The organism is Kribbella qitaiheensis (genome assembly GCF_042657745.1).
Classification (GTDB): Bacteria; Actinomycetota; Actinomycetes; order Propionibacteriales; family Kribbellaceae; genus Kribbella; species Kribbella qitaiheensis.
Window position 1 is genome coordinate 57,672 of the sequence record NZ_JBHSKE010000019.1, and the last position, 111,748, is coordinate 169,419.

The window sequence follows — 111,748 nt, forward strand, 5'->3', positions numbered from 1 at the left end:
GCACGTCGCCGTCGATCGAGTCCGCGAACGGCAGGAAGCCGCCGGGCTCCGGCCAGACCGCGAGCGGCTGGTACTGCGGGTGGTCGGCGCGCAGGCTCCGATACCCGTCGAGGATCTGCTCGACAAAATCAGCGAGCCCCTGGTAGCCCTGCGTAGCTTCGCTGCGCAGCGGGCTGATGAAGTTGAGCCACGACGACCAGGCGCCGCCGCCGTAGATCTCCATCAGGTCCACGTACTCGCGGGGCAACCGAGTGCCCAAGGCATCGAACAACTCGTCCCAGTCGCCGAGTCCGACGTAGGGACGAGCCGGGGGAGGTATGAGGCGCCGCAGCGCGTCGAGGCCGCTGCCCTCCGTCAGCGCGGCACGGCGTACCGAGTCCTCGGGCGGGTCCGGCGCCGGCGGTGCCCAGGCGGTTGGCGTCGACAGGAACGCAGTACGCCGGGCCGTCGCCGGGAATGGCCCGAGCGTGCGCGCATCGGTCAGCGGCACGCCGGTACGGAAGAGTGAGTCCAGCAGCTCAGTGAGCGTGAGTCCGAGATGACGCCAAGGATTCCGGCCGGCGTTGACCTCGTCCTGGACGTAGACCACGACCGGCCACCGATCCGGCTCGTCCGAGGCACTCGTGTCCCAGAACAGGCAGTCCGCCGACCTCGTGTCGCCGAACGCGAGCAGTCCGCCGGGCTCGGGGTGGAAGAGCAGCGGCGCGTACGGCGGGAGCTTCCGCGCCGCACTCCGGCAGCGGCCCTGCGTGTCCTTCAGCCAGACCCCGTAGTCGAACCTGCCCGCCTGTACGCAGGGAACGTGCAGCCAGAGGTACTCCCCGACATCGAGCGGTCCGTACTCCGACGCGAGGGCGTGGTAGTCGGTAGGGAGGCGGAGCCCGAGCCAGGACTCGACGGCGTCCCAGTCGGTCGGGATTCCGGTGGCACCCGGCTGCACGGTGAAGGGCGGCTTCATGGATCCGCATGATGGCACGGATGGGCCTGCCCGGAGTTATGTTCATACAGGACCGAGGGAGACTCGATGAGGGCACCGGAGCTAGGGGCGTTGCCGTTGGGGCTGGCGGCGACGCTCGGGCGGACGTATGGGCGGCTGACCGAGGTCGCGCAGGGCCTGACGGACGCGGACTTCGCGCGGAACACGTGGTGCACCGGCCTGGCGGTCGGACCGCTGCTCGTCCATCTCCTGTATGACGCCGAGCGGGCGCTGATGGGGTTCGCCACACCTACGGTGGCTGAGACGGACCGGGATTTCGTCAGCTACTGGCGGGACTTCCCGCACCGGGACCAGGGAGACCCCGAGCCTGACGCGAGCTTCGTACGGACGGTGGCGTCGGCGTACCGGCATCCGTCCGAGAAGCTGGTCGGGCACTGGCGCGGCGTGTCCGAGGCGGCGGTGCGGGCGGGCGCGGTCGCCCTGGCCGAGAAGGGCCGCAGGATCGAGACCCAGGGACACGTGCTCCGCGCGACGGATTTCGCCGCCACGCTCGTGGTCGAGGCGACCGTGCACCACCTCGACCTGATCATGGAGTTGCCCGACGCGCCCGAGCCGGATCCGGAGGGACTGCAGGTGACTGCCCGCACCTTGGACGGGCTGTTCGGCCCGGAGGCCTGGGATGTGATCGGGTGGGACACGACCACCTACGTGCTGAAGGCAACGGGGCGGGTGCCGCTCGACGAGGACGACCTGGACATGCTGGGACCCTCCGCGGTCCGGCTCCCGTTGCTCGGCTGAACCGCTGTCGCCCGGCTCACCTGTCCGTGGCGCAGCTGAAAGAGGATCGATGAGCTCACAGGACTTCGCCGACCACCTCAGGGCCCGCCGGCCCGCGGTCGGTTACTGGGTCATTCTGGATGCGCCCGCCGCCACGGAGCGGATCGCGGGCGTCGGGTACGACTACGTGGTGCTCGACGCGCAGCACGGCCTGCTCAGCACCCGCGGGATACTCGACGGGCTGATCGCGATCGACGCGGCGGACAGCGCGACGGTCGGGATGGTGCGGGTCGAGGCGAACAACGCGACGCCGATCGGGCGGGCGCTGGACGCCGGCGCGGCCGGGGTGATCGTCCCGCTGATCGACACCGCGGAGGACGCGGCGCAGGCGGTCCGGGCGGCGCGGTACCCACCGTCGGGGATCCGGTCGTACGGGCCGACGCGGTCCGGGCTGCGGATCGGGCCGACGCCGGCGGAAGCGAACGCCGCCACCGTGGTGCTCGCGATGATCGAGACGCGTGCCGGGCTGGAGAACGTCGCGGCGATCTGCGCGACACCTGGGCTCGACGGGATCTATGTCGGGCCGTCGGATCTGTGCCTGGCGGTGGGCGGCAAGTTCCCGGGGGATCCGGATGTGGCTGACCAGTTCGACGAGGCGATCGCGCTGATCGCCCGGGTCGCGGCCGACGCCGGAGTTGCCGCGGGCATCCATACGCCGAGCGGTGAGGTGGCGCGGCAACGACTGACCGAGGGGTACACGTACGCGACCGTCTCCTCCGACCTCGACCACCTCCGATGCGTCGCCGCTGCGCACCTCGCCACCGTGCGCGAGTAGGCGTTCAGAAGACGCCGGCGAAGGGGTCTTCGAGGGCTTGCCAGTCGAGGGTGGCCAGCTCGGACTCGGTCAGCAGGCAGGCGTCGAGAATCGCCTGCAAGCGGGCTGGGTCGAGCCCAACGCCGGTGGCGACGACCGTGCACTCGGCGAGGTGTTCGCTGTCGGACCACTCGCCGAGTGTGCCGAGGGAGGCACTGAAGCCGGCCGATTCCCAGCGCACGCGCTGCGTCGGCCGGCTGGCGAGCCACACCACGCCCCGGCTGCGAACCACGCCGTCGACGATGTCCTCGAGCGCGTCGTTCAGCCGCGCGGGGTGCAGCGGCCGCGTCGACCGCCACAACACCGTGGTGACCCCGTCGCCGCTCGGTTGCAGGCGAGCCTCCGCGGCCAGATCTCCCGCCCACGCCTCAGCCTCCGCGAAGTCGAACAACCCGGTCCGCGCGACTGGCCGGGCCGGTACTCCGACGGGGTCGGCGTCCACGACCGTCGTACGGGGGTTCAGGTGCGTCAGGAGGTTGTGCAGGCGCTCGGGAGCCGCGCTGCGATGGGCGTTCGCGAGCACGCAGACATCGGCGTACTCGATCTGCCGTGCGGTGAGTTCGGCGACGTTGCGCCGGTCGGGTGGTCCGAGCGCGAGGCCGCGTTCGTCGAGCAGTTCGTCGCCGGACAGTTGCTCGACCAGCAGCACCGCGTCGACCACGCAGGTGACCGTGTCGACCCGTACGTCGGGCAACGTCGCCACCAACGCGTTCGCCAAGGGGCGCGCTTCCATCGCCGGCGGAGCAGCCAGTACTACGTGCTGCCAGTGCCCGCGCGCGACGAGTGCCTCGAGCAACGGCAACAACGACTCGATCAGCTGGCAGGCACCACAATCGTCGCCCACGGCAAACTCACCGGCCTCGATCGCGCCGGAGCCGTCGAACACCCGCCAGGACAGCACTCCGCGGCCGGGCAACTCATCCTGCTCCACCACCACCGCCACCGTGGTGGCGTCCAGCAAGGCGTCGAGCACAGGGTCGCGAAGCGTCGTCGAGAGCCCGACGAGCAGGGTCAGCGGAGTCTTCATCTGGGCGGCCATCCCCCCACTATATGAAAACGGTTTTCAACAGTCCAGGGTCGGGGGTCCACCGCATTTCCCGCCCTGCCTCCAGTTTTCCTCAATCTGCCGGGAAATTCTCCTGTACTCCGCACGTCGCCCCCGCTCGTCACTCACGGCACCGTGCGGGCGACGGATGAGTTAACAGTCAAGGCGGGAACGGGTCCCGTACGGGCGATGGCCTGGCTAGGGTGCCGGGACGCGGTCGGTGAGGTCGACATCACGTGGGACGACCGACCGATGCCCAGGGCAACAAGCACTTCCTCACCGCCGGACACGGCACGAACGACGGCGTACGGCGCCAGCGGCGCAAGTGGGGAGGGCCCGCTGGAAAAGGTGGGCGGGAGATCGGGGGGTCTGGTAGGGAGGGGGTATGACGATTGGGATCGGGCGGTTCGAGGGTGAGTGGACCGAGCTGCTGGGGGTGCTGAACCTGGCGTTCGCGGCGCCTTGGAGTGACGTGCAGCTCGAGCTGGAGCGGCGCGTCTGGGAGCGGGAGCGGAGCATCGTCGCGTCCGACGGGAAGGAACTCGTCGGGCACACGTCGGCCTTCTCCTTGCGGATGACGGCTCCGGGCGCCGTGGTGCCGGCCGCGGGGGTGACGCTGGTGGGCGTCAGTCCGACGCATCGTCGGCGCGGGATCCTGCGCGACCTGATGCGCAAGCAGCTCACCGAGGTGTACGAGAGCGGCGTCGAGCCGATCGCCGCGCTGACCGCCAGTGAGGCCGTGATCTACGGACGGTTCGGCTACGGGCTGGCCTCGGACCATCAGCACATCACCATCGAGAGGAAGTCCCGCGAGCTCCGCAAGGTCGCCGGTGTCGAGGACGTGCGGGTCCGGTTCGCCGATCCGGCCGAGTCGCTCGAGCGGTGCACCGAGTTCCACAACGCCGAGGCGCTCACCCGGCCGGGGATGATCCAGCACAGCACCGAGGCATGGCAGCAGTACGTCGTCGGCGAGAACGTGGTCACCGACACTCGTGGTGCTTCGCCGCTGCGGTGTGTGCTGGCCGAGCGGGACGGTGAGCTGGCGGGCTACGCGTACTACCGGACCCGGCGTACCGACAAGGGGTTCATCGACGTCTCCCGGGTGCACTCGAACGACCTGGCGGCGCATGTCGCGCTCTGGCAGTTCCTGCTGGATCCGGACCTGCTGCGCGAGACGACGTACGAAGGGCTGCCGTCGGACGACCCGCTGCTGTCGCTGCTGCTTGACCCCAGGGCGGCCAGTGCGAGGACCGCCGACGGGGTGTGGGTGCGCCCGGCTGATGTCGGTCGGGCGCTCGCGGCGCGGACCTACGCGACCGACGTCGACGTCGTGCTGGGCATCGAGGACGACTTCCTCCCGTGGAATGCCGGCTCCTGGCAGCTCGCCGGTGGACCCGGTGGCGCGACCTGCGAGAAGACCGACCGCCAGCCCGACCTGGTCCTCGGCGTACGGGAACTCGGCGCGATCTACCTCGGCAAGCCGTCGCTCGGACTGCTGCACGCGGCCGGTCTGGTCGACGAGCGTACCCGGGGAGCGGTGGCGGTGACGTCCCGCGCGTTCCTCGGGGATCGCGTTCCCTGGCTGGACACAGGCTTCTGATCTGAGCCCGGTATACGCTTCCCGAATGCAGCCGAGCCGTCGTAGTGCGCTCGTCGCGGCTGTTGTGCTGATGCTCGGGGTGGCCACAGTCGCGCTGGTGGTGCTGGCCTCGGCCGGCGGCTCGGTGCGGCCGGCCAGCGAGAGCACGCTCTCCTCGTCACCCCGGCCGCTGCCGACCGAGGCGCCGACGGATTCGGTGAGTGCGCCGACACCGATCGCCCCGCCGAGCATGCGGCAGGTCAAGCCGGTCGAGATGCCCGAGTGGCTCAAGGCCCTCTGGCAGGCGCTCGCCTATGCGCTCGGCACTCTCATCGTGTTGTTCCTCCTCCGGGCGCTCTATCGAGTGGTCCGGAAGGTGCAGCTGCCGGAGGTCGAGCCGGACGGCGCCGACTGGGAGCGGATCAAGGCCGAGCGGCTGGCCGAAGCCGTCGAGTCGGGCCTGGCCGCGGTCGACTCCGGTACTGCGACTGACGCGGTGATCGCGTGCTGGGTGGCTCTCGAGGACGCGGCGGCCTCCGCAGGCGTGGCCAGGGATCCGTCCGAGACGCCTGCCGAGTTCACCGTCCGGGTGCTCGGCGTCGGCGGGATCTCCGAGCCCGAGCTGCTCCGGCTTGCCCAGCTGTACCGCGAGGCGCGGTACTCCACGCACGGCTCGAGCGAGGAAGCTCGTGCGGAAGCACGCGCCGCCCTGCTCCGGCTCCGGGACGATCTCGCAGTCGCGGCCGCCACGAGGAGATCTGCTGCGCAGAAGGCCCGCGCGGAGCAGCGGGAGGCGGAGGATGTGGACAAGGCCGGCGCGGGAACCACCACCCGGCCGAAGCCGAACAGGTGGGAAGAATGAACAAGGTCCTGCTCCAGCATCTGCTGATCTCCGTGGTCGGTGGTCTGCTGCTGGTCGCCGCGTTCAGCCTGGCCGGCACCCAGCCGCGGCCGGTGTGGTTCGTCGCGATGGCTCTGGCGCTCGGCTTCGGCTCGGTCGCGCTGCGGCTGATCTTCCCGCAGCTCCTGGAGACGTCCTGGCCCTCGCGGCACGACGAGAAGTGGGCCGCGCTGCGCAGCCGGAGCAACGACAACCGGACCCAGTTCCTGGCCACCTGGGTGCAGGAGTCGTCCCGGGAGCGCCGGGCCGGCGAGGGGTCGCAGACGTTCGTCCGCCGGATCCGTCCGTTGCTGCTGGAACTCACCCGGGACCGGCTGGTGCACCGGCACGGCATCGACCCGGAGCTCGAGCCGGAGCGGGCCCGGGAGGTGACCGGCGACCAGCTGTGGAACCTGATCACCGGCACCGAAGACGGCACCGCGTCGTTCGCGGAGATCGAGTTGGCAGTCCAGACCATCGAGAAGCTGTGAGGAACCGTGACTGATCGGGAACTGGGGCTCGCCGAGGTGTCGGCGCTGAGCAAGCAGGTGCTCGAGCGCGTCGGCCAGGCCGTGGTCGGCAAGGGCGAGGCCCTCGAGCTGGTGCTCGCGGGCATCCTGGCCGGCGGCCACGTGCTGCTGGAGGACTACCCCGGACTGGGCAAGACGCTGGCCGCCCGGTCGTTCGCGCAGGCGCTCGGGCTGGAGTTCCGCCGGGTGCAGTTCACCCCGGACCTGCTGCCGTCGGACGTCACCGGCGCCTTCGTCTACGACCAGCGCGACTCGGAGTTCGTCTTCCGGCCGGGCCCGATCTTCACCGGGCTGCTGCTCGCGGACGAGATCAACCGGACGCCGCCGAAGACCCAGGCCGCGCTGCTGGAGTCGATGCAGGAGCACCAGGTCACGGTCGAGGGCCAGACCTTCCCGCTGCCGGTGCCGTTCCACGTGCTGGCGACGGCGAACCCGGTGGAGTACGAGGGCACCTACCCGTTGCCCGAGGCCCAGCTGGACCGCTTCATGCTGCGGATCGGCTTCGGCTACCCGACCGCCGCCGAGGAGTGGGAGGTGCTCCAGCGCCGGATGATCCGCCGCTCGGAGGACCAGTTCGTCGAGCCTGTCACCGATGCGGCCGGGCTGCTCGCCGCGCAGCAGGCCGTTGAGACCGTGACCGTCGACGACACGGTCGGCCGGTACTGCGTGGAGCTCGCGGCGGCGACTCGTCGGGACTCCCAGGTGCTCGTCGGCGCGTCCCCTCGCGGTTCGCTGGCGTTGCTCCTCACGGCTCGTTCGTACGCCGTGATCCAGGGCCGGGACTACGTCGTACCCGAGGACGTCAAGGCGGTCGCGATCCCCGCGCTCGCGCACCGGATCACCGTGCGGCCCGAGTTGTGGCTGCACGAGGTGACCGGGGCGACCGTCGTACGGGCGGTGCTCGGTGTGGTCCCGGCTCCGCCGACCGTTGTCGGCGCCCGTCAGTGAGCAGGCGGACAGGGAGGAGGCGGCGGTGAGTTGGCGGCCGACACATACGCAGGTCCGGGCGGTCAGCCTGGCCGCTGTGCTGCTGTTGATCGCCGTGCTCGCGCGTCGCCCGGATGCCGCCGTGTTCGGCCTGCCCCTGGCGTTCCTCGCGGCCTGGGGACGGTACTTCCGCCCGACCGAGCAGCCCGTGGTCCACACCGAGCTCGACACCGACGTCCTCTTCGAAGGCCAGGCCACGACGTACCGGGTGGCTGTCTCGGGGACGCTCGACCCGGACATCGACCTGATCGTGATGGCGCTCGCGCGCACGCAGTGGTTCCGGTACGACCCGCCGCAGGCCGCGATCGCCGAACCGGTCACCGACGGCCACGTCACGCTGGAGGTCGGCCTGCGCTCCGAACGCTGGGGCCTGCGGCAACTGCCGCATCCGCACGTCATCGCAACCTCGGTGCTCGGCGCGTACCGCGTGCCGGTGACGTCCGGAGGTGCCCTTACCGTGAGTACCTTGCCGCTGCGTGAGGGCTTCGAGGCCGTCGATTCCGTACCGCGTCCGGCCGGGCTGGTGGGGCTCCACCGGTCGAGGCGACCCGGTGAGGGCACGGAGCTCGCCGGGGTCAGGCCGTTCCGCACCGGCGACCGGTTGCGCCGGATCAACTGGAGCGTGTCCGCGCGGACCCGCGAGCTGCACGTCACCTCGACCTGGTCCGACCGGGACACCGAGGTCGTCATCCTGCTGGACACGGGTGGCGAGGTCGGTATCAGCGAAGGCATCGACGGCCGGTCGAGCAGCCTCGACACCGCGGTCCGGGCGGCCGCGTCGGTCGCCGAGCACTACCTGCGGCACGGCGACCGCGTCCGCCTGATCGACACCGGGACAACGGTCCGCGGCGTCCGGGCGGGCAGCGGGCGAGCGCACCTGCGAAGGATCCTCGACGTTCTCGTTCACGCCGATCGCAAGAGCCGCCAGCAGGACGAGTCGCAGCTAGCCCGGCGGCACCGGATCCGGGCCGACAGCCTGGTGATCGTGCTCAGCCCGCTGCTGCGCCGGGCGATGCTCGGCTATATCGTCACGCTGGTGCACTCGGGCTGCACGGTGATCGCGGTCGACACCCTGCCGCCCGACGTGGGAGACATGATCGACCTGGAACACCACGACGCGAAGACCTGGCCGCTGGCCTGGCGGATCCGCCTGCTCGAGCGCCGCGGCGAACTCGACCGGCTCGGCGACCTCGGCGTACCGACCGTCCGCTGGCGTGGCGCGGGCACCCTCGACGAAGTACTGCGGGACGCGTCCAGGTTGTCCGCTGCCCCGAGGATCCGCTCATGACCCTCGCGGAGAGGATCACCCGGTGGCTGGCCGAACTCCGGAGCGCCAGTCAGGCGTCGTGGATCGCCCGGGCGGCGACCGCGGTGACCGGAGCGGTCGCGCTGGTGGTGCCGGCCCTGCAGCCGTGGGACCAGATGCCTCTGGTTCCCATCGTCGGTACTGCGATGCTGCTGGTGGCCGTGGTGCTGCCGGACTCGGCGGCGGCGCTGGTGTTCCTGGCCGTGGTCGCCGGCGGCTGGGTGATCAGGGCACCCGCTGACCTCACCTGGGCGCTCGTGGTGACCGCGATCGCCTTGCTGGTGGTGCATTTGGCGACCGCCTTCGCCGGGCAGCTCCCGTCGTACGGTCGGGCCGGCCGGCGGGCGCTCCGGCGTTGGGTGCTGCCGGCAACTATCGCGGCGTTGCTCGCTCCGGTGGTGGCGATCGCCGCCGCGCTCGTGCGTGGCGCCGACGTACCGGGGTCGCTGCTGGTGACGGTCGGCGCGCTGATCGGTGCGACGGCGGCGGTCTGGTTCGCCTCGGGGCAGTCGCTCAGCGAGCACTAGTCGGATCCGGGCTGGTCGTGGCCCAGGGTCGCGAGCAGGTCGGTCGCCCAGGCGCAGGGGACCGGGTCGGGGCCGGTGACCTGCATCGCGGCCATCACGGTGAGCAGCATGCCGGTCGCCATGAACTCGCGGACCTCCTCGGGCGAGGCGCCGGTCGCGTCGCGCACCAGTCGCACGATGTTGCCGAACCTCTTCCGGACGGTCTCGCCGATCGCCGGGTCGGCACTGGCGGCGAACCCGTGCAGGAGGACGACCAGCAGGTCCCGCTCGTCGAGGAGTTCCTGGTAGGCCTCGCCGAGGCTGTGCAGATCGGCCTGCTGCGCGGCAGCGTTGCGGAACGCCTGCTCGATCCGGTCGCAGACCCGGTTGGTGGTGGCCAGGAACAGTTGCTGCTTGGTGCCGAACAGCCTGATCACGTACGGCTGGGAGACCCCGGCCAGCCGGGCGATCTCGTCGGTCTTGGTACCGGCGTAGCCGGAGGCGCCGAAGGCCTGCACGGCCGCCTGCAGGACCTCCTCGCTGCGCTCGGCGGCGGTCAGACGAGTCCTCGTCATGGTTGTCCTCTCGTGAAGTCCCTTGACATGTTATCAGTCGATGCATACTTTGGTGGAAGACGTAGTTATCAGTCGATAACAACAAGGAGATTCCGATGACATCGACCGCCCTCGAGCCCGACGACCTGGCGCCGGTTGACCCGGCCGCCGGCGAGCCCGGCGCCCGCCGCTCACTGGGGACCGTGCTGGCCGTCGTGGGCATTCCGACGTTCATGGTCACGCTGGACAACCTGGTGGTGACCAACGCGCTGCCGGTGATCAAGACCGAGATCGGCGCCTCGCTGACTGACCTGCAGTGGTTCATCAACGCGTACACGCTGTCCTTCGCGGCACTGCTGCTGACCGCCTCCGCGATCGGCGACCGGCTGGGCCGGCGGCGGATCTTCCTGCTCGGGATCACGCTGTTCACGCTCGCCTCGGCCGCCTGTGCGCTGGCCACCGAGCCGTGGATGCTGATCGGGGCCCGCGCGATCCAGGGCGTCGGCGCCGCCGCCGTGATGCCCTTGTCGCTGACCCTGCTGGCGGCCGCGGTACCGGCTCGGCAGCGGAGCGCGGCGATCGGTATCTGGGGCGGGATCTCCGGGCTCGGCGTCGCGGTCGGTCCGGTGGTCGGTGGAGCGGTGGTCGACGGCATCAACTGGCAGTGGATCTTCTGGCTGAACGTGCCGGTCGGGCTGATCGCCGTACCGCTGGCCGCTCGCGTCCTGAACGAGTCCCGCGGTGGCAGCAAGCGGCTGGACCCGATCGGCCTGGTGCTGTCCGCGGCGAGCGTGCTGTCGATCGTGTGGGGTGTCGTGCACGGCGCCGATGACGGCTGGTCCTCGGCGCGGATCCTGACCGCGCTGATCGGTGGCGGCGCCTTGCTGATCGCGTTCCTGGTCTGGGAGCACCGCACGCCCTCGCCGATGCTGCCGCTGCGGCTGTTCTCGGTGCGCGCCTTCAGCGTCGCCAACGCGATCGCGTTCACCTTCTCGCTCGGCGTCTTCGGTTCGGTGTTCCTGCTGGCGCAGTTCTTCCAGGTGGTGCAGGGCTACACGCCGCTGCAGTCGGGGATCCGGACGCTGCCGTGGACGATGGCGCCGATGGTGATCGCACCGCTGGCCGGACTGGTCGTGGACCGGGTCGGCGCGCGGGCGCTGATCGGTACCGGTCAGGTGTTCCTCGCCGGCGCCCTCGCCTGGATCGCGGCCGTCACCACCGTCGACGTCGGCTACAGCTCGTACGTCGGTCCGTTCGTGCTCGCGGGCGTCGGTATGGGCCTCACCTTCGCGCCGTCGGCCAGTGTCGTGATGGCGAGCTTCTCCGACGCGGACCGCGGGGTTGCCTCGGGGACGAACAACACGATCCGCGAGGTCGGGGTCGCGATGGGCGTCGCCGTGCTGGCCTCGGTCTTCGCCTCCGCCGGCTCGTACGCCAGCCCGGACCAGTACGTCGACGGCCTGGTCCCGGCCGTCTGGGTCGGAGCAGCCGCCGTCGCCGTCGGCGCGGTCCTCGCGTTGCTACTGCCGGGCCGGCGTCGCTGATCGGGGGGCGGACCCCCAGGCCATCAATGCGGCGAAGAACGGCCCCTGCCGAGCGTGCTCGGCAGGGGCCGCTCGCGGTTGTGATGGGATGGCCGTCCGGTGTAGGAGCATGGAGTACCCGCTCTCCGAAAGGCAGTGACCGTGCTCGACGCCGAGGATGTCCGCCGCATCGCGTTGTCTCTCCCGCAGACCGAGGAGAAGCAGCGCTGGAACCACCCGACCTTCGATGTCGCCGGGCGGATGTTCGTCACCGTGCCGGACGACCAGACCTCGTTCGCGGTCCGCTGCCCGCGCCTCGAACGCGACGAACTGATCGCCGCCGAACCCCAGAAGTTCTGGGTCCCACCCCACGAGGCCGGCTCCAGCTGGGTCCGCGCCCGCCTCTCGGCCCTCGAGGACGCCGCCGAACTCCGCGACATCCTCCTCGACTCCTGGCGTCAGGCTGCCCCGGAGTCGATCCAGCTCAGCGGCCGGAGCGGCGGAATCTGACCAAGGGGTAGAGGGGGGTGGTGCCGCCGCCCCGGGCCTGGTTGTGGCCGGTGAAGGTGGTGGCGCCGTCGAGGACGAGGCCGTGGGCGGCGGCGCGGGCGACCAGCAGGGTCAGGGCGTCCTGGGAGCGCTGGTCGCCCGAGCCGCGGCCGCCGGCGTAGCGGGTGGCTTCGGACTTCTCCGTGGTGGTGATGAAGACGCCGTCGGGGCGCAGGATGCGGGCGACCTCGGCGAGGACCGGGTCGCTGTCCTCGAGCAGGTGCAGGAGCCAGATGGCGACCACCGCGTCGCAGCGGCGATCGGCGAGCGGCAGTTGGTTGGCGTCACCCGCGGCGACGTGGCCTGGGAGCCTGATCCGGGCGTGCCGGAGCATCGCGGGGGACACGTCGACGCCGTGCACGAGATTGCCGAGGGCAACTAGTTCGGCCGCGACGATGCCGGTGCCGACCGCGAGCTCGAGCACCCGGCCGCCCTTGGGGAGCAGCTCGTGGACCGCCTCAGCCGCGGCTCGGGCCCGCTCCGGACCACCCCGCGACTCGTCGTACCGCGCTGCTTCGGCGTCGTCGTACTCGAACGTCGAGGGAATCTTCCACAGGGCGGGCCAGGGGATGCCGACCTCGGCGAGCATCCGACGAACCAGCGGCAGGGAGATACCGACGACGTTGTGATAGTCGCCTTCGATCCCTGTCACGAAAGGGCCACCGAGGCCATCGACGGTGAAGGCGCCGGCCACGACGAGGGGTTCGCCGGTTTCCACGTACGCGTCGATCTCGTCGTCGGTGAGGTCGGCGAAGTACACCGTGGTGGAGGCGAGCTCGCGGATCTCCTGCCGACTCGTGGTGTCGAACAGGCAGTGCCCGGTGTGCAGGATCCCCGAGCGGCCCCGCATGTTCCGGAGCCGCTCCCGCGCCACCTCCGGCGTACCGGGCTTGCCATAGGCGACACCGTCGATCTCCAGCACTGAGTCGCAGCCGAGCACGGTCGCGTGGTCGTTCAGCGTGGAGACGACCGCGCGAGCCTTGAGCGTCGCGAGGGCGCGAGCGAGCTCACCCGGGCTCTCGGCAGTGACGTTGTCCTCGTCGACGCCCGAGACGATCACCTCGGGCTCGACCCCGGCGTTGCGCAGCGTCTTGAGCCGCGCCGGGGAGGCGGAGGCGAGGACGAACCTTGGCCGGCTCACAGCTTGGCGAGGGCGCGGCGGAGTGGGTCCAGACCGATCGAGCCCAGGTTGAGCGCGTCCCGGTGGAAGGCGCGCAGGTCGAACGCGGAGCCCTTGCGCTGCTTGGCCTCCTCGCGCGCCTGCAGCCAGATCCGCTCGCCCACCTTGTACGACGGCGCCTGCCCGGGCCAGCCGAGGTACCGGTTCAGCTCCGCCTTCAGGAACTCCGTCTCCATCCGGCAGTGCGCGCGGAGGAACTCGAAGCCCAACTCCGCGTTCCACGTCTCGCCCGGGTGGAAGCCGAACGGGTTGTCGCGCGGGATCTCCAGCTCCAGGTGCATGCCGATGTCGACGATCACCCGGGCCGAGCGGAACGCCTGCGCGTCGAGCATGCCGAGGCGCGCGCCGGGCTCCTCGAGATACCCGAGGTCCTCCATCAGCCGTTCGGCGTACAGGGCCCAGCCCTCGCCGTGGCCGGAGACCCAGCAGCCCATCCGCTGCCAGCGGTTCAGCAGGTCGGTGCGGAGCATCGTCTGCGCGACCTGGAGGTGATGCCCGGGCACACCCTCGTGGTACACGGTGGTGACCTCACGCCAGGTGGCGAAGTCCTCGACGCCGGTCGGCACGGCCCACCACATCCGGCCTGGCCGGGTGGTCAGGTCCTCGCTCGGGCCGGTGTAGTAGATCGAGCCGTCGGAGGTCGGCGCGATCATGCACTCGATCCGCTTGATCTCGTCGGGGATGTCGAAGTGGGTGCCGGCCAGCTCCTCGACCGCGGCGTCGGCGAGCTGCTGCATCCAGTCGCGGAACGCCTCCTTGCCGTGGATCTTGCGGGCCGGGTCGTTGTCCAGCAGCTCGGCGACCGCCTCGATGCTGCGGTCACCACCGTTGAGGGACGCGGCGATGTTCTCCATCTCGCCCTCGATCCGGGCGAGCTCCTCCCAGCCCCACGCGTAGGTCTCGTCGAGGTCGACGGCCGCGCCGAGGAAGTCCCGCGAAGCCAGCTCGTACACCTCGCGGCCACAGGCGTCCCGGCTCGGGGCCTGCGGGGCGACGTCGGTGATCAGCCACTGGCCGAACTGGTCGTACGCCTTGCGCGCGGCGGCCGCCGCGGCCTCGACCTCGGACTTCACCGCGCTGTCCGGAGCCTGGGCAGCGAGGCCGGCGAAGAAGTCGTCGCCGTCGGCGCCGGTCCAGCTCGCGATGCGCGAGGCCAGATCGTTCACCTGCCGTACCGCGGAGACGCGTCCCGCCGCGGCCTGCTGGACGAGGGATTCGCGGAACCCGTCCAGCGTCGTACCGACCTGGTTCAGGCGGATCGCGATGGTCTCCCAGTCGCCGTCGGTCGCGGTCGGCATCAGGTCGAACACCTGACGGACCTCGGCCGGCACGGAGGTGAGCGCGTTCAGTTGGTGCTGCGGGACGCCGGCCTCGTACCTCTCCAGCTCCAGGCCGAGCCGCTCCAGCAGGGCGTCCTTGGCGACCTCCTCGCGCGGGCTGCCCGGCTGGATCGCGGTCGCCTCGGCGATGGTCCGCCGGTTCAGCTCGACCAGCGCCTCGAAGCCGGCCGGCGAGTAGTCCGGCAGCCGGTGGTCGTGGCCCTGGATCCCCATGAAGGTGGCCGCGGTCGGCTGGAGCTCGATGTAGTCCTCGAGGAACCGGTCGGAGACCTGGTCGATCGGGCTGTTCGGTGTGGTCGCGTCCGTCACGTGGCCGAGACTACCGCGCGGCTGATCCACAGGGCCGGTACTGTGTCGCTCTTGCCAGCAGGTCAGTTCGTCCCTGGAGGTCGGTTCGCCAGGGTCAGTGAAAGGTCACCGGGTTGTCGCAGCCGCCATACGGTCAGCAGCCGAGCGGGCCGTATCCGCCCAATCAGCCGCCCTACCCGGGGCCGTCGCAGTACCAGCCCCCGCAGCAGCCGGTGCCGCCGTACCAGTCGCCGCAGCAGCCGCAGTACCGGCGGCCGCAGTACCACTACGGGCTGCCGTCGGTGGCGCCCCAGCAGGGGCAGGGATTCGGCTGGGGGCCGCAGTTCGCGCCGCCGTCCGGGCCTGGGGGTCCGGGAGGGTTCCGGCCGGGCTGGCAGCCGCAGCTGCCGCGGAAGAAGCGCTCCAAGGGCCCGCTGATCGCCATCCTGAGCGTCTGCGTGCTGGCCGTCGTCGGGCTGTGGATGTTCGGCGTGATCCGGAAGAACGCGAACGACACCCCCTACACGCAGCCCACCTACAACGTGCCGACGAACGGGCCGACGTCTTCGGAGCCCACGTCGCAGCCCACCGGCGAGCCGAGCGAGCCGAAGCCGACGACGACCACGACGAAGCCGGCCACGCCACCTCCGTCGCCCCTGTCGATCGTCGCGAACAACAAGCTGTACAGGACCGGCGTCCAGCGCACGGTCAACTGCAAGGAGGCCGGCGTCCGGCCGAACAACGCCAGGAACGCGGCGGCCTACTGGGCACGGATCAAGCCCTGCCTCGACCGGGCCTGGGCGGCGCCGGTGGCCAAGGCGGGGTACCGGTTCAAGGCGCCGGCGATGTCGTACTGGGCGGGCACCAGCGTGAGCACGCCCTGCGGCGGTGGCGCGGTCTCCGTGCCGTTCTACTGCCCGACGAACCAGATGATGTACATGAAGGTCGACGTGTTCGTGAAGTCGTACAACCAGTACCCCGACGCGGACTCCAAGGCCTACGCGCGAATGTGGTACACCCGCTCGATCGCCCACGAGTACGGGCATCACGTGCAGAACCTGACCGGCATCCTGCAGGCGGAGACGCGGCTGTCGTACGAGTCGAACGGCTATGCCGCCGAGCTGCTGCTGTCACGGCGTACGGAACTGCAGGCGAACTGCTTCGCCGGGGTCTTCCTGGCCGCGAACAAGCGCAGCTACCCGATCAACGGAGCGTTGCTCAGGGCATGGAACAAGTGGGTCGTCACGGCCGGAGATGATCCGGGCAAAGGCACCCACGGCAGCCCGGCCAGCCAGAAGCGCTTCATGGGCCGCTCGTTCGTGACCGGTAATCCCGCCAGCTGCAACACCTACAAGGCGTCGCCGGCCAGCGTGAGCTAGCCAGTGGGCTAGTCCGAGGACGGCTCCAGGCCGGACTTGGCGTCAAGCTGCTGCAGCAGGTCATGCGCGGCCAGCTCGACGTCCTTGTGCCGCCACTCGGCCGCGCGGTACACGCAGGCGATCAGTCCGGTCCGGTGCACCCGCCGGAAATCCCCGTAAACAAAGGCGTGCCGCGCCTTCGTCTCGTCGTTGGGCCCGACGGTCAACCCCAGGTGCCACAGCGCGTACTGCTCCCACCCGTGCTTGTCCAGGAACGCATTCTGCGCCTCGGCATCGGGCTGCACCTCGCCCCAGTCGCTGTCCAGCACGTACTGCCGGGCCTCGATCAAACCCCGCGCGTACTCCACTGCCGCCTTGTTGACCTCGTACTTGGCCATACGGCCAGTGTCACGGATGAGCGCTGGCCCGCCAACGACCTGGGCCGTGTTGGAGCGGGCGGCGTACGTTGCGCCAGTACGACGCCCAGTCGCTCGCGTGGTCCGGCATCCGCGTGGGCGCGGGGGCAGCGGCGGCTCGGGCGGAGATGACGGCCACCAGGGCGGCCAGTTCCTCGGGGGTCGGGTTGCCCTTGACGACCTGGATCAGTGGCTGGCTGCCTGAGGTCTCGGTCGAGTCGGTCATCGGGTTCCTCCCGTCGGGTGGTGAGTGCTCACAGTGGGATGTTGCCGTGCTTCTTGGGCGGGAGGGTGTCGCGCTTGGTCCGGAGCAGGCGAAGGGCGCGGATGATCTCGGAGCGGGTCTCGCTGGGCTTGATCACGGAGTCGATGTAGCCGCGTTCGGCCGCGATGTAGGGATTGGCCAGGGTGTCCTCGTACTCGGTGATCAACTGCTGGCGGGTGGCCTCGGTGTCGTCACCGGCTTCCGTTGCGGCGGCGAGTTCGCGGCGGTGCAGGATGTTGACCGCACCCTGGGCGCCCATGACGGCGATCTGCGCGGTCGGCCAGGCGATGTTCATGTCGGCGCCGAGGTGCTTCGACCCCATCACGTCGTAGGCGCCGCCGTAGGCCTTGCGGGTGATCACGGTGATCATCGGGACGGTCGCCTCGGCGTAGGCGTAGATCAGTTTGGCGCCGCGGCGGATGATGCCGTTCCACTCCTGGTCGGTGCCCGGCAGGAAGCCCGGCACGTCGACGAAGGTCAGGATCGGCACGTTGAACGCGTCGCAGGTTCGGACGAACCGGGCCGCCTTCTCGGAGGCGTCGATGTCGAGGGTGCCGGCGAACTGCATCGGCTGGTTCGCGACCACGCCGACCGGGCGGCCCTCGACCCGGCCGAACCCGACGATCAGGTTCGGCGCGAACAGCGCCTGGACCTCGAGGAACTCGGCGTCGTCGACGACCGCCTCGATGACGGTGTGCATGTCGTAGGGCTGGTTCGGGGAGTCCGGGATCAGCGTGTCGAGCGCCAGATCGGTCTCGGTCGGCTCCAGGTCAGCCGGTTCGTCGAAGGCGGGCGGATCTTCGAGGTTGTTCTGCGGCAGGTGCGAGACCAGCGCCTTCACCCAGTCGATCGCGTCTTCCTCGTCGCTGCCCAGGTAGTGCGCGTTGCCGGACTTGGTGTTGTGCGTCCGGGCGCCGCCGAGCTCTTCCTGGGTGACGTCCTCGCCGGTGACGGTCTTGATCACGTCCGGGCCGGTGATGAACATGTACGACGACTCGTCCACCATCACGGTGAAGTCGGTGACCGCGGGGGAGTACACGGCACCGCCCGCGCAGGGGCCCATGATCAGGGAGATCTGCGGGATCACGCCGGAGGCGCGGACGTTGCGGCGGAAGATCTCGCCGTACAGGCCGAGGCTGACGACACCTTCCTGGATCCGGGCGCCGCCGGAGTCGTTGATGCCGATCAGCGGGCAGCCGATCTTCATCGCCAGGTCCATCACCTTGACGATCTTCTCGCCGAACACCTCGCCAAGGCTGCCGCCGAAGACGGTGAAGTCCTGCGCGAACACGCACACCTGGCGGCCGTCGATGGTGCCGAACCCGGTCACCACGCCGTCGCCGTACGGGCGGTTGGCGTCCAGGCCGAACGCGCTCGAGCGGTGCCGGGCGAACTCGTCCAGCTCGGAGAAGGAGCCCTCGTCCAGCAGCATCGCGATCCGCTCCCGGGCGGTTTTCTTGCCCCGGGCATGCTGCTTCTCCACCGCGCGCTCGGACCCGGCGTGCACGGCCTCGTCCAGCCGGTGCTCCAGGTCCGCGATCTTCCCGGCGGTGGTGTGGATATTCACGGTCTCTCCCATAAGCGGGCACTCTAACTTCCCCGGCACCGACTTGGCGGGCACAGCCGGATGACGATTGCCACACCCGGCGTACCGGGGCCGGTCAGCAGGTGGCGGTCGGGCCGACGACGAACAGCTTGGTGAGGCGGGCGGCCAGCGCCAGGTCGCCCCGGACCGAGAGGCGCTGCTTGAGTACCGCGAGCACGGGATCCTCGTTGCCGGTGACAATCTTGAGCAGTGTGGCCGGGTCGGTCCGGGCCAGGCGACGACCGCGTCGAATCCGCCCCGCCCGGGCGGGGCGGAGGTACTCCGGCATCCGGCGAAAGATCTCGCGCAACGCGACCTCTCGCACACCCCCGATGAGCCGATGCCGGAGTTCTCGCTCCGAGGTCCGGTCGACCAGCCGGCCGAGTTCGGCCAGGTCGAGGGCGGTGAAGTCGTCCGACTCCAGCCACCGCGCGCTGCCACGTTCGGCCATCCAAGACCTCCCACGGCAGTTCCTACCAGACCGTAGGAATTTCCTACGCTCTGATAGCTTTGTCAAGTGGTCAGCCCTGAAGACCCGGTTGCGGAACCTCGCCGCCGCGCAGCGCACCTGGGTCCGGAACGCAGGCGCCCGCTGATCCTGGACGCCGCCCTCGAGGTCTTCTCCGAGCGCGGCTACGCCGGTACGACGATGCAGTCGGTGGCCGACGCCGCCGGTGTCACCAAGCCGGTCGTTTACGACTCCTTCGCCAACCGCGACGAACTGCTGCTCGCCCTGCTGGCCCGCGAGGAGCAGCACCTGGTGCTCTCGATCATGGCCGCATTGCCGGCCGACCCGAGCGTCGGTACGCCGGAGGAACACGTGCTCGAGGGCCTGACCGCGTTCCTGGAGACGGCGGCCAAGTCGCCGCAGTCCTGGCGGATCGTCTTCGGCGCCCAGTACGGCGCGGCGCCCGCCGTGGCCGACCGGGTCCGGGCCGCTCGTGCCTTCCTGGTGGAGGGTTTGCGGCTGACCCTTGTGCAATCGTTGCCGGGGGTCACCGAGCCGGATGCGAACCTGCCGGTGCTCGCCGAGATGCTCGCCTCGATGACCGAGTCCTGCGCCCGGATGCTCGTTGTCGACGGCACCGACCGGACCCCGGCCGAGCTCGCCAAGGTGGTCTCCCAGGTCGTCGGCGGCGGCTTCGGCAACGTCTAGCCCGACGGCCCGCCGGTACAGGTCGTTACTGTCGCGTCACCCCCACTCTTCGTCACGCTAGGTCACGGTTGTCGCTCACTGGTCGGACTGAGAGGCGAGAGTGTGCGGCCACGGATATCGTGGGCGAACGTGACCGAGACCGGCAGTCAGGCGAACGCCCGCACTCGTACCCGCGCACGTTTCGAAGTCCCCGAGGAACTGCGCGCCGACGTGCGCCTGCTCGGTGAGCTGCTCGGCCGCGTCCTGGTCGAGTACGCGGGCCAGCCGCTGCTGGACGACGTCGAGAGGCTCCGCGAGCTGACCATCGCCGGAGACGGCGAGGGGGCCGAGCGGCTGGTCGCCTCCTGGCCGCACGAACGCGCCGAGGACGTCGCCCGCGCCTTCACCTGCTACTTCCACCTGACCAACCTGAGCGAGGAGCTGCACCGCGCCCGGGTCCTGCGCGAGCGCGACCGCGCGGGTGACGCGCCGTCGGTGTCGGAGCTCGCCCAGGCGGTCGAGAAGATCTCGCTGGAGTCCGGGGAGCAGCAGGCCCGGGCTCTGCTCAACGGGCTCGAGTTCCGCCCGGTGCTGACCGCCCACCCCACCGAGGCCCGGCGGCGCGCGGTACTGGCGACCATCCGGCGGATCTCGACGCTGCTGGAGGAGCGGAGCGACCCGCGGACCGGCGACAGCGAGCTGGCCGAGAACCAGCGCCGCCTGGTCGAGCAGATCGACATCCTCTGGCGTACCTCGCAGCTGCGGACCAGCCGGCCGACCCCGCTGGACGAGGTCCGCTCGGCGATGGCGGTCTTCGAGGAGACCCTGTTCGATGTCGTGGGCAACGTCTACCGGCGGCTCGACGACGCGCTCGCGGGAGAGGCCGCCGGCACCAAGCAGCCCGTGGTGGCGCCGTTCGTCCGGCTCGGCTCGTGGATCGGCGGCGACCGGGACGGCAACCCGAACGTCACCGCCGCGATCACCCGCGAGGCCATGCAGATCCAGGCCGACCACGTACTGCGTGCGCTCGAGGGCGCCACGGACCAGCTCGGCCGCGCCCTCACCCTGGACTCGGCGACCACTCCGCCGTCCGCTCCGGTCCGGCGGCTCCTGGAGGACGCCCGCGCCGTCAACCCCGACCTGATCGCCGACATCGAGACCCGGTCGCCGTCCGAGCCGCACCGCCAGCTGCTTCTGCTCGCAGCGCGCCGGCTGGCTGCCACTCGCGCCCGGGACGCCGACTTCGGCTACCCCCGCGCCACTGACTTCCTCCACGAACTCAAGGTGCTGCAGGACTCCCTGGTGTCCGCCGGGGCACCGCGCCAGGCGTACGGCGAGCTGCAGCAGCTGATCTGGCAGGTGAGCTCTTTCGGGTTCCACCTAGCCGAGCTCGAGGTACGGCAGCACTCGTCGGTGCACACCAAGGCGCTCGAGGATGTGCTCGGCGGTGGCGAGCTCTCCGACCAGACGGAGGAAGTCCTGGCGACCCTCCGGGTGATCGGGCAGATCCAGCAGCGCTTCGGTCCCGAGGCCTGCCGCCGGTACGTCGTGTCGTTCACCCGCAACGCCGGGGACCTCGCGGCCGTCTACGAGCTCGCCGACGCCGCGATGGACGGCCGCCCGATCGAGCTGGACGTAGTACCGCTGTTCGAGACCGGTGAGGACCTGCAGAACTCGGTGGAGGTGCTGGACAACGCGATCCAGCTCACCCGGGTCCGGCACCGCCTCACGGCCAACGACCGGCGCTTCGAGGTCATGCTGGGCTACTCCGACTCCGCCAAGGACGTCGGCCCGGTCTCGGCCACCCTGGCCCTGTACGACGCGCAGGCGCGGATCACCGCGTGGGCGCAGCGCAACGCGATCCGGCTGACCCTGTTCCACGGCCGGGGTGGTGCCCTGGGCCGCGGCGGCGGCCCCGCGAATCGCGCGGTGCTCGCCCAGGCTCCGGGCTCGGTCGCGGGCCGGTTCAAGCTCACCGAGCAGGGCGAGGCGATCCCCGCCCGCTACGGCAACGCCGCGATCGCCCAGCGCCACATCGAGCAGGTGACGGCCGCGACCCTGCTGGCCTCCACCCCTGCCATCGAGGAGCGTGCCGCCGCTGCGGCCGACCGGTTCGCCGTCGTCGAGAAGACCATGGACGAGGCCTCCCGTACGACGTACCACCGGCTCGTGAAGGCCCCGGGATTCGCGGAGTGGTTCGGCCGGGTCACCCCGCTGGAGGAGCTCGGGCAGTTGCCGTTGGGGTCACGGCCGGCGCGCCGGGGAGTGGCCGTGTCGAGCCTGGAGGACCTGCGGGCGATCCCGTGGGTCTTCGCCTGGTCGCAGGCCCGGGTGAACGCCCCAGGCTGGTACGGGCTGGGTTCCGCCCTCGCCGCCGTCGGGGACGTCGCAGTACTGCAGGACGCGAACAAGAACTGGCCGTTGTTCCAGGTGATGCTGGAGAACGCCGAGATGTCGCTGGCCAAGACGGACCGGCGCATCCTCGGGCGCTACCTCGAGCTGGGCGACCGGCCGGACCTCACCCAGCAGATGCTGGACGAGCACGAACTGACCACCCAGTGGGTGCTGAAGGTGCTCGACAGCGATCGGCTGCTCAGCGGCCGCCGGGTGCTCGGCCGTGCGGTCGAGCTGCGCAACCCGTACGTGGACGCGCTGAGCTACCTCCAGCTGCGAGCCCTTCGGACCTTGCGGACGGATGACTCGCTGGACGAGGAGCAGATCGTCCGGACCAGGCGATTGCTGCTGCTGACCGTGTCAGGCGTCGCCGCCGGTCTGCAGAACACCGGCTGATGTTCGAGGACCTGGACAGGCCGCCGCTCGACGCGCGGTTCCTGCAGGGGCGGCTGGTCCGTCCCGGCTCCCTGTGGAGCCAGATCGACGTACTGACCGAGACGGAGTCGACCAACGCGGTAGTGGCGGCAGCAGCACGCGCTGGAGCGGCCGAGGGGCTGGTGGTGGCGGCGGAGTACCAGTCGTCGGGCCGTGGGCGACTGGGCCGCACGTGGACCACTCCGGCTCGCTCGGCAGTGCTCATGTCGGCCCTGCTGCGCCCGACGGCTGTCGCGGCCGTCCGCTGGCCGTGGCTGGGCCTGCTGGTCCCACTGGCCGTCGCTGCAGCCGTACGCCGGGTCGGGGAGATCCCGGCACAAGTGAAGTGGCCCAACGACGTACTCGTGGATGACCGCAAGCTGGCGGGAATCCTGCTGGAGCGGGTGGACGGCCCCGCCGCGGTCGTGGGCATCGGTCTGAACGTCACCTTGCGCGAGGACGAGCGACCCCACCCCGCGGCGACCTCCCTTGCCCTGGAAGGCGCCGCGACCACGGACCGCGCGACAGTGATGGCCGCAGTACTGCGCGAGCTGGCGACGCGGTACCAGACCTGGGTGGATGCTGCCGGGGATCCCGCGGTGATCCTGCCGGAGTACACCGAGCTGTCAGCCACCTTCGGTCGCCCCGTACGGGTAGAACTACCCGACGGCACTTTCCTGGAGGGCACGGCCAGGGAGATGGACGCGGACGGCCGCCTGGTGGTCGACACAGCCGACGGCCCACGCCCCCTGGCCGCCGGCGACGTGACTCATCTGCGGACTAGCTGACTGGCTGAACTGGCCCGCAGATCACGGATCGAGGAGGCCTTCCAATCGCGCCCGGACGACGCCGGCGTGAAATCGCTCCGGCAGTGGAATTCCGCCGATCGACAGCTCGTCGACGCTGACATCCTCCAAGGAATGTGACGGCAATCGGGACGACAAGTCGAGGCACACCGCCGCGTACTTGCGGGCGTCCTGAAGAAGCCCCTCCCGTCTTAGCCGTTCTGCGAGGACGAAGGCCAACTCGGCGGCAGCACGGTCGTCTGACTGGTCCACGGAGTTCTGGAAGCGGCGAACGAGGCTCGCTATTGAAACCAAGGGCATGGCAGTCGCATTCCTTCAGATCGCTGGCCGGTGGAGCGGTACTGATATTTCAGGGAGTGATCGGTGGGATTGACCGCAGGCAGAGGCCGTGAATGCATACCTCGAACGGATTCAGTGTGTCGTCGATCAGCAACGCGTCCCCCGCGTCTATTGCTGATCGAAGGCGCTCGGGTGACGTCCAGATCAAAGGGACATAGGAGTTCGTCCGGGCGGCTATCTGATCCTGCCCTGCGGTGATGACTATGCTGTAGTTCAACATTATCGTCCAGCGCGACTGATTCGTTCCGAGCGGGTCGGCAACCTCGTCAAATGAATGAGCGTGCAGGTGTGCGGTCCCCGCGAAGCGCGCCTCTATCAGAGCATCTGCGAGGCCGAGTTTGCGGGCCAGCAGGTTTTCCAGAACATAGGCAGTCGCGTTTGAGAGATACCCGCCTCGTCCGATTTCGACAGGAGGCTGCCCTCGGACCGGGAAGACGCCGATCTCCAAATTGGCCAGGTCCAGGTCAGGCGCAAGGACGGGTAGCAGATCCGCCGGCAGTCCCATGGTCGGAATGCTGACAACGCCGGGAAATCTACGGACCAAGGGTGTGGCACGACGCACGCCGACAAGCACTTCGGACCTCGAAGGATCGCGGTACAGCAGCGCCGAGATCACGAAGTCCGGCGCGACGTCCATCGACCGCTCGCCATCAATCAAGACCACGTTCATTTTCCCCCTGTCGCGTCAGAGTGCATCGAATATGGTCCGCCTCAGCCAGTCTTCCTTCCGTCGGAGCAACCGGTTCAACCGAGGGCGGTAGGTACGCCCGAACAAGTCGCGCGCCGGAACCACGGTCAGTGCGGTATTCCACGAGCGCGCCTGTTTGAGTTCGTCGACCTCGTCATTTCGCATCAGGTCGAGCTTGTAGATGAAGAATCCGAGGTAGGTGGTCTCCTGTTCCCGGTCGAGTATGGTGGACCCGACCAATTCCAATCTGCTGGTGTGCACATCCAGGCCGCAGGACAGGAAGAGTTCGCGCTGCGCTGCATTCCGGAACGACTTCTCCGGAAGGCTGAACTCCTCGGGCTGTCCGGACCTGATCCAGAGGTCGTCAAGTGCATCCTCGAGGTCGGCCAAGGGGCCAAGAGTGGGGTCGACCAGATCTTCCAGGAGAACACGCTCGCTGATCAGCGAAAGCGTGCTGAAGTCGTCCCGCGAGTTGTGCTCATTGCGCTGCTTCAGAATCACGGAGGGGCCGGCGGCCGTTCGCACGCACACTGCCACGACCGAGATCGGCTCGACATCGTCAGGAGCCAGTCGACCGTACGGCGCGATGCGTCGGATGGCGGGAGTGAACTCATCGCCGACCTGCATGGAACTGTCCATGGCGCAGCGAATCTGCCGAGGAGTGAGTTCGATCGCATGGTCCTCGAGGTTGCTGAGGTAGGAGTGCAGATCGCGAACCTGTTCCGCCGACATACGGGAGACCACCAGTTCGGGGGCAACCATGGACACCGGTGACTGAGGTGGCGCGACTATCGGAAGTTGACTGATGATCGCGGCTGACTCGTCCGATCCGGATCTCGCGTAGACGATGCAGTCCAGGTACAGGTCATTGAATTCGTAGATGGTCAGACGATCCGACGCATTCGGATCTGCTGTCCGCGGCGCCAACCAGTTCCGCAGTCCGGTAACGCCGGAGATCCACCGCTGCACAAGAGTTCCGAGCACACCTGGTTGACGGTAGAGCATCACTCGTTCGCGGGCCGGCGTGAAATACCGCACGCGAGCCGGCAGGCTTGCGTGCGGCTCGCGACTGCGCAGCTCATCGAACAGTTGGACCAGGCGAATAGAGCAGTGCGAAGGCAGGACGCCGATGATGTCCACCTGGTCTGAGGTCAAGAGCCCGGCCAGTATTCTGTCCACCTCGTCGGAGTTACTCCCTTGGAGGGGCACAGTGCGCGAGATCGGAATTGCGGGCGGCTGATTGGGCCGCCCCAGCGCCCGATTCGCCGCCCGTACCTCTGGCGCGTCCCGACTGTCAGACATGGCGGGCTGACAACTTTGAGGTCTGCCGCCACAAGCGGCCGACTTCGTCCATCATCACGAACCACGCTTCGTGCAGCTCGTCGTTGTCGACCGGCCGGCCACCACTGATGGCGACGACGCGCATCACGGCAACACGTGCGGATTCGCTCCTCAGCCTCAATGACAACAGGTACAGCCTGCGCCTGGCCCCACTCTCATCCAATGCCAGGACGTCGGGCAGAGGCTCGGCCGAGTCGAAGATCTCGAATATCTGCGTCGCGATCTGTCGCTGGGCTTCGACATCGCGATCCCGGCGCGCTATCGAGTTGGCGACAAGGGGAGCCGCCAAGCCGAGTAAGGCGCCGATGACCGCTGCTGCCAGTGTCACTAACTGTTGAGCCATTGGTTCCCCCCAGATGGTTCGAGTTCCAGACTAGCTGAGAATTCCCTCTGCGACCGCCCGAAGTATCATCTCTTCATTCAGTCCGGCGAGCTCTCCAAGCGACTGATCCACCCTCCGGAGGCGCTTCTGCACCTTCGCCGCCTCGACGCCGTGCTGACGCCACGAGGAATTCTCCGGATTCAGAAAGTTCAGCAGGATCGGCAGGAAGGCGTCGACACCCTTGACGAACTTGGCTTCAGGCGTCTGCTGATCCTCATACTCACGCCAGTACTGCGCCAGACGCTCGGTCGCATCGGCCGGGAACCTCTCCTTGATGGCAAGGATCGCTCCTTCTTCGCGCTCCTGCTGACCTTGTACCTCGCTGCCGAACGCGAACGTGTCTCCGACGAATGCTTCGACGACGTCGTGAACCGTCGCGAGTAGCACCGTGTGGGCGATGTCGATGTCGTAAGGGCAGTAGTCCGACAGCAGGATCACTCCCAGTGCTATATGCCACGAGTGCTCGGCCACATATTCCCGCCGATCTCCGTCGGCCAGCGGATTCTGTCGCTTGAGGTTCTTCAGGACCTCGATGCGGGTCAGGAGGTTCACCTCCGTCGGAAGGCCGGCGATGATTTCTTCTCGACTGCGTGTCATGGACTTTCCTTGGGTAGTACCGAAATCGGATGTGCGATAGTCGATCAGTTGGTGTGAAACCACAGGGCTATTTCTCGTTCGGCCTCCGCTGGATCACCGGACGCATGGATCAGGTTTTCGACGGGACGCTCCTCGCTGTTTGCAAAGTCAGTCGAGTCCGAGCTCAGGTCGCCGCGGATTGTTCCGGGAGCGGCGAAGACGGGCAGGGTGGCCCCGACCAGCTTGCGAACATTCTGGATCGCCCGGTTTCCGGATAACACGGCGGGTATGACAGGCCCGCTCTGAAGAAAGGTCACCAGCCTGCCACGGATGATCTTGCCTATTTCCAGGGGGTCTTCCGTGCCCAGTGACTGACTGGTCGAGAATCCCATCGACTGGTAGTCCTCGAGCGTCTTTCCGCCGACCGTCGCCAACCAGTCCGCGTCGCGAGGGTAGTGCGCCTCCGTCAGGTCTACTTCGTCGATTGAAACCCTGATCGAGGAGATGGCGAGTCCGGCTGCCTCGAAGCGTCGCAGGATTTCTCCGGTGAGGCGCCGCCGGTAGGCGTCAGGTTTGATCAGGATGAGTGTGTTTTCCTGCATGGTCATCGCCCTCAGTTTCTGGCACTTCTCGAATCGGATGTCACGCTGAATTCTTTTCGGTAGTGCTCGACGGTCTGCTTGATGCCGGCTTCCAGCGATATCAGGTCATTGGTCCTGATGCCCAACGGGCCGAGCGTCTCGGGATTCGCCAGCACGACCGAGTCCGCTGTCTCGCCCTTTCGTATCGGCAGGTGCTTGATCTGGCCGCTGCCAACCGCCCTCAACACCTCGCCGGCTATTTCGGCGACAGTGGTACGTCGTCCGGTGCCGGCCTCGAAGATCACGTCGGCATCTCCGCCGTCCGTGAGGTAATCGGTGCAGGCGACGATGATGTTCGCCAGATCGGTGACATAGATCATGTCCATGACCTGTTGTCCGCTGCCATATATCTCGATGTCGTCTCCGTGGATCGCACGACTGACGAATGACGGCACGATCTTGCGGACCGGGCCCCGGCCATAGGGCGGGGGAATCGACTGACCAGGGCCGTAGGCGTTGAAACCCCGGACCACTCCCACGTTCACATCGTGGTACTTGCGGTACATGGAGCAGAATCGCTCGACTGAGTATTTGGTCAGGCTGTACGGGTTGTCCTCGAACCAGTTGCCGACGGAAATATAGGTGCCGGGAGTGCGGTGCTGGGAGGCGGCTTGGAGGACGTTCAGCCCGCCGAGAATGTTTACTTCCGCGGCGGGTCGCGGATTGCTGATGGTTTCCTGGGTCCCCAGCACTCCCGCCAGATGAATCCAGGAGGTGGCCTGACCGACCGCTTCGGCGACCGCAACCTCATCCCTGATGTCGCCGACTATGAATTCGATGTCGCGTCGGTTCCGGGTGTCTATCCGGCAGTCGAAAGCGATCACCTCCGTGCCGTTGTGCAACAGTCGGTCGACGACATGTCGCCCGATGAAGCCGGATGCACCGGTCACGAGCACTGCGGATCTTCCCATGCGTGACGTCCAGTTCGGCTGAGGATCGGCTCTATTTCGTACCGACGAAGAATGAGAATGTGGGGACGAGGCCGGTCCTGTCGGTTTCAGTCTGGCGTCCGCCGGCGAGGGTCTCGTAGTCGTGCATGTCGAGGAACCAGTCGCGAAAATGGGTCAGACGCCACCCGGCCTGTATCGCCTCGTTGTAGTATTCTTCCGGCTTCCGGTAGTAATAGACGAGTGGGCCGATGATTCCTGAGATGTAGTAGTCCGAATAGATTTTGTTCTTCGCCAGCGCGCGGTTGATGAGGAAGCCTTCGGCGGTCGCCGTCCCCGCATGGGCGAAATACGGGTGGACCAGAGCGACGATCATGGTGCCGCCGGGCCGAGTGACCCGCCACAGTTCGCCGAGAGATTTGCGAAGATCTTCGACCCACATGAGGACGAGGCTGGAGACGGCGATGTCGAAGGTCTCGTCACGATACGTCAGCTGGGTGATGTCCTGGCGGCTTGTGTTGATCCCCGGCCGGCAAGGTGGTGGCGTGAGATCACATTCCCATCTCTCCAGGGCGGGCAGCGAATCGAACAACCAGCCACTGCCGCAGCCGGCGTCAAGCACCACTTTGTCTTCGGTGTCGCCGATCAGTTCGAGGAGGTTCGGCACTAGTCCGGCCGAGCGGAGGAACTCAGAGTCGCGGCTGAGATCGGTCGTGAGTGATGTGTAGCTGTGTGCCTGTTTCGCCCAACGGTCGTGGTCTGCGTTGTCGCGTGTAATGCTCATCCACCCCCCAGCTGGACATCAGCCGATCGGCCACGTCCTGCATCGTGCATTGATAACGCCTCAGTCGGCGGATGGTTATCAGCGACTGAGGTCCCCCGGCGCGTCAGGTCAGTGTGGCATGCCACTGAACGATCTTGTAGGCCCTGGAGCTGGGCATATCGGCCGCGAATGCGTAGCCGGAGGGCGGATGGTTACGCCGACGGCCTTCGTCCGCTGACCGCCGGCGATGTGAATTATCTGCGGGCTAGTGGGTGAAGAGTTTGGCCGCGGTGACCAGCGTTTGGATCACGCCGTAGCCGAGTAGTACCGCGACTAGCGCCCAGGAGACAACGAGACGGGGTGTCTGGTTCATTTCGCTGCCTCCGAGGTTGTTACCTTGCTCTGCTCGTGGAACCGGGCCGCGACCGGGCTGATCAGCAGGTTCGCGATGAAGCCGACCGCGAGCACGCCGATCATGGTGAACAAAGCCGGCCGGTAGGCCTCGGCCGTCAGAGTGCCCGGCTTGCCCTCCCGGTCGAGGAAGCCGTTGATGATGAGCGGTCCGGCGATGCCCGCCACGGACCACGCGGTCAGCAGCCGGCCGTGGATGGCGCCGACCTGGTAAGTGCCGAACAGGTCGCGCAGGTAGGCCGGCACGGTGGCGAATCCGCCGCCGTAGAAGGAGATGATCACCGCCGCCAGCAGGACGAAGATCGCCGTGCTGTTGTGGCCGACCGTCGCCAGCAGGAAGTAGGCGATCATGCCGACGCCCAGGTACATCATGTAGATCGGCTTGCGGCCGATGATGTCGGAGGTCGTCGACCAGGCGAACCGCCCGCCCATGTTGAAGATCGACAGCAACCCGACGAAGCCGGCGGCCGCGGCCACCGCGACCGTCGACTTGCCGTCGTCACTGCGGAAGAAGTCCTGGATCATCGGGCTGGCCTGCTCGAGGATGCCGATGCCGGCGGTGACGTTGCAGGCCAGGACCACCCACAGGAGCCAGAACTGCGGGGTCTTGATCGCGTTCGCGGCGGACACGTTCGCCTTGGTGACGAGGGCCTTCGTCTCCACCTTGGCCGGGTCGAACCCGTCCGGCTTCCAGCCCTCGGCGGGAACGCGGATGTTGAACACGCCGAACATCATCACGACGAAGTAGCCGATGCCGAGAGTCAGGAACAGCGCGACCAGGGCACTACCTCCGGCCACCGAGGCGGAGTTGTCCGGGTCGTAGCCGTCGTCGTACAGGCTGAGCAGCTGGCGCGACAGCGGGCTGGCCACCAGGGCGCCGCCGCCGAAGCCCATGATCGCCAGGCCGGTCGCCAGGCCCGGCCGGTCGGGGAACCACTTGATCAGGGTGGACACCGGCGAGATGTAGCCGATCCCGAGCCCGATGCCGCCGATCACGCCGTAGCCCAGGTAGACCAGCCAGAGCTGACCGGTCCCGATGCCCAGGGCGCCGACCAGGAAGCCGCTGGCCCAGAAGCAGGCGGACACGAACATGGCCTTGCGCGGGCCGTTGCGCTCGACCCAGGTACCGCCGACCGCGGCGGACAGGCCGAGCATCACGATCGCGATGCTGAAGATGATCCCGATCTGGGTCTGGCTGGCGTCGAAGTGCTTGACCATCGAGGTCTTGTAGACGCTGGTCGCGTACGCCTGACCGATGCACAGGTGGACCGCCAGGGCGGCCGGCGGGATCAGCCAGCGGCTGTAGCCCGGGGGCGCGACGGTGTGCTCCCGATCGAGGACCGACAAGATGCCCATCACTGCTCTCCTCAGTTGTCCAGTCCCCCGGTGGTCACGCCATGTGCTCGGGTGGTAACCCCCTCGCGCATCTTTGCGGACTGTATCCATTTTGTGAAGCATCAAATTAGTTAAGGTTCAACCATCAGTGGGGCGTCCCCGCCTGATCGTGTCGGGCGGCGACAGCGGCCCCGGGAACTGTGAGACTGGAGACATGGCAATCTCGGCGAAGTTGTTGGGTGAGGACGAGTACGTCGTCGTCAGCACCCGGACGCACTGGAAGGCGCTGATCTTCCCGGTCTTCCTGCTGCTCGTGGTGGCGGCCGGCGGCGGTTTCCTGGCCGCGATCGTGCCCCAGGGCAGCCTGCAGACCCCGGGCCGGATCGCAATCGGCGTGGTGGGCCTGCTGGTGCTGGTCGTGTTCGGCGCCAAGCCGTTCCTGAACTGGTTCTTCTCGACCTACACGCTGACCAACCGGCGGCTGATCACCCGGCACGGCATCCTCACCCGGACCGGCCGCGACATCCCGCTGATGCGGATCAACGACGTGTCCTACGAGCACGGCCTGATCGACCGGATCCTCGGTTGCGGGACGCTGCAGATCGAGTCCGCCGGTGAGCGCGGCCAGGTGATCCTGCCGGACGTGCCGCACGTGGAGCACATGCACCTGCAGATGTCCGACCTGCTCTTCGGGGGCCCCGAGGGCAAGCCCGGCGACGGGATCCTCGACGACGAGGCCCCGCCGGAGCACCTGCAACGCCGTCCCCGCCAGCAGCAGCCCGTCGATCCGGACGCCGAAACCCTCTTCAGCTCCGACGACAACGACCGCCGCTGACGGAGGCCGGGAAGCCGGCAGGCGTCTCTCGAGGAGAGCTGTAGCAGCACGGCTACTTCCACGCCGGAGCCACCAGCGCGATCGCGGACAGTGCGGGCGGCTATGCGGCCTTCACGCTGTTCCCCGCGAACACGTCGGTTCTCACCGTCGAGTACAAGGTCAACCTGCTCGCACCTGCCGAAGGCGAGCACCTCGAAGCAGTCGGGAAGGTGCTCAGATCCGGACGGACGCTGACCGTGTGCCAGTTCGAGGTGTTCGGCGTTCTGGGCCCAAAGCGGTCACTCGTGGCAGCGGGTCAGCAGACCTTGATCTGCGTCGAGGCCCGGGCCGAACGATGAACTGAGAGTCAGCGGATGGCCGGGAGGTCGCCGGTGCTCTCGGCGTCCAGAGCGGCCGGGGAGTCCGGGGCCTTGGGGTGCTCCACCTCGTCCAGTTCGATCTCCTCACGGAAGACGAACTTGCGGTACGACCAGAAGCGGAACAGCGTGCCCAGACCCAGACCGATGACGTTCGCGGCGATGTTGTCGGCCAGCGCGTTGTGCAGGTCGAGGACGTAGCGGGAGAAGCCGAGGCAGGCAGCCGCGATCAGCAGGCCGATGCCGTTCAGCACGAAGAAGAGCACGTACTCGCGGTGCAGCCCGGTGCGCTCGCGGTGCTTCCAGGTCCAGTGCCGGTTGCCCAGGTACGTCGCGACGGTGGCCACCGTAACCGAGATCACCTTCGCGGTCAGCGGCTTGTGGTGCAGCATGCCGTCACCCGGCGTACCGAACACGAGAGGGTTGTCGAAGACGAGCCAGTTGTAGATCGGCAGGTCCACGATCATGCCGAGAAGTCCAACCAGACCGAACTTGGCCACTTCGTGCACCAGGTGCTCGACCTGGCGGTACAGCCTTGTGACGATCTTCAACGGTCCAGGAAACTCTCTGTGAACACGGACTACTGGTCAGGGCGGTTCCCCACGGTACCCGGCAACCGGTCCGACACCGAAATCCGCCGCGCGCCGAACCAGCCCGCGGCGTACCCCCTGTTGTCAGCACATTAGGCTCCACCCGTGAAGTTCGAGCGGAAAGATCTACCCGTCGGGACGCCCGTGGTCGGCATGGTCGGGGGTGGTCAGCTGGCGCGGATGACGCAGGAGGCGGCGATCGCGCTGGGGATCCAGTTGCGGGTGCTCGCGGAAGGGCCGGCGGTGTCCGCCGCGCAGGCCGTCGCCGACGCGCCGGTGGGCGACTACCGCGACCCCGAGACCGTACGCCGGTTCGCCGCCGAGGCGGACGTGGTCACGTTCGACCACGAGCACGTGCCGACCGACCTGCTCCGTCAGCTTGAGGCGGACGGGGTCAAGGTGCGGCCTGGTCCGGACGCCTTGGTGCACGCCCAGGACAAGGCGGTGATGCGGCAGCGGCTGGACGCGTTCGACGCTCCCGCGCCGGCGCACCAGGTGGTCGCGTCCAAGGCGGATGTGGAGGACTTCGCCAAGCGCATCGGCGGCTTCCCGATCATCCTGAAGACCACCCGCGGTGGCTACGACGGCAAGGGTGTCTGGGTGGCTCGGAGTGCCGACGACCCGACCGTCGAGGAGGCGTTCCGGGCGACGGTGCCGATCCTCGCCGAGGAGAGGGTCGACTTCGTTCGCGAGCTGTCCGCGATCGTCGCGCGGTCGCCGCACGGCCAGGCGGTCGCCTACCCGGTGGTGGAATCCGTTCAGAAGGACGGGATCTGCGTCGAGGTCACCGCGCCCGCGCCCGGTCTCGCGCCGGATCGGGCCGCCCAGGCCCAGCAGACGGCGCTGCGGATCGCCAAGGAGCTCGGCGTGGTCGGGATCCTCGCGGTCGAGATGTTCGAGGCCCGCGACGGCCGGCTGCTGGTGAACGAGCTCGCGATGCGCCCGCACAACACCGGCCACTGGTCGATCGAGGGCGCCGTCACCAGCCAGTTCGAGAACCACCTGCGCGCAGTACTCGACCTGCCGCTCGGGTCACCCGCGGCGCGTTCGCCGTACACGGTGATGGTCAATGTGCTGGGCGGTGATGTGGAGGACATGCACCTCGGACTCTTGCACTGCATGGCGCGCGACCCGGGGCTGAAGGTGCACTTCTACGGGAAGTCCGTGAAGCCGGGGCGCAAGATCGGCCACGTCACGGCGTACGGGGACGACCTGGAGGAGACCCGCGAGCGCGCGCGACACGCCGCGGCATACCTGACCGGCACCATCGACGAATGACCGGCACCACCGACGGAGGACGGGCAGCATGAGCGTGGGAATCGTGATGGGGTCCGACTCGGACTGGCCGACGATGAAGGCGGCGGCGGAGGTGTGTGTCGAGTTCGACGTGCCCTTCGAGGCCGACGTGATCTCCGCGCACCGGATGCCGGTAGAGATGATCGACTACGGCCGCGGGGCGCACGGGCGCGGGCTGAAGGTGCTGATCGCCGGGGCCGGTGGGGCCGCGCACCTGCCGGGCATGCTCGCCGCGGTGACGCCGCTGCCGGTGATCGGCGTCCCGGTGCCGCTGAAGTACCTGGACGGGATGGACTCGCTGCTGTCCATCGTGCAGATGCCGGCCGGGGTCCCGGTGGCCACCGTGTCGATCGGGAACGCCCGCAACGCAGGCCTGCTCGCGGTACGGATCCTGGCGGCGCACGACGAGAAGCTGCGGGACCGGATGACCGCCTTCCAGGAGGGCCTGGCCGAGCTGGCCCGGGCGAAGGGAAGCACCGTCCGTGATGGCGCGGAAGAGTTGCGTAAATCCTGACCGATCCGGTTTCCACAGCCTCGGGCAGGGTAGCCGTGTGATCCCGTCCATTGTCGTCTAAGGTCGTCGATCGTGACTCCGCCCGCAGAACCGGACACACAGCGCATCCCGGTCCGCTACTGGATCTGGCTGTTCGGTGCCGCTGTGTCCCTCCTCGGCGACCTGACGATGACTTTTGCCATCGGATGGTCCGCCAGCCAGCACGGTGGCCGGACCGCCGGGCTGGTGCTCCTCGTGGCCGCCGCGCCCCGCGCCGCCCTGTTGCTGATCGGTGGCGCCATCGGCGACCGGTACGGCGCGCCCAAGGTGCTGCTCGCCAGTTGTACGGCGATGTTCCTGCTCACGCTGGCGTTGGTGCCGGCCACGCTGGCTGTCGGTGAACCTGTCTGGCTGCTGCTCGCGACCGCGCTCGTCGTCGGCGTGATCGACGCGTTCTTCCTGCCGTCGTCCCGGTCGATGCCACGGCTGCTGGTGCCGGCGGAGCAGGTGCCGCGAGCGCTGGCGAGCTTCCAGGTGACCGGGGTCGTCTTCGCCGTCACCGGTACGGCGGTCGGCGGCGTGCTGGTGAGCTGGTCGGGCCTGACGGCGGCCTCCGGGTTCGATGCGCTGACCTTCGGCGTGATGATCGTCGTCCTGCTCGTACTGCGGGAGCCCGCGCCGGAGCAGACGGGTCCACGCACGGGCATGTTCCGCTCGATCGCGGACGGCATCAGGATGGCCTTCGGCCGCCCGCTGACCCGCGCGCTGCTGATCACGATGACGGTGGCGGCAGGTCTGCTGATGCCCTTGGACGCGCTGTTGCTGCCCTTGCTGGCAAGGGCTCACGGCTGGGACGCATCGACCGCTGGTCTGCTGGTGGCCAGCCGGAGCCTGGGTGTCGGCGTGATTGCGCTGCGCATCCTCACCCGCGGCGCCTTCCCGCGCCCCGGCATGTTCGCGGCCTTCGGCCTCCTGTTGGCCGGCGTCGGGCTGCTGGGGCTGGCGGTGCTGGATCCGCTGCCGCTGACGATCGCGGCCGGTGTGGTCAGCGGTATCGGCGTCGGGACGTTCACAGGCCACGTGCTGCCGTTGCTGATGAACTCGGTGGAGCGCGAGTACCAGTCGCGCCTGCAGTCCGTCGTGGTGCTGTGTCAGAGCCTCGCGCTGGTGGTGATGAACCCGGTGCTCGGCACGTTCGCAGACGTGCCGAGCGTTGGCATCACAGGCGTGTGCCTCGGCATCGCCGTCGCCTCGATCCTGATCGGCCTGATCGCCCTGACCCGCCCGGTCCTCCGCAACGCCACCGTCGCGTAGCTGGGGTTCCACGTGAGTCGGGAACCCCAGCGCGCGGAGACTTACGGCTTGCCGGGGGCCTTGTAGGTCCAGCCGGCGTCGCGCCACTTCTTCGAGTCGAGGGACAGCCTCGCGTCGACCACCACCGGGTTCTCGACGGCACCCCGCAGCGCGGCCGGGTCGAGCTCGCGGAACTCGGGCCACTCGGTGAGGTGCAGGACCAGGTGTGCGCCCTCGCACGCCTCGGCCGCGGATGCGGCGTACCGCAGCGTTGGGCGGACCTGGCGCGCGTTCTCCATCGCCTCCGGGTCGTAGACCGTGACGGTCGCGCCGTGCAGCTGGATCCGGCCGGCCACGTCGAGCGCGGGCGAGTCCCGGACGTCGTCGGTGCCTGCCTTGAAGGCGGCGCCGAGCACGGTGACCTTCTTGCCGACCCACTCGGCGCCGAGCAGTTCGTGCACCACGTCGACGATCCGGCCGCGGCGGCGCTGGTTGATGTCGTCGACCTCGCGGAGCAGCGTGATCACCTCTTCCACGCCGAGCTCACCCGCCCGGGCCATGAACGAGCGCAGGTCCTTCGGCAGGCAGCCCCCGCCGTACCCCGGACCCGCGTTCAGCATGCCGCGGCCGATCCGCTTGTCGTGGCCGAGCGCGTCGGCGAGCTGAGTGACGTCCGCGCCGGCCGCGTCGGCCATCTCCGCGAGCGCGTTGATGAAGGAGATCTTCGTGGCCAGGAAGGCGTTCGCGCCGCCCTTGACCAGTTCGGCGGTGGGCCGGTTGCAGACGACCACCGGGGTGCCTTCGGCGATCGGCTGGGCGAACACCTGGCGCAGCCGGGTCTCGGCGGCCTCGGTCTCGACGCCGAAGACCAGCCGATCCGGGTGCAGGGTGTCCTCGACGCCGTGCGCCTCGCGGAGGAACTCCGGCTGCCAGGCGAGCTCGATGCCCTCGCCGGCGGGAGCCTCGGTCTGGAACCGCTGCTCCACCAGCTTCGCCGTACCGACCGGGACGGTGGAGCGGCCGACCACCAGGCACGGCCGGGTCAGGCCCGGCGCGAGCATGTCGACCACCGAGTTCACCTGGGACAGGTCGGCGGCGTCACTGCCCTCGGTCTGCGGCGTGCCCACGCAGATGAAGTGCACGTCGGCCCAGTCGGCGATCTCGGTGTAGTCCTTGGTGAAACGCAGCCGGCCGGAGTCCACGTGTTTCTTCAGCAATGGATCCAGGCCCGGTTCGTACAGCGGAGCCTTGCCGTCGTTGAGCAGCTTGAGCCGGTGCTCGTCGATCTCGACGCCGATCACGTCGAAGCCGAACTCGGCCATCCCGGCGGCGGTGTTGGCGCCGAGGTAGTTCGTGCCGATCACCGAAATCCGCAGCGGTCGCTCGCTGGTGGGCGTGCCTTGAGTCATGCCAGGGACTCTACCGATGCCGATGAGCAACTGATGACAGGCTCATGGCCACCGGGTGCCGCGGGGGTGCGCTGTTGGTCACTTTCCGGGTACGCCGGGTCCCGGCGGCGGGCGATTCGTCGTACATTGCAACTCGTGAGTAACTCATTCGACCTGTACGCGCTGTCCGAGGAGCACCAGGCGATCCGCGAGGCCGTTCGCGACGTCTGCGACGCGAAGGTGGCCCCGAACGCCGGCGGCGTGGACGAGCTCGCCGAGTTCCCCAAGGCGTCGTACGACGCGCTCAAGGCGTCGGACTTCCACGCCCCGCACATCCCCGAGCAGTACGGCGGCGCCGGGGCGGACGCGCTCGCCACCGTGATCGTGATCGAAGAGGTGGCCCGCGCCTGCGCGTCCACCTCGCTGATCCCGGCCGTGAACAAGCTTGGCTCGCTGCCGTTGCTGCTGTCCGGGTCGGACGAGGTCAAGGAGAAGTACCTGCCGCCGGTGGCCGCGGGTGACTCGATGTTCTCGTACTGCCTGTCGGAGCCGGAGGCAGGCTCGGACGCCGTCTCGATGAAGACTCGCGCGGTTGCCGACGGTTCGGAGTACGTGGTGAACGGCGTGAAGCGCTGGATCACCAACGCCGGGGTGAGCGATTTCTACACCGTCTTCGCGGTGACGGACCCGGACGCCCGGTCGAAGGGGATCAGCGCCTTCGTGGTCGAGAAGTCCGACGACGGCGTCTCCTTCGGCGCGCCCGAGAAGAAGCTCGGCATCAAGGGCTCGCCGACCCGCGAGGTGTACTTCGACAACGTCCGGATCCCCGCGTCCCGGATGATCGGCGCGCCCGGCACCGGCTTCAGCACCGCGATGGCGACGCTCGACCACACCCGCGTGACGATCGCCGCCCAGGCGCTCGGCATCGCGCAGGGAGCGCTCGACTACGCCCTCGGCTACGTCAAGGAGCGCAAGCAGTTCGGCAAGGCGATCGCCGAGTTCCAGGGCCTGCAGTTCATGCTCGCCGACATGGGCATGAGGATCGAAGCGGCCCGCCAGCTCACGTACGCCGCGGCGGCCCGCTCCGAACGCGGCGACTCCGACCTCACATACTTCGGCGCCGCCGCCAAGTGCTTCGCCTCCGACGTGGCGATGGCGGTCACCACCGACGCAGTACAACTCCTCGGCGGCTACGGCTACACCCACGACTACCCCGTCGAACGCATGATGCGCGACGCCAAGATCACGCAAATCTACGAAGGCACCAACCAGGTCCAGCGCATCGTCATGGCCCGCCAACTCCTCAAGGGCCTCAGCTGACCACAAACTCGCAGGCACGGTCGGTCATGCAGCGCCTTGGTCGCTCCTGACGATCTCCTCGATCGGTGTCCCGTCGACGCTGAGCATGACCTGAATGTTGCCGCGGGTGGCGTTGGAATAGGGGCAACGCTTGTCCGCCTCGGTCATCAGGTAGGCGGCAGCGTCAGGCATAAGGTGCGGCGCGTGCAGGTCCAGGGCGACCTGGATGCCGAAGCCGCCATGTCCGGTCGGGCCGATTCCGACGCGGGCGGTGATGCGGGAGTCGCCGGCGTCAAGCTTGTGTCCTTGGGCGATCGCCAGCATGGCCGACTGGAAACAAGCCCCGTAGCCGATGGCGAACAGTTGCTCGGGGTTGGTGCCTGGTCCACCCGTACCGCCCATGTCGTCGGGCACCGAAAGATCGACTTCCAGGCGGCCGTCAGAAGTGCGGCCGTGCCCCGACCGGCCGCCTTCGGTGACCGCCTCGGCGGTGTAGAGGATCTTGCTCAACGGAATGGCTGGCATTGCACTACCTTCCTTGCAGCGTGGACGTTCTCGCCTCAGATCGGTGTTCGAGGCGCCTGCTTCCGACGCTAGCTCGCTGCGTTCGTTACGCCGGTCCACCGATGCCCTGGTCATGCCGACCGGGTATCGATACCCGTGTCTTCCCGGGGTCATTGCGCGGCCATTGCCGCGACTGTGGAGCTGTCAGCAAACACGGAAGACCAGCTCGCCCAAGGAGCAACCACCAGTGATCACTCATCAGAGGTCGAACACGATCCATCGCCGGCACCTCCAGACCGCAGCGATGGCCCTCGCTGCAGCCGCTTTCACACTGACCGCGGCCGGCTGCGGCGGTGACTCAGGCGGCTCCACTGGATCGGCGCCGGCGCCGGTGCCGTCGGCCACCGGCGATGCGCTCAGCGCTCAAGGCACCGCACTCGGCACCATCCTCGTCGACGGCCAAGGCCGGACTGTCTACGAGTTCGCCAACGACACGAGCAGCAAGTCGACCTGCGCCGCGGCGTGCGCGGCCAACTGGCGCTACGTGCCGGCGCCGGCATCGCTGCCGATGTCCCTCCCCGGCGTGACCGGCACCCTCGGTACGACCACCCGCGACGGCGGAGCCACCCAGCTCACCGTCGCAGGCCACCCTGTCTACACCTTCGTCGGCGACTCAACCCCAGGCCAGACCACCGGTCAGGGCATCACCCTCGACGGCGGCCTGTGGACCGTCGTGTCCCCGGCCGGCGCGCCTGTCACGAGCCCCAGCCCGGTCGGTGCCTCGACCCAGAACCCCGTCGCCCCCGGCTACTGAGCAAGGGGCTTGGCTGATCAGCGGGACTCTTGTTCCAGGGCGGTCAGGTCGCGTTCGGCGTAGAGGCGGTGTTCCCATTCCTCGTTGAGAACTGTGCGGAGGCATTCCTTGAGGGGGCAGTTCTCGAGCTGGGGCCAGCCGGGTTCGGTCTGGGTGACCTTCGAGGAGAGTTGCTCGTCGGTCAGTGAGGCGAGGACGTCGCTGACCATCTTCTGACGGTCGTGGCGGATCGCGAGCACCTCGTCGAGTGTGGGTCGTGCTTCCCGGTCGCACGGGATGTCGTCCCACTTGGGCGCCTCGTCCCAGGGGAGGTCCAGCTGGTGCCAGGGGTAGGGGTTGCCGAGGACCATCCGGCCGACCCAGGCGGCGCTGGCGAAGTTCAGGTGCCGCAGGGTCTGGATGAAGGACCATTCGTCGTCGACGCCGCGGTGGAGGTCGGCTTCGGGGAAGGTTCTCGCCCGGGCGACGGTCCCCTCCCACAGCCGCTCCAGGATCGTCCAGGCCTGACGGAATCCCTCGGGGTCGTCGGGGCGCATCTTCGCCCGGTCGGGCGTTCGGCGATTCAGCTCGGCCTCGACGAGCGGTGCGATGTCCACGCCGTTCACGACGACGTTCTGGAGCTCACCGCTGATCTGGACGTCGAGCAGCTCGACCCCCCGCAGGCGGGTCCCGTAGAACGAGGCGGCGCGGATCTGCGCCCCGCTGAAGTCGACGTCGCGCAGGCCGGCTCCCTTGAGCGACACCTCGCTGAGGGTGGCGTCGCTGAGATTCACACGCTCGAAGCGTGCTCCGGTCAGGTCCTGCTCGCGAAACTCGGTCATGGACAGCACCGTAGAGCCGATCCCGGACAATCCACTTCCGATTCAGCCGATCTCCAGTGGAGTCGGGCCCCGGTATTCATTCTCCGTAACCCCTTGACGACGCTGAGAGATCCGAGTTGAATGCGCTGCATTCAGTCAACTCTTTTCTTATCTTCACCTTCGCAGTCCCCGCCCCCCGGAAGGTAAAGGACACCCGCCCCATGCACCCTTCTTCTCCGTCTTGGATCAAGGTCCGAAGTCGCGTCGCGGTCGCGGCTCTCGCGCTGGCGACAGTCGCGGCCGGAGCCACGGCTCTGCTCGCTCCCGCCCCGCCCGCGAGCGCCGAGGTCACTGCCCGGACCGCCGCCGCCGCGCTGCCCAACGGGTTCCGCAGCGTCGGCTACATGCCGTCCTGGTCCGGCGACGTCAACGCCATCCAGTACTCCAAGCTGACCCACATCAACTACGCGTTCGCGCTGCCGAACTCCAACGGCACCCTGCAGGGGATCGAGAACACGTCGAAGCTGTCCTCGCTGGTGTCCCAGGGGCACAACAACGGGGTCAAGGTGTCGCTGGCCATCGGCGGCTGGAACGACGGCAACGACTCCGCGTTCGAGGCGCTCGCGGGCAACTCCGGTAGCCGCACCACCTTCGTCAACAGCGTGATGAGCGTCGTCAACCAGTACAACCTCGACGGCATCGACATCGACTGGGAGTACCCCGACCCGGGCACGTCCGGCAACAACTACACCGCGCTGATGCAGCAGTTGAGCAACGCCTTGCACGGCAGCGGCAAACTGCTCACCGCCGCGGTGGTGTCCGAGGGCGGTACGGCGAACGGCGTACAGCCGGCCGTCTTCGGCTACGTCGACTGGCTCAACATCATGGCGTACGACGGCGGCAGCCCGCACGCCAACTACGACTGGTCCGTCGCCGCGGCCAACTTCTGGAAGAGCCGAGGTCTGCCGAAGGCCAAGACAGTGCTCGGCGTGCCGTTCTACAGCCGTCCCGGCTACCTGACCTACTCGCAGATCGTCGCGCTGAACCCGAACAACGCGAACGTCGACTGCATCAACGCCAACGGCGCCCAGCAGTGCTACAACGGCATCCCCACGATCAAGCGCAAGACGCAGTGGGCGGTGGCGAACGGCGGCGGCATCATGAACTGGGAGCTGTCCCAGGACACCACCGGCAGCACCTCGCTGGTCAGCGCGATCTTCGACGCAGCGGGCGGCACCGGTACGCCGCCGACCGGTGGCAAGACCGGCCTGATCAGGGGCATCGCCGGCAAGTGCGTCGACGTGGCCGGTGCGAACAGCGCCAACGGAACCGCGGTCCAGCTCTGGACCTGCAACGGTACTTCGGCGCAGACCTGGACGGTCGGCACCGACAACACCATCAGGGCGCTCGGCAAGTGCATGGACGTCGCCGCCGCGGGCACAGCCAACGGCACCAAGGTCCAGTTGTACGACTGCAACGGCACCGGCGCGCAGACCTGGCAGGCACAGTCCAACGGCACCCTCCGCAACCCGGCCTCGGGCCGCTGCCTGGACGCGACCGGCCCCAGCTCCGCAGACGGCACCCGCCTGCAGATCTGGGACTGCTCCGGCGGCAGCAACCAGGTATGGAGCCTCCCCGCCTGATCCGGCATGACGTGGACCGCCCTCCGAGCAAGGGATCCTCGGAGGGCGGTCGCGCCAGGTCAGCTGCAGGACGGGACCCAGTGGTGTGACGCGATGTTGTTGATCGGCCGCATGTAGCCCAGCCGCAGGTGTCGCCGGTCCGCGGGATCTGAGCAAAACGATCAAGTGAGGCAGGACTTCGGTATGCCTCACTGGAGGTATGGGCAGCGTCGAGGCGGTGAATGTGGTCCGGGAAGTGCGGGATGGGCGGTGGGGTCTGACGGCCATCGACAAGCGGCCGGTCGACGGGCTGGTCGAGGTCGGTGAGTTGGGGCTCACCGGAGACCAGCAGTTGACCGGCGGGCACGGAGGGCGGGATCGGGCGGTCTATGCCTACGCGAGTGAGGATGCTACCTGGTGGGCCGACGAGCTCGGGCGCGAGACACCGGCCGGACTGTTCGGGGAGAACCTCAGGACGGTGGGGCAACCGGTCGGGGACGCGCAGCTCGGGGAGCGTTGGCGGATCCGGAATGTGTTGCTGGAGGTTCGGTTGCCGCGGACGCCGTGTGAGAATCTCTCGCTCCGCTTGGGGATCGAGCGCTTCCATCGCCGCTTCGCGAGCACGGGAAGGGTCGGCGCGATGCTCAAGGTCCTCGAGCCCGGCGAGCTCCGGGCCGGCGACGAGATCGAGATCGTCTACCGTCCCGACCACGGCCTGACGATCAGCGACCTCGCTGTCGGCGCCCCACCCGATTGCGCCCGAAGACTCCTCGATTCAGGCCTTCCCGTCGCCCCCACCGTCCGGGCCAAGCTCCGCCGAATCGTCCGCCGAGACGCCACGCACTGACGTTCTGCCCGGCTGGAAGGGGTCAGGGAGTCTCGACCGGGTGGTACTCGCAGGCGTCGGCGAGATCGGCGGTGGGGGTGGTCGTCCCGGGGGTGGTTGTCGTGCCTGGCCGGGGCTTGACCGGGGTGGCCGTGGTCCGTGGCTTCACAGGTGTGGTCGGCGTGACGGGCTTCGAGGCCAGGGCGGCGGCGACGGTGGCGCGCAGGCCGTCGTAGTCCGGGTGCGGGTAGGCGAACTTCAGTTTCTGGCCGTCGAGCGGGACCTCGGAGACCTTCGCCGACTTCACCTTCAGGCCCAGGTCGAGGAAGGCGGGCAGCAGGTCCTGCGGGATGTCGGTGCGGACCATGTTCTTCCCGACCGCGGCGAGTTTCTGGTAGCTCTTCAGCAGGTTGGCCGGCGTGGCCGCCTCGGCGATCGCGTGGATCGCGCACCGCTGGCGGGCGCTGCGAGCGTCGTCGGGGTTGGGGATCTGGTACCGCCCGCGGGCGTACCAGAGCGCCTCGAGGCCCCAGAGGTGCTTGTTCTGCGCGGGTTTGAGGTAGTAGTTCGGCGGCCGCTTCGCGTCGTCGCTGCCGCCGACCGGGATCGGGTAGTTGATGTTCACGGTGATGCCACCGAGCGCGTTGACCAGCCCGGTGAAGCCGGCCAGGTTGACCTGGACGTAGTAGTCCATCGTCAGCCCGGTCGCCTCGCCGACGGCGAGTTTGAGGATGTCCGCGCCCTCGTTGTCGGACCGCCCGACGATGCCCGGGTGCGCGGCCGGCACGTTCTTGTAGATCGCGTCCAGCATCCACTCCAGCCGCGCCTGCAGGCTGATGCCGTCCTTGCCGAACCCGTCGGGGTACGCCTCGTGCAGCTTGGTGCCCTTCGGGAACGGCATGAACATCAGTTTGCGCGGCAGCGAGATCAGCGAGGTGTCGCCGGTCGCGGTGTCGATGCTCGCGACGATCACCGTGTCGGTCCGGACGCCGTCGCGGTCGGGGCCGTCGTCGGCACCCAGCAGCATGATGTTCAGCCGGGGCTTGGCGGCCCAGGGGTCCTTCTTGTTCTCCACGTTCGGCCGGGTCGCGCTCTCGCTGTCCTTGCCGGCGAACACGGACTTGACCAGATCCCGCTGGGTCCGCGCGGTCTGCACACCCATCGCCGTCGGTACGGCGACCGCGAAGCAGAGCAGCCCGACGAACGCCGCCCCGATCACCCGAGTCGCCTCGGAGGCGGTGCCGGGACGCAGCGCCCGGTGCGAGGTGATGATGACGGCGATCCAGGCCAGGCCGAGCACTATCAGGCCGAGCGTGGCGTACAGCAGTTTCTGCGGCGTGACGGCCAGTTCGATGATCTGCTCGCGCCTGGTCAGCCCGAGGTAGGCGACCACCGCCAGCAGCATCACGCTGACGGCGAGGACGGCCGCACCGAGTTTGCGCCGCCCGGCGAGCAGGTAGCCGGTTCCCGGGATCAGCGACCCGAGCAGGGTCAGCCCGAGGATGGTGAAGGTACCGCGGTCCTTGGCCCGCTGTCGCGGTTCGGCCGGACGGAGCGGGCCGCGCGCGTTCTCCGGTTCGTGATCGCTCGCCATCGGTATGTCGACTGCTCCGTCCCACGAGAGTTAGGCGCAAAGAATATGACGAGCCGGGGGCCGGAAAGGTTGCCGGTGCACCCGTTGGAGGCAGGTCTTTACTTTCCGGTCACGAACCACTACGTTGCGTGGTTGCGAACCACGCCGCGTCCCGGGGGTCCGCGCTGCTGCAATACTTCAGGAACATTAAGTTGCCTGAGGCAACTTCAGCTGATCTCCGCGATGATCGAGGCGAGCAGGTGCTGGGTCTGCCGCGGCGTGCTGGCGGCGATCGACAGCGAGTCCATCGTGACCACGTACTCGTCCAGGTCCTCGCGCTTGTCCAGATAGACCGCACTGGTCAGGTGCTCGATGTAGACGATGTCCGGCAGGTCGGCGTCGCCGAACCGCAGCAGGCTGAACGCGCCGCCGGTGGCCGCGTAACCGCCGCCCGAGAAGGGCAGGATCTGCAGCGTCACGTTCGGCCGGCGCGACACCTCGACGAGGTACTCGAGCTGCGCCCGCAACACCGCCCAGCCGCCGATCGGCCGGCGCAGTACGGCCTCGTCGACGACCGCCCACAACCGGGCGGGCCGTTCGACGCGGGTCAGGATCTCCTGGCGTGACGTCCGCAGCGTGACGAGTCGCTCGAGCTCGGCGTCCGGCAGCACCCGCTCACCCCGGCCGAGCTGTACGACGGCCCGCGCGTAGTCCGGGGTCTGCAGCAACCCGGGCACGAACTGGACCTCGTAGGTACGGATCAGCTGGGCGGCGACCTCGAGCCCGAGGTAGGAGTGGAACCAGGTCGGCGTCAGGTCGTCGTACCGCTGCCACCAGCCGGGGTTGTTCGCCTCGCGGGCCAGGTCCAGCAGGCGTTCGCGTTCGGCCGGGTCGTCGAGCTTGTAGAGCGTCAGCAGGTCGTCGACGTCGCGCACCTTGAAACCGACCCGGCCGAGCTCGAGCCGGCTGATCTTGGACTCCGAGCCGCGGATCGCCCAGCCGGCGTCGGAGCGGCTGATATTGGCTTCCTCGCGCATCCGGCGAAGGTGTGCGCCGAGCATGATCCGCAGGGCGGTCGGGCCGCCCGGCGTCCCCTGCTCCGCCACTGCCGCCTCCCTGTTCAGCCCACGCCCCAGCCGGCCAGATCGGCCCCTGTGGTCACTACATCGTGCTTCGTCGGTGGATCATTTCACGGTTGCCCGGCCGGTGGGGAAGCCCGACGCGCACGGACAGGGTGAACCGGTGCCCCCACGGTGAGTAGGCTCAGTGCTCATCACCCGGACAACCCACCTGCGAGGTCGTCGATGCCCGATGCCACCAAAGCCCCCAGTTCCGTGCCGGTCGGGGTGGACACGACCCGGGCCAGCATCGCCCGCGTGTACGACGCGGCGCTGAACGGCAAGGATAACTACGAGATCGACCGCGAGGTGCTCCGCCAGGTGGCCACCGTGGCCCCGCAGGTGAACGACCTGGCCTGGTCGAACCGGAACTTCCTGATCCGGGCCTGCCGGTTCCTCGCCAGCCAGGGCGGCATGACGCAGTACCTGGACTGTGGCTCGGGGCTGCCGACCGCCGAGAACACCCATCAGGTGGTGCAGCGGCTGCAGCCGGCCGCGAAGGTGGTCTACGTCGACAACGACCCGGTGGTGCTCGCGCACGGGCGCGCGCTGCTGGAGGAGAACGAGCAGACCCTGTTCATCAGCGCCGACATCTTCCAGCCCGAGGAGATCCTCGGCAACGACGAGGTCCGCGAGTTCCTCGACTTCAGCCAGCCGATCGCGCTGATCCACAACGGCACCCTGCACCACTACCTCGGCGACGACGGCCCGGAGATCATCCAGAAGTACACCGACGAGATGGTGCCCGGCTCGTACACCGTGATCGCGCACTTCTTCGACCCGGAGACGCCGGATCACTCCCAGATCGCCCGGGCGATGGAGCAGAAGTTCACCCACAGCCCGATGGGCAGCGGCGTGTTCCGCACCCACGCCCAGATCACGGCGATGTTCGGCGACCAGGAACTGGTCGAGCCCGGTGTGGTGCTGTGCGACGACTGGTGGCCGGACGGCCCCCGGGTCAAGCCGCTCAACCAGGTCGAGGAGTGCATCGCCGGCGGCGTCAGCCGCAAGGTCTGATTGCCTGAGGCAATCGTTCCGCTCAGCTGGTCTCCGAGATCAGTACTGCGGACGTGTCCTTGGTGAGCGCCTTGAACACGTGCGGCAGGTCGCCGGGATAGGCGATGTAGTCGCCCGGGTGGAGTTCGACGGGTTCGATGGTCGGGCCGATCAGGGCCCGGCCGCTGCTGAGCACCACATGCTCCACCGTGCCCGGCATGTGCGGCTCGGACTCCCGACCGGGGCCCGGGGCAACGACGATCCGGTAGATGTCGCGCCTGGCCTTCGGTGGGCAGGAGGCGACCAGGGTGGCGCTGTAGTCGGCGTGCTCGGAGTAGATCGCCGGGCCCTCGTTCGCCCGGATCACCTGCACTTTCGGCCGCGGCGGATCCAGCAGGTCCGCGAACTGGATCTCCAGGGCGACGCAGAGCGCCCAGAGCGTCTCCACGCTCGGGTTGCCGGTACCGGACTCCAACTGGGACAGGGTCGACTTGGCCACGCCCGCACGCCGGGCCACCTCGGTGAGGGAGAGACCGGCGCGGGCGCGCTCGCGGCGCAACGAGCCGGCGATCACGTCGAGTGGTGCCTTGCTGTCCATCGGTGTTCGCTCCATCGGTCGGTCTGTTCGGCTTGACGAACGGGCGGTCTGCTGTTCATCATAAAACCCATGCGTTCGATATGGCGAACAATCGATCCCGGGCTGCTGCGCGACATCGCGCTGGTCTGCCTGGCCGACGGCGTGGTCGGCCTCTCGTACGGCGCGATCAGCGTCGGCGGGGGACTCGACCTGTGGGTGCCGGTGCTGCTCTCGATCGTGGTGTTCGCCGGGGCGTCGCAATTCCTCTTCGTCGGCATCGTCGCGGCCGGCGGCAGCCCGATCGCCGCCACCATCGCGGGACTGCTGGTGAACAGCAGACACGTCGCGTTCGGCCTGGCCGTCAGCGACGTGATCGGCAACGGCTGGAGGCGGCCGCTGGGCAGTCACCTGATGACCGACGAGAACGTCGCCTTCGCCCTCGGTCAGGACGACCTGCGGCAGAAGCGGGCGGCGTACTGGGTCTGCGGGATCGGGATCTTCATCTGCTGGAACATCGGGGTGGTGATCGGTGCGCTGGCCGGCTCGGTGATCACCGACACCGATGTGTTCGGGCTGGACGCGGCGTTCCCGGCGGTGCTGCTCGCGTTGGTACTGCCGTCGCTGCGGGACAGGAAGACCCGTACGGCGGCGCTAGTGGGCTCGGTGGTCGCGCTCGCGGCAACGCCGTTCCTGCCTGCCGGGCTGCCGGTTCTGCTTGCCCTTGTGGGGTTGGTGTTCTACCGCTCCGACAAACCCGCGCTGGAGGCTGTCCGATGAAGCTTGAGGGTGTCCGATGAACACGACGTTGTTGCTGGTCGGGATTCTCGTCCTTGCCGTGGGCACCTTCTCGCTGCGGCTCGCCGGGCCGTTGATGCGGACGCGGTTCGAACTACCCGAGCGTGCGCAGCAGGTGATGGCCGCGGCCGCGGTGGTCCTGTTGGCGGCGCTGGTGGCGACCGCCGCTCTCACTGACGGACATGGTGGTGCGGGGATCGCGCGGCCGGCCGGAGTACTGGTCGGGGGAGTGCTCGCCTGGCGCAAGGCGCCCTTCGTGCTCGTGGTCGTCGCGGCGGCCGCCACCGCCGCGGGGTTGCGTCTGCTCGGCGTACCGTGACCGGCCTGACCCCTGTGACCGGCCTGGGCGGCTAGCGTTCGGGTATGACGACCTATCCCGGGCAACCAGCGGCGCGGGCGCCGCGGCGGACGCTGACCTGGCTCGCGATCGCCAGCTTCGTGATCGGCCTCGTGCTGGCCGGCTTCTTCGTCTGGCGGATCGTCGAGACAGCACCGCGCTCACCCGAGCGGATCGGCACCAGTGGCACGGTTCGCCTCGACAAGGACGGCCTGACGATCTACTCGTCCGAGCCCGTACTGCGGCCGCCGTGCGAGGTGAAGGACTCCAGTGGCGCGGACGTCCCGCTGAAGTCGCCCAGCGGGTCCGAGACGATCACGATCAACGACAACACCTGGTACGTGATCGCCCGCTCGGTCGAGACGGTACCGCCCGGCGAGTACGTGGTCAGCTGCGCCGACGAGGACACCGGTACGTCGTACGGCGTGGGGCCGCGGATGTCGATCCTGGGCTTCGTCGGCTCCATCTTCGGCCTGATCGGGTCGCTGCTCGTCTTCATCGGCCTGGGGGTCGTCCTGCTGGTGGTCGGCGCGCTCAAGCGCCGCAAGGCGAACCGGCCGGGCAACACCTTTCCCGGCGGGCCGGGCGGATATCCGGGCCAGCAGTACCCCGGCTATCCGCAGCAGGGCTACCAGCACCCCGGCCAACCACAGCAGGGCTACCAGCACCCCGGTCAACCGCAGCAGGGCAACACCTTCCCCGGTTACCCACCGCCGAGCACCTACAACCCCGGCCCCAACCCGGACCGTCCGAACGACCGCCCCCAGGACTGACCGGTCCGCCGGCCCGAGGTGTCGCCACCCGGGCCGGCGGTCGGAGCGCTAGGTCCGGAGTACTCCGGCCGGCTTCGGGCTGAGCAGGAAGGCGCCGGCGTACAGGAGCGCGGCGACTATCAGCAGGCCGTCGAAGCCGATGATCAGAGCGGCGTACTCCAGGCAGCCGCCGAGCATCGCGCCGAGCAGGTTGGCGCCGAAGCTGGCGGTGCCGTCGGCGGTGTCGGTGAAGCGCTTGGCGAAGATCACGTTGGCCGCGAAGATCGGCAGGAACGCGATCAGCACCGCGACCAGCGCACGCGGTCCGACCGGCATCGAGAGCAGCCAGCTGTCCGGGAACAACCAGCTGAGCAGCAACCCGCCGAACAGCACGACGTACATCACCTTCAGTGGTGGTGTCTTGAACCGCCTTGTCACTTCGACCGCGGCGAGCACCGCCAGGAGCACGCCGGCGAAGACGATCGCGTTGACCACCCACGTCGTACCGAACAGCAGTGCGAATCCGGTGATGCTCTTCGTCTCCAGCAGCATGAACCCGGCGCCCAGCAGGAACAGGTCCGCGTACGGCCGCATCCGCCGGTACGACGAGCCGCCACCGGCGATGCCGACCCCGATCACTCCGGCCACCAGGATCAGCCCCAGCGTGATCAGGTAGAGCGACGGGATCCGGTCGGTGAACAGGTAGAGGAACGGCCGGTTGTCCGTGGCGGGAGGCGGCGTGGTCGAGGTCGCGCCGGCCCAGGTGGAACCGCAGGACTGGTCGGCCTCGGTCAGGCCGACGGTCACCACCGCCTGCTGCAGGTCGTCGCCGACCTTGTCCACGCACGGCTTGTGCCCGAAGGCGGCCTGCGCGGTCGACGCGAGCCGGTCGATCAGCCAGGTCTCGCGGTAGTAGTTGTACATCGCGAACGCGCCGCCCGGGGCCAGGTGGTCCCGCGCGCTCTCGAACGCCTGCTGGGTGAACAGGTAGCTCTCCAGCCGCAGCGAGCTCGCGCCGTTCACCAGCGTCAGCGAGTCGGGCAGCGCCAGCAGGATCAGGTCGTACTTCTTGTCGGTCCGGGACAGGAACGCCCGGCCGTCGTCGATGTGCGAGGTCACCCGCGGGTCCTGGTACGACTTGTCCGGGTTGCGCTCGCGGCCGATGTCGCGGATCCGCGGGTCGATCTCCACCGCGTCGACGTGCTTGGCGCCCTTGCTCAGCGCGATCGCGACGTCGGTGCCGCTGCCGGCGCCGATGATGAGGACGTTGCCGGGCTGCTTCCCGGCCACGGCGCGCTCGTACGGCATTCCGTACTGCGGTTCCCACTGCAGGCGGCTCGCGGCCGGGATCGCCTGCTGGTGCGGTACGCCGTTCACGATGATCGTGAGCAGCGGGACACCCTGGAACTCCGAGTCGGCCGTCTGCACCTTGTAGTACGGCGACCAGCTGTTCTCCGGCCGGGTGGACTCGTGGAAGAGCACGCCGACCATCACCAGCAAGGGCGTGAGCACCAGCGCGGCGCTGAGCGCGGTGGCGGTCGCCTTCTGGTGCGGGACCATCAGCGCCAGGAACGACAAGGTGACGATCACGCCCCACCAGATCGGCGGCGAGCCCAGGAACGACAGCCCGGTGAAGGCCGCGATGCCGAGCAGGCTGCCGATCAGGTCGTACCGGTACGCCGTCAGCCGCGGCAGCTCCGCGAAGCACCGGCCGACGAGCTCCGCCGGCCCGGCCAGTACGACGGCCGCGGCGACGAAGACGATCGGCAGGATCACCCAGACGGGCGGCCCGGTGGTGTTCAGGCTGGTGAAGTAGATGACGCTGGAGGAGCTGCCGCGGTCGACCGTGACGGGCTTCCAGGCGATCACCGCGACCAGCAGGCCGAGCATGACCGGCGAGTAGTACGGCAGCCGCTTCGCCCGGCCGGACCGCAGGATGCCGATCCCGATGCCGAGGAACGAGCCGAGCAGCACGAAGTTCGAGAAGTAGCTCAGGTGCACGACGTTCGAGCCGGTCCAGCGGATCAGGGCCAGCTCGACGAACAACATCAGCGCACTGGACGCCACCAACCGGGTTCTGACTCCCAGTGGATGCTGCCACCGGGGAGCGCTGACCTGGCCGGGCGTGGAGGAGTCGACTGCCATGGGCGGCGACCATACCGGATCACAAGTGGTCTATGTCACCCTTCGCCCCCGAAACGCCCGGCCCTCAGCAACGGGTCAGCGGCGGGCGGGTTTCGCCAGTTGGCAGCCGGACTTGTTCAAGTCGAGCGTGCGGGAGGCGGTCAGGCACGTGTAGAGCCACCAGGTCTGCTGGCCGTACGCGGCGCCCTGGTCGACGGTGATGTTGCCCGCGGCGTCGACCTCGCACGGGTTGTTCAGCGTGCACTGTTCGCCGTCCTCGTTGCCGGTGTTGTTGACGCCGATCACCTCACCGGTGGTCGTGCTCACGATGGGTGATCCCGAGGTGCCGCCGATGGTCTCGCAGCCGGGCTGCTGGTACTTGATCGAGCTCTTCATCACCCAGCCGGCCTCGCGCAGTTCCGGGATCGTGGTCTGCACCGAGCAGGTGTAGATCCGCTTCCAGTAGCCGGAGACGACCGCCATACCGGCACCGTTCGCGGGAGCCTGCTTCGCCAGGGTCAGCGGAGTGACGTTCAGCCGCGACTGGATCGAGGCGTAGGTCTCGTTGACCTCGTACAACGTCATGTCGGTCTTGGTCATCGTGGAGTAGAGGACCCGGCGGGCGCGGACCGTCCCGGCGTTGCTGGAACTCGGCCGGAGCAGGGTGATCGAGCGGGTCGACGCCCGGTTGACGATCACCTGGCCCGGGCTCGGCATACCGCCTTCGTAGCAATGGCCGTTGGTGAGCACGAGCGCCTTGTCGGTGGACAGCGACTCGGCGTACCGGACGAGCGAGGCGGAGCAGTTGCTCAGCGCGGCGATCCCGGTGAAGTCGGTGCCCGGCGCGGCGATCCGCGAGGGTTGGGCGGCGGTCTGCGGGGCCTCGACGGCGAGAGCCTGGCTGCCGCCGAGCAGCGCGGCACTGAACGCGACGGCGCTTGATGCAAGAGTCGCGGCAAGGGTACGGAACAGTCTCATGGGCGGTTTCCTGTCCTCACTGGAAGATGCTTGCGATGGGTCGGTGCAAGCAGGGCGTAGTCGTTCCAGGACTCTTCGTATCCGATGAACGGCGCATCCGGCCATCACAAGTCGATGAAAGTTGCCCGCCACGCCGTGGATGCACGGGTTTACCTCCGGGTACCAGGCTGGCGGCCCCCCCACCTTGCGCATGCGGGTAGTGAATGCCCTGTTACCCTTCGTTTCCGGATCCGCCCGGCCTGAACCATCGCAGCGCCCGGTACGTCGTACCAGGTGGCGGACGGGGAACGAGAGGGACGGCGGCGCGCCTGACAGGGTGGTCGTCAGCTCATGGCCATACTGAATGCGACGTGACACCGGCACACAGGGGAGACGCCGTCCCGGGGGAGCAGTACCGGCAGCGCCGTACGGAGAACGGAAGGACGTCATGCCGCAGGAGAAGCCAGACCTGCGCAACCTCAGCGAGCCGGTTCGGTTCAAGCGAGCGCTGACGCTGCTGCTGATGACCCTGGTGCTGCCCGGATCCGCGCAGATCGCGGCCGGCAGCAAGCGCACCGGCCGGTGGGCCTGGCGGGTGATCGCCGGCATCGTCGCGATCGTCGTCTTCGTGATCCTGCTCTCGCTGATCTGGCGGGCCGGCGCGATCAACCTGATGGTCTCGCCGAAGACCCTGCGGTTCATCCAGATCGCCTTGATCGTGCTCGCGATCGGCTGGGCCGCGCTGTTCATCGACGCCTACCGGCTCGGTCGTCCGCTGACGCTGGAGCGCAAGCACCGGCTCACCGCGAGCATCCTGGACGGCGTCCTGGTCTTCGTGGTCGTCGGCGCGTTGATCTGGGGCAGCACGATCGTCGCCTCCCAGCGGGACTTCGTCGCCAGCGTGTTCGGCAACGGGAAGAAGTCCGAGGCGGACAAGGGCCGCTACAACGTGTTGCTGCTCGGCGGCGACTCCGGCACGGACCGGATCGGCACCCGGCCGGACAGCATCACGCTGGCCAGCGTTGACGCGGACACCGGCCGGACCGTGCTGATCGGCCTGCCGCGGAACATGGCCAAGGTGCCGTTCCCGGACGGCACCCCGATGGCCAAGCAGTTCCCGGACGGCTTCAAGTGGGCGGACTGCGCCGAGAACTGCCTGCTGAACGGCGTCTACACCTACGCCGACGGACACAAGCAGCTGTTCCCCGGCGACCCGAACCCCGGCGTGACCGCGACCAAGCAGGCGGTCGAGGCGATCACGGGGCTGAAGGTCAACTACCACGTGCTGATCGACCTGGCCGGCTTCCGCGACCTGCTGAACGCGGTCGGCGGGATCACCCTGGACGTCGGCAAGCGCGTCCCGATCGGCGGCATCGGCTCGCCCATCAAGGGGTACATCGAGACCGGCAAGAACCAGCATCTGGACGGCTATCACGCCCTCTGGTTCGCGCGGTCGCGGGCCGGTGCGACAGACTACGAGCGGATGACCCGGCAGAAGTGCGTGATGACGGCGATGCTGAACCAGCTGTCGCCGCAGAAGGTGCTGACCAAGTTCCAGGGCATCGCGAAGGCGAGCAAGAAGGTCGTCAACACCGACATCCCGTCGGGTGAACTGGGCACCTTCACGGATCTCGCGCTGGACGCGAAGAAGCTGCCGGTGTCAAGCTTCTCCGCGGTCCCACCGCTGATCCGCACCGGCAACCCCGACTTCGAGCTGATCCGGAGCAAGGTGACCGAGGCGATCGGAAAGTCCGAAGCGCTGGACAAGGCGGCCGATGACGGAGACGGTAAGAACCCGAACACCCCGAGTAGTACTCCGGTGAAGAAGCCGAGCACCTCGGCCAACCCCGGCAAGACCAGCAGCACCCCGTCCAAACCCGGCAACGACGTCGACGACGTCGCTTCGATCTGTAAGGCCTGACCTGAACATGTCCTTGTCCCCTTGGCCCCCCGTGTCCGTCGTGATGCCGGTGCTGAACGAGGAACGCCACCTCGAAGAGGCGGTCGGCCGCGTCCTCGACCAGGAGTACCCCGGCGAGCTGGAAGTGGTGCTGGCGATCGGTCCGAGCAAGGACCGGACCCAGGAGATCGCGGACCGCCTGGCCGAGGCCGACAAGCGGATCACGATCGTGCCGAACCCGTCCGGCAAGACGCCGTCCGGCTTGAACACCGGGATCGCGCACGCCCGGCACGACATCGTCGTACGGGTCGACGGGCACGGTGTGCTGACGCAGGGCTACATCACCCGGGCGGTCGAGGTACTGCACGAGAGCGGCGCGGACAACGTCGGCGGCGTGATGGCGGCCGAGGGACGCACCCCGATCGAGATGGCGGTCGCCTGCGCGTACCGGTCCCGGCTCGGGCTGGGCGCCTCGACCTTCCACCAGGGCGGCAAGGCCGGACCGGCCGACACCGTGTACCTCGGCGTCTTCCGCCGGGCCGCGCTCGAGCGCGTCGGCGGCTTCGACGAGACGATGCACCGGGCCCAGGACTGGGAGCTCAACTACCGGATCCGCAAGACCGGCGGGCTCATCTGGTTCAGCCCCGACCTGTCCGTCACCTACCGGCCGCGGTCGTCCCTGCAGGACGTCGCGAAGCAGTTCTTCCACACCGGCCAGTGGCGCCGCGAGGTGATCCGCCGGCACCCCGAGACCGCCAACAAGCGCTACCTGGCCCCGCCGGTCGCGGTCATCCTCCTCGCCCTCGGCACGATCCTGGGCATCATCGGCCTGGCCACCGGCATCAGCTGGCTCGACATCGGCTTCCTGGCGCCCCTCGGCTACGCCCTGCTCCTCCTGGTCGGCTCAGCCATGGAAGGCCGCTACCTGCCCTGGAAAGCCCTCTTCTGGCTCCCCCTGGTCTGCGCCACCATGCACGTCTCCTGGGGCCTGGGCTTCCTGATCGGCCTCCAAGAACGCCCCGCCCCACCCGCCACCACAGCCCCACCCGCCACCGCTGTCTGAGGACGCGGTACTCCGGTCGCGCTGGCGTCCGCCAGCCACGAGTGGCGACCCCGGACACCGAGCAGGGACCGCGGACAAGAAGTGGGGACCTCGCACAAGGAATGGGGACCTCGGACAAGCAATAACGTGTCCAAGGTCCCGTCTTGGTGGCCCCACCCCCCACAAGGTGTCCGAGGTCCCCACACCTGCCACCTCCGGACCCCCTGCAGAGGGGTGAGCGAGCACTCATTCGTGGATTCGGGGCTGCAGCAAGCGGTTTCCCGCGCACCGATCCACGACTCGGCGAACTGAGCACCACCAAACCTCGTCCTGGGGCGGGTCAAGCGGGCGACGGCGGAGCCGCCGCGGAGTGGGGGAGCCGCGCGGCGGGGCGTAGTACTAGCGGGCTGCCGTTGCCTCGCGGTTGTAGGCGCTGACTACCTCGCGGACCTCGCCGTCCATGCGGAGGACGCCTTTGTCGAGCCAGATGGCTCGGTTGCAGGTGTCCAGGACTACGTCGAGGCTGTGGCTGACCAGGAAGACGGTGCCGGCTTCGGTGCGGAGGTCCTTGATCTTCTGTTCGGAGCGGACGCGGAACTCGGCGTCGCCGGTGGCCAGGGCCTCGTCGACGAGGAGGATGTCGTGGGTCTTGGCGGAGGCGATCGCGAACTTGAGCCGGGCGGACATGCCGGAGGAGTAGGTCGACATCGGCAGGTCGATGAACTCGCCGATCCCGGAGAACTCGACGATCTCGTCGTACCGCTGCTCGATCTCGTCCGGGGACATCCCCATCGCCAGGCAGCCCAGTACGACGTTCCGGTCGCCGGTGAGGTCGTTCATCATTGCCGCGTTGACGCCGAGCAGGGACGGCTGGCCGCCGGTGTAGATCGCGCCGGAGGCGGGCGGCAGCAGACCGGCGATCGCCCGGAGCAGGGTCGACTTGCCGGAGCCGTTGCGGCCGATCACGCCGATCGCGTCGCCCTTGTACGCCGTGAAGGTGACGTTCTTGACCGCGTGCACCTCGCGGATGGTCGGGCGGTCCTGGCGTTTCAGGATCCGGCGGAACGCGGTCGCCGCGGTGCCCTTGCCGCCCTGGCCCGCGATCACTTTGTAGATGATGTTGACGCCGTCGGCGATGACCGTCGGCACTGCTTCTTCAGCCACGGCCGTACCTGTCCTCAGCGCGCCAGAAGTAGATGAAGCCGCCGACCAGCGCGATCACGGCCCACCCGGCCGCGATCGGCCAGGCGTACGGCAGTTGGTGCTGCTCGTGCTCGTCGAGCAGCGCCCGCCGGACGATGTCGATGTACGCCGTGATGGGGTTCAGCGCCAGCAGGTTGATCACCCAGGGCGGCGCATCCAGCGCGGCCAGCTTGTCGGGGATCGAGAAGAAGATGCCCGAGGCGTACAGCCAGGTCCGGGTGACGAACGGGAGCAACTGGCTGATGTCGGAGACGAAGGTGCCGATCCGGGCGAAGATCAGCGTCATCCCGATGTTGAACATCGTCTGCAGTGCCAGCGCCGGGATGACCAGGAACCACTTCCAGGACACCCCGTCGGTGAATCCGACCAGCACGAACAGGATGCCCATCGAGACGGCCATCTGGTTCAGTTCGTTCACCACGTACGCCAGCGGCAGGGTGGCGCGCGGGAAGTGCAGGGTGCGGATCAGCGACATGTTCAGCGAAATCGCTCGGGAACCCTCGGTCATCGAGCGCTGCGTGTAGGTGAACACGAACATGCCGCAGATCAGGAACGCGGGGTAGTTGGGGATGCCGTTCTTGGTGCCCAGCAGCACCCCGAAGGCCAGGTAGTACACCGCTGCGTTCAGTAACGGGGTGAGGACCTGCCAGACAGACCCCAGCCGCGCACCGGCGTACATCGCGTAGGTGCGCGCCCGGGCATAGCTGACGATGAACTGGCGGCGGCCCCACAGTTCGCGGAGGTAGCCCGGGAGCTCCGGTCGTGCTGAGCTCCTGGACAACCCGTGTCGCTCGGCCATCGCCGCCAGCTCAGCGGTCCCGGCCGGGTCGGCGGCGGTTGACATGCGGGCCAATCTACTGGCCACCACCTACCCGTTTCACACCGGCAGCCTCTGTGTCGCCCTACTGTCGGGGCGGCGTGGTGGTCACTGTCAGTTCTTGACCTCGCGCAGCCGTCCGGTCTCGACCTCGTAGACGAATCCGCGGGACCGAGTCCTTGACCGGGATCAAGGGATCGGCGGCGATCCGCTGGAGCGGCTGCCGGACGTCGGCGTCGAGGTCGGAGAACGCCTCCGCCGACCAGTCCGGCTTGAGCCCGGTCTCGGCGTTGCGGATCACGTGCGCGTCGCCCTCGCTCAGCCCCAGCAGTCCGTACGGGTTCAGCCGCGCGTCCATGTAGGCAACCACGGCCACCTGCTTCCCGGGCGGAAGCGGCAGGTCCCCCTTGTCGAAGCCCTCGGCATACCGCTCGGCATTGGCATGCAGTTCGTCGGTCACGCTCATCGTCCCGGCCCCCAGTTAAAGTCAAGTAAGTAGATAGGCAAACCTAACTTTCCCCGGGCACTCCGAGGCCCCATTCCATCCCGTGGACGGCCGCCGGCGACGTCAGGTGGTGAGGCGGGTCTTCAGGGCGTCGAGTTGGGTTTTGGTGAGGCCGCCGTGGTGGAGGTAGGCGACGGGGCCGCCGTACTGCGTATCCAGGTGGCGGAGGATGGCGGTGAGGGAGGCGGGGCGGGTGTCGCGGAACTCGATCATTTCGGGGTGGAGGGACTCGTCGGGTTCGGCGGCGAGTTGTTCGGCGAGCATCGGGGCCAGGCGGGCCTGGGTGAGGGCGTAGTCGGCGACGATCTCGTCCTCCGGTACTCCGGCCGCCGCCAGCGCGAGGGCGACCACCATGCCGGTCCGGTCCTTGCCGCCGTAGCAGTGCACGACCACCGCGCCCTCGGGGGCCTCCGCGATCGCGAGGACCGCGGCCGCGAAGTACTCCGGGCGCTGGTCGAGCATGTCGATGCAGACGCCGACGATCGTGGTCTGGTCGCCGGGGTTGGCGGGGTCCTGGACCGGTACGTGCATCCCGATCGGGTCAGCCGTGAAGGGCGTCGGGAAGCTGGTGACCTCGGCCTCCGACCGAAGATCGACGACCCGGCTCACTCCGGCCTTCCGGACGATGTCGACACCTTCGGGCGTCAGGAACTGCAGACAGTCCGAGCGGATCAGGGCGCCGGTCCGGATCACCCGGCCGTCGGTGGTCGGCAGCCCACCGAGATCGCGGGCGTTGCGGCAGTCCGGCCAGTCCAGGTGACGGTCCACTGGCGCTCGGTTCACAGGTCCTCCAGAACGGTTCCCTCAGGGGTGACGGCAGGTGGCGCGGTCCGTGCAGAATCGTTGAACGCGCTCGATCCAGGTTAGGAGGGGCAGACGATCTCGCGGGCCCGGACGAGGTCGTCGTGGTTGTCGATCTCGACCCAGTCGACCTTGCCGATCGGGGCGACATCGATCCGGAGGCCCTGGTCGACGAGCACCTGGTAGCCGTCTTCGTAGTACAGGTTGGGATCTCGTTGCCAAGTGAGCTTCAGCGCTTCCGTCAGGGCGACCGCGACACCCGGCTCGATCAGGGTGACGCCGATGTACTCACCCGTGGCCTCGGCCGGATCCATCAGTTTGGTGATGGTGCGAACGCCCTTCTCCGCCGTCCAGATCACCTTCATCTCCTCGTCGGCGAGCGACTTCTCGGTGTCGAGGGCGAGGATGATCCGCCGGTCCTTGCCGCGCGCGTCGAGCAGCGTCCGCTGGACCGAGGCCGGGTGCAGGGTGTCGCCGTTGGCCAGCATCACCCCCTGGCTCAGCAGGTCGCGGGCGCACCAGAGGGAGTACGCGTTGTTCCAGGTCAGGGCCTTGTCGTTCGGCACCAGCTCCAGCGTCACGCCGTACCGGTCCTGGAAGCCGTTCACCCGGGCCGCGATCGCGTCCGCGGCGTACCCGACCACGATCGCGACGTCGGTGATGCCGACCTCGGCGTAGTTCGCCAGCGTCAGGTCGAGCACGGTCGTGGTCGAGTCGATCGGGACCAGCGCCTTCGGCAGCGTGTCGGTGTACGGGCGGAGGCGGCGGCCGGCACCCGCGGCGAGGACTAGTCCGATCATCCGCGCATCCTAAGTGCAGACCACGCCTTTCCTTCCGGCTCGGAACCCGGCTGTGCACGGTAGCTGGATGAGTGTTTATGTGTGAATCTGATCGTTTATGTGGTTAGATGACAGTAAGGGCGGCACCAACGCCGAACCGGGTCGATGGGAGCATCTGGGTATGACATGGCTGGTGACTGGCGGGGCGGGATACATCGGTTCGCACGTGGTGCGCGCGTTCCTCGCGGACGGGATCGACGTCGTCGTGATCGACGACCTGTCCAGCGGCAAGGCCGAGTTCCTCGTCGAGGGCGTGCCGTTCATCGAGGCGAACCTGCTCAACGGTGAGGCCACCCGCAGGGCGCTGGAAGGCGTCAGCGGCGTCGTGCACCTGGCCGGCTACAAGTACGCCGGAGTCTCGGTCGAGGAGCCCATGCACACCTACACGCAGAACGTCACCGCGATGGTCTCGCTGCTCACCGCGATGGCCGACACCGGTGTGCGCAACATCGTCTTCTCCTCCAGCGCCGGCGTCTACGGCACTCCCGAGGACGAGGTGGTCACCGAGCGGACCAGGCCGAACCCGCAGAGCCCGTACGGCGAGACGAAGCTCATCGGCGAGTGGCTCCTCGCGGACCAGGCGAAGGCGCTCGAGTCGCGAGAGGGCCAGCTGAACCACACCTCGCTGCGCTACTTCAACGTGGTCGGCTCGGGTGACCCGACGGTCTACGACGCCAGCCCGTACAACCTCTTCCCGATCGTGTGCGACCTGTTGAGTCAGGGCAAGGTGCCGCAGATCTACGGCACGGACCACCCGACGCCGGACGGTACTTCGGTCAAGGACTACGTGCACGTGGCCGACCTGGCCCGGGCGCACGTGGCCGCCGCGCGTGCCCTCGACTCGGGCAAGACGCTCGACCGGGTCTACAACCTCGGCAGCGGGACGGGCACGTCGGTCCGCGAGATCATGGACGCCGCCCGCCGCGTCACCGGCATCGACTTCACCCCGACCGAGGGCCCGCGTCGGCCGGGCGATCCCTCCCGCGTCGTCGCCTCCGGCGAACTCGCCGCCCGCGATCTGGAGTGGAAGAACACCCACACCGTCGACGAGATGTTCGCCACCGCGTGGGAAGCCTGGCCGAAGAAACCCTGAACCTGCTTCAGGGTTTGACGCCCTCGAAGCAGGCCGCGGGAACCGTGAGAGTCACCTCGCCTCGCCGGTTGAGCTCTTCCTCGACTGCAGCCAGTACTTCGTCGCCCGCGACCGCCTGCCAGCCTTCGAGGAACCCGAGCCGGATGAAGTAGTGGTCGAAGAGTGCCGTGCCGTCGACGTACCGCAGGGTGAAGGAGTCCCGGTCCGCAACCGTCGCGGTGAATCCGGCTGCTTCCAACAGAGCAAGGGTTCCGGCGACGGTGGCGCGATGGTTGACGTGCTCGTCCAAGGGCTTGCGATCCTGGCCGAGCCGGTCGAGCACCTCGGCGAAGACGTCGTAGAACTCGGCCATGTGCCCGACGAGGTTGGTGCTGATCAACAGCCGGCCACCTGGCCGCAGTACACGATGGCACTCCCGCAGTACGGCCTCGGCGTTGTCGAAGTTGTTGATGCCGAGGTTGGAGACCACGACATCCACCGACCCGTCGGCAAGGTCGAGCTCGGACGCATCCGCAACCCGCACTTCGACATTGCTCAACTTCAGGACCTCGACCTTGCGCCGCAACACCTCCATCGCATCAGCCCAGGGATCGACCGCAACCACCCGCCCAGCCCCACTCCGCTGCGCGAGCTCCACTGTCAGAAACCCAGTCCCCGCCCCGACGTCAACGATCGTCTGCCCCCGCCGCAACGGCACCTGCTCCAACAGCAGCTGCCCAAACGCCGCCGACCACAACGGCAGTTCGTCGTAGTTGGCAGCAACTCCACCGTCGATCTCCACCTCCCGAACGATAGGCGCCACCTGGGCTACTGTCCCCGACCATGAGCCAGGAGCCTGTGGTCACTGTAGGAAACATCAAGATCTCGCTGGCAGAGGCGACGGCCTGGGTGAAGACCTACACGGACGAGACCAACAACAAGAGCAAGAAGAAGCCGTACGCCTACCCCGCCTACGACCGCTACGAGCAGGACACCAACGACCCGCACCACCTGTCGGATGCGGATCTGCTGGCACCGGTCCTGCTGAACGTCAGCATCTCGATCCGCTCCTTCTATGCTCTCCAGGCTGTTCGGCGGCGGCTCGAGGACGCGCTCCAGCACCCCGCGCTGAATCGGACTCTGGTCGAACTCGACGACGATGAAGTCCGCGATGCGGTCGGGCCGCTCTACGCGGTGCTGGACGAGGAGCGCCTGCCGGGTGTCGGCGGGACCAAGCTCTCGAAGATCCTGCACCGAAAGGCTCCGCAGTGTCTGGTGCTGCATGACATGTGGGTCCGAGCCTGCTACCTCGGGGGAGATCTCGTGCCGTTTGCCAGCAAGCGTTCATGGGCCGAGTACCTGACGCTGATCACCAAGGCCATCCAACGCGACCTCCTGACGCAACCGGATGTGTTCGAGGAGCTCAGCAGCATTGGTACCGGGCTCAGCCAGGTGCGGATCCTCGACATCCTCTCGTGGAGCTCCCGTGGGCAGTCACCTGCCTGACGTGTCCGCCGTTCAGTGCGGGCGGCTTAGTACTCCTTGCGGGCTGGGCCCGAGGTGGTTAGGTCGAAGAGGCCGGGGCCGGTGAGGATGCCGCCTTCTACTGGGAGGGTGTGGCCGGTGATCCAGGCGGCGTCGTCGGAGGCGAGGAAGGCGACCGCGGCCGCGATGTCCTCGGGCTCGCCGACCCGGCCGAGCGGGTACATGGTCTTGAACCTCTCCAGCGTGCCCGGCTGGTTGTCCCAGTTCGGGGTCCGGACGGTGCCGGGGGCAACGACGTTGAAGCGCACCCCAAGAGGGCCGTACCGCGCGGCGAAGTTCTGCGACATGACGATCTGACCGGCCTTGGCGGCGGCGTACTCGATGTTGCCGAAGGCGGCCACACCGTTGACCGAGCTGATGGTGACGACGTTGCCGCGGGTCTTCACCAGGTGCGGGAGCGAGGCCTGGATGCAGCGCGCAGCGCCGATCAGGGTGAGGTCGAGCTGGCTGTGCCACTCCTCGTCCGTGGTGTCCTCGGGCACGGTGCTGACGATGCAGCCGCCCGCGTTGTTCACCAGTACGTCGAGCCGGCCGAACCGCTCGACAGCCGCCGCGACCGCCGCGACGACGTCATCCCGGGACGTCACGTCGACCTTGACCGCGAGGGCTCGGTCAGCGCCGATCCCCTCGGCCACGGCCGCAATCTTGTCCTCCTGCAAGTCGGTGACGACCACGGATCCACCCTCGGCCGCGATCCGCCGCGCCACGGCCAGACCGATGCCCTGGGCTCCCGCCGTGACCAGCGCGACCTTCCCCTCGAACCGCTGCATCAGCTCTCCTCCAGTACTCGGTCGACCTTCTCGTCGGCGATTCGCCGGTCCAGTTTGGCCGGGTCCAGGTTCCGGCAGAGCACGATCGAACCACCACCGGCGATCACGCCGACGAGCGTGCCGAGGCCGTCGGGCGAGACCAGGTCGACGTTGGTGAGCACCCGGTCGGTGATCGGCGTCGCTGCCTCGATCACCTCGGCGTGCGTCTTCTCGTCGTACGCCGGAGAGCCGGGCGTGGGCGGATCGAAGGGGACAAACAGGTCCGGGTGGTTGTAGACCTCGGCGCCGTAGTCGTGCACGCCGTCGGGCAACGGCTCGCGGAATCGGCCGCCGAGGGGTAGCAGCGCGGACGCGATCGTCTCGCGCGAGCCACGGACGCCGAAGTCGGGCCCGGTGATCGCCAACGAACCCTCGCCGGTGGTCACGTCCGCTCCGGCGGACCACGCGGACAGCGCCCAGACCACGCCCAGCCAATGCGGCGGCAGGCCGATCGCGACGGTCTCGCCGGACTCCAGGTCGTACTCGTCGACGAGCAGGTTGGCGGTTTTCGCGACCCAGTTGGCGGTGGTTACCGCGCTGAGCTCGATCCGCTCGCCGGACGTGTCGTCGTAGTACGTCAGGAAGGGGTTCGCGCCGTCGCGGCGGACCGCGGCGGTGAACAGGTCGGGCAGGGTTCCGGTCACGCCGCAACCCTACGTTCGGGCACCGACGTATCTTGGTTGGGGACTCCGGAGAGAAGGATCGAGATGGTGTCACAGCTGGCGCTGCCCGAGGGCGGCGAATGGATCATCCTGCTGGCCGTCGTGGTCGTGCTGTTCGGCGCGAACAAACTGCCGGACCTGACCCGCAACGCCGCCCGCGCCCTGGTCGAGTACCGCAAGATCACCAGCGGCGAGGACACGGACCCGACCAAGGAGCCGGCCACCGGCAACCTGCCCGCCGTGCAAAGCTCACATAGCGGTGCGGAGGGCGTCGGCGAGGTGGGCGGCGGCGTCGGGCAGCCGGCCGGGCAGCCGGGCCAGGATGATGCGCCGCAGCTCCTGGGGCCCGCCGTGGACGGCGATGATCCGGACACCGGGCGGCGCGGCACCGGCGAGTGACGCCGACACGGTAGTCAGGCCGGCTCCGGCCGCGACCAGGTGCAGCTTCGCCAGCCAGTCGCGCGCGGTGTGGGCGACCTCCGGCCGTTCGTCGAGCCCCGGCCAGACCCCCATCAGCGTGTCCTCGCCGGCGGCCGGTCCGGCAATCCAGCGATGGCCCCGCAGTTCGGCCACGTCCACCGAGTCACCCGCGGCCAGTGGATGACCGGTCGGCACCGCAAGCATCAGTGATCTCTCGGTCAGCGTCTCCAGTTCCAGCGCGGGCGACTCCGCATCCAGCGGCCGGAAGGGTGGCGCCGAGGCGAGCAGTGCCAGATCCACGGTCCCGGCTCGCAAAGCCCGCACTAGCGACGGCGTGGAACCCTCCCGGCTGACCACCCGGATCGCCGGTTGCGACCGGCGCAGCGCGGCGATTGCCCGCGGCAACAGCACCGCGCCCGCGCTGGGGAACCAGCCGAGCCGCACGGTGCCACCTTCCGCCGGCAACCCGGCCAGCTCACGGGTGGTCGCGTCGATCTGGTCGAGCACGCGCGCCGCGTTCCGCAGTACGACCTGTCCTGCGGTGGTGAGGCGGACGCGGTCGCGGCGGCGCTCCAGCAACGAGGCACCGGCGGCCCGCTCGATCGACGCGATCTGCCGCGACACCGCGGACTGGGTGTAGCCCAGGGAGGTCGCCGCCGCGGTGAAGGTGCCGCGCTCGGAGACCTCGCGGAAGACCCGCAGGGCGACCAGGGAGACGTCGGAGAAGTCCATGACGTTTACGCATACTAGCTGTGCCCAAGTCTCGTTGGTGTCATGGAGGAGGCGTTCCTAGCCTGGCCGCATGACAGCTCAACGCATCGCCCTGGTGACAGGGGCCAACCAGGGCATCGGCTTCGCCCTGGTGGCCGGCCTGGCCGCCCGGCTGAACCCCGACGACCTGGTCTTGCTGACCGGCCGCAATCCCGAGCGGGTGGCCCAAGCCGTCCAGCGGATCGACGGCGTCGCGAAGGTTGAGGGCCGCGTCCTCGACGTCACCGACGCCGACGCGATCGCCATCCTCGCCAAAGACCTTCAGGACGCGTACGGCGGCGTCGACCTCGTCGTCTCCAACGCCATCGGCCCGCTGACCCCGGACCGCCCGCAGGCCGAGCAGGCCGACGAGTTCATCGCCGTCGCCAACGGAGGCACCCACGCCGTACTGCGCTCCTTCGCTCCCGTACTCCGGCCCGGCGGCAGGTTGATCGTGGTGGCGAGTTCCCTTGGCACGCTCGATCACCTAGACCCGAAACTGCACCCGTTCTTCGACGGCGTCACCCTGGAGCAAGTCGAGCGGGCCATCGAGGACTGGCGACAGGCGATCCACCAGGGCACTGCCGAGGAGCAAGGCTGGCCGCACTGGATCAACGTGCCCTCCAAGGTCGGCCAGGTGGCTGCAGTACGCGCAGTAGCCGCCGAGCGCCGCTCCGCTGACCTCCCGCAGGACACCCTGATCGCCTCGGTCTGCCCGGGGCTCGTCGACACCCGCGCCTCTCGCCCGTGGTTCGACGACTTCAGTCAGGCCCGCACCCCCGAGGACGCCGTACAGCCGATCCTCGACCTTCTCCTCGCCGACCACGTCGACCCGACCACCTATGGCGAACTGATCCGCGACGGCAAGGTTCTGCCCTGGCACCCCGCAGTGCCCCGGTAGCCGGAGTTCTCGTAAAGTCGGTTCATGTTGATCCTGATCGGCCTGCTGCTGATCCTGGCGTTGACCGTTGCCACCGGCTACTTCGTGGCTCAGGAGTTCTCCTACGTCGCCGTCGACCGGAACCGGCTGCAGGCGCTGGCCGAGGCGGGTGACAGCGCGGCCGAGCGGGCCCTGAAGGTGACCTCGCGGCTGTCCTTCGTGCTGTCCGGCGCCCAGATCGGGATCACCGTCACCGCCCTCCTTGCCGGGTACGTCGCCCAGCCGTACCTCGGCGCTGGGCTGGAGGACCTGCTCGGTACTGCGGGTCTGCCGCGGAGCGTCAGCCTGTCCGTGTCGGTGATTCTGGCGTTGTTGCTGGCAACGATCATCCAGATGGTGTTCGGCGAACTGGCGCCGAAGAACCTGGCGATCGCCCGCGCCGAGGCGATCGCGCTGAGGCTGTCCCGGTCCACCCTGATGTACCTGACCATCGCCGGCCCGCTGATCCACGTGTTCGACTCGGCCTCCAACCGGATCCTGCGCCGGGTCGGCATCGAGCCGGTGGAGGAACTTCCCCAGGGCGCCACCGCGCAGGACCTGGACCGGATCATCGCCACCTCCTTCGAGCAGGGCCTGCTGGACCAGGACACCACCCGGCTGCTGGATCGCGGGCTGGACTTCCGCGACCGGATTGCGGGCGAGGTGATGGTGCCGCGAGTCGACGTGGTCACCGTGCACGAGGACGAGCCGCTGAGCCGGGTGGTCGAACTGCTCGACACCGGGCACAGCCGGTTCCCGGTGACCGCCGCGTCGGTCGACGAGGTCGTCGGGGTGGTCGCGGTCAGCGATGTCGTCGAGGTCGAACCCGCGGACCGGCACCACGTCACGGTCGGTTCACTGGCCTCGGCACCCGTGCTCGTCCCGTTCACCCTGCCGCTCCCCGTAGTACTGGAACAGCTCCGTACTGCGCACCGACAGCTGGGGATCGTGCTGGACGAGTTCGGCGGGTTCGCCGGGATCGTGACGCTGGAGGACATCGCCGAGGAACTGGTCGGGGAGATCCACGACGAGGACGACCTGCCGGAGCCGGACCTGCTCCGGAACCCGGACGGCAGCTGGACCTTCCCGGCCCGCTGGCGGATCGACCAGGTGGAGGAGGCGCTGGGGACCACGCTGCCGGACGACGAGGACTACGACACGGTGTCCGGCCTGGTGATGGCCCGGCTCGGGCGGATCCCGGTGGTCGACGACCAGGTGGTGGTCCAGCTGCCGCGGCGGTTCGACCACGACGGGCGCCCGGTCCCGACTGAGCGGGTCAAGCTGACAGTGGAGACCGTCGTACGGCGGGTGCCCGGCCTGGTCCGGCTGGAGCGGCTGTCATGAGTACCACCGTCGCGCTGCTGATCTCCCTGCTGCTGTTGATCCTCAACGGGTTCTTCGTCTCGGCCGAGTTCGCCCTGGTCGCGTCCAAGCGGCACCGCCTCGAACAGGCCGCCGCTCAGGGCAGCCGGTCCGCCCGGGCCGCGATCGCCGGGGTCAGCGAGCTGTCGCTGATGCTCGCGGGCGCCCAGCTCGGGATCACCCTCTGCACCCTTGGTCTCGGATCCCTGGCCGAACCTGCCGTGGCGCACCTGCTGCACCCGCTGTTCGAGCTGATCGGGCTGCCGGACGGCGTCGGGCACGTGATCTCGCTGATCATCGCGGTCGGCGGGATCGGCCTGCTGCACGTTCTGCTCGGCGAGATGGCGCCCAAGTCGTGGGCGATCAGCGACCCGGAGCGGTCCGCGTTGTTGCTGGCGCTGCCGTTCCGCGCCTTCACCACCGTCTTCCGCCCGCTGCTGATCGTGCTCAACGGTATGGCGAACCTGTGCCTGCGGATCCTCAAGGTGACACCCCAGAACGAGCTGGCGAACGCGCACGGCCCGGAGGAACTGCGGCTGCTGATCGAGTCGTCGCGTGAGCACGGCACTCTCGAGGCCGCCGAGCACGATCTGCTCACCGCGATGCTCGCCTTGCAGAACACCACGGTCGCCCAGGTGATGACGCCGACCGCCCAGCTCGTCACGGTGCCGGACTCGGCCACAGCTCGTGAGGTGGAACTGGCCAGCGTCCGCGAAGGCCGCTCGCGGCTCGCGGTGGTCAGCACCGGTACTGCGATCTGCGGGATCGTGCACGTCCGCGACGCGGGCCGCGCGACGACCGGCGGCGGTCACACCCTCCATGCGGCGGACCTGATGACCGAGCCGTTGCGGCTGCCCGCCGAGACGCCGGTGGCGGCGGCGATCCGGATCATGCGGGAGCGTCGCGCTCAGCTGGCCGTCGTCCAGGACGGCGACAAGCCCGTCGGCGTGGTCGCCCTCGAGGACCTGCTCGAGGAGGTGATCGGCGAGTTCGACGACGAGACCGACCCGATCATCACCGCCGCCGTCAAGCGCCGGTCGGCAGACGCGGAGTGACCCCGGACCCCTGGCCGACGATGCTTCACGGTGCCGGGGAAATGTCGGCCGCGCGTGGCGATCCTGTCCGCGCGTTCTACCGTGGATGGCGAACACCACTTGCGAGGAGCAGCCTGTGCCTGTCAGTCGTCTCGGTCTAGTCGTTCATCAGGGTCGCCCGCTGGCGGTCCGGGCCGCCGAGGTGGTCCGCGAGTGGTGCAAGCGGCACGACATCCGTTGCACCGACATCGACGTGTGGAAGGACCAGAAGCATCGTCGCGGTGGGATGGCCGAGATGAAGCACGCGGGCAACCCGGATCTCGTCGTCACGCTCGGCGGCGACGGCACCTTCCTGCGTGGTGCCCGGATCGCGGCCAAGAACGACGCGGCCGTGCTGGGTGTCGACCTCGGCAAGGTGGGCTTCCTGACCGAGGTGGCCTGCAGCGACGTCGAGGAGGCGCTAGAGGCCGTCCACCACGGCAGCGCCACCATCGAGGAGCGGATGACGCTCACCATGCGCGCCTCCCGGCCGCTGGAGATCCCGAGCGGCATCGACGCGTTCCTGCGCTACGGCCACGGCCCGGCACTCCCGCCGCCCGCTGTCCGGCCCGAAAGCGTCGAGGGGGACGGCTGGGGCGTCGCCCTGGACGTGAACGCGCTGAACGACGTCGTGCTCGAGAAGCTCGCCCGGGACCACCAGGTGAGCCTCGGGGTCTACCTGGCCGGCCGCTTGCTTGCGTCGTACTCCGCGGACGCGGTCATCGTGGCCACCCCGACCGGCAGTACGGCGTACAGCTTCGCGGCGGGTGGTCCCATCCTCTCGCCGAACATGGAGGCGGTCGTGTTCACACCGGTCGCTCCGCACATGACCTTCAACCGGACTGTGGTGGCGGCCCCGGACGAGCCAGTCCTGCTGCGGGTGCTGCCGCACTCGGGACAGGCTGCAGTGAGCATCGACGGCCAGTTGCGCGGAGTGCTGGATCCAGGCGACTGGATCGGCGTCTACGGCTCGCTCCGGAGGCTCCGCCTGGTCCGCCTGCGTCCCACTGACTTCTATGGCCGTCTGCGCGACCGCTTCCGGCTCACGGACGCTCCTGCGACCGGTATCGACGGAGAGGCCGATTCGGTCTTCCGGCCCGATACGCCCGCGCCGCCGGACCTCGCCCACCTTCGCCTCCCGCCGCCGCGTAGCGCGGAGTTCATCCCCGATCCGGTGGCCTGTGACGTTCCCGCCGACGAGGCGAGGAGTGCGGATGACAGCGTGGGTTGAGCACGCCATCTGGTGGCACGTCTACCCGCTGGGGTTCGTGGGCGCCGAGAAGACGGCTGTGCCTCCCGGTACTCCGGTTGCGCATCGGCTCGGCGGGTTGGAGGGCTGGCTCGACTACGTGGTGGAGCTGGGCTGCTCCGGGCTCGTGCTCGGACCGGTGTTCGCCTCGGAGACCCACGGCTACGACACGGTCGACTACTTCCGCATCGACCCGCGGCTGGGCGATGACGAGGACTTCGACCGGCTGATCTCGGCCGCCCACGGCAAGGGGCTGCGCGTAGTACTGGACGGTGTGTTCAACCATGTGGGCCGGAGCTTCCAGGCACCGCCCGGGTGGTTCCGGCCTGGCGACACGTTCGAGGGGCACGAGCATCTGGTGGTGCTCAACCATGACGAACCCGAGGTCCGGCAGCACGTGGTGGACGTGATGTGTCACTGGCTCGCGCGAGGTGCCGACGGCTGGCGGCTGGACGCTGCGTACGCCGTGCCGCCCGTGTTCTGGCGGCAGGTGCTCGCCGAGGTCGGGCCGCGGTACCCCGAGGCGTGGTTCTTCGGCGAGGTGATCCACGGCGACTACGCCGCCTATGCGCAGGAGAGCGGGCTCGACTCGATCACGCAGTACGAGCTGTGGAAGGCGATCTGGAGCTCGCTGAACGACGGCAACTTCTACGAGTTCGCCCACGCGCTGAAGCGGCACGACGAACTGCTCGACACCTTCGTCCCGCAGACCTTCGCCGGCAACCACGACGTCACCCGGATCGCCTCGAAGTTGGAGGACGAGCGGCACCTCGGTCACGCATTGGCGATTCTGTTCGCGGTCGCGGGAATCCCGAGCATCTACTACGGCGACGAACAGGCGTTCCGCGGTGTGAAGGAGGAACGCGTCGGTGGCGACGATGCGATCCGCCCGGTCTTCCCGGCCCGGCCGGACGAGCTCGCCGAGGACGGTTGGCCGACGTACCGGTTGCACCAGCGGCTGATCGGCGTACGGCGTCGCAACGCGTGGCTGGTGCGGGCGCGAACAACGGTGGAACACCTCACCAACGAAGCGATCGCGCTGCGCTCGGGCGAGGGCGACAACCAGGTGCTGGTGCTGCTCAACATCGGCGACGAGGATCACCGTTTCCCCGTGGAGCTGGATGGCTTCGAGCTCGCTGTCGCGCCGGAAGGTACGGGGGAGCCGGTGGACCCGGCCGTCGTACCAGCGCACAACTGGTACGTCCTGGCGACCGAACGTGGTCACGCCGGGTAGGCTCCCTCCCCATGCGAAACGTGGTGATCCTGGCCGGTGGCTCGGGCACGCGGCTGTGGCCGCTGTCCAGGGCCGACAAACCCAAGCAGGTGCTGCCGTTGGCGGCGGGCAACTCGCTGCTGCGAGTGGCCTACAACCGGCTGCAGGGTCTGGTCGACCCGGCCAACATCTACGTCTGCACGGTGGCCGCGCACACCGACCTGGTCCGCGAGGAACTGCCGGAGCTCGGCGAGCACAACCTCATCGGCGAGCCGGTCGGCCGGGACACCGCGAACGCGGTCGGCCTGGCTTCCGCGGTGGTCGCCCGCAACGACCCGGACGCGGTGCTCGCGATCGTCGGATCGGACCACCTGATCACGCCTGAGGCGGAGTTCCGGGCCGCGATCGAGAGCGGCTTCGAGTTGGTCGAGCAGCGCCCCCGATCGCTGGTGACGTTCGGGATCGAGCCCACCCACCCGCACACCGGACTCGGGTACGTCGAACGTGGCAACGCGATCGACGGCACCGGGGCGTTCGTGGTCGACCGGTTCCGGGAGAAGCCGGACCGCGCGACGGCCGAGGAGTACCTGGCCACCGGACGGTTCTGGTGGAACTCGGGCATGTTCGTCTGGCGGGCCGAGACTGTGCTGAGCGTGCTCGACGCGCTGCTGCCGGAGTCCGCCGCGCAGTTGCGTCAGGTGGCCGCGGTGTGGGACACCCCGGAGCGCGAGGCGACGCTGGCGGAGATCTACCCGACGCTGCGCAAGATCAGCGTGGACTACGCGGTGATGGAGCCCGCCTCGCAGGGCAAGGTCGACGCCGACGTCGTCGTCGTGCCGATGCCGGTGCACTGGCTGGACGTCGGCTCCTGGGCCGCGCTCGCCGGCACCTACGAGGTCGATGCCAAGGGCAACCGTCATGACGGGTCCGCGCTCAGCTGCCTGCTGGACTCGCACGACAACGTGATCGTCACCGACGACCCCGACCACCTGATCGCCGCCGTCGGCCTGCGCGGTCACATCATCGTCCACACCCACGACGTCACCATGGTCTGCCCCCTGGCCGACGGCGAGCGGGTCAAGGACCTGGTCGCGATCGTCCAGTCCGACCACGCCGACCGCTACGTCTGACCCACCGCGCCCACACTCCGCCCCCACACGCGCACAAGGTCGGCGACAGCCGGGGGAGACCCGCACTTTGGGCACCGCCTGAGCGTTGGCCGGCCGTCGGGCTGCTCGGGGCGTGCACAAAGTCGAGACACCCACCAGGCCCACGCCACCGGGCGGGTCGCCGGGGCCACCGGGTCGCCGGGCCCGGCGCGGCCGGATCTCACCCGCCCGCTGGACTTTGTGCACCGTTCGCGCGGCAGCGGAGCCGGGATCCACTCACCTCGTGCACAAGGTCGGCGACAGCCGGGGGAAGCCCCGCACTTTGGGCGCCGCCTGAGCGTTCACCGGCCGTCGGGGTGCTCGGGGCGTGCACAAAGTCGAGAGAGACCCACCGGGCCCAGGCGGACGGGCCACCGAGCCACTGGGCCCGGGTCGCCGGGCCCGGCGCGGCCGGATCTCACGCGCCCGCTGGACTTTGTGCACCGTTCGCGCGGCAGCGGAGCCGAGATCCACTCACCTCGTGCACAAGGTCGGCGACAGCCTGGGGGAGACCCGCACTTTGGGCACCACCTGAGCGTTCGCCGGCCGTCGGGGTGCTCAGGGCGTGCACAAAGTCGCTGGACGGGAGAACGACGAAACCCCCGGAATCCAACGGGAATCCGGGGGTTTCGGTTGTTCGGGAAGGGGTGGATCAGCCGCCGTTGGGCTCTTGGGCGTCGAGCGCCGGGTACTTGTCCATGAACTGCTGGAGCGCCTCGCCGCTGACCGAGCCGCAGAACTGACGGTGGCCGAACGCGGTGGTCTGGCCCTGGGCGTTGCCGCTCCAGTGCGAGAAGGCGATGTTCTTGCCGGCCGGCCAGGGCTGCTGGCCGTCGGACTCCTTGAACGGCGCGGCGATGAACTTGCCGTTCGAGCTCTCCGGCAGTTGGGCCTTGGAGATCTTCTCGATCAGCGCCACCTGGTCGGCGTTGTTCGCGGTCGCCTCGTTGTACCAGAGGATCGTGTAGCCGTGCTCCAGGTTGTGCACCAGGTTCGGCACCGGCGGGCGGTCGTCGGAGGTGTAGAACTTCTTCCCGAACGGCGCCCAGACGGCGTAGTGCGGACCCGAGGACGGCGGCGACACCGGGTAGGCGATGACGGTTCCGTCCGGCTGGTGGTCCTGGGTGCCGGTGGCCTTGTCGTCGGTGGCCTTGTCGCAGGAGGCCTCCGCGGCGGAGACGCCGAGCTCGCTGATCGCCATGTCCCGGGTCCGGGAGTCCTGGATCAGCTTGATCGCCGGGTAGGCGATGATCGCGAGGCCGACGAGGATGGAGGCGGCCACGATGATCAAGGTGCGGCGCTTGTCGGACCGGGCCTGGTCCCTCTGCATCTTCTCGATCAGCTCGCGGCGTGACTGCTTCTGAGACTTACCCACAGTGATTTGATCTTCCGGGTCTGCGGCGGTCCCGTGCCGCCGTGCGCCTGCAGTGTACGCAAGCTGTCTGAGAAGTTGCCTAGAAAGCTAACGAGACCGTGAGCCGAACGTGACCGTTGCCTCACTCCCCGGTCCCGTCCGGACGGTGACGCCGTAACCCTCCGCATGCAGCAGCACGGCGAGCCGCTCCGCGATCATTCCGACCGCGACCGCGTCGTCTCCGAACACGCCCACAGAGCCGTCCAGCAGCTCGATGTGAACGTCCTCGTCGTCCACCAGCAGGCCGTCCCACAGGGCTGGATCCACCTCACGAGGCCCGGTTGGCGGCCGCCGCTGCAGTACTGCGGCCCGCGCCGCCTCCCGCGTGCCCAGGCTGAACAGGTCCAGCTCCGCATCCCGCACGAGCGCCCGAGCACCGCTCCCGTGCTCCCCAGCAGGCAGTACTGCATCGGACAGCCCACGCAGTACTGCGACCGGTACGCCGTCGGCCTTGCCCTTCACGAGCTCGCTGGCCGAGGCCATCTCGTCCGCCAGCGCTGGTTCCGTGACCGCGAGCACGTTGCCATGACTGTCCGTAGTCCCACGCAGATCCTCGATCACCTGGACTCCAGCGGCTCCGATGGCCAGGTCGGTCTGGCCGTTTCGCCAGGGCCGTCCGAGGGTGTCCGTGATCACGATGCCCACGTTCACGTCGTACCGGTCCTTCAGGGCCGTGCGGAGAGTGCGGGCGGACAGGTCCGGGTCGACCGGGAGCAGCAGGACCGTGCCGGGCGAGGTGTTGGAGGTGTCCGTGCCCGCGGCGGCCATCACCAGGCCGTGCCGCGTCTGCACGATCCGGGTGTCGCCGCGCTGGGCGACGACCCGGACCAGCTCGGCGTCGATCGCCTCGTCGCGCGTCCCGGTGGTCAGCCGGCCCTCGTTCTTGCTGACGATCTTCGAGGTGACCGAGACCACGTCACCGTCGCGCAGGTCGGCCGCGTCGCCGATCAGGCCGGCCAGGTCGGCCCCGGCGGCGATCTCGGGCAGGCCGGTGACCGGGAAGATCTCGAGGTGCTTCCTCACCGGCGGACCGCCTCGGCCAGCGTGAGCGCGGCATCGGCCATCGCGGCCGTCGCCGTGTCGTCGGTCATCCACAGTGGCACGGCCTGGGCATGGATCCCGGCCGTGGCGATCGACTCCAGTTGCGCCGAGTCGGACGTGTCGATCAACCAGCCGTCCAGTACTCCGCCCGCGGCACGGGCCCCGTAGTGCGTCGCCACCGCGGCGGCGGTGGATTCCACCCCGATCGCGGCGAGCACCTTGTCCGCCATCCCGCGGACCGGGCCGGTGCCGATGATGGGGGAGATGCCGATCACCGGTGCGGCCGTCTCGCGGACCGCGTCCCGGATCCCGGGGACGCCGAGGATCGTGCCGACGGAAACCACCGGATTCGACGGCGGCAGCAGCAGCGCGTCGCACTCCGCGATGGCGTCCAGGACGCCGGGCGCCGGTTTCGCCTTCTCCGAACCCACGGCGACGATCTGGTGCGCGGTCACCTCGGCGTGCAGCCGGACCCAGTACTCCTGGAAGTGGATTGCCTTCTTGGTGCCCGGCCGCTCCGGATCGTCCACCACGACGTGCGTTTCGACCCGGTCGTCGCTCATCGGCAGCAGCCGCACCGGCAGGTTCCACCGGGCACAGAGCGCCTCGGTGACCGCGGCCAGGCCGTAGCCGGCGTCGAGCATCTGGGTGCGGACCAGGTGGGTGGCGATGTCGCGGTCGCCGAGGCCGAACCAGGTCGGCTCCACGCCGTACGCCGCGAGCTCCTCCTTGATCACCCAGGTCTCGTCCTCGCGACCCCAGCCGCGCTCGGCCGAGATGCCGCCGCCGAGGGTGTACATCACCGTGTCGAGGTCGGGGCAGACCCGCAGGCCGAACAGGGTGATGTCGTCCGCGGTGTTCCCCACCACGGTGATCTCGGCGTCCGGCCGGGCCTTCAGCAGGCCGCGCAGGAAGGTGGATCCGCCGATGCCACCGGCAAGCACTGTCAATCGCATGGGAACAGTCTCCACGAGTCGTCAAAGCAACGGACCACCGCCGGGACTATGCTGCCCGGGTCCGATTGTGCATGGACTGTCAGTTGAACGGCCCCCAACATTCCCGAGGAGCCCTCGTGGTCACCGACGCAACCAAGAAGCTCAGAGAGCCGGTCGCGTACATCTTGCTCGCCTTTGCCGGCCTCGTGGCCCTGGCCTCGCTGATCCGGCTGTTCGTCGGTGGCGCAGGCTTCACCGCTGCCGCCGGCGGCGTGCAGGGCACGCTCACCCCGCCCGGACTCACCGCGCTGGTGGTGCTGATCTCGCTCGTTGCCTCCGTCTGGCTGGTGAACGAGGCCGGGGAGCGCACCCCGAACGCCCGCACGGTCACCCTGGTGGCACTGTCGATCACCGGTCTGGTCGTGCTGCTCGGGCTGATCACCGCCTTCGCGGGCTTTTCCGAGACGGGTACCGCCGGGCTCAAGATCGTCGGCTTCCTCTACGCCCTCGGCGGCCTCGCGCTGTACGGCGGGGCTGGTCTGTACATCCTGAAGACCTACCAGGCACTGCCTGCTCCGGTCCGCGCACCGAAGGCGGGCACGCACGGCCAGTTCGCCGGTCAGGGCGGCCAGGGCGGTCAGGGCCAGTACGGCGGCGCGCAGTACGGGCAGCAGGGTCAGTACGGCGCCCAGCAGGGCCAGCAGTACGGCCAGTACGGCGCCCAGGGGCAGTACGGCCAGCCCGAGCAGAGCCAGTACGGCGCTTACGGCGCGGGTGCTGCTGCCGGAGCAGGTGCTGGCGCTGTCGGCGGTTACGCCGCGGCGCAGGGCGGCGAGCAGCAGTGGCCGCAGGAGCAGAGCTGGAACCAGGGTGAGCAGCAGCAGGCCTGGTCCGCGGGCGATGCAGAAGCGCAGCAGCCGCAGGGCGAGACGCAGCCGGCCGAGCAGGTCTGGTCCGCCGAGGGCCACGGTGCCGAGCCGACGCAGCAGTGGAGCCCCGAGGGTCAGCAGCAGTGGGCCGGCCAGGACCAGGGCCAGCAGTGGCCGCAGCAGGAGCAGCAGTGGGGCGGCGCTGACGCAGGCGCAGGCCAGCAGTGGGCCGGTCAGGAGCAGTACGGCCAGCAGGCGGCCCAGCCCGAGTGGCAGGGCGAGCAGGCCCAGCCGGCCGCCGAGCCGCAGGGCGAGCAGGCCTGGACGCAGCAGGGCTGGCAGCAGGGCGACCAGGCCTGGCAGGGCGAAGAGGCCGCTCCGGCCGCAGCGCCCGAGCCCCAGGCCCAGCCCGAGGCCGATGCCGAAGCAGTCGACGAAACCCGCGTAGAACCGCGTGTTCCGGAGACTCCGAAGGACGACGACTCCGAGCCGCAGCAAGGCCAGCCGGGCCAGCAGGGTTGGTGGTCCCAGCCTTCCTGATCGGGAAGCGAAAAGCTCGTGGTGCGGTTCTGATCACGTCCGGCGAGCTGTGAAAGACGACGAGAGGCCTGTGCAGACAGGCCTCTCGTTCTTTTGCAGCCGTGTTGCGGATGAGGCCAATAGCAGACCACGGCTTGACTTTCGTGGATTGCAGGAATGTAATTTCAACCGTGTCGTTCGTTAGGACACTCGGTATCGGGGACCGTTGCCAAGCGCAGGACGGACGAGGTCAGGCATGTGGACCGCAAACCACATGTACAGGGGAACGAACAGGGTCGAGGAGGTCGTACCGTGACAGAGACGCTGATGGCGATTGTCGACGGTGAGGCGATCGAGGAGGAGCCGAACTGGCAGGAAAGGGCGCTGTGCGCCCAGACCGATCCAGAGGCTTTCTTCCCGGAGAAAGGCGGATCAACCCGCGAGGCGAAGAAGGTCTGCCTCGGTTGCGACGTGCGGGGCGAATGCCTCGAGTACGCGCTGCAGAACGACGAACGCTTCGGGATCTGGGGCGGTCTGTCGGAGCGGGAGCGCCGCAAGCTGAAGAAGAAGGCCGTCTGAGAGCCTGACCGATCGACGGGTGGTGATGCCCTGCCATCCCCAGCCGTCACACCGGTCATCCCTGCGCTGTTCAATCAAAAGCAGCGCCGAAAAGTCAACACAAACTTCCGCGTGAGGCCCCGGCCGGACTTTGTCCACCGGGGCCCGCGGCTGTGAGCGGGCAGTTGCGTGGTTCGCGTAAGGTGAGTCCTCGCCACGCACCTGAACGGGTGTGGGGGCGTGCCGGTGTAGTCGTGCCGGCACGGTCCGGGCACGCCGTTCCTTTCCCCCGAGGTGTCACTGCTCCGCATGGAATCTGAAGCTCCGGCCGGCTGGGAGTTCTTCGACGCTGTCGATTTCCCGACCGACCCCACCGACGATCCGCTGGGTCGCGCGCGGATCAGGCATGTCGTCACCGCCGTCGTGGTCGGGCACGAGGGAGCCGCCTGGCTGCCCCGGCTGACCGAGGCCCTGTGGGCGCTCGAGCGGCGCCCCGAGCGGCTGATCGCGGTCGACACCGGCTCCACCGACGAGACCGCCGAACTGCTCGCCGAGATGCCCGGCGTCGAGCCCGTGGTCGGCCTGTCGGCCCGCTCGGGCTTCGGTACCGCGGTCACCCGCGGGCTGGAGACGGTCGGGTTCGCGCCCATCCCGTCCTCGGTCGGCCCGTACGGCGACGACGGGCTGGCCACCGTGGTGGAGTGGCTGTGGCTGCTGCACGACGACTGCGCTCCGGCCCCGAAGGCCCTCGAGCAGTTGTTGCTGCAGGCAACGTTGTCGCCGGAGACCGGGGTCTGGGGCCCGAAGCTGCGGCTGTGGCCGCGGGACCGGGAACTGCTCGAGGTCGGCGTCACCACCTCGCTCGGCGGCCGCCGCGACACCGGCATCGAGAACGGCGAGCTCGACCAGGGCCAGCACGACCAGCCGCGCAACGTGCTCGCGGTCAGCTCGGCCGGCATGCTGGTCCGTCGCGACGTCTGGGAGTCGCTGCACGGTTTCGACCCGAAGCTGCCGATGTTCCGCGACGACATCGACTTCGGCTGGCGGGCAAGCCGTGCGGGCTTCAAGGTCGCCGTCGCCCCGGACGCGGTGGTCTACCACGCCCAGGCCGCGGCGACCGGTGAGCGTGCCCTCGCAGGCACCCGGCGGCACGCGTACCAACTCGACCGCGCGCACGCCTACTACACCGTCCTGGCGAACGCGCCGCGCAAGCTGCTTCCCCTGCTGGTGCTGAGGTTCCTGCTCGGCACCTTCATCCGATCGGTCTGGTTCCTGCTCGGCAAGACGCCCTCGGGTGCCGTCGACGAGTGGACCGCACTGATGGGGACGCTGCTCGCCGGCGGCTGGACGCAGGCCCGCAAGGACCGCCGACGCCTCGACAAGGTGTCGTACGAGTCGATCAAGCCGCTCTTCTCGCGCTCGGTGCACGCGCTCCGGCACAACCTCGAGGAGACCGGAAGCACGATCTCCGAGCGCCTCCGCGAAGCCTGGGCCGACGAACCCGAGGAGCAGGTCGTCACGTCCGCCCGCCGGGCGAAGAGCACGGCCCGGGTCGCGCAGGACCAGCCGCGCTGGCGTCGTCAGATCATCCGCCGGCCGTTCCTGGTGGCGTGGGTCTTCCTTTTCCTCGGCGCTTTCGTGGCCGCCCGCAGCCTGATCGGTGGCGGCGTGTTGCGGTCCAACCTGCTGCTGCCGGCGCACGAGACCCTCGGGTCGTTGTGGCACGCCGCGGCGGCCGCACCCCCCGGCGTGACCCCGCCTGCCTGGCTCGGTCAGTTCTGGGCGCTCTCGACGGTCACCTTCGGCCCGACCGGTGCGACCAACGTCGTCCTGCTCGGTGCGATTCCACTCGCCGCCTTGTCCGCCTGGGTGTTGTTGCGCGCCTTCGTGGTCGATCGAGTCGCCCGCGCCTGGGGCGCATCGGCGTACGGGCTGGCGGTGTTCACCAACGGTGCGATCTCGCAGGGCCGGCTGGGGACGTGTGTGGCGGCGATCGTGCTGCCCCTGCTCGGTGCTGCCGTTCACACGGTCGCGCGGCGGCGGCGCGTGGTCATCCAGGGCAGTTGGCGGGCCGCGTGGTTCGCCGGCATCTGCCAGGCCGTCCTGTTCGCTTTCACTCCGGCGCTCGGCCTGCTGGTCGGCATCACCTTGGTGGCGGGCGCTCTGCTCGGCCTCGGCTGGCGGCGACAGGGTCGGCAGTTGGTGTTCTCGGTGGTCCTCGGCATGCTGCTCGTGCTGCCGTGGACGATCGAGTTGATCCTGCACCCGTCGCGGCTCGGCCAGGAAGCAGGCGGACCGCCCACGGCCGCGGTCGGCCCGGGCGACAGCATCGCGAACCTGCTCACCGGTACTCCGGTGGGTGCACCGACCCCCTGGTGGTTCGCGGTACCGCTGATTCTGGTGGCTCTGCTCGCGCTCACGCGGCGGTCCCGCCAGCGGTACGAGGTGCTCGGGTGGTTCGCGGCCCTGTCCGGGATGGTCGGCACGCTGGTGGCCAGCCGCCTCGGCGGTGGCAGTGGCCCGCTGATGTTCCTGATGACGGCCGGCTGGATCATCGCGGTCACCGTCGCCTGGGACGCGGTCGGGAAGTCCAGGGCGATCCTCGTCCAGAGTGTTCTCGCGGTCGTCCTCGTCGCCACCATCGTGACGGCCGGGTTCTGGCTCGTCCGCGGTGCCGACGATCCGCTGCGGCGTGGCCCGGAGCAGGACCTCCCGGCGTACCTGATGTCCGCGCAAGGGCCACCGGAGAACGCCTCGATCCTGGTGGTGCGCAAGGACCTGGACAACCCGATGCGGTTCTCGCTGGTGCGGAACGGCGGGCCGCGGATGGGATCGCTCGAGGCGGCGCCGACTGCGGAGCAGACCCAGCCGATCACCGACATCCTGTCGACGCTCGGCGGCGGTGGCACCGGTGAGGAAGGACGTCAGTTCGCCGCGCTCGCGATCGACTACGTCTATCTGCCGGCGCCGGTCGACCCGACGCTGATGTCGACGCTGGACTCGCTGCCCGGCCTGACCCGCGCGAGCGCCGAAGCCGATGACGCGTCCTGGCTGGTCGACCGCTCGACGATCGAAGGCAAGGTGCCGTTGCAGGACGACGTGCGCAGTCTGTGGCGGGTGCTCGGCATCATCGCCTGGCTGATCGCGCTGGTGTCCTGCCTGCCGACCGCGCGCCGCACGGTCGCCGTACCGCACGGGACCCATGCCAGGAGGGCTTCGTGACCAGACTGCTGTCCGACGTGCGGGTCCGTGTCGCCGCCTGTGTGCTGGCGATGGCGGCTGTCGGTGGGCTCGCCGTGGTGACCCATCCGAAGGATCCGGTGACGCGGCCCGAGGCGGCCGCCGAGCCCATTCCGACTGTGGTGAACCGGACGGCGCAGGCCTGCCCGGGGCCGAGCGTCGGTGGCAAGCTGCAGAGTTTCGTCAACGCGGTGGCGCCGGTGCTGCCCAAGGGCACGCCGATCGCCGAGGGCTCGGCCACGCCACTGTCGATCGCGCCGTTGCCGAAGACTTCGGACCCGGTCGGCTCGCTGCTGGTCCGGGGCCGGCTCACTTCCACCGCCCGTGCCGCGAAGCCGGTGCCGCTGTCGATCCAGGGCACCGGCCCACTCGCGGCCGGCACGGTCGGCACCAGTACGTCGATCGCCACCGAAGGCGTCAACCGGGGCATGGCGAGTGTGCCGTGCCAGACGCCGGGCTCCGACTTCTGGTTCGTCGGTGCCAGCGCGGCCGTGGGTCGCCGTGACGTCCTGGTGCTGACGAACCTGGACAGCATCAACGCCGAGGTGAACGTCTCGTTCTACGCGCCGAGTGGCGCGCTGGACCTCCCGAACGCCCGCGGCATCGTCGTACCGGCACGGGGGAGCGCGGAGCTCTACCTGAGCCTGGTGGCGCCCAAGATGCGCGACCTGGCGCTGCACGTCGTTTCGTCCGGTGGCCGGGTGGCACCGGCGCTGCGGGACAACGCCACGAACGCAGACGGTCCGGCCGGTGTGGACTGGCTGCACGCTTCGGCTCCGCCGGCCAAGTCACTGGTCGTGCCGGGTATCGCGCCGGGTGCCGGTGAGCGTTCGCTGACGCTGGCGAACCCCGGCGATCTGCAGGCGACGGCGACCCTGACGGTGAACGGGCCGAACGGGCCGTTCAAGCCGGCCGGGCTCTCGACCGTGCAGATTCCGGCCGGTGCGGTGAAGTCGGTGCGGATGGACAAGGTGCTGAACGGCGAAGCGAGCGCGATCACGATCAGCTCGGACCAGCCGCTGGCCGGCTCGGTGCGCAACGTCGACGCCAGTGCCACCGAGTTCTCCTCGATGGGGTCGGCCGAGGCCTTGAGCGGTCCGGCGTACCTGGTGCTGCCGCCGCACGCGCAGCCCGCCCAGTTGCAGGTGACCGCGCCGAGCAGGCCCGCGAGCCTGCGGTACGAACTGCGGGACGCGGCCGGCAAGGTGCTCAGCACTCGCACGCTGGACGTGGTCAACGGCGCGACCAGCACGATCAGCTTCAAGGCGCAGGCCGGACCGACCTACCTGATGGTCGAGCAGACCCGCGGCTCGTTGGTCGCCGGTGTCACGCTGATGCCGCCGGCCAAGCTGGGCGAGGAGGAGGTACCGCTGGCGGCCTCCTGGCCGCTGAACACCTCGCTGGTGTTCCGCGCCCAGCTGGGTGCCCAACCGGATGTCCGCGCCGCGCTGAAGTAGCTCAGTCGTCGTCGGTGTCGAAGTCTGGGTCGATCTGCTCCGGCGACAGCGCCAGCACGTCGGCGAGCTCGAGCACCAGGGCTGACCGGACCAGCCAGGTCAGGCTGGTGCCGGAGCGTTCGGCGCGCAACTCGATCGGCCGGCGGAACACGACGATCCGGTAGGGCTCGTGCGAGGTGCCGCCGGTGGAGTGCGTCAGCGGGATCTCGCCGGCGTGGGCGTCGAGGTTCGGCACGTCCTCGATCGCGAACTCGACCCGCGCGACCACCTGCGGGAGCCGCTTCTCCAGCCGGGTCACCTCGATCGCGACCACCTCGTCGAACTGGGCCGAGGCGGACCGCTGCAAGGGCAATCCACGCGGCGCGAAGCTGCTCGGCCGGCTGATCGGTCCGAGCATGCCGCGCCCGTGGCGGTCGATGTGCCTGCGATGACGGCGAGCCTCGGTCACGCGATCAGCCTAGTGGGGGTAGCGTCTGGACGTGAGCATCGCCAGGATCTGTTCGCGCGCCGCCTGCCATCGGCCGGCCGTGTCGACGCTCACCTATGTCTATGCGGACTCCACCTGTGTGCTCGGCCCGCTCGCGACGTACGCCGAACCGCACTGCTACGACCTCTGCGCCGACCACGCCGACCGGCTGACCGCCCCGAACGGCTGGGAGGTGATCCGGCTCGCTCCGGATCCCGCCGCGGGCGGACCCTCGGACGACGATCTCGAGGCGCTGGCGAACGCAGTACGGGAGGCGGCGCGGCCGTTGCCGCCGACGCGTCTCGGTCATCCGGCCCCGGGTGCCCCGGTCGAGGTGGCCCGTCGCGGCCACCTCCGGATGCTCCGCGACCCCGACGACACCTCCTCGGGCAGCACCGAACACGGCTGACCGCGGATCACCCGCCCGGGTAACGGAGTCATTTCTCCGGCCGCCGGACCCGAACCGCCCGCCCTCGGGCGATGTCTCACCAGCAGACATTCGCTGAAGGGGGAGTTGGATATGAGGGCACTACAGAACACAGGCAAGCCCTGGGCGGTGGCCGCCGGGATCTCGGCGATCGGCCTGGTGGCGAGCGCGTCCGTCGCGATGGGGGCACCGACCGGTGAGACGCAGGCCGCGGACAGATCGGCGACTCGCGGGGTGTACCTGACCCGGGCGATGATGCTGACGGTCGGCCAGGTGGCCAAGGCCGACCCGGGCCAGGGATGGTCGGTCCAGCGAGACAGAGGGATCCTCCCGCGGACCTGGTGCGGGCCGACCTCGCAGGAAGGCCTGCGGGTCGCGCAGCGACTGGCCCGGGGCTACACGGACGACATGTCCAAGACCGGCGCGCAGTACCTGAGCCGGTACAACACCACTGCGGACGCCAAGAAGGCCTACGCCTCGATCGTCGCCACTGTGAAGGCCTGCAAGGGCGCGAAGCCGAAGAGCCCCACCCACGGCCGCAAGCTCACCGTGACCTCGAACGTGAAGGCCGGTGACGCCACCACCATCCTGCGCTGGTACGACTACCCTCTGCCGAACGACCCGGGCAGCGAGGCGGGCACCTTCCCGTACGCCGTGACCGTCAAGGGCACGACGGTGTCGGTGCTGGCGTTCTGGGGCTACGGCCAGGGAGTGAAGCCGGCCAACTTCCGGAAGCTGGCCGTCGCGGCCGCGGCCAAGCTGCCCGGCTGACGGTCACCACAACCACCGTTTCCAGCGTGGACCGGTTTCACACCGTGGGATGAGGTTGACCACGTTGTCAGGTACTGACGAGACTCCCGACTTGTGAACGATCAAAAACTACGGGTCGGAGTCGTCGGTCTCGGCTTTGCCGGCCGGACCGCGCTGGAAGCGTTCTCGGAGTTGCCCGATGTCGAGGTGGTCGCGCTGGCCGGCCTCGAGACGGACAGCCTCAAGTCTCTCGGGGCCCAGTTCCAGGTGCCGCAGCTGTTCGAGAAGTGGGAGGACCTGCTCGCCGTCGACGGCCTGGACGCCGTCAGCATCGGCACCCCCACCCAGTTGCACGCGCCGATCGCCCTCGCGGCGCTCGACAACGGCCTGCACGTGCTCTGCGAGAAGCCGCTGGCCAGGACCGTGGCCGAGGGCGTCGCGATGGTCGAGGCCTCGAAGAAGTCCGGCAAGGTGCTGAAGGTGGTGTTCAACCACCGCGAGCGTGGCGACGTCGCAGTCCTCAAACACCAGATCGACGAGGGTCTGCTGGGCCGGATCTACTACGCCAAGGCGCACTGGATGCGCCGCAACGGCATCCCCGGCATGGGCGGCTGGTTCACCAACCGCGAGCTGTCCGGCGGCGGTCCGCTGATCGACCTCGGCGTCCACATCCTCGACATGGCCCTGCACCTGCTCGGCGAGCCGAAGGTGACATCGATCACCGCGAACACCTTCGCCGAGCTCGGCCCGCGCGGCCGGGGCAGCGCCAGCAGTGTGATCCGGCCGACCGTCGACACGCTGGGCTCGAAGTTCGAGGTGGAGGACCTGGCCACGGCGTACCTGCGGCTGGAAGGCGGCGGCGCGCTGCAGCTGGAGACCAGCTGGGCGACCTACCGGGCACCGGGTGACAACTTCGGCATCGAGCTGTTCGGTACCGAGGGCGGCGCCAAGATCGACGTCCAGAACTACACCAACACCGACACCCTGAGGATCTTCACCGATGTCGGCGGCGTGCCGGCCGAGGTGAAACCCGCGACCGGGGCCGGGCTCGGCCACCGCGCGGTGGTGAGCGAGTTCGTCGCGATCGTGCTGAGCGGCGACTGGTCCGCGCACGACGGGTCCGAGGCACTCGTCCGGACCCAGGTCATCGATGCCGCCTACGCCTCGGCGCAGGCCGGACGAGAGGTAGTGCTGAATGACTGACCCGATCCGCGTCACCGTCTGGGGCGAGAACGTCCACGAGCAGGACGACGCCCAGGTGCAGAAGGTCTACCCGGACTCGATGCACGAGACGATCGCCGCCGGCCTGCGGGCCAAGCTCGGCCAGGACGTGGTGGTCCGGACCGCGTGGCTGCAGCAGCCCGAGCACGGGCTGACCGACGAGGTGCTCGCCGACACCGACGTGCTCACCTGGTGGGGGCACCGCGCGCACGGCGACGTGGACGACGCCGTGGTCGACCGGGTCCAGCAGGCGGTGCTGTCCGGGATGGGCCTGATCGCGCTGCACTCCGCGCACTTCTCCAAGATCTTCACCCGGCTGATGGGCACCAGCTGTTCGCTGGACTGGCGCAGCGAGAACGACCGGGAGCTGCTCTGGACGGTAGCCGCCGGGCACCCGATCGCGCAGGGGGTGCCGCACCCGCTGGTGATCGAGCAGGAGGAGATGTACGGCGAGCTGTTCGACATCCCGCAGCCGGACGAGTTGGTCTTCATCAGCTCGTTCTCCGGCGGCGAGGTGTTCCGCTCCGGCTGCTGCTACCGCCGCGGCCAGGGCCGGGTGTTCTACTTCCGTCCGGGCGACCAGGACTTCCCGACCTACCACCAGCCGGAGATCCAGCAGATCATCGGCAACGCGGTCCGCTGGGCGGCTCCGACCAGCCCCCGGCAGCTCCCGCAGGTGCACCACCGCAAGAACCCGGGCTGGTTCCAGGCGTCCTGACCCCCGCTTCCCTGCCTGGGCCAGATAGGGTCCACGCATGGTAAACGTTGCTGCGATCTTCAAGGCGTACGACGTGCGTGGGGTCGTTCCGGACGAGCTGGACGAGTCGGTGGCCCGGGCGACCGGTGCCGCCCTCGTCGAGGTGCTGGACGTCCTGAGCGGTCCCGGCGCAGTCGTGATCGGTTACGACATGCGGCCGTCCAGCCCCGGGCTGGCGGCTGCCTTTGCCGAAGGAGTGACCAGCGCCGGTGCCGACGTGATCGACATCGGCCTGGCCTCCACGGATCTGCTGTACTTCGCCTCCGGCCGGCTCCAGCTGCCCGGCGCGATGTTCACCGCGAGCCACAACCCGGCGAGGTACAACGGGATCAAGATGTGCCGTGCGGGGGCCTCGCCGGTCGGTGCGGAGTCCGGTCTGCGCGACATCGAGGACCTGGTGGCCAAGTCCCTGGTCGACGGGCTCGGCACGGTCGCGGCGCCGGGCAGGGTCACCCACAAGGACATGTTGACGGCGTACGCGGACTACATGCACGAGCTGGTCGACCTGTCCGGCATCCGGCCGCTGAAGGTGGTCGTCGACGCCGGCAACGGGATGGGCGGCCACACCGTGCCGGCCGTGTTCGCCACCGGCCCGGTCCAGATCGTGCCGCTGTACTTCGAGCTGGACGGCAACTTCCCGAACCACGAGGCCAACCCGCTGGACCCGAAGAACCTGGTCGACCTGCAGGCGAAGGTCCGCGAGACCGGGGCCGACCTGGGCCTGGCCTTCGACGGGGACGCCGACCGCTGCTTCGTGGTGGACGAGAAGGGCGCCCCGATCTCGCCGAGCGCGGTCACCGGCGCGGTCGCCGTCCGCGAGCTCGCCAAGCATCCCGGCTCGGCGGTGATCCACAACCTGATCACCTCCAAGGCGGTCCCCGAGCTCATCATCGAGCACGGCGGTACGCCGGTCCGCACCCGGGTGGGGCACTCCTTCATCAAGCAGAAGATGGCCGAGACCGACGCGGTGTTCGGCGGCGAGCACTCGGCGCACTACTACTTCCGCGACTTCTGGCGGGCCGACACCGGCATGCTCGCGGCGCTGCACGTGCTCGCCGCGCTGGGCGAGCAGGACAAGCCCGCCAGCGAGCTGTTCGCCGTCTACGAGCGCTACGTGGCCTCGGGTGAGATCAACAGCCGGGTGGACGACGCGGCCGCGACGGTCGCGGCGATCGAAGACACCTACGGCGATCGCGACGGCATTACCGTTGACCACCTGGACGGTCTGACCGTCGACGCAGGACAGTGGTGGTTCAACGTCCGCGCGTCCAACACCGAGCCGCTGCTGCGGCTCAACGTCGAGGCCGCAGACGCCGCCACCATGGAGCGTGTCCGCGACGAAGTCCTGGCCCTGATCACCGGTGCATCGAAGTAAAAGGAAAGTGATGACTCCTCCTAACATGAACCTGGACCCCGACCTGCTGAGCATCCTGGTCTGCCCGAAGTGCCGGTCGGAGTTCCGGGTCGACGACGAGGCGAGCGAGCTGGTCTGCACCAACCCGACCTGCGCGCTGGCCTACCCGGTCCGCGACGACATCCCGGTGCTGCTGATCGACGAGGCCCGTGAGACCAAGAACGAGGCTCCCGAGAACGCATGAGCTCCTTCGACGACTCGCGGCTGGACGATCCAGCCGCTCTGCTGGCCACCGACCACCTGTTGCGCCGCCTGGCCGGGGCCGGGGCGCGGGTCCGGGCCGAGATCGACGCGTCCGAGGACGCGCTGTCCCAGCTGGGTTCCGACGGCTTCCGCCCGCGGGCGATCGTCGCCGCCGGCCGGGACGCCCGGCTGGTCCGCGCGGTGCTGGAGCCGGTCTGCCCGGTCCCGTTCGTGGCCTGGCCCGGTCCGGGGCTGCCCGGCTGGGCCGGTCCGCTGGACCTGGTGATCGTGCTCGACGGCACCACAGGCGACTCCGCGGCCATCTCCGCTGCCGCTGAAGCGGTACGGAGGGGCTGCGGGCTGATGGTGGCCTCGCCGGAGGACTCACCCGTGGACAAGGCGTCGGCCGGGTCGCGCCACGCGATCCGCCTGCCCTCCCAGTCCGATGACCAGCTCGCGGCCGCGGTCGCAGTACTGCAGGGGCTGCACCAGCTGGACCTCGGGCCCGCGGTGGACGCCAAGGCGGTCGCGGCGATGCTCGACGACGTCGCGATCGAGTGCTCACCCAACAACGACGTCGCGTCGAACCCGGGCAAGGACCTGGCCCTGATGCTGGCCGACGCCCTCCCACTGGTCTGGGGCGGATCCGTGCTGGCCGCCCGGGCCGCTCGCCGCGTGGTGGAGGCGATCCGGCTCGCCAGTGGCCGTCCGGCGCTCGCGGCCGACGCGGGTCACCTGCTGCCGGTGCTCGCGAACCAGCCGCCGCGGGACGTGTTCGCGGATCCCTTCGACCAGCCCGAGGACCTCCGGCCCGGTCTGGTCATCCTGGACGACGGCATCGACGACCCGAGCGTGACGGAGACCCGTCGCCAGCTCGAGGACAAGGCCGAGCGGCACGACGTACGGGTGCACGTGGTGACGCAGGCGAACGGCACGGACGTCGCCCGGTACGCCGCCCTCATGCAGCACGGCCGGTACGCCGCCGCCTACCTGGGTCTCGGCCTCGGGCGCTACGGCACGGCCGTCGAGGACTCACCTGCCGGTTCGGGGAATCCCGCGGAGGATCCGGCGTGGTAGCTCGGCTCCAGAACACCATCCGGGACTACGCCTGGGGCTCGCGGACCGCGATCCCCGAGCTCACCGGGGTGGAACCGGACGGCTCCCCGCAGGCCGAGCTCTGGATGGGCGCGCACGAGTCGGCGCCCTCCCTGCTCCCCTCGGGCGAATCGCTCTACGACCGGGTCTCCTCGCGGCCGTCGGAGGTGCTCGGCGCCGAGGTCGCCGAGCAGTTCGAGGGCAGGTTCCCGTTCCTGGCCAAGATCCTGGCCGCGGAGCAGCCGCTCTCGATCCAGGCGCACCCGTCCCGCGAGCAGGCGATCGACGGGTACGAGCGGGACGAGGCGGCCGGGATCCCGCGCGACGCGGCCGACCGCAACTACAAGGACGCCTGGCCGAAGCCGGAGATCCTGATCGCGCTCGGCCCGTTCGACGCGCTGGTCGGCTTCCGGCCGCTCGAACAGACCGTGGCGCTGCTGGAGGCCCTCGATGCCAAGGGACTCGAGGACCTCACCGATCTGCTGCGCAACGGGAAACTGCAGGACGCGTTCACCGAGTTCATGGGCACCGACCGCGACGCGATCCGCCCGCTGGTCGCGGCTCTCGGGGAGGCCTGCCGCGCCTATCAGGGCGACACCTTCGCGCTCGAGGCCGACAGCCTGGAGAGGTTGTGCGAGGAGTTCCCGGACGATCCCGGCGTACTCGCCGCGCTGCTGCTGAACCGGGTCCGGCTCGAGCGGTTCCAGGCCGTCTACCTGCCGGCCGGGAACGTGCACGCTTACCTGCACGGCACCGGGTTCGAGGTGATGGCGAACTCGGACAACGTGCTGCGGGGTGGGCTGACCCGCAAGCACGTCGACGTCGCGGAACTGGGGTCCGTGGTGGACTTCGAGCCGCTCGCCTCGCCGGTGCTGGAGGGAACACCCGTCGCGCCGGGCATCACGGCGTACGAGACCGGCTGTGAGTACTTCGCCGTCCGGCGGATCGAGCTGACCGAGGACGGGCTGGAGGTGCCGGCGACCGGGCCGCGGATCGTTGCCTGTGTGGACGGATCCGCCGTGGTAGGTGCCCAGGGCACCGAAGCCGCCGTGGCGTTGTCCGCCGGGCAATCTGCGTTCCTCGAAGGACCCGAAGGACCCTGTACCCTGCGTGGTTCCGGCACGGCGTTCGTCGTGTCCGCTCGCTGAAAACCCCTGAAAGCACGGAGGAACGGGCAAAATGGCTGGTGACGGTAACAAAGCCGTCGTCGCGGCACTGCTGGCGAACACTGGTATCGCGATCACGAAGTTCGGCGCCTGGGCCCTGACCGGTTCGGCGTCGATGCTGGCCGAGTCGATTCACTCGCTGGCCGACGCCGGGAACCAGGTGCTGCTGCTGATCGGTGCGAAGCGGGCCAAGCGGGAGGCCGACGAACTGCACCAGTTCGGCTTCGGGCGGGAGCGCTACGTCTACTCGTTCATCGTCGCGATCGTGCTGTTCAGCGTCGGTGGTCTCTTCGCGCTGTATGAGGGCTACCACAAGGTGCACGACCCGCACGGGATCGACGACTGGAAGTGGGTCCCGGTCGCGGTGCTGCTGGCCGCGATCATCATGGAGTCCTTCTCGTTCCGGACCGCGATCGTCGAGGCGAACAAGGTCCGTGGCCATGTCGGCTGGGCCCGGTTCATCCGCAACGCGCGGGCGCCGGAACTGCCGGTGATCCTGCTGGAGGACTTCGCCGCGCTGACCGGTCTGGTGCTGGCGCTGATCGGCGTCACGCTGACCCTTATCACCGGCAACGGAGTCTTCGACGGCCTGGGCTCGATGGCGATCGGCGCGCTGCTGGTCTGCGTCGCGATCTTCCTGGCGATCGAGATGAAGTCCTTGCTGCTGGGCGAGTCCGCGACCCGCGAGGCGCAGCAGAAGATCATCGACGCGATCGAGGGCGTGCCGGGCGTCCAGCGCCTGATCCACATCAAGACCCTGCACCTCGGACCCGAGGAGGTTCTGGTCGCCGCCAAGGTCGCCGTCGAGCCGGACGCCGACGCCGCCTCCATCGCCGACACCATCAACACCGCCGAGGTCGCCGTCCGCGAAGCCGAGCCGATGTCGGTCCACATCTACATCGAGCCCGACATCTACGTAGAGGGCCACCAGCCGGCCACCCGTCCCGCAGTCCCCGAAGCCCCCGGCCACTAAGCCACGTCAGCGGGGGCGGTGAGGCGGGGGTGGGAGGACGCCGGAGCGGCCCAGCCAGCGGAGGGCTCGTTCCCGGTCGATCTCGGCGGGGCTGGGTGGAGCGGAGAGGCGGCCGGTGCGGTAGCCGAGGTTCCGGATGTCGGCGGCTACCGAGGGTTCTGCCAGGGCTTTCAGGGCGAAGGCCAGGGCGGCGGGTGTCACGTCGTACCGGTGTTCCAGCTCGAGGGCGAGCTTGACCGCGGCGAGGTCGCGGTCGTCGTACTGGCGCTGGGAGTTGCGGCCGGCCCGGGAGCGCGGCAGCAGGCCGAGCGCCTCCCGGTAGCGCAGCATGCGGGGAGTTGTGCCCAGCTGTTTGGCCGCTTCAGTGATGCGCATGCCACTCATCCTGACATTTCAGTGTCAGAAACGCCCCCCAGGCGATCAAATACCCCGGGTGCGCCCTCTAGGCTCTGGCAGGCAGGAAGCAATCACAGTCTTCAGGGGAGCGGAACGCATGACGTTCGATTACAAGGTGGCAGACCTCGGACTCGCCGAGTTCGGCCGCAAGGAGATCCGGCTGGCCGAGCACGAGATGCCGGGCCTGATGGCGATGCGCGCGCAGTACGGCGAGAGCAAGCCGCTGGCGGGTGCCAAGATCATGGGCTCGCTGCACATGACCATCCAGACCGCTGTGCTGATCGAGACGCTGGTCGCGCTCGGCGCCGAGGTCCGCTGGGTCTCGTGCAACATCTTCTCCACCCAGGACCACGCGGCCGCCGCGGTCGTCGTCGGCCCGAACGGTACGGCGGACGCCCCGCAGGGTGTGCCGGTCTTCGCCTGGAAGGGCGAGACGCTGGAGGAGTACTGGTGGTGCACCGAGCAGGCGCTGAACTGGCCCGGTACTGACGGCCCGAACATGATCCTGGACGACGGCGGCGACGCCACCATGCTCGTCCACAAGGGCACCGAGTTCGAGAAGGCCGGCGCCGTTCCGGACCCGTCGACCGCCGAGTCCGAGGAGTACGGCGTCGTGCTGTCGGTGCTGACCCGGACGCTGCAGGAGGACCCGCAGCGCTGGACCACCATCGGCCAGGGCATCAAGGGTGTCACCGAGGAGACCACCACCGGCGTGCACCGGCTGTACGAGATGCACAAGGCCGGCGCGCTGCTGTTCCCGGCGATCAACGTCAACGACTCGGTCACCAAGTCGAAGTTCGACAACAAGTACGGCTGCCGGCACTCGCTGATCGACGGCATCAACCGCGCCACCGACGTGCTGATCGGCGGCAAGGTCGCGGTCGTCTGCGGGTACGGCGACGTCGGCAAGGGCTGCGCGGAGTCGCTGCGTGGTCAGGGCGCCCGGGTGATCGTCACCGAGATCGACCCGATCTGCGCGCTGCAGGCGGCGATGGACGGCTACCAGGTCACCACCCTCGACGACGTGGTCGGCATCGCGGACATCTTCGTCACCACCACCGGCAACAAGGACGTCATCACCGCGGACCAGATGTCGCGGATGAAGCACCAGGCGATCGTCGGCAACATCGGCCACTTCGACAACGAGATCGACATGGCGGGGCTGTACAAGACGGCCGGCATCGAGCGGGTCACGATCAAGCCGCAGGTCGACGAGTTCCGCTTCGCCGACGGCCACACGGTGATCATCCTGTCCGAGGGCCGGCTGCTGAACCTCGGCAACGCGACCGGTCACCCCTCGTTCGTGATGTCGAACTCGTTCACCAACCAGGTGCTGGCCCAGATCGAGCTCTTCGCCAAGACCACCGAGTACCCGACCGACGTCTACGTGCTGCCCAAGCACCTGGACGAGATGGTCGCCCGCCTCCACCTCGACGCGCTCGGCGTGAAGCTGACCGAGCTCTCGAAGGAGCAGGCGGAGTACCTGGGTGTCCCGGTCGAGGGCCCGTACAAGTCGGACGCCTACCGCTACTGAGATACCGCAGTACCGCGTACGCACGCCAAGGCGCCCCGTTCCTCCGAGCGGGGCGCCTTCGCGTTGTCCGGAGGCTATTCCCTGGCGGTCAGTAGCTCTGGCCGGGCTCGTTGCTGCCTGGGGCGTGCCACCCGCCGGGATTGACCACCGCGTCCTGCGGGCGAGGAGCTACTGGTGGTGGCGGCGAGTACGGCACTTGCTGCGGTGCCAGGAATGGGCCGGGCTGAGGGGCGCCGTACGGGCTGGGAGGTGCGTAGGGGGTAGTGGGGCCGAAGGGGCCGGTGTTGGTGGCGTAGGCGGGGCGCTGGGTGGCAAGGCGGGCGAGCTCGCGGCGGCGGCGTTCGGCCAGTACTGCGGACAGGAACGCGGGCGAGGAGATCGCCACCGGCGGCGAGGGCGCCGTGACTCCGCCGACGCGGAAGGCGAGCGCATCCCCGAGGGCGACCTGCGCGGTAGGCTCCAGCTCGGTGTAGCGGGCCAGATACTCCCGCGCGGTGTTCGCGAGCTCGTCGGACAGCCGCGACAGCTCGAGCGACTGGGCCCACTGCACCAGGTGTCCCGGCACGAACAGCGGCGGTGATGCCATCGGCTGGTGCCGTTCGCGGATCACCACCGTGCCCGCCACCATGTCGCCGATCCGCTTGCCCTGCTTGTTCATCAGGCTTGCCACGATCCCCGGGCAGGCGGCGAACCAGGGCGCGAAGTCCACGAACAACCACAGCAGGTTCCGCACCAGCGCGTGCCGGAACCGGATCGAACTGCCGTCGTCGCGGACCACCTTGAGGCCGAGCATCATCTTGCCGAGCGTCCGGCCGCGGGTCAGCGTCTCCATCAGCACCCGGTAGCCGATCAGCACCAGCAGCAGCACGATGAAGACGAGCGCGACCCCGAGCGCCTCGCTCGCGCTGCCGATCAGAAAGCCGAACAGCGACGTGAGCAGCACGGCGATCACGATGCACTGGATGGTGAAGTCGATCGCACAGGCCAGCGCCCGGGTCGGCATCCGGGCGATGCGCACCTGGAGGACGACCGCTTCCCCCGTGACCAGCTGAGACACCGTGCCGCCCCCCTCCGCCGAAGACACTTCGTCCGGCTAGTCTGCCAGCGCAGGGGAGCCAGGCGAGCGACAGGAGGGGTGATGGACGTCGAGGCGTTCGTGTCCGTACATCAACCCCAGTGGGATCGCCTGGCCCTGCTGACCCGCCGGCAGCGAAGGCTGAACGGTGCGGAGGCGGATGAGCTCGTACTGCTCTACCAGCGCGTCGGCACGCACCTGTCGGCGCTCAGAGCAGCCGGTGCCGACCCGGTGACCGTCGGCCGGTTGTCCGGCCTCATCGCGGACGCCAGAGGAGCAGTGACTGGCGCTCAAGCACCTGTTTGGCGGGACATCTCGCGGTACTTCCTGGTGAGCTTCCCTGCCGCGCTGTACGTGTCGCGGCGCTGGTGGCTGACCATCGGCCTGCTGTTCTACCTGGTCGCGGCCTGGATGGCCTGGCGGATCATCGCCCACCCAGAGGTGATCGACTCGATCGCGACACCCGCGCAGATCCAGGAACTGGTCGACAAGAACTTCGCCGCTTACTACTCGGAGAACCCGGCCCAGGACTTCGCCCTCCGGATCTGGATCAACAACGCCGCCATCAGCGCCGCGGTCCTGGCGGTCGGGGTGCTGCTGATCCCGACCTTCTTCGTGCTCTGGAGCAACGCCGAGAACCTGGGCGTCACCGCCGGGCTGATGATCGCGAACGACCGGGCGAACGTGTTCTTCGGCCTGATCACCCCGCACGGCCTGCTCGAGCTGACCGCGGTGTTCGTCGCGGCCGCGGCCGGGCTCCGGCTCGGCTGGGCCTGGATCGCACCCGGCCCGCGGACCCGGATGCAGGCGCTCGCCCAGACCGGGCGTGCCACCGTCGGGATGGCGATCGGCCTGGCCGTGGTGCTGCTGATCACCGGACTGATCGAGGCTTTCGTGACTCCCTCGCCGCTGCCGACCGCAGTACGGGTCGGTATCGGGGTGCTCGCGGAGGTGGCCTTCTTCGTCTACGTGTGGACTCTCGGTCGTCGAGCGGTTCGCGCGGGTGACTATGGCGACGTCGAAGCAGGCGACCGCGAGGCGAGTGCTCCCGTTTCAGCCTGACCTACCGTTTGCGGGTGGGTACGAGAATGCCATGAGTACCGCCCAGCAAGCCCGGCAAAGCCGCGTGTACGACTACGCCATCACCGTCGGCCTGATCGCCTACGGTGTGGTGTACCTGCTGATCGCCTGGATCGCCCTGCAGGTCGCCTGGGGCGACTCGTCGGAGGAAGCCTCGCAACAGGGGGCCCTCAAGGAGTTGGCCAGCAAGCCGTTCGGTGAAGTGCTGCTCTGGATCGTCGCCATCGGCCTGTTCGTCCTGGTGATCTGGAAGGTGCTCGAACTCATCTACGGCCACCTGAACACCGAGAAGAAGGTCTCCTCGATAGGGCGCGGCGTCGTCTACCTCGCGCTGGGCGTCAGCGCGGTCAAGGTCGCGATGGGCTCGAGCCAGTCCGGCACCAGCCAGTCGAGCGGTATGACCGCCAAGCTGATGGAGAACGGCGCCGGCCGGGTGCTCGTGGTGATCGGCGGCCTGGTCCTCGTCGGCGTCGGCGTCCGGCAGATCTACAAGTCGGTGACGAAGAAGTTCCTCGAGGACCTGACCGGTGGCGTCTCGCAGGCGACTGTGATGCTCGGCCGGGCCGGCTATGCCGCCAAGGGGGTCGCGTTCATCACCATGGGCGTGCTCTTCGCCTGGGCCTCGATCAGCTACGACCCGAAGAAGGCGGGTGGCCTCGACACGGCCATGCGGACGTTGAAGGACCAGCCTTTCGGCACGGTGCTGCTCACCCTGGTGGCTCTCGGCCTCGCGTGCTTCGGCGTCTACTGCTTCGTCTGGTCCCGCAACGCCAAGCACTAGTCCGGGTCCTTGGAGCGGAGGTCAGGCCGGCAAGTCGCGGTGGCGTAGGCCGGCCAGGCCTACCGCAGCCAGCGCTGCAGCGATGGCCAGCAGAGCGATCTCCGGCGCTGCTGACATGCCGCCGCCCGGCAGAGCGGGGAGATGGGCGAACGGCGAGATGTCCATCACCCAGTCGTCGAGCTGGACCGCCGCACCGGCGATGCCGAGCAGCAGGCAGATCGCGGGTGCGACCCAGGCTGCAGGCGACAGCCGGGGAGCCAGTCCGACAATAGCGATCGCCACCGCCGCCAGAACCCAGACGGCAGGCAGTTGGACTAGCGCGGCCTCGATCAGCCGAGGCACCTGCTGACCGACATCGCCCGCCGCGGCCCCGTAGGCCAGACCCGAGGTGAGTCCGGCCGCCAGCAGCGCGGCTGCCGGTCCGAGCAGGGCGAACACCAGATGGCTCGTTGCCCAGCGCAACCTGCTGGTCGCGGTGGCAAGCACCGGCTCGGCCCGTCCGCTGGTCTCCTCGGCCCGCAACCGCAGCGTGGCCTGGACCGCGTAGGCGGCCGAGATCAACCCGACGATCGACATCACGCCGACGAAGTACGAGTCGATCAGTCCGGTCTTCCCGCCGATCCGGGCGAAGAAGTCTCTGGCCGCCTGGTCGTCCCGCATCAGGTCGCCGACCCCCTCGGCGACACCGCCGAACAACACGCCCAGCAAGGCGAACGCGGAGACCCAGGCAGCCAGCAGTCCTCGGTGCAACCGCCACGCCAGCGCGAGCGGAGTACGCAAGGAGGGAGCTCCGGTCGCCGGGCCCAGCCGCGCCGGCAGCAGACCCGAGCCGACGTCGCGCCTTGCGGACAAGGAGACCGCGACCGCGACGAGTACGCCGGTGACGGCGATGACGAGTACGGCGACCCCCCAGTGGTCGCCGCCGTACGGGCGGATCCGTTGCAGCCAGCCGATCGGCGACAACCAGGACAGCCAGGCCAGACCGCCATCGGAGTGAGCACTGGTGTCACCCGCCGCGCGGAACGCGAAGGCGGCACCCAGTACCGCGATCGCGATGCCGCGCGCAGTACTGGCGGCGGCCGTGAGCTGGGCGGCGACCGCTCCCACGGCCGCGAAGAACCAGCCGCTGACGGCGAATCGGATGCCGAGGGCAACTGATCCCGCGAGTGGCAGGTCCTGGCTGGACATCCCCAGGACCAGCAGGACGGCGAGGAGCAGATTGGCGGCGAACACCGTGGCCAGGGCGGCGGCCAGAGGGGCGTGCCGCCCGACCACCGTCGATCCGAGCAGTTCGCGTCGACCGGTCTCCTCCTCGACCCGGGTGTGGCGAATGACGGTGAGCAGGCTGATCAGCCCGACCATCACCGGCACGAACCCGACCCGCCAGGTGATGAACTCGCCGAGGCTCGTCCCGGACAGTTCGCCGTAGAGCGTCACGAATCCCGCGTTGTCGGCGTACTGCAGGCGCGAGGCCGCAGTGGGGAAGAGCTCGTTGAAGGAGGAGACGTAGCTGACCGGGATCAGCGTGAGGATGACGATCCAGAGCGGCAGGATCAGCCGGTCCCGCCGCAGGATCAGGCGGATCAGGCCGCCCGTACCGGTCAAGGTGCTCATCGGGTCGCCGCCGGTTCGTACAGGCGCAGGAAGAGCTCTTCCAGCGTGGGCGGTTGGCTGACGAGACTGCGTACGCCGGAGTCGGTCAGCTGGCGCAGGACCGCGTTGATCGCGTCCGCGTCGACCGCGAGGCTCACCTTCCCGTCCTCGACCTTCAGATCATGGACGCCGGGCAGATCGGCCAGTCCGTTCGGCGGCCCGGTCAGCTCGGCGTGGATCGAGGTTCGGGTCAGGTGCCGCAGCTCGGTCAGGGTGCCGGTCTCGGCGGCGCGCCCGGAACGGATGATGGTGACCCGGTCGCAGAGCGCCTCCACCTCGGAAAGGATGTGGCTGGACAGCAGCACTGTCGTGTCGCTGCGGTCGCGGATCTCCTGGATCGACTGCCGGAACGCCTCCTCCATCAGGGGATCCAGGCCGGAGGTCGGCTCGTCGAGCACCAGCAGCTCGACCTCGGACGCGAGCGCGGCGATCAGGGCGACCTTCTGCCGGTTGCCCTTGGAGTAGGTCCGGGCCTTCTTGCGCGGATCCAGGTCGAACCGCTCCAGCAGTTCGGCCCGGCGCTTCTGGTCGAGCCCGCCGCGCATCCGTCCGAGCAGGTCGATCGCTTCGCCACCGCTCAGGTTCGGCCACAGCGTGACGTCGCCGGGCACGTAGGCCAGGCGCCGGTGCAACTCGGTCGCGTCCGTCCACGGGTTGCCGCCGAGCACCTCGGCGCTGCCGCTGTCGGCCCGGGTCATGCCGAGCAGGATCCGGAGCGTGGTGGTCTTCCCGGCGCCGTTGGGTCCCAGGAAGCCGTGCACCTCACCGGTGCGGACCGTCAGGTCCAGTTCGTCCAGGGCCCGCGTGCGCCCGAAGGTCTTGACCAGGCCCGCGGTGCGAATCGCCTCGGTCATCGTTGTCCTCCATCGTCCATTCGATCCATCGCGGTATGCAGTTGAGCGGCCTGCTCGGGGGTGAGCAGGACGTGGGAGAAGGCATCCACAAAGCCTCTGTTCAGCCGGACATGGCCGGCCGGTGTGTCGAGATCCACGCCGAGCGCGCGGGACATCTGGTCCTTCATCAGGAAGACCCCCAGTTGCATCGCGACCAGTACCGCGGCGTACGCCCGCAGGTCCCTGGTCTCGACCTTGTCGCGGGTCAGCCAGTCCTCGCTCAGTCGGACGGCGTCGTCGAACAGGGCGCCCGCCGCATCCGACCCGTCCACCATCGACCGCACCAGATAGCCCTGCAGAGCCCTCATGGTCGGATGCAGCGCCACCATGCCCGCGGTATCCGTCAGTCCGCCGCCGGAGAACAGTTGCTCGCGCAGCCGGTTCATCTCGGCGGTCGCATAGGCGTCGCAGGCGTCGCGCAGGGCTTCCTTCGACCCGAAGTGATGCCGGATCAGGCCGGACGAGACCCCCGCGGCGGCGGCGATGTCGCGGATCGACGCGCCGTCGATACCGCGCTCGGTGAACAGCCGCAGGGCCGCATCCCTGATCCGGGCGCGAGCGGTCAGATCCTCGCTGGCGCGGTCAGCCGACATGGCGTCTTCCTCTCGGACCTCGAAAACTACACACAGGAGCAAGTTACTACACAAGTGTGTAGTCGCCAATAGCAATGACCTCTTCGCTTGAAAGTTGCTCGACCGTGGAGATCGACCTGCGGCCGGCGGGCGACCGGCGTACGGCTGCCTGTGTGCTGGCAGGGGAGAGCTGACAGTTGCTGGAAGCAAATGATCTCTCGGTGGAGTTCGCCTCTCGCGGCCGGCGCGGCTGGCGGGTTCCACGGCGGCTGACGGCTCGTAAGGCGGCAGCGGGCGAACGACCCGTCATCGGGGGCCGATCGCGGGCCGGGAGCCGAGGCGCGCGGTTGAGCCCGCACCTTGTGCACCAGGTGAGCGTTCGAGCCGCCCGGGCCTGCTCAGCTGGTGCACAAAGTGTCGGCATGGGGGCCACCGGCACCCTTGGGCGGAGGAGCTTCCCGGGCCTGGTGCCGCACCACTGAGCGGCTCCGGGACAGCTGCGTTCCTTCCCTGGTCGGGCTGGAGATCCTCCCGCCGGCGCCGAGCCGCAGGTCGCCTGCCACTTCGCGGAGGTGCAGCAGAAGATCTGGGCCTCAGGACAGGTCGGGCAGGGGGATCGTCTTCGCTAGTTGGTTCATGATGGCGAAGCGGGCCAATTGGTCCTCGTCGATCGGTGGGACCTCCTTGCCGGGGACGGCGGGGAGGGCGTGGTCGGCGATCACGGACTCGGTGCCGCCGGGGGTGAACATGAAGATCATCCGGGCGGCGTGGTTCGCGACGTTGTGGAATCGGTGCCGCACGCCGCGGGGGATGTGGACGAAGTCGCCGGCCTTGGCGATGAAGGTCTCCTCGCCGTCGAGGAACTCCAGTTCACCGGAGAGCAGGTAGAAGGTCTCCTCCTCATCGGGGTGCGCGTGCGGCGGCGGTCCACCACCGGCCGGGACTGTCGCCTCGATGAAGCCGAAGGCGCCGTTCGTCTGGGAGGCGCGGGCCTTGATCGTGTAGACATCACCGGCCGCCCACACCGTCGGCCCCTCCCCGGACGGCACGTACAGCGCGCCGCGCTTGAACCAGGCGGGGTCGTCGTGCGGCAGATCGGACCAGGGGAAGCTCATCGCAGGGCACTCACATTTCGCGTGGTTTGGTAGAAAGTGGAATGACCCGGCCAGCCTGTCGGTGGGGCGTGGTCTGGGCAAGAAGGCAGTTTCCGGGCACCTGGTATCGCGGAGGGAACCGATGACGAACGTGGCGTCCGAGAAGGTGTTCGAGGAGACGGCGGAGTCGTGCGGGTTGATCCGGGACGTGCTGGCGTTGATCGGGGAGAAGTGGTCGGTCATCGTGCTCGACCAGTTGCGCGACGGGCCCTTGCGGTTCAACGAACTGCGGCGGGCCGCGGCGCCGGTGACGCAGCGGATGCTGAGCGGCAGCCTGCGCGGGCTCGAGCGGGACGGGCTGATAACGCGCACCGTCTACCCGACCGTCCCGCCCAAGGTCGAGTACGAGCTGACCGAGGCGGGTCGTGCGCTCAACTCGCTCGTGTACGGCGTCGCCGGCTGGGCCGATCGCTACCTGCCGACCGTCACCGCCTCCCGCACCTCGTACCAGGAGACCCGGTGAAGGTCGATTCGGTCCACCGCGACGACAAACACCGCTTCAGCAAGCCGGCCGTCCCCGAGGTACGGCTGATCGAAGGCATCGGCGTGGAGGGCGACGCCCACGCCGGCGCGACCGTGCAGCACCTGCACCTCGTACGGCGGAACGCGGCGGCGCCCAACCTCCGACAGGTGCACCTGATCCAACGCGAGCTGATCGACGAGCTGAACGCCAAGGGGTACGACGTAGCCCCAGGCGACCTCGGCGAGAACATCACCACAGACGGCCTGGACCTGTTCAGCCTGCCCACCGGCACGAACCTCCGGCTAGGCGACAGCGCGGTCGTGACGGTGACCGGGCTGCGCGACCCGTGCAACCAGATCAACAAGCTCCGCACAGGCATGCTCAAAGAGGTCATCTGGCGCGAGGCCGATGGCACCACCGTCTACCGAGTCGGAATCATGGCCGTCGTCTCCACAGCCGGCGTGGTCCGTCCCGGGGATCCGCTGACCGTCGTCCTGCCGCCAGAGCCCCACGAGCCGCTCGGGCTCGTCTAGGACCGGTCAGACCCTTCCGCTGGACGCTCAGGCAGAACAGAATGACTCTGGGTAGGCAGATCGGTGGGGGCCCCGGACTGGCGCTGTTCGGACGACGGTGCCTGGCATGCTGTGTGCCCGGTCATGCATGACGGCCGAGGGGGTTCGATGACCAGGATTCTCGTCATTGACGACGAGCCGGATCTGCTGGGCTTTGTCGGCCACGCGCTGGAGGCCGAGGGCTATCACGTGCTGACCGCGATCGACAGCACGGAAGGGCTCCGGGTGGCGCTGACGACCAAGGTCGACCTGGTGGTCCTCGATCTGCTGATGCCGGGGCTCGACGGTCAGGCGGTGCTCACGGCCTTGATGGCGCACGACCCGACCACGCGGATCCTGGTCCTGTCCGCGACGGAGGACAAGCAGGCCCGGGTCGCCTGCCTCGAGGAGGGCGCGGTCGACTTCCTGGCCAAGCCGTTCCTGCTTCGCGAGCTGATCGCGCGGGTACGGTCGCGGCTGCTGGCCGAGCCGGTGGCCCGGCCGTCCGACGTACTGCGGGTCGGGGCCATCGTCCTCAACACGCGCACCCGCCGGTTGCAGGTCGGCGGGCGGACGGCTGAGCTGTCGCAGCGCGAGTTCCTGCTGTTGCAGCACCTGATGCGAAACCCGGACATCGTGTGTTCGCGCCAGGAGTTGCTCTCGGAGGTCTGGGGCTACGACTTCGACCCGTCGACGAACCTCGTCGACGTCTGCGTCGGCCGGCTCCGGGCCAAGCTGCGCGACGACGTGATCCGGACGGTGCGCAATGTCGGTTATCAGCTACAGACAGCGTGACCGGAGCGCCGGAACCCCGGCGGCGCGGCAGACCAAGCCCTGGCGTCTTACCGCGCGCGGGGAGCAGGTGGTGGACGGCGTGCTGGCGGCCATCATCATCGCGATGCTGGTGCTGATGGTCAGGATGCCCGGCCAGGAGACGATTCCGTACCACATCCTCTTCCTGTCGCTCACCATCGTCTACGGCTTCAGGGTCTGGCCGCTGTTGCCGACCGTCCTGGTGACGCTCGCGGTGACGGGGGCGACCGGCTGGATCCTCGGCTCGCACGCGTTCAGCGGGGTCATCGACCGCGCGGAACTCGCGGAGGTCCCTCTGATGCCGGCGCTCTTCGTGGCGATGGTCTGGCACGCTCGCCGCCGGGTCGCCGCCCTGCGGCAGGTCGAGCTGATGGCCGACCAGCGCAGGGCCAGTCTGGAGCGCGAGCGCGGTTTCTTCCGGGACACCTCACACGCCCTCCGGACGCCGCTGACGATCGCTCGCGGTCATCTCGAACTCGCCGCCACCGGTCCGATTCCGGCGGTCGCGAGCCAGCGCATCGGAGTCGCCGTCCACCAGCTCGAGCGGATGTCCGCGTTGTCCGACCGGTTGCTGGCACTCGCCCGGCTGGACGCCGGCGAAGAGCTCGAGATGAGGCGTACGGACATCGGCGCACTGGTCAGTCAGATCGGCCGGAACTGGAGTGCCGGTACCGATCGGCACTGGGTGGTGAGCTGCCTGCCGACTCGCGTCGTGGACTGCGATCCGCAGTGGATGGAGCTCGCGTTGGACGCGTTGATCGAGAACGCGGTGCACTACACCGGGCCGTGCGACACCATCAGGCTCGGCTGCATCGCGATGCCGGACCGGTACATGATCACGGTCGACGACTCGGGGCCGGGCATCCCGGCCGAGCAGCTCCCGCACGTGTTCGAGCGTTTCTGGCATCGCCGGCCGCCCGACGGCCCGATGGGTAGTGGTCTGGGCCTGCCGATGGCGAAGGCGGTGGCAGAGGCCCACGGGGGAGTACTCCGGGCGATGACCAGTCTGGACGGTGGCGCCAGGTTCGAGCTGACCGTGCCGACCGGACGGTGACGGGGCCTACGAAACAAGGCGATCGCGTACGGCGGCCGTCGGGGCAACCGGCCGCCGCACTCGTCAGCGGACGGTGACGTGCTCAACCTGGGCACCGCCGAGCAGCACGGTGACGCTCGAACCCCGGCGGACCCAGTTCCCGGGATTCTCGAAGACCAGGTAGTAGGTCTCGCCCGCCGTGTACTTGCCGGTGTGGGCGTGGTTCATCAGCAGGTCGCGGACGACCAGCCCGGTTCGCTCGTCCACGACGGCCGGCGGCGTCGCGGCGTCGTGCACACTGTTCGCCAGGTTCGGGTCGAGTACCTGGAACCGGAGATCCAGCAACCCACCGCCGCCGGTCACAGCGACCCGGGTGATCCGTACTCCGCTGCGCTGGGCCAGCCCGTCGGCATCCACCGCAGGCCGTCCCCAGACCACCTCGACGGCGGTTGTCGCCGGTGGTGTGGAGGAGGCCTTCCCCGGCCCGTACGTCAGCCAGACGGCCAACGCACCCGCAGCCAGCATGCTGCCGACCACGGCACCCAGAACCAGCCGTGGCGCGCGAGTCATGGCTGGATGAAGGTCAGCATGCCGCCACCGGTCGCCGGCGTCGGCGAAGTACCGGTCTGAGGGCCGTTGGTCAGGTGCAGTTGCCGGTTGTACAGCGGGAAACCATGACTACTCGGCGGACTGCCGGCGGGCACGGTGACCAGGGAGTCCTCGGTGGCACCGGCAGGGATGGTCTCCGTGCTGGCGGAGAAGGCGTTCGTCAGCAATCGGGCATCGCGGGCGACGACCTGCTGATGCGTACCGAGCAGTGTCATCGACGTGTTGTCGTAGCCGGCGTTGAGATACCGCAGCAGCACCCGCTGCCCAGCGGTCGCGCTGATCGGCGTCGTGTTCGGGTAACCCTTCCCGTTGATCAGCCAGTACGTCGCCCTGTAGTTCTGCAGGTCGAACGTGTCCGGCGCCGCGTTGAAGGCCGGATCGATCGCCATCAGCACGAGGATCGCCTCGACGTCGTACGCCGTACCGGGGGTGCCGTAGGCCTGACCGGGAACCGACGAGCGGACCAGGAGTGGGCCGGACAAGCCCATGGCCTCCTGTCGGCCCGCGTTGCCGCCGCTCTGATAGAGGTAGGTGCCGGGCCGGCCGGCCGTGAAGGAGCGGCTGACAGCCGCGCCTGGGGCCGCGTCGGCCGGCCCGGGGTCGACGGTCACGCCGGGGATCTCGAAGGACAGCGCGTGTCCGGGCGGCAGGGCGTTCCGGACCGTGATGGTGACCAGGTCGCCCTGGTCGACCGCGAGTTGCGGTCCGGGCAGGCTCGCGGTCGCGGAGTTGCAGTCACCCGCGGCAGCCGGGATGCCGAACCCCCAGATCGGGACCGTTCCGCCACCGGGTAGCGGGGCCGTTCCCGTGACGGCACACAGCTCGATCGAGATCGTCGCGGCGGAGGCCGAACTGCCCACGCAGCTCAGGCCGAACGTAGCCAGCAAGAGCACCACCAGGACCCGGGTCCTGCGGTGGACGGATGTACGCATCGCCCATCTCCTTTGCCGCTCGTGCCTGGTCATGGCGCGTCGTACACGATCTTCATCAGGTCGCCCCAGGTGGAGAACGCGACCGGTGCGGTGGGGGTGAAGCGCTGGGTGTGGACCAGCACCCGGATCTGCCCCTTGTACGAACCGGTGCCGATGTAGGCGTCGGCCGGTCCGGGCAGCGTCCAGGTCGAGCTCACATCCGTCGAACCGACTGCTTGCGGCTGCGCAGGCGGTGCCGGCAACGTCGTCCAGCCCGCGGAAGTCGCGTTACTGCAGCCCGCGGCGCCTGCGATCGTCCAGTTGCAGACCTTGACTGTCTGCTGGGGCAGGTTGGAGGGCAGCACCGGGCAGGTGGCGGTGGTGGTGACACCGCAGTTGCGGCCCTTGTAGAGCACCTTGAGGTTCTGGCTACCGGCCGGGACACCGCCGAACGCGCCGTACCAGTCCGTGGCCAGTGCGGTCAGCGTGGAGCCGGTGACGTGGCCCGCGGCTGTCGTCCCCAGTTGGCCGCGAGCAACGGTCCAGGTGGTGGTTCCCTGCCCGGCGGTCACCTGCAGGATCTCGTTGTCGACGCGAACGAAGTACGGCCCGCTGGTCGGGAAGCCCGCCGCCGAGGCGACCGTGATGCTGGTCTGGGCAGCAGTGGTCGCTGTCGGTCGTGTCGTCGTCTTCGGGTTGACCTGGTAGTAGGTGCCGTCCGCCAGTCCGAGTGCGGTGACTGCTCCCGACTTGAGGGTGGCACCGATCAGCCCTGTCGAGGTCGGCGAACCGAAGCAGCCGCCAGGCGGGTCGACCCTGAGCAGTGTGCCCATTCCGCCGAAGCCCTGGTCGAAATTGGTGAACTCGTTCAACGCGTGGCTGTGCAGCGGGAAGTACCACTCACCGCAGAGGTTCTGCGAGGTGGTGCCGACCGGCAGCGTGCCCTTGCTGCCGAGGTACGGGCTGCCGGCGTACCAGGTGTTGCCGTCCTTGAAGAAAAGGTTGCGGTAGTTCGGCTGGGCCACCGGCAGCGGGTTCGTGGCCGGGTCCCAGTTGTCCTGGTCGTCCCAGCGGAGCAGGTAGTCCTCGGTCTGTCCGGAACCGATCGTCTCGCCGAAGTGCTCGGTGGAGGCGATCAGCCGGCCGTCCTGCGCGATCTGGCGGGTGTGGTTGCCGTGCGGGTGGAACGGGTGATTCACAGCCCCGACGTTGATCATCCGGACCAGCGCCGGCCGGGCGTTCGTCGCCGTGTTGGGCTGGATCCGGACGAGCGAACCATAGGGCTGGTTCGGCAGCAGGGCCGAGCCGTTGTCCTGGATCGTGTCCGGGAACTCCCGGCCGTTGATGGCGAAGTACCTGTTCCGCAACGTGTTCACGTCGTACGTCGCGCCTACCTCGACGGCGTGGTGGAGATCGGGATCGATGTCACTGAGCAGCAGCAGGTACTCCCGGGCCGGATCGAAGCGGGTTCCGGTGTCGTAGGCATAGTCGGCTCCGAGCGCCGGCCGGATCACCAGCGCGCCGGTCAATCCCATCTCGACCTGCTTGACGACGTCCGAGCCGCTCTCGTACAGGTAGGTGCCCGGTTGTCCCGCGACGAAGGTGTAGGTGACCGTGCCGCTCGTGGCGACCTCGGTCGTGAGCAGTCCCGGGGTTCCACCGGTGGCCGTGACAGTGGCGTCCTGGCCGGGGAACACGATGGAGGTTGCCTCGGGCAAGGTGTTGCTGAGGTGCACGACCACCGTCTGACCCTGCGTCGCGCACAGCACCGGACCCGGGCTCTGGAAGTGCCCGTTGTCCGGGGCGTCGGCGTTGGCGTAGCTCCACATGAAGACGCTGTTGCCGTCCGGGGTGTCGATGGTGCCCGACTTGGCGACCAGGTTGAACGTGTGGGTCGAGCCCGCCACGGTGCCCGGCGTACAGATCATGCCGATCGGCGGGGCGTCCGGCGGCAGCGCGCTCGCGTGCAGCGAGGCCGGTACCGCGACGCCGCCGGCCAGGGCCAGCGCGACCATCACCCGGCGGATGCGTTGCATCGTCCTGCGTGTCATCGTCGCCTCCTGGTCAGACATAGGTCTGGCTCACGGCGGTCTGCGGGGGCAACGGGGTCTGGTACACCCGAACCTCGGTCATCATCCCGCTGGGGCCGGGCGCGCCGAGGCTGGACAACCTGCGCCAGTCCCGGTTCTTGAAGTAGTAGACGTTGTAGCTGCCCCGGCTGTCGGAGCCGGACGGCCGCGTTGCCGCATAGGCAGGAGCGTCGAACAGCACGTCTCTGGCCTCGCCGGGCCCGATGTACAGCGTGTTGGTCCAGTACGACGTGTCGACGGCGCCGTTGCGCAGCAGCGAGGCGTCCTGCCCGATCACGTGCATCGGCAGGCCGGGCAGTTGCATCGCATGCTGCTGGTAGCCCAGGTTCGCCAGCCGGAGCAGGACCCGATCACCTGGGTTCACCTGGACCAGCGCCGAGTTCGGCAGGCTGTAGTCGGGCGCGTCATCGTAGTTCGCGTTCGGAGTGGCGATCCGCAACGTCGCGGGCAGCGTGGGGTCGTCGTTCGGCAACAGTGTCTGCGGATAGCAGCGGCCGTTCAGAGTGAACCACTGCGGCTCGTAGTCCGTGGCGATCGACTCCTGGATGTCGCGGTCGCCATCGTGGAAGTTGCTCCAGTACTCGTTCAGCAGAATCGCGAAGTGCCGGTCGTAGCCGGTCGACCCGTCGCCGTCGTTGTAGGCGAAGTGGGAGAAGCCGCCGATCGGCGTACCGTCCTGGAGTGGGCGCACGAACACGATGCCGGTCATGCCCATCTGCACGTGCTCGACGTCCTCGAAGTGGCAGTGGTACATGTACGTGCCCTCGCGGTGCGGCCGGTAGAAGTACGTCAACTGCCGGCTGATCGGTACCGCGACGGACACCTCGGGGACGCCGTCGTTCAGCGGTGACGGGATGTCGAAGCCGTGCCAGTGGATCGTGTGCGAGTCGGTCAGGTCGGGGCGTTGCACCAGGCCGAGGTTGGTCAGGGTGATCTTGATGTCGTCGTTCTGCCGGAAGTCCAGCGTCGGTGCGCTGGTCTGCGCATGTCCCTTGTACTGCTGGACCAGCGCGTCGACGGTGGCCGTCGGACTGACCGGGATGAACCCGAAGATGTACAGCGGGTCGTTCTCCCGGCCAGGCACCACGACATACCCGTCGGTCGCGGCCAGGGCCAGCGTGGTGGTGGCCGCGGAGGCGGTCCCGACGGCCTGGATCACCCCGCCGGCGGCCAGGGTACCCAGGGCACCGAGCCCGGTGGCCTTCAGGAAACCCCGGCGTCCCAGGCCGGCCTTCTGCGGTGCCATCGCGTCCTCCCTCGGAGCGCCTGCTCGCTGTTTGCTCATGGCAACTTCACGCTCACTTCACGGCAACGGAATGGGTACGCCGGGCAGCTCGTCCGCACCGAGGTCCCAAGGAGTCCGGACCCGGAGTGTTCGCAGCTGCGGCCGGAACTGACTGTCGAAGTCGCCCAGCCCACCGAGTGCCGGCAGCGAACTCGGTGCCTGGATCCCGCCGCCTGTACAGGCGTTGAGAGCGGTGGCGGGTGCGGGCGCAGCCGTGTTGGAGCACCGGACCCCCCGGTCCACCAGCGGAGTGCCACCCTGCAGGTGGTAGTTCCCGGTCAGGCCGACCGGCGGATCGGCGCCGGTGATGGTGACGGCCGCGGTCTGGGGGTCGAGCCGGGAGCCGGACACGGTCAGCTCGAGCGTGAACGGCGTGACGAACAGCGGGTTGGTGCCGACGATGTTGCCCTGGCCGGGCGGCAGCGCGTGCTGGATCCCGTCCGGACCGAGGATCTGCCCGTTGGTCAGGTCGGAGTAGCGGGGTACGAAGGTGTCGGCGTTGTTCGTCGTACCGTGCACCTCGAAGTCGATGAAACCCTCGTCCACCAGGGTCGCGCCCGGCCCGAAGCCGGTCAGGGTGAAGGCGTTGTTGTTCCAGAAGATGTCGTTGAACTGAGCCGTCGGCCTGGAGAAGTCCGGCCTGGTCGCGGCATTCGGGTACTGCGCGACGTAGCGGGCGTCGTTCTGCCAGAGCGGGTCGTTGCCTTCGGAGGCGAGTCCGGCGGAGTGTGGGACGCCGATCGCGGAGTTCTCCGACGAGGCGGTGGACACGTTGTTGGCCACGGTGTTGTTGATGATCCGCACGTTCGACGAGTCGTCGAGCATCATGGCGCCGCCGATATCGGCCGAACCGTTGTCGACGATCATGTTGTCGCGGAGGTTGATCGTGGCGTTCAGCGCGTCGAGCACGAACAACCCGCCGCCGTCGTCGGCGGAGTAGTTGCTCTGGATCAGGTTCTTGTCCAGCGACACCGCACCGGTGCCGTCGCCGAGCGCGCCGCCGCCGACCGGGATCTCCGACTCGATCGCGACGCCCGCGCCGGAATCCACGGAGTCGTTGTAGTAGATCTGGTTGTCGTGGATGTTCCCGTTCGGGCTGAGCCCGATGTGGGAGACACCCGCGCCGTAGTTGACGCTGAAGTTCGAGCAGACGATGTTGCGCGCCACCTCGTAGTCGTTCGAGCCGTAGAAGATGCCCACGCCGCCGGCCTGGGTCAGGCCGCCATTGCCGAGCACCCTGTTGTTGGCGATCCGGACGCTGTAGTTGTGACCGGCGTGGGCGTAGGGCTGCCCGACACCGATGCCGCCGGCAACGACCCCGGAGTTGTTCTCGAGCACGTTGTTGGTGAGCTGCTCGTTGTTGATCGAGGCCTGCAGCTGGATGCCGCCGGCGCCCTCGCCCGACCCGGTCATCAGGGCGACACCGTCGACCCGGGACTGGTTGAAGGCCGGCTGGTTCAGCGTGGCCGTCACCGGCGTCAGGTTGTACGCCGCGGTGGTCTGGGCGACCACGGTCACGTCGGCGCCTCGCAGGACGGGGTGGGACGGGTCGGCATACGGGCCGTGCGCGGTGACCAGGGCGTCGTAAGCCGTCGCGTTCTGCTGGAAGTAGCGGCCGTCGATCACCGAGCCGAGGACGTGGAACCGCGGGTCCTCCGGGTCACGCGCCTGGAACTCGTGCGCGCCGATGATGCCGCCCGGGCCCTTGCCCTGGATCTTCAGCGGCTTCCACACCAGCACGTTCTCGTTGTAGGTGCCGGGCTGCAGCACCAGCAGGCTCTTCGCCGGCGCCGCGTCGATGGCGGTCTGCAGCTGGTGGCCGGTCAGCGTCGGTGCCGCGACGTTCACCACGTTCGGGTTGTAGCTGACGGTGTTGGTGCCCGTGCCGTTCGATCCCATCACGTGGACGGTCAGACCGTTCGCGGTCGAGACCCCGCCGTTGATGTCCGCCGTGGTCAGCGTCAACTGCTTCGGGCCCGGCCGGAAGGTTGCGTTCGGCAACAGGTTCGCCGCCGCGTTGGAGGCGAGCGCGGGCACGTTGATGACGATGGTGTCGGGCGTACCGGTGGTGCCGGACGTCCCGGGCGTCCAGCTCACGATGCCGCCGTTGGCTCTGGTCAGGGTCTGCACCTGGCCGTTGCGCGCATCGGTCAGCGTCGCCCGTACGCCGGCGCCGCCGGTGGCCGTCCCCGTGGTCCCGATGAAGTCGCCCTGGATGGTGATCTGGCGACTGCCGCTGGCCGGAACGACCGGAGTGGAGACCTGGAGCAGTTCGGGCCGGGCCGGAACGGCCGGATCCTCGCACCCGGTGCCCGAGATCGGGTCGAGCGGCAGGTCGAGCTGCGTGGTGAGACCCGGCCAGGCCTCGGCCGGTGTCGTGGCGGTGAGCAGGTTCGGGTTGTAGCCCGCGTTCGGGGCGGCCTTGCTGCCTGGATCGTCCACCTTGACCAGGTACATGCCAGGGCACGGGCCTTGCGGGATCGGGCAGTTGAGCGTCTCGGTGGACGGCACGAGCGCCTCGAAGGAGCCGTCCGGGCTGGTCGTCACGGTGGTGAGCAGCCGCCAGTTGTTGGCGTCGTACGGCAGGTTGACGTTGCCGCCGGGGCCGGCGGTGTCGACCCGGGCGTAGATGCCGACCGGGATGCCGCCGATCGGCCGCGGCTCGCCGTACCACGGCGACTGCGGGTTGCGCTCGAAGTAGATGTCGTTGAACACCTGGCCGACCAGGCGGCCCGGTTCGGCCACGTCGCCGATCCGGGTGTCGTCCGCGTTCTCGCCGTTCGGGTCGGTGAGGAAGTTGGTCATCAGGTTGAAGTCGGCGTTGGCGTTCTGGCTGTTCTGCAGCACGACCAGGCGCTTGTCGCACAAGGGCGCGTGCGCGCCGGCGACGCCGAAGTAGTTGCTGCGGGTCACCAGGGTCGACTGGTCGATGACGTGGTCGTCGCCGGTACACGGCGGTGGCGGGATGGCCGGTGTGAAGTGGTTGCCGAGGTCAACGTTCACGTCCTCCTCGCGGACCGGCCGGTAGAGACAGCCGGTACCGTCGCCGGGGATGGCGCCCTTGGCGTGCGTGACCTGCTGGGAGCCGGCCGGGTTGCAGCTGCGTGTGTCGGTACCGTCGGTCGGCATCACCACGTGCGTGATGTAGGTGCCGGCGACCAGTGGGGTTGGGTCGCCGCCACCCGTACAGGTGCCATCGTCGGCTGCCAGGTCGTAGCCGCCCGGGCAGAAGTCGGCGAAGGCGTAACCGCCGTCGAACGCGCCGTCCTTGGTCTGCTCACCGGTGATCGGGACCTCGAGACAGTTCGGCCCGATGGCCGGGTTCAGGGTGCTGCTGATGTCGGCGCCGGTGGCGTCGCGGACGGAACAGCCGGGGGCATAGGTGGCGGGGTTGGCCGGTGGGGTGCCGCTCGGCTGGGTCCAGTGATCGGTCACGTACTTGTTCACGACGACGTCGTCGGCGGTGTTGGGCTCACCGTCCGGGCCGAGCGCCTCGAGGTAGACCGTGACGTCGGGGATCGCGGGTTCGTAGTCCTCATGGGCCTGCATCCGCGCGTCGAACTCGTTGCGGGTGGTCGAGAAGTAGGTGATGCCGACGATCTGTCCCGGCGTACCGGCGGGGTAGTCGGTCTTGCCCCAGTCGACCGTCGCGCGGTGTCCCTCGGTGAGCAACTGGTTGGTGAGCAGCGCGCCACCGAGGTCGGTCGGGATGTGCGTCACGACGCTGGGGTCGTACTCGTCGTGCACGGCCGCGCCGCTGACGCCGAACCGCGCGAAGCCCTGCTCGTTGACGATCCAGCGACCGAGTGGTCCGCCCTCCGCCGTCGGGTACTGGTAGTAGCCGGACGGGTTGGTGACAGTGGCCTCCTTGATCGAGCCGTCCCGCCACCGCTGGTCCATATCGGTGTTGGCGATACTGGGTTCACCGGAGTCGCGAACCCCGTTGCCGTTCAGGTCCTTGTAGACATGGCCGTCCAGCCAGCCGAACCAGCGGGATACCCCGAGTCCTTGTTCGTCCGGGCGGACCGGATCAGGATCGCCGACAGTGACTGTCTCACCGGCTCCCACTGTCACCGGGACGATTCGCATGATGTAGGACAACTGTTCGTCCCAGACCGCGAGGTTGTAACTGCCCGGCGGCACGTTCTGGATGTCGAAGTTGCCCTGGGCATCGCCCTGGTCGATGAACACGGTGCGGTCCGTGCTCGAGTCGCTCAGCGCCACGAACGGCTGCTCCACCGGCTCGCCGAGGGTGAGCTGGTCGAACGGCGGCCAGCCCTGCCAGTTGCGCGCCGTACCGGTGATCTCACCCGTGCCGGGGGTCGCGAACGGCTGCGGTGAGCAGACGAAGCCGAACCAGTAGGCGGTCCGGGCCGTCGGCGGCTCCCAGAGCTGCTCGCCGGGCGCGCCAGTGCCGTCGCTGCCTTCCTCGACGGGGGCGAGCAACTGGAGTCCACCGTCGATCGTGGTGGTCTGGTACCAGCGGCTGTCCGGGTTGCTGTTGCAGGGCTTGTCCGGTGGGTGCACGTCGATGAAGTAGGTCGCGGGACCGAGGTCGTTCAGCTGGGCGAAGCCGTCGCCGTTGGTCAGACACAGACCACCACACAACGGCTGGTTGTTGTAGTCGACCGTGACGGCGCTGTGGGTCTGCTCCTCGAGCCCGACCTGGAAGCCGGTCAGGCCGCCCTCCTCCGTGTCAGGTGCGCCGTTGGCCCAGGCGTTGTCCTCGAAGACGAAGACCCGGATCTTGCCCAGTGGCAGGGGATGCGCCTCGCTCTGCACCGTCAGGTCGATGCGCGCGGTCAGCTTGCCGGTGACATCGGCGTCCGCGGGCAGGGTGATGTGCTTGCCCCACAGCTTGTGGTCCACCGCGCGGACCGAGATCAGGTACCGGCCGGCCGGCAGCGAGACGGTGTCGCGGACCTCGTTGCCCTCGCGCACGATCGGGCTGTTGCTCTCGGTGCTCAGCGCCTTGGGATCGTTCGGCAGCTTCGTGTTGTCGAAGTTGACCACATAGTTGAAGTGCGCCAGCGGCGTACCGGTGGGGAAGTCCCGGGCGTCGATGGTGACCTGACAGCCGCCGGACGGACAGGCGGCGGCCGCCT

At 68.8% G+C, this 111,748-nt stretch carries 107 protein-coding genes and 2 pseudogenes (1 of these 109 running past the window's edge); 58 read left to right on the plus strand and 51 right to left on the minus strand.

Translation table 11 applies throughout. The features are described 5' to 3' along the window. Positions 1–1,024 precede the first annotated feature (1,024 nt). Both ACFPJ1_RS16310 and ACFPJ1_RS16315 read left to right on the plus strand, forming a co-directional pair. A complete protein-coding gene (locus ACFPJ1_RS16310) occupies positions 1,025–1,735 on the plus strand; it encodes a maleylpyruvate isomerase N-terminal domain-containing protein (protein WP_380104639.1) in 711 nt (236 codons plus the stop codon). 49 nt (positions 1,736–1,784) lie between these two features. Beyond that, positions 1,785–2,549, plus strand: a complete 765-nt coding sequence (locus ACFPJ1_RS16315; RefSeq protein ID WP_380104641.1) for an HpcH/HpaI aldolase family protein — start codon at positions 1,785–1,787, stop codon at positions 2,547–2,549. A 4-nt stretch (positions 2,550–2,553) separates the two neighbouring features. On the opposite strand, the gene ACFPJ1_RS16320 is transcribed toward ACFPJ1_RS16315, so the two are convergent. Continuing rightward, positions 2,554–3,627: a CobW family GTP-binding protein gene (locus tag ACFPJ1_RS16320; RefSeq protein WP_380104643.1), complete on the minus strand. Its 1,074-nt coding sequence runs from the start codon at positions 3,625–3,627 to the stop codon at positions 2,554–2,556. Positions 3,628–4,018: 391 nt separating this feature from the next. Between ACFPJ1_RS16320 and ACFPJ1_RS16325 the strand changes: the two genes are divergently transcribed. Genes ACFPJ1_RS16325 through ACFPJ1_RS16350 form a run of 6 tightly spaced genes read left to right on the plus strand, consistent with a single transcriptional unit; the run spans position 4,019 to position 9,442 of the window. Next, the gene (locus tag ACFPJ1_RS16325; protein ID WP_380104645.1) at positions 4,019–5,233 is read left to right on the plus strand and encodes a GNAT family N-acetyltransferase; all 1,215 of its coding nucleotides are present in this window, start codon (positions 4,019–4,021) and stop codon (positions 5,231–5,233) included. Between the two features lie 25 nt (positions 5,234–5,258). Further along, positions 5,259–6,074 carry a DUF4129 domain-containing protein gene (locus ACFPJ1_RS16330; protein WP_380104646.1) on the plus strand — a complete coding sequence of 272 codons (816 nt, stop codon included), beginning with the start codon at positions 5,259–5,261 and terminating at the stop codon, positions 6,072–6,074. Beyond that, positions 6,071–6,583 carry a hypothetical protein gene (locus ACFPJ1_RS16335; protein ID WP_380104647.1) on the plus strand — a complete coding sequence of 171 codons (513 nt, stop codon included), beginning with the start codon at positions 6,071–6,073 and terminating at the stop codon, positions 6,581–6,583. Before ACFPJ1_RS16330 ends, ACFPJ1_RS16335 begins: the two co-directional genes overlap by 4 nt. A gap of 6 nt (positions 6,584–6,589) precedes the next feature. Continuing rightward, positions 6,590–7,570 carry an AAA family ATPase gene (locus ACFPJ1_RS16340; protein ID WP_380104649.1) on the plus strand — a complete coding sequence of 327 codons (981 nt, stop codon included), beginning with the start codon at positions 6,590–6,592 and terminating at the stop codon, positions 7,568–7,570. Between the two features lie 25 nt (positions 7,571–7,595). Continuing rightward, positions 7,596–8,897 (plus strand): DUF58 domain-containing protein, encoded by a 1,302-nt coding sequence (locus ACFPJ1_RS16345; protein ID WP_380104651.1) that lies wholly within the window; start codon positions 7,596–7,598, stop codon positions 8,895–8,897. Then, positions 8,894–9,442: a hypothetical protein gene (locus tag ACFPJ1_RS16350; RefSeq protein ID WP_380104653.1), complete on the plus strand. Its 549-nt coding sequence runs from the start codon at positions 8,894–8,896 to the stop codon at positions 9,440–9,442. Before ACFPJ1_RS16345 ends, ACFPJ1_RS16350 begins: the two co-directional genes overlap by 4 nt. On the opposite strand, the gene ACFPJ1_RS16355 is transcribed toward ACFPJ1_RS16350, so the two are convergent. Then, complete coding sequence (locus tag ACFPJ1_RS16355; RefSeq protein ID WP_380104655.1) at positions 9,439–9,996, minus strand: TetR/AcrR family transcriptional regulator; 558 nt, start codon at positions 9,994–9,996, stop codon at positions 9,439–9,441. The genes ACFPJ1_RS16350 and ACFPJ1_RS16355 overlap by 4 nt on opposite strands. A 95-nt stretch (positions 9,997–10,091) precedes the next feature. Between ACFPJ1_RS16355 and ACFPJ1_RS16360 the strand changes: the two genes are divergently transcribed. Next, positions 10,092–11,519 carry an MFS transporter gene (locus ACFPJ1_RS16360; protein WP_380104658.1) on the plus strand — a complete coding sequence of 476 codons (1,428 nt, stop codon included), beginning with the start codon at positions 10,092–10,094 and terminating at the stop codon, positions 11,517–11,519. Positions 11,520–11,660: 141 nt separating this feature from the next. Beyond that, positions 11,661–12,008 (plus strand): MmcQ/YjbR family DNA-binding protein, encoded by a 348-nt coding sequence (locus tag ACFPJ1_RS16365; RefSeq protein ID WP_380104659.1) that lies wholly within the window; start codon positions 11,661–11,663, stop codon positions 12,006–12,008. On the opposite strand, the gene ACFPJ1_RS16370 is transcribed toward ACFPJ1_RS16365, so the two are convergent. Next, the gene (locus ACFPJ1_RS16370; RefSeq protein ID WP_380104660.1) at positions 11,983–13,188 is read right to left on the minus strand and encodes a Maf family nucleotide pyrophosphatase; all 1,206 of its coding nucleotides are present in this window, start codon (positions 13,186–13,188) and stop codon (positions 11,983–11,985) included. The genes ACFPJ1_RS16365 and ACFPJ1_RS16370 overlap by 26 nt on opposite strands. Continuing rightward, positions 13,185–14,876, minus strand: coding sequence for a DUF885 domain-containing protein (locus ACFPJ1_RS16375; protein ID WP_380104661.1), 1,692 nt, complete (start codon positions 14,874–14,876; stop codon positions 13,185–13,187). Before ACFPJ1_RS16375 ends, ACFPJ1_RS16370 begins: the two co-directional genes overlap by 4 nt. 113 nt (positions 14,877–14,989) lie before the next feature. Between ACFPJ1_RS16375 and ACFPJ1_RS16380 the strand changes: the two genes are divergently transcribed. Next, complete coding sequence (locus ACFPJ1_RS16380; RefSeq protein WP_380104662.1) at positions 14,990–16,234, plus strand: neutral zinc metallopeptidase; 1,245 nt, start codon at positions 14,990–14,992, stop codon at positions 16,232–16,234. Positions 16,235–16,242: 8 nt separating this feature from the next. On the opposite strand, the gene ACFPJ1_RS16385 is transcribed toward ACFPJ1_RS16380, so the two are convergent. From ACFPJ1_RS16385 to ACFPJ1_RS16400, 4 genes are all read right to left on the minus strand, one after another. Then, on the minus strand, positions 16,243–16,611 hold the full coding sequence (locus ACFPJ1_RS16385) for a hypothetical protein (RefSeq protein WP_380104663.1): 369 nt from the start codon (positions 16,609–16,611) through the stop codon (positions 16,243–16,245). A 10-nt stretch (positions 16,612–16,621) separates the two neighbouring features. Further along, positions 16,622–16,855 (minus strand): acyl-CoA carboxylase subunit epsilon, encoded by a 234-nt coding sequence (locus ACFPJ1_RS16390; RefSeq protein ID WP_380104664.1) that lies wholly within the window; start codon positions 16,853–16,855, stop codon positions 16,622–16,624. A gap of 28 nt (positions 16,856–16,883) precedes the next feature. Continuing rightward, positions 16,884–18,473 carry an acyl-CoA carboxylase subunit beta gene (locus ACFPJ1_RS16395; RefSeq protein ID WP_380104666.1) on the minus strand — a complete coding sequence of 530 codons (1,590 nt, stop codon included), beginning with the start codon at positions 18,471–18,473 and terminating at the stop codon, positions 16,884–16,886. 82 nt (positions 18,474–18,555) lie between these two features. Further along, the gene (locus ACFPJ1_RS16400) at positions 18,556–18,930 is read right to left on the minus strand and encodes an SCP2 sterol-binding domain-containing protein (protein WP_380104667.1); all 375 of its coding nucleotides are present in this window, start codon (positions 18,928–18,930) and stop codon (positions 18,556–18,558) included. A 66-nt stretch (positions 18,931–18,996) separates the two neighbouring features. Here ACFPJ1_RS16400 and ACFPJ1_RS16405 point away from each other — a divergent pair, with 66 nt between their 5' ends. The 3 genes from ACFPJ1_RS16405 (at position 18,997) to ACFPJ1_RS16415 (ending at position 23,210) form a co-directional block, all read left to right on the plus strand. Then, positions 18,997–19,635, plus strand: a complete 639-nt coding sequence (locus ACFPJ1_RS16405; RefSeq protein ID WP_380104669.1) for a TetR/AcrR family transcriptional regulator — start codon at positions 18,997–18,999, stop codon at positions 19,633–19,635. A gap of 129 nt (positions 19,636–19,764) precedes the next feature. Next, entirely contained in the window at positions 19,765–22,404 is a 2,640-nt protein-coding gene (locus tag ACFPJ1_RS16410) for a phosphoenolpyruvate carboxylase (RefSeq protein ID WP_380104670.1), read from the plus strand. Then, entirely contained in the window at positions 22,404–23,210 is an 807-nt protein-coding gene (locus ACFPJ1_RS16415) for a biotin--[acetyl-CoA-carboxylase] ligase (protein WP_380104672.1), read from the plus strand. Before ACFPJ1_RS16410 ends, ACFPJ1_RS16415 begins: the two co-directional genes overlap by 1 nt. Before the next feature lie 21 nt (positions 23,211–23,231). Here ACFPJ1_RS16415 and ACFPJ1_RS16420 read toward each other — a convergent pair whose 3' ends face one another. The 10 genes from ACFPJ1_RS16420 to ACFPJ1_RS16460 all read right to left on the minus strand — a co-directional run bounded on the left by ACFPJ1_RS16420 (position 23,232) and on the right by ACFPJ1_RS16460 (position 30,612). Then, positions 23,232–23,528, minus strand: coding sequence for a hypothetical protein (locus tag ACFPJ1_RS16420; protein ID WP_380104673.1), 297 nt, complete (start codon positions 23,526–23,528; stop codon positions 23,232–23,234). Positions 23,529–23,577: 49 nt separating this feature from the next. Then, complete coding sequence (locus ACFPJ1_RS16425; RefSeq protein WP_380104675.1) at positions 23,578–24,237, minus strand: hypothetical protein; 660 nt, start codon at positions 24,235–24,237, stop codon at positions 23,578–23,580. 15 nt (positions 24,238–24,252) lie between these two features. Continuing rightward, positions 24,253–25,395: a hypothetical protein gene (locus ACFPJ1_RS16430; RefSeq protein WP_380104677.1), complete on the minus strand. Its 1,143-nt coding sequence runs from the start codon at positions 25,393–25,395 to the stop codon at positions 24,253–24,255. 154 nt (positions 25,396–25,549) lie between these two features. Continuing rightward, entirely contained in the window at positions 25,550–25,939 is a 390-nt protein-coding gene (locus tag ACFPJ1_RS16435; RefSeq protein ID WP_380104678.1) for a hypothetical protein, read from the minus strand. Positions 25,940–25,969: 30 nt separating this feature from the next. Continuing rightward, complete coding sequence (locus tag ACFPJ1_RS16440; protein WP_380104680.1) at positions 25,970–26,575, minus strand: HD domain-containing protein; 606 nt, start codon at positions 26,573–26,575, stop codon at positions 25,970–25,972. A 44-nt stretch (positions 26,576–26,619) separates the two neighbouring features. Next, positions 26,620–27,162 carry a nucleoside-diphosphate kinase gene (locus ACFPJ1_RS16445; RefSeq protein ID WP_380104681.1) on the minus strand — a complete coding sequence of 181 codons (543 nt, stop codon included), beginning with the start codon at positions 27,160–27,162 and terminating at the stop codon, positions 26,620–26,622. A 5-nt stretch (positions 27,163–27,167) separates the two neighbouring features. Further along, complete coding sequence (locus ACFPJ1_RS16450; protein WP_380104682.1) at positions 27,168–28,091, minus strand: NAD-dependent epimerase/dehydratase family protein; 924 nt, start codon at positions 28,089–28,091, stop codon at positions 27,168–27,170. A gap of 46 nt (positions 28,092–28,137) precedes the next feature. Continuing rightward, a complete protein-coding gene (locus ACFPJ1_RS16455) occupies positions 28,138–28,866 on the minus strand; it encodes a class I SAM-dependent methyltransferase (RefSeq protein WP_380104684.1) in 729 nt (242 codons plus the stop codon). A gap of 244 nt (positions 28,867–29,110) precedes the next feature. Then, complete coding sequence (locus ACFPJ1_RS43310; RefSeq protein ID WP_417498489.1) at positions 29,111–29,218, minus strand: MFS transporter small subunit; 108 nt, start codon at positions 29,216–29,218, stop codon at positions 29,111–29,113. Continuing rightward, positions 29,215–30,612: an OFA family MFS transporter gene (locus ACFPJ1_RS16460; protein WP_380104686.1), complete on the minus strand. Its 1,398-nt coding sequence runs from the start codon at positions 30,610–30,612 to the stop codon at positions 29,215–29,217. The genes ACFPJ1_RS43310 and ACFPJ1_RS16460 overlap by 4 nt, the downstream gene beginning before the upstream one ends. A gap of 193 nt (positions 30,613–30,805) precedes the next feature. Between ACFPJ1_RS16460 and ACFPJ1_RS16465 the strand changes: the two genes are divergently transcribed. Together ACFPJ1_RS16465 and ACFPJ1_RS16470 are read left to right on the plus strand one after the other, a co-directional pair. Beyond that, positions 30,806–31,426, plus strand: a complete 621-nt coding sequence (locus tag ACFPJ1_RS16465; RefSeq protein WP_380104688.1) for a PH domain-containing protein — start codon at positions 30,806–30,808, stop codon at positions 31,424–31,426. 59 nt (positions 31,427–31,485) lie between these two features. After that, positions 31,486–31,764 (plus strand): annotated as a pseudogene (locus tag ACFPJ1_RS16470) (PaaI family thioesterase); the annotation flags it as partial. Between the two features lie 8 nt (positions 31,765–31,772). Here the strand turns inward: ACFPJ1_RS16470 and ACFPJ1_RS16475 are convergent. Next, positions 31,773–32,333, minus strand: a complete 561-nt coding sequence (locus tag ACFPJ1_RS16475) for a GtrA family protein (RefSeq protein ID WP_380104690.1) — start codon at positions 32,331–32,333, stop codon at positions 31,773–31,775. Positions 32,334–32,477: 144 nt separating this feature from the next. Between ACFPJ1_RS16475 and ACFPJ1_RS16480 the strand changes: the two genes are divergently transcribed. From ACFPJ1_RS16480 to ACFPJ1_RS16490, 3 genes are all read left to right on the plus strand, one after another. Then, the gene (locus ACFPJ1_RS16480) at positions 32,478–33,650 is read left to right on the plus strand and encodes a 5-(carboxyamino)imidazole ribonucleotide synthase (RefSeq protein ID WP_380104692.1); all 1,173 of its coding nucleotides are present in this window, start codon (positions 32,478–32,480) and stop codon (positions 33,648–33,650) included. A 28-nt stretch (positions 33,651–33,678) separates the two neighbouring features. Continuing rightward, positions 33,679–34,182 carry a 5-(carboxyamino)imidazole ribonucleotide mutase gene (purE, locus tag ACFPJ1_RS16485; protein ID WP_380104695.1) on the plus strand — a complete coding sequence of 168 codons (504 nt, stop codon included), beginning with the start codon at positions 33,679–33,681 and terminating at the stop codon, positions 34,180–34,182. Between the two features lie 72 nt (positions 34,183–34,254). Then, positions 34,255–35,475: an MFS transporter gene (locus ACFPJ1_RS16490; protein ID WP_380104697.1), complete on the plus strand. Its 1,221-nt coding sequence runs from the start codon at positions 34,255–34,257 to the stop codon at positions 35,473–35,475. Between the two features lie 41 nt (positions 35,476–35,516). Here ACFPJ1_RS16490 and ACFPJ1_RS16495 read toward each other — a convergent pair whose 3' ends face one another. Continuing rightward, entirely contained in the window at positions 35,517–36,863 is a 1,347-nt protein-coding gene (locus tag ACFPJ1_RS16495) for a UDP-glucose dehydrogenase family protein (RefSeq protein WP_380104699.1), read from the minus strand. Between the two features lie 135 nt (positions 36,864–36,998). Here ACFPJ1_RS16495 and ACFPJ1_RS16500 point away from each other — a divergent pair, with 135 nt between their 5' ends. Further along, positions 36,999–38,162 (plus strand): acyl-CoA dehydrogenase family protein, encoded by a 1,164-nt coding sequence (locus ACFPJ1_RS16500; protein ID WP_380104701.1) that lies wholly within the window; start codon positions 36,999–37,001, stop codon positions 38,160–38,162. A 24-nt stretch (positions 38,163–38,186) separates the two neighbouring features. On the opposite strand, the gene ACFPJ1_RS16505 is transcribed toward ACFPJ1_RS16500, so the two are convergent. Continuing rightward, positions 38,187–38,666: an Ohr family peroxiredoxin gene (locus ACFPJ1_RS16505; RefSeq protein WP_380104862.1), complete on the minus strand. Its 480-nt coding sequence runs from the start codon at positions 38,664–38,666 to the stop codon at positions 38,187–38,189. A gap of 226 nt (positions 38,667–38,892) precedes the next feature. Between ACFPJ1_RS16505 and ACFPJ1_RS16510 the strand changes: the two genes are divergently transcribed. Further along, complete coding sequence (locus ACFPJ1_RS16510) at positions 38,893–39,459, plus strand: COG4315 family predicted lipoprotein (RefSeq protein ID WP_380104703.1); 567 nt, start codon at positions 38,893–38,895, stop codon at positions 39,457–39,459. Positions 39,460–39,476: 17 nt separating this feature from the next. On the opposite strand, the gene ACFPJ1_RS16515 is transcribed toward ACFPJ1_RS16510, so the two are convergent. Then, entirely contained in the window at positions 39,477–40,280 is an 804-nt protein-coding gene (locus ACFPJ1_RS16515; protein ID WP_380104704.1) for a DinB family protein, read from the minus strand. Between the two features lie 200 nt (positions 40,281–40,480). Between ACFPJ1_RS16515 and ACFPJ1_RS16520 the strand changes: the two genes are divergently transcribed. Beyond that, a complete protein-coding gene (locus ACFPJ1_RS16520) occupies positions 40,481–41,902 on the plus strand; it encodes a glycosyl hydrolase family 18 protein (protein ID WP_380104705.1) in 1,422 nt (473 codons plus the stop codon). Positions 41,903–42,101: 199 nt separating this feature from the next. Continuing rightward, positions 42,102–42,728, plus strand: a complete 627-nt coding sequence (locus ACFPJ1_RS16525) for an MOSC domain-containing protein (RefSeq protein WP_380104707.1) — start codon at positions 42,102–42,104, stop codon at positions 42,726–42,728. 22 nt (positions 42,729–42,750) lie between these two features. Here ACFPJ1_RS16525 and ACFPJ1_RS16530 read toward each other — a convergent pair whose 3' ends face one another. Continuing rightward, positions 42,751–44,301 carry an LCP family protein gene (locus ACFPJ1_RS16530; RefSeq protein WP_380104709.1) on the minus strand — a complete coding sequence of 517 codons (1,551 nt, stop codon included), beginning with the start codon at positions 44,299–44,301 and terminating at the stop codon, positions 42,751–42,753. 206 nt (positions 44,302–44,507) lie between these two features. After that, positions 44,508–45,386 (minus strand): helix-turn-helix domain-containing protein, encoded by an 879-nt coding sequence (locus ACFPJ1_RS16535; protein ID WP_380104711.1) that lies wholly within the window; start codon positions 45,384–45,386, stop codon positions 44,508–44,510. Between the two features lie 198 nt (positions 45,387–45,584). Between ACFPJ1_RS16535 and ACFPJ1_RS16540 the strand changes: the two genes are divergently transcribed. Further along, on the plus strand, positions 45,585–46,415 hold the full coding sequence (locus ACFPJ1_RS16540; protein ID WP_380104713.1) for an SAM-dependent methyltransferase: 831 nt from the start codon (positions 45,585–45,587) through the stop codon (positions 46,413–46,415). Positions 46,416–46,437: 22 nt separating this feature from the next. On the opposite strand, the gene ACFPJ1_RS16545 is transcribed toward ACFPJ1_RS16540, so the two are convergent. Continuing rightward, on the minus strand, positions 46,438–47,007 hold the full coding sequence (locus ACFPJ1_RS16545; RefSeq protein WP_241997788.1) for a helix-turn-helix domain-containing protein: 570 nt from the start codon (positions 47,005–47,007) through the stop codon (positions 46,438–46,440). 54 nt (positions 47,008–47,061) lie between these two features. Between ACFPJ1_RS16545 and ACFPJ1_RS16550 the strand changes: the two genes are divergently transcribed. From ACFPJ1_RS16550 to ACFPJ1_RS16560, 3 genes are read left to right on the plus strand one after another with little or no spacing between them, the layout of a single operon-like run. After that, positions 47,062–47,748: an AzlC family ABC transporter permease gene (locus ACFPJ1_RS16550; protein WP_380104716.1), complete on the plus strand. Its 687-nt coding sequence runs from the start codon at positions 47,062–47,064 to the stop codon at positions 47,746–47,748. A gap of 16 nt (positions 47,749–47,764) precedes the next feature. Next, entirely contained in the window at positions 47,765–48,085 is a 321-nt protein-coding gene (locus ACFPJ1_RS16555; protein WP_380104717.1) for an AzlD domain-containing protein, read from the plus strand. A gap of 44 nt (positions 48,086–48,129) precedes the next feature. Then, positions 48,130–48,876 carry a hypothetical protein gene (locus ACFPJ1_RS16560; RefSeq protein WP_380104719.1) on the plus strand — a complete coding sequence of 249 codons (747 nt, stop codon included), beginning with the start codon at positions 48,130–48,132 and terminating at the stop codon, positions 48,874–48,876. Positions 48,877–48,924: 48 nt separating this feature from the next. On the opposite strand, the gene ACFPJ1_RS16565 is transcribed toward ACFPJ1_RS16560, so the two are convergent. Both ACFPJ1_RS16565 and ACFPJ1_RS16570 read right to left on the minus strand, forming a co-directional pair. Continuing rightward, complete coding sequence (locus ACFPJ1_RS16565) at positions 48,925–51,000, minus strand: spermine/spermidine synthase domain-containing protein (protein ID WP_380104721.1); 2,076 nt, start codon at positions 50,998–51,000, stop codon at positions 48,925–48,927. A 75-nt stretch (positions 51,001–51,075) separates the two neighbouring features. After that, the gene (locus ACFPJ1_RS16570) at positions 51,076–51,957 is read right to left on the minus strand and encodes a S1 family peptidase (RefSeq protein ID WP_380104724.1); all 882 of its coding nucleotides are present in this window, start codon (positions 51,955–51,957) and stop codon (positions 51,076–51,078) included. Between the two features lie 427 nt (positions 51,958–52,384). Here ACFPJ1_RS16570 and ACFPJ1_RS16575 point away from each other — a divergent pair, with 427 nt between their 5' ends. Then, positions 52,385–53,857, plus strand: a complete 1,473-nt coding sequence (locus ACFPJ1_RS16575) for an LCP family protein (RefSeq protein ID WP_380104725.1) — start codon at positions 52,385–52,387, stop codon at positions 53,855–53,857. Between the two features lie 7 nt (positions 53,858–53,864). Further along, the gene (locus ACFPJ1_RS16580) at positions 53,865–54,899 is read left to right on the plus strand and encodes a glycosyltransferase family 2 protein (RefSeq protein WP_380104727.1); all 1,035 of its coding nucleotides are present in this window, start codon (positions 53,865–53,867) and stop codon (positions 54,897–54,899) included. A 378-nt stretch (positions 54,900–55,277) separates the two neighbouring features. Here ACFPJ1_RS16580 and ACFPJ1_RS16585 read toward each other — a convergent pair whose 3' ends face one another. From ACFPJ1_RS16585 to ACFPJ1_RS16605, 5 genes are all read right to left on the minus strand, one after another. Further along, positions 55,278–56,042, minus strand: coding sequence for an ABC transporter ATP-binding protein (locus ACFPJ1_RS16585; RefSeq protein ID WP_380104729.1), 765 nt, complete (start codon positions 56,040–56,042; stop codon positions 55,278–55,280). After that, positions 56,035–56,925 (minus strand): ABC transporter permease, encoded by an 891-nt coding sequence (locus tag ACFPJ1_RS16590; protein WP_380104731.1) that lies wholly within the window; start codon positions 56,923–56,925, stop codon positions 56,035–56,037. Before ACFPJ1_RS16590 ends, ACFPJ1_RS16585 begins: the two co-directional genes overlap by 8 nt. A gap of 58 nt (positions 56,926–56,983) precedes the next feature. Further along, positions 56,984–57,364 (minus strand): carbonic anhydrase, encoded by a 381-nt coding sequence (locus tag ACFPJ1_RS16595; protein ID WP_380104733.1) that lies wholly within the window; start codon positions 57,362–57,364, stop codon positions 56,984–56,986. Positions 57,365–57,466: 102 nt separating this feature from the next. Beyond that, a complete protein-coding gene (locus ACFPJ1_RS16600; protein ID WP_380104735.1) occupies positions 57,467–58,186 on the minus strand; it encodes a tyrosine-protein phosphatase in 720 nt (239 codons plus the stop codon). An 80-nt stretch (positions 58,187–58,266) separates the two neighbouring features. After that, positions 58,267–59,004, minus strand: coding sequence for a phosphocholine cytidylyltransferase family protein (locus ACFPJ1_RS16605; protein WP_380104737.1), 738 nt, complete (start codon positions 59,002–59,004; stop codon positions 58,267–58,269). A gap of 160 nt (positions 59,005–59,164) precedes the next feature. Between ACFPJ1_RS16605 and galE the strand changes: the two genes are divergently transcribed. After that, entirely contained in the window at positions 59,165–60,136 is a 972-nt protein-coding gene (galE, locus tag ACFPJ1_RS16610; RefSeq protein ID WP_380104739.1) for a UDP-glucose 4-epimerase GalE, read from the plus strand. A gap of 7 nt (positions 60,137–60,143) precedes the next feature. On the opposite strand, the gene ACFPJ1_RS16615 is transcribed toward galE, so the two are convergent. Beyond that, the gene (locus ACFPJ1_RS16615) at positions 60,144–60,917 is read right to left on the minus strand and encodes a class I SAM-dependent methyltransferase (protein ID WP_380104741.1); all 774 of its coding nucleotides are present in this window, start codon (positions 60,915–60,917) and stop codon (positions 60,144–60,146) included. 41 nt (positions 60,918–60,958) lie between these two features. On the opposite strand from ACFPJ1_RS16615, the gene ACFPJ1_RS16620 reads away from it, so the two are divergent. Continuing rightward, positions 60,959–61,621, plus strand: coding sequence for a DUF6308 family protein (locus ACFPJ1_RS16620; protein ID WP_380104743.1), 663 nt, complete (start codon positions 60,959–60,961; stop codon positions 61,619–61,621). Positions 61,622–61,647: 26 nt separating this feature from the next. Here the strand turns inward: ACFPJ1_RS16620 and ACFPJ1_RS16625 are convergent, their stop codons facing one another. Together ACFPJ1_RS16625 and ACFPJ1_RS16630 are read right to left on the minus strand one after the other, a co-directional pair. Next, a complete protein-coding gene (locus tag ACFPJ1_RS16625; protein WP_380104745.1) occupies positions 61,648–62,430 on the minus strand; it encodes an SDR family NAD(P)-dependent oxidoreductase in 783 nt (260 codons plus the stop codon). Further along, entirely contained in the window at positions 62,430–63,113 is a 684-nt protein-coding gene (locus ACFPJ1_RS16630; RefSeq protein ID WP_380104747.1) for a TIGR03089 family protein, read from the minus strand. The genes ACFPJ1_RS16625 and ACFPJ1_RS16630 overlap by 1 nt, the downstream gene beginning before the upstream one ends. Positions 63,114–63,176: 63 nt before the next feature. Between ACFPJ1_RS16630 and ACFPJ1_RS16635 the strand changes: the two are divergent. Further along, positions 63,177–63,308 (plus strand): annotated as a pseudogene (locus ACFPJ1_RS16635) (twin-arginine translocase TatA/TatE family subunit); the annotation flags it as partial. Positions 63,309–63,380: 72 nt separating this feature from the next. Here ACFPJ1_RS16635 and ACFPJ1_RS16640 read toward each other — a convergent pair. Continuing rightward, on the minus strand, positions 63,381–64,283 hold the full coding sequence (locus tag ACFPJ1_RS16640) for a LysR family transcriptional regulator (protein ID WP_380104749.1): 903 nt from the start codon (positions 64,281–64,283) through the stop codon (positions 63,381–63,383). A 70-nt stretch (positions 64,284–64,353) separates the two neighbouring features. Here ACFPJ1_RS16640 and ACFPJ1_RS16645 point away from each other — a divergent pair, with 70 nt between their 5' ends. The 6 genes from ACFPJ1_RS16645 (at position 64,354) to ACFPJ1_RS16670 (ending at position 71,247) form a co-directional block, all read left to right on the plus strand. Beyond that, positions 64,354–65,202, plus strand: a complete 849-nt coding sequence (locus ACFPJ1_RS16645; protein WP_380104751.1) for an SDR family NAD(P)-dependent oxidoreductase — start codon at positions 64,354–64,356, stop codon at positions 65,200–65,202. Between the two features lie 24 nt (positions 65,203–65,226). After that, positions 65,227–66,564: a hemolysin family protein gene (locus ACFPJ1_RS16650; RefSeq protein WP_380104753.1), complete on the plus strand. Its 1,338-nt coding sequence runs from the start codon at positions 65,227–65,229 to the stop codon at positions 66,562–66,564. Beyond that, a complete protein-coding gene (locus tag ACFPJ1_RS16655) occupies positions 66,561–67,637 on the plus strand; it encodes a hemolysin family protein (RefSeq protein WP_380104755.1) in 1,077 nt (358 codons plus the stop codon). Before ACFPJ1_RS16650 ends, ACFPJ1_RS16655 begins: the two co-directional genes overlap by 4 nt. A 115-nt stretch (positions 67,638–67,752) precedes the next feature. After that, positions 67,753–68,886: an NAD(+)/NADH kinase gene (locus ACFPJ1_RS16660; RefSeq protein ID WP_380104757.1), complete on the plus strand. Its 1,134-nt coding sequence runs from the start codon at positions 67,753–67,755 to the stop codon at positions 68,884–68,886. After that, positions 68,870–70,138: an alpha-amylase family protein gene (locus ACFPJ1_RS16665; protein WP_380104759.1), complete on the plus strand. Its 1,269-nt coding sequence runs from the start codon at positions 68,870–68,872 to the stop codon at positions 70,136–70,138. The genes ACFPJ1_RS16660 and ACFPJ1_RS16665 overlap by 17 nt, the downstream gene beginning before the upstream one ends. An 11-nt stretch (positions 70,139–70,149) precedes the next feature. Then, complete coding sequence (locus ACFPJ1_RS16670) at positions 70,150–71,247, plus strand: mannose-1-phosphate guanylyltransferase (protein ID WP_380104761.1); 1,098 nt, start codon at positions 70,150–70,152, stop codon at positions 71,245–71,247. A 670-nt stretch (positions 71,248–71,917) separates the two neighbouring features. Here ACFPJ1_RS16670 and ACFPJ1_RS16675 read toward each other — a convergent pair. The 3 genes from ACFPJ1_RS16675 to cofD all read right to left on the minus strand — a co-directional run bounded on the left by ACFPJ1_RS16675 (position 71,918) and on the right by cofD (position 74,676). Continuing rightward, on the minus strand, positions 71,918–72,640 hold the full coding sequence (locus tag ACFPJ1_RS16675; RefSeq protein WP_380104763.1) for a DUF3105 domain-containing protein: 723 nt from the start codon (positions 72,638–72,640) through the stop codon (positions 71,918–71,920). Between the two features lie 87 nt (positions 72,641–72,727). Continuing rightward, a complete protein-coding gene (locus ACFPJ1_RS16680; protein ID WP_380104765.1) occupies positions 72,728–73,702 on the minus strand; it encodes a coenzyme F420-0:L-glutamate ligase in 975 nt (324 codons plus the stop codon). Beyond that, positions 73,699–74,676 carry a 2-phospho-L-lactate transferase gene (gene cofD, locus ACFPJ1_RS16685; RefSeq protein WP_132187080.1) on the minus strand — a complete coding sequence of 326 codons (978 nt, stop codon included), beginning with the start codon at positions 74,674–74,676 and terminating at the stop codon, positions 73,699–73,701. The genes ACFPJ1_RS16680 and cofD overlap by 4 nt, the downstream gene beginning before the upstream one ends. A gap of 116 nt (positions 74,677–74,792) precedes the next feature. Here cofD and ACFPJ1_RS16690 point away from each other — a divergent pair, with 116 nt between their 5' ends. From ACFPJ1_RS16690 to ACFPJ1_RS16705, 4 genes are all read left to right on the plus strand, one after another. Beyond that, entirely contained in the window at positions 74,793–76,064 is a 1,272-nt protein-coding gene (locus tag ACFPJ1_RS16690; protein WP_380104768.1) for a hypothetical protein, read from the plus strand. A gap of 306 nt (positions 76,065–76,370) precedes the next feature. Continuing rightward, a complete protein-coding gene (locus tag ACFPJ1_RS16695; protein ID WP_020389877.1) occupies positions 76,371–76,622 on the plus strand; it encodes a WhiB family transcriptional regulator in 252 nt (83 codons plus the stop codon). A gap of 288 nt (positions 76,623–76,910) precedes the next feature. Continuing rightward, positions 76,911–79,823, plus strand: a complete 2,913-nt coding sequence (locus tag ACFPJ1_RS16700; RefSeq protein ID WP_380104770.1) for a glycosyltransferase — start codon at positions 76,911–76,913, stop codon at positions 79,821–79,823. Next, positions 79,820–81,298, plus strand: coding sequence for a DUF5719 family protein (locus ACFPJ1_RS16705; RefSeq protein ID WP_380104773.1), 1,479 nt, complete (start codon positions 79,820–79,822; stop codon positions 81,296–81,298). The genes ACFPJ1_RS16700 and ACFPJ1_RS16705 overlap by 4 nt, the downstream gene beginning before the upstream one ends. A gap of 1 nt (position 81,299) precedes the next feature. Here ACFPJ1_RS16705 and ACFPJ1_RS16710 read toward each other — a convergent pair whose 3' ends face one another. Continuing rightward, positions 81,300–81,746, minus strand: coding sequence for a metallopeptidase family protein (locus ACFPJ1_RS16710; RefSeq protein ID WP_380104775.1), 447 nt, complete (start codon positions 81,744–81,746; stop codon positions 81,300–81,302). 31 nt (positions 81,747–81,777) lie between these two features. On the opposite strand from ACFPJ1_RS16710, the gene ACFPJ1_RS16715 reads away from it, so the two are divergent. The 9 genes from ACFPJ1_RS16715 to ACFPJ1_RS16755 all read left to right on the plus strand — a co-directional run bounded on the left by ACFPJ1_RS16715 (position 81,778) and on the right by ACFPJ1_RS16755 (position 89,750). Then, on the plus strand, positions 81,778–82,173 hold the full coding sequence (locus ACFPJ1_RS16715; protein WP_380104777.1) for a DUF3499 domain-containing protein: 396 nt from the start codon (positions 81,778–81,780) through the stop codon (positions 82,171–82,173). Positions 82,174–82,284: 111 nt separating this feature from the next. Beyond that, complete coding sequence (locus ACFPJ1_RS16720; protein WP_380104779.1) at positions 82,285–82,962, plus strand: hypothetical protein; 678 nt, start codon at positions 82,285–82,287, stop codon at positions 82,960–82,962. Between the two features lie 93 nt (positions 82,963–83,055). Next, positions 83,056–84,144, plus strand: coding sequence for a Gfo/Idh/MocA family protein (locus tag ACFPJ1_RS16725; RefSeq protein ID WP_380104781.1), 1,089 nt, complete (start codon positions 83,056–83,058; stop codon positions 84,142–84,144). Further along, positions 84,137–84,880 carry a ThuA domain-containing protein gene (locus ACFPJ1_RS16730; RefSeq protein ID WP_380104783.1) on the plus strand — a complete coding sequence of 248 codons (744 nt, stop codon included), beginning with the start codon at positions 84,137–84,139 and terminating at the stop codon, positions 84,878–84,880. The genes ACFPJ1_RS16725 and ACFPJ1_RS16730 overlap by 8 nt, the downstream gene beginning before the upstream one ends. Positions 84,881–84,917: 37 nt before the next feature. Next, on the plus strand, positions 84,918–86,294 hold the full coding sequence (locus ACFPJ1_RS16735) for a phosphomannomutase/phosphoglucomutase (RefSeq protein WP_380104785.1): 1,377 nt from the start codon (positions 84,918–84,920) through the stop codon (positions 86,292–86,294). Positions 86,295–86,304: 10 nt separating this feature from the next. Beyond that, positions 86,305–86,517, plus strand: coding sequence for a Trm112 family protein (locus ACFPJ1_RS16740; RefSeq protein ID WP_465261076.1), 213 nt, complete (start codon positions 86,305–86,307; stop codon positions 86,515–86,517). Further along, on the plus strand, positions 86,514–87,593 hold the full coding sequence (locus ACFPJ1_RS16745) for an SIS domain-containing protein (RefSeq protein WP_380104787.1): 1,080 nt from the start codon (positions 86,514–86,516) through the stop codon (positions 87,591–87,593). Before ACFPJ1_RS16740 ends, ACFPJ1_RS16745 begins: the two co-directional genes overlap by 4 nt. Beyond that, entirely contained in the window at positions 87,587–88,759 is a 1,173-nt protein-coding gene (manA, locus tag ACFPJ1_RS16750; protein ID WP_380104788.1) for a mannose-6-phosphate isomerase, class I, read from the plus strand. Before ACFPJ1_RS16745 ends, manA begins: the two co-directional genes overlap by 7 nt. 31 nt (positions 88,760–88,790) lie before the next feature. Then, positions 88,791–89,750, plus strand: coding sequence for a cation diffusion facilitator family transporter (locus tag ACFPJ1_RS16755; protein ID WP_380104789.1), 960 nt, complete (start codon positions 88,791–88,793; stop codon positions 89,748–89,750). Between the two features lie 6 nt (positions 89,751–89,756). Here the strand turns inward: ACFPJ1_RS16755 and ACFPJ1_RS16760 are convergent, their stop codons facing one another. Further along, positions 89,757–90,125 carry a MerR family transcriptional regulator gene (locus ACFPJ1_RS16760; protein WP_380104791.1) on the minus strand — a complete coding sequence of 123 codons (369 nt, stop codon included), beginning with the start codon at positions 90,123–90,125 and terminating at the stop codon, positions 89,757–89,759. 118 nt (positions 90,126–90,243) lie between these two features. Between ACFPJ1_RS16760 and ahcY the strand changes: the two genes are divergently transcribed. Further along, positions 90,244–91,680: an adenosylhomocysteinase gene (gene ahcY, locus ACFPJ1_RS16765; protein WP_380104792.1), complete on the plus strand. Its 1,437-nt coding sequence runs from the start codon at positions 90,244–90,246 to the stop codon at positions 91,678–91,680. Between the two features lie 88 nt (positions 91,681–91,768). Here ahcY and ACFPJ1_RS16770 read toward each other — a convergent pair whose 3' ends face one another. After that, complete coding sequence (locus ACFPJ1_RS16770; protein ID WP_380104794.1) at positions 91,769–92,737, minus strand: RDD family protein; 969 nt, start codon at positions 92,735–92,737, stop codon at positions 91,769–91,771. A gap of 81 nt (positions 92,738–92,818) precedes the next feature. Here ACFPJ1_RS16770 and ACFPJ1_RS16775 point away from each other — a divergent pair, with 81 nt between their 5' ends. Beyond that, a complete protein-coding gene (locus ACFPJ1_RS16775) occupies positions 92,819–93,817 on the plus strand; it encodes a stage II sporulation protein M (RefSeq protein WP_380104796.1) in 999 nt (332 codons plus the stop codon). 31 nt (positions 93,818–93,848) lie between these two features. Beyond that, the gene (locus tag ACFPJ1_RS16780; RefSeq protein ID WP_380104798.1) at positions 93,849–94,616 is read left to right on the plus strand and encodes a DUF1206 domain-containing protein; all 768 of its coding nucleotides are present in this window, start codon (positions 93,849–93,851) and stop codon (positions 94,614–94,616) included. 21 nt (positions 94,617–94,637) lie between these two features. On the opposite strand, the gene ACFPJ1_RS16785 is transcribed toward ACFPJ1_RS16780, so the two are convergent. The 4 genes from ACFPJ1_RS16785 to ACFPJ1_RS16800 form a co-directional block, all read right to left on the minus strand. Continuing rightward, positions 94,638–96,230, minus strand: a complete 1,593-nt coding sequence (locus tag ACFPJ1_RS16785; RefSeq protein WP_380104800.1) for an ABC transporter permease — start codon at positions 96,228–96,230, stop codon at positions 94,638–94,640. Next, positions 96,227–97,123: an ABC transporter ATP-binding protein gene (locus tag ACFPJ1_RS16790; protein WP_380104801.1), complete on the minus strand. Its 897-nt coding sequence runs from the start codon at positions 97,121–97,123 to the stop codon at positions 96,227–96,229. Before ACFPJ1_RS16790 ends, ACFPJ1_RS16785 begins: the two co-directional genes overlap by 4 nt. Further along, positions 97,120–97,755 (minus strand): TetR/AcrR family transcriptional regulator, encoded by a 636-nt coding sequence (locus ACFPJ1_RS16795; RefSeq protein ID WP_380104803.1) that lies wholly within the window; start codon positions 97,753–97,755, stop codon positions 97,120–97,122. The genes ACFPJ1_RS16790 and ACFPJ1_RS16795 overlap by 4 nt, the downstream gene beginning before the upstream one ends. A 572-nt stretch (positions 97,756–98,327) precedes the next feature. Beyond that, complete coding sequence (locus ACFPJ1_RS16800) at positions 98,328–98,849, minus strand: cupin domain-containing protein (protein ID WP_380104805.1); 522 nt, start codon at positions 98,847–98,849, stop codon at positions 98,328–98,330. 121 nt (positions 98,850–98,970) lie between these two features. Here ACFPJ1_RS16800 and ACFPJ1_RS16805 point away from each other — a divergent pair, with 121 nt between their 5' ends. From ACFPJ1_RS16805 to ACFPJ1_RS16820, 4 genes are all read left to right on the plus strand, one after another. Continuing rightward, positions 98,971–99,351, plus strand: a complete 381-nt coding sequence (locus ACFPJ1_RS16805) for a winged helix-turn-helix transcriptional regulator (RefSeq protein WP_380104807.1) — start codon at positions 98,971–98,973, stop codon at positions 99,349–99,351. Beyond that, a complete protein-coding gene (locus tag ACFPJ1_RS16810) occupies positions 99,348–99,884 on the plus strand; it encodes an MOSC domain-containing protein (protein WP_380104809.1) in 537 nt (178 codons plus the stop codon). Before ACFPJ1_RS16805 ends, ACFPJ1_RS16810 begins: the two co-directional genes overlap by 4 nt. A 147-nt stretch (positions 99,885–100,031) precedes the next feature. Continuing rightward, positions 100,032–100,697, plus strand: a complete 666-nt coding sequence (locus ACFPJ1_RS16815) for a response regulator transcription factor (RefSeq protein ID WP_380104811.1) — start codon at positions 100,032–100,034, stop codon at positions 100,695–100,697. 70 nt (positions 100,698–100,767) lie between these two features. Continuing rightward, positions 100,768–101,769, plus strand: coding sequence for a sensor histidine kinase (locus tag ACFPJ1_RS16820; RefSeq protein ID WP_380104813.1), 1,002 nt, complete (start codon positions 100,768–100,770; stop codon positions 101,767–101,769). A 63-nt stretch (positions 101,770–101,832) separates the two neighbouring features. Here the strand turns inward: ACFPJ1_RS16820 and ACFPJ1_RS16825 are convergent, their stop codons facing one another. The 5 genes in view from ACFPJ1_RS16825 to ACFPJ1_RS16845 are tightly spaced (at most 57 nt apart) and all read right to left on the minus strand, a layout consistent with a single transcriptional unit that may run on beyond the window. After that, positions 101,833–102,318, minus strand: coding sequence for a hypothetical protein (locus ACFPJ1_RS16825; RefSeq protein ID WP_380104815.1), 486 nt, complete (start codon positions 102,316–102,318; stop codon positions 101,833–101,835). Beyond that, complete coding sequence (locus tag ACFPJ1_RS16830; RefSeq protein WP_380104817.1) at positions 102,315–103,289, minus strand: multicopper oxidase domain-containing protein; 975 nt, start codon at positions 103,287–103,289, stop codon at positions 102,315–102,317. Before ACFPJ1_RS16830 ends, ACFPJ1_RS16825 begins: the two co-directional genes overlap by 4 nt. Positions 103,290–103,318: 29 nt before the next feature. After that, complete coding sequence (locus ACFPJ1_RS16835; RefSeq protein ID WP_380104819.1) at positions 103,319–105,319, minus strand: multicopper oxidase domain-containing protein; 2,001 nt, start codon at positions 105,317–105,319, stop codon at positions 103,319–103,321. A 13-nt stretch (positions 105,320–105,332) separates the two neighbouring features. After that, complete coding sequence (locus ACFPJ1_RS16840; protein WP_380104821.1) at positions 105,333–106,604, minus strand: multicopper oxidase domain-containing protein; 1,272 nt, start codon at positions 106,602–106,604, stop codon at positions 105,333–105,335. 57 nt (positions 106,605–106,661) lie between these two features. Next, a protein-coding gene (locus ACFPJ1_RS16845) for a hypothetical protein (protein WP_380104823.1) crosses the window boundary here: on the minus strand, positions 106,662–111,748 show its 3' portion. 163 nt of this gene lie beyond the right edge of the window; 5,087 of the gene's 5,250 nt are visible here — the last part of the coding sequence; the start codon falls outside the window, past its right edge; the stop codon is at positions 106,662–106,664.

What these genes read in the sequence shown, in the direction of transcription:
- ACFPJ1_RS16310 (WP_380104639.1), top strand. Translation starts at nt 1,025, where the DNA reads ATGAGGGCACCGGAGCTAGGGGCGTTGCCGTTGGGGCTGGCGGCGACG.
- ACFPJ1_RS16315 (WP_380104641.1), top strand. Translation starts at nt 1,785, where the DNA reads ATGAGCTCACAGGACTTCGCCGACCACCTCAGGGCCCGCCGGCCCGCG.
- ACFPJ1_RS16320 (WP_380104643.1), bottom strand. Translation starts at nt 3,627, where the DNA reads ATGGCCGCCCAGATGAAGACTCCGCTGACCCTGCTCGTCGGGCTCTCG.
- ACFPJ1_RS16325 (WP_380104645.1), top strand. Translation starts at nt 4,019, where the DNA reads ATGACGATTGGGATCGGGCGGTTCGAGGGTGAGTGGACCGAGCTGCTG.
- ACFPJ1_RS16330 (WP_380104646.1), top strand. Translation starts at nt 5,259, where the DNA reads ATGCAGCCGAGCCGTCGTAGTGCGCTCGTCGCGGCTGTTGTGCTGATG.
- ACFPJ1_RS16335 (WP_380104647.1), top strand. Translation starts at nt 6,071, where the DNA reads ATGAACAAGGTCCTGCTCCAGCATCTGCTGATCTCCGTGGTCGGTGGT.
- ACFPJ1_RS16350 (WP_380104653.1), top strand. Translation starts at nt 8,894, where the DNA reads ATGACCCTCGCGGAGAGGATCACCCGGTGGCTGGCCGAACTCCGGAGC.
- ACFPJ1_RS16355 (WP_380104655.1), bottom strand. Translation starts at nt 9,996, where the DNA reads ATGACGAGGACTCGTCTGACCGCCGCCGAGCGCAGCGAGGAGGTCCTG.
- ACFPJ1_RS16360 (WP_380104658.1), top strand. Translation starts at nt 10,092, where the DNA reads ATGACATCGACCGCCCTCGAGCCCGACGACCTGGCGCCGGTTGACCCG.
- ACFPJ1_RS16385 (WP_380104663.1), bottom strand. Translation starts at nt 16,611, where the DNA reads ATGGCCAAGTACGAGGTCAACAAGGCGGCAGTGGAGTACGCGCGGGGT.
- ACFPJ1_RS16390 (WP_380104664.1), bottom strand. Translation starts at nt 16,855, where the DNA reads ATGACCGACTCGACCGAGACCTCAGGCAGCCAGCCACTGATCCAGGTC.
- ACFPJ1_RS16395 (WP_380104666.1), bottom strand. Translation starts at nt 18,473, where the DNA reads ATGGGAGAGACCGTGAATATCCACACCACCGCCGGGAAGATCGCGGAC.
- ACFPJ1_RS16400 (WP_380104667.1), bottom strand. Translation starts at nt 18,930, where the DNA reads ATGGCCGAACGTGGCAGCGCGCGGTGGCTGGAGTCGGACGACTTCACC.
- ACFPJ1_RS16415 (WP_380104672.1), top strand. Translation starts at nt 22,404, where the DNA reads ATGTTCGAGGACCTGGACAGGCCGCCGCTCGACGCGCGGTTCCTGCAG.
- ACFPJ1_RS16420 (WP_380104673.1), bottom strand. Translation starts at nt 23,528, where the DNA reads ATGCCCTTGGTTTCAATAGCGAGCCTCGTTCGCCGCTTCCAGAACTCC.
- ACFPJ1_RS16425 (WP_380104675.1), bottom strand. Translation starts at nt 24,237, where the DNA reads ATGAACGTGGTCTTGATTGATGGCGAGCGGTCGATGGACGTCGCGCCG.
- ACFPJ1_RS16435 (WP_380104678.1), bottom strand. Translation starts at nt 25,939, where the DNA reads ATGGCTCAACAGTTAGTGACACTGGCAGCAGCGGTCATCGGCGCCTTA.
- ACFPJ1_RS16440 (WP_380104680.1), bottom strand. Translation starts at nt 26,575, where the DNA reads ATGACACGCAGTCGAGAAGAAATCATCGCCGGCCTTCCGACGGAGGTG.
- ACFPJ1_RS16445 (WP_380104681.1), bottom strand. Translation starts at nt 27,162, where the DNA reads ATGACCATGCAGGAAAACACACTCATCCTGATCAAACCTGACGCCTAC.
- ACFPJ1_RS16455 (WP_380104684.1), bottom strand. Translation starts at nt 28,866, where the DNA reads ATGAGCATTACACGCGACAACGCAGACCACGACCGTTGGGCGAAACAG.
- ACFPJ1_RS43310 (WP_417498489.1), bottom strand. Translation starts at nt 29,218, where the DNA reads ATGAACCAGACACCCCGTCTCGTTGTCTCCTGGGCGCTAGTCGCGGTA.
- ACFPJ1_RS16460 (WP_380104686.1), bottom strand. Translation starts at nt 30,612, where the DNA reads ATGGGCATCTTGTCGGTCCTCGATCGGGAGCACACCGTCGCGCCCCCG.
- ACFPJ1_RS16465 (WP_380104688.1), top strand. Translation starts at nt 30,806, where the DNA reads ATGGCAATCTCGGCGAAGTTGTTGGGTGAGGACGAGTACGTCGTCGTC.
- purE (WP_380104695.1), top strand. Translation starts at nt 33,679, where the DNA reads ATGAGCGTGGGAATCGTGATGGGGTCCGACTCGGACTGGCCGACGATG.
- ACFPJ1_RS16495 (WP_380104699.1), bottom strand. Translation starts at nt 36,863, where the DNA reads ATGACTCAAGGCACGCCCACCAGCGAGCGACCGCTGCGGATTTCGGTG.
- ACFPJ1_RS16505 (WP_380104862.1), bottom strand. Translation starts at nt 38,666, where the DNA reads ATGCCAGCCATTCCGTTGAGCAAGATCCTCTACACCGCCGAGGCGGTC.
- ACFPJ1_RS16515 (WP_380104704.1), bottom strand. Translation starts at nt 40,280, where the DNA reads ATGACCGAGTTTCGCGAGCAGGACCTGACCGGAGCACGCTTCGAGCGT.
- ACFPJ1_RS16520 (WP_380104705.1), top strand. Translation starts at nt 40,481, where the DNA reads ATGCACCCTTCTTCTCCGTCTTGGATCAAGGTCCGAAGTCGCGTCGCG.
- ACFPJ1_RS16525 (WP_380104707.1), top strand. Translation starts at nt 42,102, where the DNA reads ATGGGCAGCGTCGAGGCGGTGAATGTGGTCCGGGAAGTGCGGGATGGG.
- ACFPJ1_RS16530 (WP_380104709.1), bottom strand. Translation starts at nt 44,301, where the DNA reads ATGGCGAGCGATCACGAACCGGAGAACGCGCGCGGCCCGCTCCGTCCG.
- ACFPJ1_RS16540 (WP_380104713.1), top strand. Translation starts at nt 45,585, where the DNA reads ATGCCCGATGCCACCAAAGCCCCCAGTTCCGTGCCGGTCGGGGTGGAC.
- ACFPJ1_RS16545 (WP_241997788.1), bottom strand. Translation starts at nt 47,007, where the DNA reads ATGGAGCGAACACCGATGGACAGCAAGGCACCACTCGACGTGATCGCC.
- ACFPJ1_RS16550 (WP_380104716.1), top strand. Translation starts at nt 47,062, where the DNA reads ATGCGTTCGATATGGCGAACAATCGATCCCGGGCTGCTGCGCGACATC.
- ACFPJ1_RS16555 (WP_380104717.1), top strand. Translation starts at nt 47,765, where the DNA reads ATGAACACGACGTTGTTGCTGGTCGGGATTCTCGTCCTTGCCGTGGGC.
- ACFPJ1_RS16560 (WP_380104719.1), top strand. Translation starts at nt 48,130, where the DNA reads ATGACGACCTATCCCGGGCAACCAGCGGCGCGGGCGCCGCGGCGGACG.
- ACFPJ1_RS16565 (WP_380104721.1), bottom strand. Translation starts at nt 51,000, where the DNA reads ATGGCAGTCGACTCCTCCACGCCCGGCCAGGTCAGCGCTCCCCGGTGG.
- ACFPJ1_RS16570 (WP_380104724.1), bottom strand. Translation starts at nt 51,957, where the DNA reads ATGAGACTGTTCCGTACCCTTGCCGCGACTCTTGCATCAAGCGCCGTC.
- ACFPJ1_RS16575 (WP_380104725.1), top strand. Translation starts at nt 52,385, where the DNA reads ATGCCGCAGGAGAAGCCAGACCTGCGCAACCTCAGCGAGCCGGTTCGG.
- ACFPJ1_RS16580 (WP_380104727.1), top strand. Translation starts at nt 53,865, where the DNA reads ATGTCCTTGTCCCCTTGGCCCCCCGTGTCCGTCGTGATGCCGGTGCTG.
- ACFPJ1_RS16590 (WP_380104731.1), bottom strand. Translation starts at nt 56,925, where the DNA reads ATGTCAACCGCCGCCGACCCGGCCGGGACCGCTGAGCTGGCGGCGATG.
- ACFPJ1_RS16595 (WP_380104733.1), bottom strand. Translation starts at nt 57,364, where the DNA reads ATGAGCGTGACCGACGAACTGCATGCCAATGCCGAGCGGTATGCCGAG.
- ACFPJ1_RS16605 (WP_380104737.1), bottom strand. Translation starts at nt 59,004, where the DNA reads ATGATCGGACTAGTCCTCGCCGCGGGTGCCGGCCGCCGCCTCCGCCCG.
- galE (WP_380104739.1), top strand. Translation starts at nt 59,165, where the DNA reads ATGACATGGCTGGTGACTGGCGGGGCGGGATACATCGGTTCGCACGTG.
- ACFPJ1_RS16620 (WP_380104743.1), top strand. Translation starts at nt 60,959, where the DNA reads ATGAGCCAGGAGCCTGTGGTCACTGTAGGAAACATCAAGATCTCGCTG.
- ACFPJ1_RS16625 (WP_380104745.1), bottom strand. Translation starts at nt 62,430, where the DNA reads ATGCAGCGGTTCGAGGGGAAGGTCGCGCTGGTCACGGCGGGAGCCCAG.
- ACFPJ1_RS16640 (WP_380104749.1), bottom strand. Translation starts at nt 64,283, where the DNA reads ATGGACTTCTCCGACGTCTCCCTGGTCGCCCTGCGGGTCTTCCGCGAG.
- ACFPJ1_RS16645 (WP_380104751.1), top strand. Translation starts at nt 64,354, where the DNA reads ATGACAGCTCAACGCATCGCCCTGGTGACAGGGGCCAACCAGGGCATC.
- ACFPJ1_RS16650 (WP_380104753.1), top strand. Translation starts at nt 65,227, where the DNA reads ATGTTGATCCTGATCGGCCTGCTGCTGATCCTGGCGTTGACCGTTGCC.
- ACFPJ1_RS16655 (WP_380104755.1), top strand. Translation starts at nt 66,561, where the DNA reads ATGAGTACCACCGTCGCGCTGCTGATCTCCCTGCTGCTGTTGATCCTC.
- ACFPJ1_RS16665 (WP_380104759.1), top strand. Translation starts at nt 68,870, where the DNA reads ATGACAGCGTGGGTTGAGCACGCCATCTGGTGGCACGTCTACCCGCTG.
- ACFPJ1_RS16670 (WP_380104761.1), top strand. Translation starts at nt 70,150, where the DNA reads ATGCGAAACGTGGTGATCCTGGCCGGTGGCTCGGGCACGCGGCTGTGG.
- cofD (WP_132187080.1), bottom strand. Translation starts at nt 74,676, where the DNA reads ATGCGATTGACAGTGCTTGCCGGTGGCATCGGCGGATCCACCTTCCTG.
- ACFPJ1_RS16695 (WP_020389877.1), top strand. Translation starts at nt 76,371, where the DNA reads ATGGCGATTGTCGACGGTGAGGCGATCGAGGAGGAGCCGAACTGGCAG.
- ACFPJ1_RS16700 (WP_380104770.1), top strand. Translation starts at nt 76,911, where the DNA reads ATGGAATCTGAAGCTCCGGCCGGCTGGGAGTTCTTCGACGCTGTCGAT.
- ACFPJ1_RS16720 (WP_380104779.1), top strand. Translation starts at nt 82,285, where the DNA reads ATGAGGGCACTACAGAACACAGGCAAGCCCTGGGCGGTGGCCGCCGGG.
- ACFPJ1_RS16730 (WP_380104783.1), top strand. Translation starts at nt 84,137, where the DNA reads ATGACTGACCCGATCCGCGTCACCGTCTGGGGCGAGAACGTCCACGAG.
- ACFPJ1_RS16735 (WP_380104785.1), top strand. Translation starts at nt 84,918, where the DNA reads ATGGTAAACGTTGCTGCGATCTTCAAGGCGTACGACGTGCGTGGGGTC.
- ACFPJ1_RS16740 (WP_465261076.1), top strand. Translation starts at nt 86,305, where the DNA reads ATGACTCCTCCTAACATGAACCTGGACCCCGACCTGCTGAGCATCCTG.
- ACFPJ1_RS16745 (WP_380104787.1), top strand. Translation starts at nt 86,514, where the DNA reads ATGAGCTCCTTCGACGACTCGCGGCTGGACGATCCAGCCGCTCTGCTG.
- ACFPJ1_RS16755 (WP_380104789.1), top strand. Translation starts at nt 88,791, where the DNA reads ATGGCTGGTGACGGTAACAAAGCCGTCGTCGCGGCACTGCTGGCGAAC.
- ACFPJ1_RS16760 (WP_380104791.1), bottom strand. Translation starts at nt 90,125, where the DNA reads ATGCGCATCACTGAAGCGGCCAAACAGCTGGGCACAACTCCCCGCATG.
- ahcY (WP_380104792.1), top strand. Translation starts at nt 90,244, where the DNA reads ATGACGTTCGATTACAAGGTGGCAGACCTCGGACTCGCCGAGTTCGGC.
- ACFPJ1_RS16775 (WP_380104796.1), top strand. Translation starts at nt 92,819, where the DNA reads ATGGACGTCGAGGCGTTCGTGTCCGTACATCAACCCCAGTGGGATCGC.
- ACFPJ1_RS16780 (WP_380104798.1), top strand. Translation starts at nt 93,849, where the DNA reads ATGAGTACCGCCCAGCAAGCCCGGCAAAGCCGCGTGTACGACTACGCC.
- ACFPJ1_RS16785 (WP_380104800.1), bottom strand. Translation starts at nt 96,230, where the DNA reads ATGAGCACCTTGACCGGTACGGGCGGCCTGATCCGCCTGATCCTGCGG.
- ACFPJ1_RS16790 (WP_380104801.1), bottom strand. Translation starts at nt 97,123, where the DNA reads ATGACCGAGGCGATTCGCACCGCGGGCCTGGTCAAGACCTTCGGGCGC.
- ACFPJ1_RS16795 (WP_380104803.1), bottom strand. Translation starts at nt 97,755, where the DNA reads ATGTCGGCTGACCGCGCCAGCGAGGATCTGACCGCTCGCGCCCGGATC.
- ACFPJ1_RS16800 (WP_380104805.1), bottom strand. Translation starts at nt 98,849, where the DNA reads ATGAGCTTCCCCTGGTCCGATCTGCCGCACGACGACCCCGCCTGGTTC.
- ACFPJ1_RS16805 (WP_380104807.1), top strand. Translation starts at nt 98,971, where the DNA reads ATGACGAACGTGGCGTCCGAGAAGGTGTTCGAGGAGACGGCGGAGTCG.
- ACFPJ1_RS16815 (WP_380104811.1), top strand. Translation starts at nt 100,032, where the DNA reads ATGACCAGGATTCTCGTCATTGACGACGAGCCGGATCTGCTGGGCTTT.
- ACFPJ1_RS16825 (WP_380104815.1), bottom strand. Translation starts at nt 102,318, where the DNA reads ATGACTCGCGCGCCACGGCTGGTTCTGGGTGCCGTGGTCGGCAGCATG.
- ACFPJ1_RS16830 (WP_380104817.1), bottom strand. Translation starts at nt 103,289, where the DNA reads ATGCGTACATCCGTCCACCGCAGGACCCGGGTCCTGGTGGTGCTCTTG.
- ACFPJ1_RS16835 (WP_380104819.1), bottom strand. Translation starts at nt 105,319, where the DNA reads ATGACACGCAGGACGATGCAACGCATCCGCCGGGTGATGGTCGCGCTG.
- ACFPJ1_RS16840 (WP_380104821.1), bottom strand. Translation starts at nt 106,604, where the DNA reads ATGGCACCGCAGAAGGCCGGCCTGGGACGCCGGGGTTTCCTGAAGGCC.